Origin of the sequence: Amycolatopsis sp. WAC 01416, assembly GCF_003947485.1 — a bacterium.
In the GTDB taxonomy this organism is placed as follows: Bacteria; Actinomycetota; Actinomycetes; order Mycobacteriales; family Pseudonocardiaceae; genus Amycolatopsis.
Genome location: NZ_QHHX01000012.1, coordinates 227842 through 339837, shown reverse-complemented (window position 1 = coordinate 339837; position 111996 = coordinate 227842). Strand labels below are relative to the sequence as shown.

At 68.5% G+C, this 111996-nt stretch carries 115 protein-coding genes (2 of these 115 cut by a window edge); 65 read left to right on the top strand and 50 right to left on the bottom strand.

Annotated elements, in window-relative coordinates:
* Both DL990_RS36355 and DL990_RS36350 read left to right on the top strand, forming a co-directional pair.
* Positions 1-551 carry the 3' end of an FAD-binding oxidoreductase gene (locus DL990_RS36355; RefSeq protein ID WP_125801399.1) on the top strand. 784 nt of this gene lie to the left of the window's left edge, so 551 of the gene's 1335 nt are visible here — the last part of the coding sequence; the start codon falls outside the window, past its left edge; it ends in the stop codon at positions 549-551.
* A 97-nt stretch (positions 552-648) separates the two neighbouring features.
* Positions 649-1830: an acyltransferase gene (locus tag DL990_RS36350; RefSeq protein ID WP_125801398.1), complete on the top strand. Its 1182-nt coding sequence runs from the start codon at positions 649-651 to the stop codon at positions 1828-1830.
* A 73-nt stretch (positions 1831-1903) separates the two neighbouring features.
* Here DL990_RS36350 and DL990_RS36345 read toward each other — a convergent pair whose 3' ends face one another.
* Genes DL990_RS36345 through DL990_RS36335 form a run of 3 tightly spaced genes read right to left on the bottom strand, consistent with a single transcriptional unit; the run spans position 1904 to position 3419 of the window.
* Positions 1904-2320 carry a nitroreductase family deazaflavin-dependent oxidoreductase gene (locus DL990_RS36345; RefSeq protein ID WP_125789311.1) on the bottom strand — a complete coding sequence of 139 codons (417 nt, stop codon included), beginning with the start codon at positions 2318-2320 and terminating at the stop codon, positions 1904-1906.
* A gap of 36 nt (positions 2321-2356) precedes the next feature.
* Complete coding sequence (locus DL990_RS36340; RefSeq protein WP_125789312.1) at positions 2357-2707, bottom strand: PLDc N-terminal domain-containing protein; 351 nt, start codon at positions 2705-2707, stop codon at positions 2357-2359.
* A gap of 37 nt (positions 2708-2744) precedes the next feature.
* On the bottom strand, positions 2745-3419 hold the full coding sequence (locus DL990_RS36335) for an oxidoreductase (RefSeq protein WP_125801397.1): 675 nt from the start codon (positions 3417-3419) through the stop codon (positions 2745-2747).
* A 73-nt stretch (positions 3420-3492) separates the two neighbouring features.
* On the opposite strand from DL990_RS36335, the gene DL990_RS36330 reads away from it, so the two are divergent.
* Positions 3493-4347: a PaaX family transcriptional regulator C-terminal domain-containing protein gene (locus DL990_RS36330; protein ID WP_125789314.1), complete on the top strand. Its 855-nt coding sequence runs from the start codon at positions 3493-3495 to the stop codon at positions 4345-4347.
* Between the two features lie 181 nt (positions 4348-4528).
* Here DL990_RS36330 and DL990_RS36325 read toward each other — a convergent pair whose 3' ends face one another.
* Positions 4529-4933, bottom strand: a complete 405-nt coding sequence (locus DL990_RS36325; RefSeq protein ID WP_199746739.1) for a RidA family protein — start codon at positions 4931-4933, stop codon at positions 4529-4531.
* 48 nt (positions 4934-4981) lie between these two features.
* Here DL990_RS36325 and DL990_RS36320 point away from each other — a divergent pair, with 48 nt between their 5' ends.
* Both DL990_RS36320 and DL990_RS36315 read left to right on the top strand, forming a co-directional pair.
* Positions 4982-7333 carry a bifunctional salicylyl-CoA 5-hydroxylase/oxidoreductase gene (locus DL990_RS36320; RefSeq protein ID WP_125801395.1) on the top strand — a complete coding sequence of 784 codons (2352 nt, stop codon included), beginning with the start codon at positions 4982-4984 and terminating at the stop codon, positions 7331-7333.
* Positions 7330-8472, top strand: coding sequence for an acyl-CoA dehydrogenase family protein (locus DL990_RS36315; RefSeq protein WP_125801394.1), 1143 nt, complete (start codon positions 7330-7332; stop codon positions 8470-8472). The genes DL990_RS36320 and DL990_RS36315 overlap by 4 nt, the downstream gene beginning before the upstream one ends.
* Here DL990_RS36315 and DL990_RS36310 read toward each other — a convergent pair.
* The gene (locus DL990_RS36310) at positions 8444-9160 is read right to left on the bottom strand and encodes a DUF2306 domain-containing protein (protein ID WP_125801393.1); all 717 of its coding nucleotides are present in this window, start codon (positions 9158-9160) and stop codon (positions 8444-8446) included. The genes DL990_RS36315 and DL990_RS36310 overlap by 29 nt on opposite strands.
* Before the next feature lie 111 nt (positions 9161-9271).
* Positions 9272-10660, bottom strand: coding sequence for a GH1 family beta-glucosidase (locus DL990_RS36305; RefSeq protein ID WP_125789319.1), 1389 nt, complete (start codon positions 10658-10660; stop codon positions 9272-9274).
* An 85-nt stretch (positions 10661-10745) separates the two neighbouring features.
* On the opposite strand from DL990_RS36305, the gene DL990_RS36300 reads away from it, so the two are divergent.
* Together DL990_RS36300 and DL990_RS36295 are read left to right on the top strand one after the other, a co-directional pair.
* Positions 10746-11993 (top strand): ROK family protein, encoded by a 1248-nt coding sequence (locus DL990_RS36300; RefSeq protein WP_199746738.1) that lies wholly within the window; start codon positions 10746-10748, stop codon positions 11991-11993.
* A 132-nt stretch (positions 11994-12125) separates the two neighbouring features.
* Positions 12126-13352, top strand: a complete 1227-nt coding sequence (locus DL990_RS36295) for a glycoside hydrolase family 16 protein (protein ID WP_125801391.1) — start codon at positions 12126-12128, stop codon at positions 13350-13352.
* Between the two features lie 64 nt (positions 13353-13416).
* On the opposite strand, the gene DL990_RS36290 is transcribed toward DL990_RS36295, so the two are convergent.
* Positions 13417-14079, bottom strand: coding sequence for a GntR family transcriptional regulator (locus tag DL990_RS36290; RefSeq protein ID WP_125789375.1), 663 nt, complete (start codon positions 14077-14079; stop codon positions 13417-13419).
* Positions 14080-14261: 182 nt separating this feature from the next.
* Between DL990_RS36290 and DL990_RS36285 the strand changes: the two genes are divergently transcribed.
* Genes DL990_RS36285 through DL990_RS36265 form a run of 5 tightly spaced genes read left to right on the top strand, consistent with a single transcriptional unit; the run spans position 14262 to position 18558 of the window.
* Positions 14262-15506, top strand: coding sequence for an MFS transporter (locus DL990_RS36285; RefSeq protein ID WP_125789322.1), 1245 nt, complete (start codon positions 14262-14264; stop codon positions 15504-15506).
* Positions 15507-15531: 25 nt separating this feature from the next.
* Positions 15532-16326: a putative hydro-lyase gene (locus DL990_RS36280; protein WP_125801390.1), complete on the top strand. Its 795-nt coding sequence runs from the start codon at positions 15532-15534 to the stop codon at positions 16324-16326.
* Positions 16327-16340: 14 nt separating this feature from the next.
* A complete protein-coding gene (locus DL990_RS36275) occupies positions 16341-17099 on the top strand; it encodes a LamB/YcsF family protein (protein ID WP_125801424.1) in 759 nt (252 codons plus the stop codon).
* A complete protein-coding gene (locus DL990_RS36270; RefSeq protein WP_125789324.1) occupies positions 17099-17704 on the top strand; it encodes an allophanate hydrolase subunit 1 in 606 nt (201 codons plus the stop codon). Before DL990_RS36275 ends, DL990_RS36270 begins: the two co-directional genes overlap by 1 nt.
* Positions 17701-18558: a biotin-dependent carboxyltransferase family protein gene (locus DL990_RS36265; protein ID WP_125801389.1), complete on the top strand. Its 858-nt coding sequence runs from the start codon at positions 17701-17703 to the stop codon at positions 18556-18558. Before DL990_RS36270 ends, DL990_RS36265 begins: the two co-directional genes overlap by 4 nt.
* Positions 18559-18917: 359 nt before the next feature.
* On the opposite strand, the gene DL990_RS36260 is transcribed toward DL990_RS36265, so the two are convergent.
* The 7 genes from DL990_RS36260 to DL990_RS36235 all read right to left on the bottom strand — a co-directional run bounded on the left by DL990_RS36260 (position 18918) and on the right by DL990_RS36235 (position 24144).
* A complete protein-coding gene (locus DL990_RS36260) occupies positions 18918-19538 on the bottom strand; it encodes an alpha-ketoglutarate-dependent dioxygenase AlkB (RefSeq protein ID WP_125789326.1) in 621 nt (206 codons plus the stop codon).
* Positions 19526-19654 carry a hypothetical protein gene (locus DL990_RS42260; RefSeq protein WP_255431420.1) on the bottom strand — a complete coding sequence of 43 codons (129 nt, stop codon included), beginning with the start codon at positions 19652-19654 and terminating at the stop codon, positions 19526-19528. Before DL990_RS42260 ends, DL990_RS36260 begins: the two co-directional genes overlap by 13 nt.
* A 95-nt stretch (positions 19655-19749) precedes the next feature.
* The gene (locus tag DL990_RS36255) at positions 19750-20808 is read right to left on the bottom strand and encodes a zinc-dependent alcohol dehydrogenase family protein (protein ID WP_125801388.1); all 1059 of its coding nucleotides are present in this window, start codon (positions 20806-20808) and stop codon (positions 19750-19752) included.
* Between the two features lie 10 nt (positions 20809-20818).
* Complete coding sequence (locus tag DL990_RS36250; RefSeq protein WP_125801423.1) at positions 20819-21205, bottom strand: transcriptional regulator; 387 nt, start codon at positions 21203-21205, stop codon at positions 20819-20821.
* Positions 21206-21393: 188 nt separating this feature from the next.
* A complete protein-coding gene (locus DL990_RS36245) occupies positions 21394-22077 on the bottom strand; it encodes a metal-dependent transcriptional regulator (protein ID WP_125684091.1) in 684 nt (227 codons plus the stop codon).
* A gap of 22 nt (positions 22078-22099) precedes the next feature.
* Entirely contained in the window at positions 22100-22549 is a 450-nt protein-coding gene (locus DL990_RS36240) for a GNAT family N-acetyltransferase (RefSeq protein WP_125789328.1), read from the bottom strand.
* A gap of 5 nt (positions 22550-22554) precedes the next feature.
* Positions 22555-24144 (bottom strand): amidohydrolase, encoded by a 1590-nt coding sequence (locus tag DL990_RS36235; RefSeq protein ID WP_125801387.1) that lies wholly within the window; start codon positions 24142-24144, stop codon positions 22555-22557.
* 47 nt (positions 24145-24191) lie between these two features.
* Here DL990_RS36235 and DL990_RS36230 point away from each other — a divergent pair, with 47 nt between their 5' ends.
* Genes DL990_RS36230 through DL990_RS36215 form a run of 4 tightly spaced genes read left to right on the top strand, consistent with a single transcriptional unit; the run spans position 24192 to position 27511 of the window.
* Positions 24192-24944, top strand: coding sequence for an enoyl-CoA hydratase/isomerase family protein (locus DL990_RS36230; RefSeq protein WP_125789330.1), 753 nt, complete (start codon positions 24192-24194; stop codon positions 24942-24944).
* A complete protein-coding gene (locus DL990_RS36225) occupies positions 24941-26485 on the top strand; it encodes an ATP-dependent acyl-CoA ligase (RefSeq protein WP_125789331.1) in 1545 nt (514 codons plus the stop codon). The genes DL990_RS36230 and DL990_RS36225 overlap by 4 nt, the downstream gene beginning before the upstream one ends.
* Complete coding sequence (locus DL990_RS36220; protein ID WP_125801386.1) at positions 26476-27117, top strand: TetR/AcrR family transcriptional regulator; 642 nt, start codon at positions 26476-26478, stop codon at positions 27115-27117. The genes DL990_RS36225 and DL990_RS36220 overlap by 10 nt, the downstream gene beginning before the upstream one ends.
* 58 nt (positions 27118-27175) lie before the next feature.
* Positions 27176-27511 carry a hypothetical protein gene (locus tag DL990_RS36215; protein WP_034308634.1) on the top strand — a complete coding sequence of 112 codons (336 nt, stop codon included), beginning with the start codon at positions 27176-27178 and terminating at the stop codon, positions 27509-27511.
* A 77-nt stretch (positions 27512-27588) separates the two neighbouring features.
* Here DL990_RS36215 and DL990_RS36210 read toward each other — a convergent pair whose 3' ends face one another.
* A complete protein-coding gene (locus tag DL990_RS36210; protein WP_125789333.1) occupies positions 27589-28758 on the bottom strand; it encodes an acyl-CoA dehydrogenase family protein in 1170 nt (389 codons plus the stop codon).
* A 126-nt stretch (positions 28759-28884) separates the two neighbouring features.
* Between DL990_RS36210 and DL990_RS36205 the strand changes: the two genes are divergently transcribed.
* Together DL990_RS36205 and DL990_RS36200 are read left to right on the top strand one after the other, a co-directional pair.
* Complete coding sequence (locus DL990_RS36205; protein ID WP_125789334.1) at positions 28885-30240, top strand: cation:dicarboxylate symporter family transporter; 1356 nt, start codon at positions 28885-28887, stop codon at positions 30238-30240.
* Between the two features lie 30 nt (positions 30241-30270).
* The gene (locus DL990_RS36200; protein ID WP_125801385.1) at positions 30271-30960 is read left to right on the top strand and encodes a 4'-phosphopantetheinyl transferase superfamily protein; all 690 of its coding nucleotides are present in this window, start codon (positions 30271-30273) and stop codon (positions 30958-30960) included.
* A gap of 85 nt (positions 30961-31045) precedes the next feature.
* On the opposite strand, the gene DL990_RS36195 is transcribed toward DL990_RS36200, so the two are convergent.
* The gene (locus tag DL990_RS36195; RefSeq protein WP_125789336.1) at positions 31046-32185 is read right to left on the bottom strand and encodes an isochorismate synthase; all 1140 of its coding nucleotides are present in this window, start codon (positions 32183-32185) and stop codon (positions 31046-31048) included.
* Between the two features lie 109 nt (positions 32186-32294).
* On the bottom strand, positions 32295-32606 hold the full coding sequence (mihF, locus tag DL990_RS36190; protein ID WP_005155963.1) for an integration host factor, actinobacterial type: 312 nt from the start codon (positions 32604-32606) through the stop codon (positions 32295-32297).
* A 450-nt stretch (positions 32607-33056) separates the two neighbouring features.
* Here mihF and DL990_RS36185 point away from each other — a divergent pair, with 450 nt between their 5' ends.
* Together DL990_RS36185 and DL990_RS36180 are read left to right on the top strand one after the other, a co-directional pair.
* Positions 33057-34694, top strand: coding sequence for a long-chain fatty acid--CoA ligase (locus tag DL990_RS36185; RefSeq protein WP_125789337.1), 1638 nt, complete (start codon positions 33057-33059; stop codon positions 34692-34694).
* Between the two features lie 100 nt (positions 34695-34794).
* Entirely contained in the window at positions 34795-36057 is a 1263-nt protein-coding gene (locus tag DL990_RS36180; RefSeq protein WP_125801384.1) for an ABC transporter substrate-binding protein, read from the top strand.
* 236 nt (positions 36058-36293) lie between these two features.
* Here DL990_RS36180 and DL990_RS36170 read toward each other — a convergent pair whose 3' ends face one another.
* Positions 36294-36728: a hypothetical protein gene (locus DL990_RS36170; protein ID WP_125789340.1), complete on the bottom strand. Its 435-nt coding sequence runs from the start codon at positions 36726-36728 to the stop codon at positions 36294-36296.
* Positions 36729-36905: 177 nt separating this feature from the next.
* Here DL990_RS36170 and DL990_RS36165 point away from each other — a divergent pair, with 177 nt between their 5' ends.
* From DL990_RS36165 to DL990_RS36150, 4 genes are all read left to right on the top strand, one after another.
* Positions 36906-38627, top strand: a complete 1722-nt coding sequence (locus DL990_RS36165) for a TIGR03767 family metallophosphoesterase (protein ID WP_125801382.1) — start codon at positions 36906-36908, stop codon at positions 38625-38627.
* Positions 38628-38852: 225 nt separating this feature from the next.
* On the top strand, positions 38853-40118 hold the full coding sequence (locus tag DL990_RS36160; RefSeq protein ID WP_199746736.1) for a peptidase C39 family protein: 1266 nt from the start codon (positions 38853-38855) through the stop codon (positions 40116-40118).
* An 80-nt stretch (positions 40119-40198) separates the two neighbouring features.
* On the top strand, positions 40199-41293 hold the full coding sequence (locus DL990_RS36155) for an S-(hydroxymethyl)mycothiol dehydrogenase (RefSeq protein WP_125801420.1): 1095 nt from the start codon (positions 40199-40201) through the stop codon (positions 41291-41293).
* Positions 41287-41934: a gamma-glutamylcyclotransferase family protein gene (locus DL990_RS36150; protein WP_125789343.1), complete on the top strand. Its 648-nt coding sequence runs from the start codon at positions 41287-41289 to the stop codon at positions 41932-41934. The genes DL990_RS36155 and DL990_RS36150 overlap by 7 nt, the downstream gene beginning before the upstream one ends.
* Here the strand turns inward: DL990_RS36150 and DL990_RS36145 are convergent.
* Positions 41912-43531, bottom strand: a complete 1620-nt coding sequence (locus DL990_RS36145; protein WP_199746735.1) for an FAD-binding oxidoreductase — start codon at positions 43529-43531, stop codon at positions 41912-41914. The genes DL990_RS36150 and DL990_RS36145 overlap by 23 nt on opposite strands.
* Before the next feature lie 97 nt (positions 43532-43628).
* Here DL990_RS36145 and DL990_RS36140 point away from each other — a divergent pair, with 97 nt between their 5' ends.
* From DL990_RS36140 to DL990_RS36105, 8 genes are all read left to right on the top strand, one after another.
* Complete coding sequence (locus DL990_RS36140) at positions 43629-44192, top strand: TetR/AcrR family transcriptional regulator (protein ID WP_125789380.1); 564 nt, start codon at positions 43629-43631, stop codon at positions 44190-44192.
* Positions 44189-45727, top strand: a complete 1539-nt coding sequence (locus DL990_RS36135) for a glycerol-3-phosphate dehydrogenase/oxidase (RefSeq protein ID WP_125801381.1) — start codon at positions 44189-44191, stop codon at positions 45725-45727. Before DL990_RS36140 ends, DL990_RS36135 begins: the two co-directional genes overlap by 4 nt.
* Positions 45728-45808: 81 nt before the next feature.
* A complete protein-coding gene (locus tag DL990_RS36130; protein WP_125789345.1) occupies positions 45809-46078 on the top strand; it encodes a helix-turn-helix transcriptional regulator in 270 nt (89 codons plus the stop codon).
* On the top strand, positions 46075-46620 hold the full coding sequence (locus DL990_RS36125; protein ID WP_125789346.1) for a hypothetical protein: 546 nt from the start codon (positions 46075-46077) through the stop codon (positions 46618-46620). The genes DL990_RS36130 and DL990_RS36125 overlap by 4 nt, the downstream gene beginning before the upstream one ends.
* Complete coding sequence (locus DL990_RS36120) at positions 46617-47081, top strand: hypothetical protein (protein WP_125801380.1); 465 nt, start codon at positions 46617-46619, stop codon at positions 47079-47081. The genes DL990_RS36125 and DL990_RS36120 overlap by 4 nt, the downstream gene beginning before the upstream one ends.
* Complete coding sequence (locus tag DL990_RS36115; RefSeq protein ID WP_125789348.1) at positions 47078-47308, top strand: hypothetical protein; 231 nt, start codon at positions 47078-47080, stop codon at positions 47306-47308. Before DL990_RS36120 ends, DL990_RS36115 begins: the two co-directional genes overlap by 4 nt.
* On the top strand, positions 47305-48231 hold the full coding sequence (locus DL990_RS36110; RefSeq protein ID WP_125789349.1) for an ABC transporter ATP-binding protein: 927 nt from the start codon (positions 47305-47307) through the stop codon (positions 48229-48231). Before DL990_RS36115 ends, DL990_RS36110 begins: the two co-directional genes overlap by 4 nt.
* Positions 48228-49418: an ABC transporter permease gene (locus DL990_RS36105; protein ID WP_125789350.1), complete on the top strand. Its 1191-nt coding sequence runs from the start codon at positions 48228-48230 to the stop codon at positions 49416-49418. The genes DL990_RS36110 and DL990_RS36105 overlap by 4 nt, the downstream gene beginning before the upstream one ends.
* 64 nt (positions 49419-49482) lie before the next feature.
* Here DL990_RS36105 and DL990_RS36100 read toward each other — a convergent pair whose 3' ends face one another.
* From DL990_RS36100 to DL990_RS36085, 4 genes are all read right to left on the bottom strand, one after another.
* Complete coding sequence (locus tag DL990_RS36100) at positions 49483-50832, bottom strand: deoxyribodipyrimidine photo-lyase (protein ID WP_125801379.1); 1350 nt, start codon at positions 50830-50832, stop codon at positions 49483-49485.
* 114 nt (positions 50833-50946) lie between these two features.
* Positions 50947-52248: a citrate synthase gene (locus tag DL990_RS36095; protein ID WP_125684045.1), complete on the bottom strand. Its 1302-nt coding sequence runs from the start codon at positions 52246-52248 to the stop codon at positions 50947-50949.
* A 192-nt stretch (positions 52249-52440) separates the two neighbouring features.
* Positions 52441-53382: a carbohydrate kinase gene (locus DL990_RS36090; RefSeq protein ID WP_125789352.1), complete on the bottom strand. Its 942-nt coding sequence runs from the start codon at positions 53380-53382 to the stop codon at positions 52441-52443.
* Positions 53383-53430: 48 nt separating this feature from the next.
* A complete protein-coding gene (locus DL990_RS36085) occupies positions 53431-54015 on the bottom strand; it encodes a TetR/AcrR family transcriptional regulator (protein ID WP_125789353.1) in 585 nt (194 codons plus the stop codon).
* 104 nt (positions 54016-54119) lie between these two features.
* Between DL990_RS36085 and DL990_RS36080 the strand changes: the two genes are divergently transcribed.
* Together DL990_RS36080 and DL990_RS36075 are read left to right on the top strand one after the other, a co-directional pair.
* The gene (locus DL990_RS36080) at positions 54120-55265 is read left to right on the top strand and encodes an acyl-CoA dehydrogenase family protein (protein WP_125789354.1); all 1146 of its coding nucleotides are present in this window, start codon (positions 54120-54122) and stop codon (positions 55263-55265) included.
* Between the two features lie 73 nt (positions 55266-55338).
* Positions 55339-55956, top strand: a complete 618-nt coding sequence (locus tag DL990_RS36075; RefSeq protein ID WP_125801378.1) for a Uma2 family endonuclease — start codon at positions 55339-55341, stop codon at positions 55954-55956.
* A gap of 4 nt (positions 55957-55960) precedes the next feature.
* Here the strand turns inward: DL990_RS36075 and DL990_RS36070 are convergent, their stop codons facing one another.
* The 4 genes from DL990_RS36070 to DL990_RS36055 form a co-directional block, all read right to left on the bottom strand.
* Positions 55961-56539, bottom strand: coding sequence for a hypothetical protein (locus DL990_RS36070; protein ID WP_125801377.1), 579 nt, complete (start codon positions 56537-56539; stop codon positions 55961-55963).
* 68 nt (positions 56540-56607) lie between these two features.
* Positions 56608-57837, bottom strand: a complete 1230-nt coding sequence (locus DL990_RS36065) for an amidohydrolase (protein WP_125789356.1) — start codon at positions 57835-57837, stop codon at positions 56608-56610.
* An 11-nt stretch (positions 57838-57848) separates the two neighbouring features.
* Positions 57849-58340: a GNAT family N-acetyltransferase gene (locus DL990_RS36060; protein ID WP_370451395.1), complete on the bottom strand. Its 492-nt coding sequence runs from the start codon at positions 58338-58340 to the stop codon at positions 57849-57851.
* A complete protein-coding gene (locus tag DL990_RS36055; protein ID WP_125801375.1) occupies positions 58340-59245 on the bottom strand; it encodes an aldose 1-epimerase family protein in 906 nt (301 codons plus the stop codon). The genes DL990_RS36060 and DL990_RS36055 overlap by 1 nt, the downstream gene beginning before the upstream one ends.
* Positions 59246-59296: 51 nt before the next feature.
* Between DL990_RS36055 and DL990_RS36050 the strand changes: the two genes are divergently transcribed.
* The 4 genes from DL990_RS36050 (at position 59297) to DL990_RS36035 (ending at position 63326) form a co-directional block, all read left to right on the top strand.
* On the top strand, positions 59297-60826 hold the full coding sequence (locus DL990_RS36050; protein WP_125801374.1) for a fatty acyl-CoA synthetase: 1530 nt from the start codon (positions 59297-59299) through the stop codon (positions 60824-60826).
* Between the two features lie 282 nt (positions 60827-61108).
* Positions 61109-61672 carry a TetR/AcrR family transcriptional regulator gene (locus tag DL990_RS36045; protein WP_125789360.1) on the top strand — a complete coding sequence of 188 codons (564 nt, stop codon included), beginning with the start codon at positions 61109-61111 and terminating at the stop codon, positions 61670-61672.
* Complete coding sequence (locus tag DL990_RS36040) at positions 61672-62502, top strand: MBL fold metallo-hydrolase (RefSeq protein WP_125789361.1); 831 nt, start codon at positions 61672-61674, stop codon at positions 62500-62502. Before DL990_RS36045 ends, DL990_RS36040 begins: the two co-directional genes overlap by 1 nt.
* Positions 62499-63326 carry an MBL fold metallo-hydrolase gene (locus DL990_RS36035; protein ID WP_125801373.1) on the top strand — a complete coding sequence of 276 codons (828 nt, stop codon included), beginning with the start codon at positions 62499-62501 and terminating at the stop codon, positions 63324-63326. The genes DL990_RS36040 and DL990_RS36035 overlap by 4 nt, the downstream gene beginning before the upstream one ends.
* A gap of 6 nt (positions 63327-63332) precedes the next feature.
* On the opposite strand, the gene DL990_RS36030 is transcribed toward DL990_RS36035, so the two are convergent.
* From DL990_RS36030 to DL990_RS36010, 5 genes are all read right to left on the bottom strand, one after another.
* Complete coding sequence (locus DL990_RS36030; protein WP_125789363.1) at positions 63333-64718, bottom strand: APC family permease; 1386 nt, start codon at positions 64716-64718, stop codon at positions 63333-63335.
* 95 nt (positions 64719-64813) lie between these two features.
* Positions 64814-65398, bottom strand: a complete 585-nt coding sequence (locus tag DL990_RS36025; protein ID WP_125801372.1) for a DUF3558 domain-containing protein — start codon at positions 65396-65398, stop codon at positions 64814-64816.
* A 24-nt stretch (positions 65399-65422) separates the two neighbouring features.
* Entirely contained in the window at positions 65423-66706 is a 1284-nt protein-coding gene (locus DL990_RS36020; protein WP_125789365.1) for an MFS transporter, read from the bottom strand.
* 119 nt (positions 66707-66825) lie between these two features.
* A complete protein-coding gene (pdxH, locus tag DL990_RS36015; protein WP_125801371.1) occupies positions 66826-67521 on the bottom strand; it encodes a pyridoxamine 5'-phosphate oxidase in 696 nt (231 codons plus the stop codon).
* A 557-nt stretch (positions 67522-68078) separates the two neighbouring features.
* The gene (locus DL990_RS36010; RefSeq protein ID WP_125789367.1) at positions 68079-68450 is read right to left on the bottom strand and encodes a hypothetical protein; all 372 of its coding nucleotides are present in this window, start codon (positions 68448-68450) and stop codon (positions 68079-68081) included.
* A 389-nt stretch (positions 68451-68839) separates the two neighbouring features.
* On the opposite strand from DL990_RS36010, the gene DL990_RS36005 reads away from it, so the two are divergent.
* Genes DL990_RS36005 through DL990_RS35975 form a run of 7 tightly spaced genes read left to right on the top strand, consistent with a single transcriptional unit; the run spans position 68840 to position 75597 of the window.
* Entirely contained in the window at positions 68840-69844 is a 1005-nt protein-coding gene (locus DL990_RS36005; protein WP_125789368.1) for an ABC transporter substrate-binding protein, read from the top strand.
* The gene (locus DL990_RS36000; RefSeq protein WP_125801370.1) at positions 69841-70794 is read left to right on the top strand and encodes an ABC transporter permease; all 954 of its coding nucleotides are present in this window, start codon (positions 69841-69843) and stop codon (positions 70792-70794) included. The genes DL990_RS36005 and DL990_RS36000 overlap by 4 nt, the downstream gene beginning before the upstream one ends.
* Positions 70791-71579, top strand: a complete 789-nt coding sequence (locus DL990_RS35995; RefSeq protein WP_125801369.1) for an ABC transporter ATP-binding protein — start codon at positions 70791-70793, stop codon at positions 71577-71579. The genes DL990_RS36000 and DL990_RS35995 overlap by 4 nt, the downstream gene beginning before the upstream one ends.
* A gap of 2 nt (positions 71580-71581) precedes the next feature.
* Positions 71582-74203 (top strand): nitrate- and nitrite sensing domain-containing protein, encoded by a 2622-nt coding sequence (locus DL990_RS35990; protein ID WP_125801368.1) that lies wholly within the window; start codon positions 71582-71584, stop codon positions 74201-74203.
* Complete coding sequence (locus DL990_RS35985) at positions 74200-74625, top strand: roadblock/LC7 domain-containing protein (protein WP_005156032.1); 426 nt, start codon at positions 74200-74202, stop codon at positions 74623-74625. The genes DL990_RS35990 and DL990_RS35985 overlap by 4 nt, the downstream gene beginning before the upstream one ends.
* A gap of 20 nt (positions 74626-74645) precedes the next feature.
* A complete protein-coding gene (locus DL990_RS35980) occupies positions 74646-75026 on the top strand; it encodes a DUF742 domain-containing protein (RefSeq protein ID WP_125789372.1) in 381 nt (126 codons plus the stop codon).
* Positions 75004-75597, top strand: a complete 594-nt coding sequence (locus tag DL990_RS35975; protein WP_125789373.1) for an ATP/GTP-binding protein — start codon at positions 75004-75006, stop codon at positions 75595-75597. The genes DL990_RS35980 and DL990_RS35975 overlap by 23 nt, the downstream gene beginning before the upstream one ends.
* Positions 75598-75848: 251 nt before the next feature.
* On the opposite strand, the gene DL990_RS35970 is transcribed toward DL990_RS35975, so the two are convergent.
* Positions 75849-76469, bottom strand: a complete 621-nt coding sequence (locus DL990_RS35970; RefSeq protein WP_125801367.1) for a TetR/AcrR family transcriptional regulator — start codon at positions 76467-76469, stop codon at positions 75849-75851.
* 91 nt (positions 76470-76560) lie between these two features.
* On the opposite strand from DL990_RS35970, the gene DL990_RS35965 reads away from it, so the two are divergent.
* The gene (locus tag DL990_RS35965; protein ID WP_125801366.1) at positions 76561-77661 is read left to right on the top strand and encodes a lipase family protein; all 1101 of its coding nucleotides are present in this window, start codon (positions 76561-76563) and stop codon (positions 77659-77661) included.
* A 58-nt stretch (positions 77662-77719) separates the two neighbouring features.
* Here DL990_RS35965 and DL990_RS35960 read toward each other — a convergent pair whose 3' ends face one another.
* The 7 genes from DL990_RS35960 to DL990_RS35930 are packed head-to-tail and all read right to left on the bottom strand — an operon-like array spanning position 77720 to position 83323.
* A complete protein-coding gene (locus tag DL990_RS35960) occupies positions 77720-78931 on the bottom strand; it encodes a hypothetical protein (RefSeq protein WP_125801365.1) in 1212 nt (403 codons plus the stop codon).
* Entirely contained in the window at positions 78928-79626 is a 699-nt protein-coding gene (locus DL990_RS35955; RefSeq protein ID WP_125801364.1) for an urease accessory protein UreD, read from the bottom strand. Before DL990_RS35955 ends, DL990_RS35960 begins: the two co-directional genes overlap by 4 nt.
* Positions 79623-80330, bottom strand: a complete 708-nt coding sequence (ureG, locus tag DL990_RS35950; protein WP_125801363.1) for an urease accessory protein UreG — start codon at positions 80328-80330, stop codon at positions 79623-79625. The genes DL990_RS35955 and ureG overlap by 4 nt, the downstream gene beginning before the upstream one ends.
* The gene (locus DL990_RS35945) at positions 80320-80994 is read right to left on the bottom strand and encodes an urease accessory protein UreF (protein WP_125801362.1); all 675 of its coding nucleotides are present in this window, start codon (positions 80992-80994) and stop codon (positions 80320-80322) included. Before DL990_RS35945 ends, ureG begins: the two co-directional genes overlap by 11 nt.
* Positions 80994-82715 carry an urease subunit alpha gene (locus tag DL990_RS35940; RefSeq protein ID WP_125801361.1) on the bottom strand — a complete coding sequence of 574 codons (1722 nt, stop codon included), beginning with the start codon at positions 82713-82715 and terminating at the stop codon, positions 80994-80996. Before DL990_RS35940 ends, DL990_RS35945 begins: the two co-directional genes overlap by 1 nt.
* Positions 82715-83008 (bottom strand): urease subunit beta, encoded by a 294-nt coding sequence (locus DL990_RS35935; RefSeq protein ID WP_125781971.1) that lies wholly within the window; start codon positions 83006-83008, stop codon positions 82715-82717. Before DL990_RS35935 ends, DL990_RS35940 begins: the two co-directional genes overlap by 1 nt.
* 12 nt (positions 83009-83020) lie before the next feature.
* Positions 83021-83323, bottom strand: coding sequence for an urease subunit gamma (locus tag DL990_RS35930; protein ID WP_125781973.1), 303 nt, complete (start codon positions 83321-83323; stop codon positions 83021-83023).
* 291 nt (positions 83324-83614) lie between these two features.
* Here DL990_RS35930 and DL990_RS35925 point away from each other — a divergent pair, with 291 nt between their 5' ends.
* Complete coding sequence (locus DL990_RS35925) at positions 83615-84766, top strand: citrate synthase 2 (protein WP_125781975.1); 1152 nt, start codon at positions 83615-83617, stop codon at positions 84764-84766.
* Positions 84767-84818: 52 nt separating this feature from the next.
* Here DL990_RS35925 and DL990_RS35920 read toward each other — a convergent pair whose 3' ends face one another.
* The 3 genes from DL990_RS35920 to DL990_RS35910 are packed head-to-tail and all read right to left on the bottom strand — an operon-like array spanning position 84819 to position 88660.
* Positions 84819-85409: a TetR/AcrR family transcriptional regulator gene (locus tag DL990_RS35920; protein ID WP_125801360.1), complete on the bottom strand. Its 591-nt coding sequence runs from the start codon at positions 85407-85409 to the stop codon at positions 84819-84821.
* 23 nt (positions 85410-85432) lie between these two features.
* On the bottom strand, positions 85433-87124 hold the full coding sequence (locus DL990_RS35915) for an SDR family oxidoreductase (protein WP_125801419.1): 1692 nt from the start codon (positions 87122-87124) through the stop codon (positions 85433-85435).
* Between the two features lie 36 nt (positions 87125-87160).
* Positions 87161-88660: an MFS transporter gene (locus DL990_RS35910; protein WP_125801359.1), complete on the bottom strand. Its 1500-nt coding sequence runs from the start codon at positions 88658-88660 to the stop codon at positions 87161-87163.
* A 143-nt stretch (positions 88661-88803) separates the two neighbouring features.
* Here DL990_RS35910 and DL990_RS35905 point away from each other — a divergent pair, with 143 nt between their 5' ends.
* The 8 genes from DL990_RS35905 (at position 88804) to DL990_RS35870 (ending at position 96007) form a co-directional block, all read left to right on the top strand.
* Positions 88804-89391 carry a TetR/AcrR family transcriptional regulator gene (locus tag DL990_RS35905; protein WP_125801358.1) on the top strand — a complete coding sequence of 196 codons (588 nt, stop codon included), beginning with the start codon at positions 88804-88806 and terminating at the stop codon, positions 89389-89391.
* A 58-nt stretch (positions 89392-89449) separates the two neighbouring features.
* Positions 89450-90142, top strand: coding sequence for a type IV toxin-antitoxin system AbiEi family antitoxin domain-containing protein (locus DL990_RS35900; RefSeq protein ID WP_125781983.1), 693 nt, complete (start codon positions 89450-89452; stop codon positions 90140-90142).
* A 73-nt stretch (positions 90143-90215) separates the two neighbouring features.
* On the top strand, positions 90216-91145 hold the full coding sequence (locus DL990_RS35895; protein ID WP_125801357.1) for a nucleotidyl transferase AbiEii/AbiGii toxin family protein: 930 nt from the start codon (positions 90216-90218) through the stop codon (positions 91143-91145).
* A gap of 84 nt (positions 91146-91229) precedes the next feature.
* Positions 91230-92069 carry an ABC transporter ATP-binding protein gene (locus tag DL990_RS35890; RefSeq protein ID WP_125801356.1) on the top strand — a complete coding sequence of 280 codons (840 nt, stop codon included), beginning with the start codon at positions 91230-91232 and terminating at the stop codon, positions 92067-92069.
* Positions 92066-92878 (top strand): ABC transporter permease, encoded by an 813-nt coding sequence (locus tag DL990_RS35885; protein ID WP_125781987.1) that lies wholly within the window; start codon positions 92066-92068, stop codon positions 92876-92878. Before DL990_RS35890 ends, DL990_RS35885 begins: the two co-directional genes overlap by 4 nt.
* Positions 92875-94029 (top strand): sensor histidine kinase, encoded by a 1155-nt coding sequence (locus DL990_RS35880; RefSeq protein ID WP_125801355.1) that lies wholly within the window; start codon positions 92875-92877, stop codon positions 94027-94029. The genes DL990_RS35885 and DL990_RS35880 overlap by 4 nt, the downstream gene beginning before the upstream one ends.
* A complete protein-coding gene (locus DL990_RS35875) occupies positions 94026-94646 on the top strand; it encodes a response regulator transcription factor (protein ID WP_125781991.1) in 621 nt (206 codons plus the stop codon). The genes DL990_RS35880 and DL990_RS35875 overlap by 4 nt, the downstream gene beginning before the upstream one ends.
* 14 nt (positions 94647-94660) lie before the next feature.
* Positions 94661-96007, top strand: a complete 1347-nt coding sequence (locus tag DL990_RS35870) for a serine hydrolase (protein WP_125781993.1) — start codon at positions 94661-94663, stop codon at positions 96005-96007.
* A gap of 62 nt (positions 96008-96069) precedes the next feature.
* Here DL990_RS35870 and DL990_RS35865 read toward each other — a convergent pair whose 3' ends face one another.
* Complete coding sequence (locus DL990_RS35865) at positions 96070-96387, bottom strand: hypothetical protein (protein WP_125781995.1); 318 nt, start codon at positions 96385-96387, stop codon at positions 96070-96072.
* Positions 96388-96502: 115 nt separating this feature from the next.
* Here DL990_RS35865 and serC point away from each other — a divergent pair, with 115 nt between their 5' ends.
* Complete coding sequence (serC, locus tag DL990_RS35860; RefSeq protein WP_125801354.1) at positions 96503-97630, top strand: phosphoserine transaminase; 1128 nt, start codon at positions 96503-96505, stop codon at positions 97628-97630.
* A gap of 5 nt (positions 97631-97635) precedes the next feature.
* Here serC and DL990_RS35855 read toward each other — a convergent pair whose 3' ends face one another.
* The 5 genes from DL990_RS35855 to DL990_RS35835 form a co-directional block, all read right to left on the bottom strand.
* On the bottom strand, positions 97636-98832 hold the full coding sequence (locus tag DL990_RS35855) for a glycosyltransferase 87 family protein (RefSeq protein WP_125801353.1): 1197 nt from the start codon (positions 98830-98832) through the stop codon (positions 97636-97638).
* Positions 98833-98925: 93 nt separating this feature from the next.
* Positions 98926-100146 carry an ABC transporter permease gene (locus DL990_RS35850; RefSeq protein ID WP_125801352.1) on the bottom strand — a complete coding sequence of 407 codons (1221 nt, stop codon included), beginning with the start codon at positions 100144-100146 and terminating at the stop codon, positions 98926-98928.
* Complete coding sequence (locus tag DL990_RS35845) at positions 100143-100829, bottom strand: ABC transporter ATP-binding protein (RefSeq protein ID WP_125782003.1); 687 nt, start codon at positions 100827-100829, stop codon at positions 100143-100145. The genes DL990_RS35850 and DL990_RS35845 overlap by 4 nt, the downstream gene beginning before the upstream one ends.
* Positions 100826-101926, bottom strand: coding sequence for a peptidoglycan-binding protein (locus DL990_RS35840; protein WP_125801351.1), 1101 nt, complete (start codon positions 101924-101926; stop codon positions 100826-100828). Before DL990_RS35840 ends, DL990_RS35845 begins: the two co-directional genes overlap by 4 nt.
* The gene (locus tag DL990_RS35835; protein WP_125801350.1) at positions 101923-102471 is read right to left on the bottom strand and encodes a hypothetical protein; all 549 of its coding nucleotides are present in this window, start codon (positions 102469-102471) and stop codon (positions 101923-101925) included. The genes DL990_RS35840 and DL990_RS35835 overlap by 4 nt, the downstream gene beginning before the upstream one ends.
* 228 nt (positions 102472-102699) lie before the next feature.
* Between DL990_RS35835 and DL990_RS35830 the strand changes: the two genes are divergently transcribed.
* The 4 genes from DL990_RS35830 (at position 102700) to sepH (ending at position 107675) form a co-directional block, all read left to right on the top strand.
* Positions 102700-104514: an alpha-L-fucosidase gene (locus DL990_RS35830; RefSeq protein ID WP_125801349.1), complete on the top strand. Its 1815-nt coding sequence runs from the start codon at positions 102700-102702 to the stop codon at positions 104512-104514.
* 311 nt (positions 104515-104825) lie between these two features.
* Positions 104826-105485 carry a response regulator transcription factor gene (locus DL990_RS35825; RefSeq protein ID WP_125782011.1) on the top strand — a complete coding sequence of 220 codons (660 nt, stop codon included), beginning with the start codon at positions 104826-104828 and terminating at the stop codon, positions 105483-105485.
* Positions 105482-106639 (top strand): ATP-binding protein, encoded by a 1158-nt coding sequence (locus DL990_RS35820; RefSeq protein WP_125782013.1) that lies wholly within the window; start codon positions 105482-105484, stop codon positions 106637-106639. Before DL990_RS35825 ends, DL990_RS35820 begins: the two co-directional genes overlap by 4 nt.
* 190 nt (positions 106640-106829) lie before the next feature.
* On the top strand, positions 106830-107675 hold the full coding sequence (sepH, locus tag DL990_RS35815) for a septation protein SepH (RefSeq protein WP_125801348.1): 846 nt from the start codon (positions 106830-106832) through the stop codon (positions 107673-107675).
* Positions 107676-107711: 36 nt separating this feature from the next.
* Here sepH and DL990_RS35810 read toward each other — a convergent pair whose 3' ends face one another.
* Complete coding sequence (locus tag DL990_RS35810) at positions 107712-108077, bottom strand: MmcQ/YjbR family DNA-binding protein (RefSeq protein WP_125801347.1); 366 nt, start codon at positions 108075-108077, stop codon at positions 107712-107714.
* Positions 108078-108464: 387 nt separating this feature from the next.
* Here DL990_RS35810 and DL990_RS35800 point away from each other — a divergent pair, with 387 nt between their 5' ends.
* The 5 genes in view from DL990_RS35800 to DL990_RS35780 are tightly spaced (at most 43 nt apart) and all read left to right on the top strand, a layout consistent with a single transcriptional unit that may run on beyond the window.
* On the top strand, positions 108465-109370 hold the full coding sequence (locus DL990_RS35800) for a hypothetical protein (RefSeq protein WP_125801346.1): 906 nt from the start codon (positions 108465-108467) through the stop codon (positions 109368-109370).
* Positions 109371-109413: 43 nt separating this feature from the next.
* Positions 109414-109866 carry a hypothetical protein gene (locus DL990_RS35795; protein WP_125801345.1) on the top strand — a complete coding sequence of 151 codons (453 nt, stop codon included), beginning with the start codon at positions 109414-109416 and terminating at the stop codon, positions 109864-109866.
* Complete coding sequence (locus DL990_RS35790; RefSeq protein WP_125801344.1) at positions 109863-111086, top strand: putative T7SS-secreted protein; 1224 nt, start codon at positions 109863-109865, stop codon at positions 111084-111086. The genes DL990_RS35795 and DL990_RS35790 overlap by 4 nt, the downstream gene beginning before the upstream one ends.
* Positions 111086-111706: a hypothetical protein gene (locus tag DL990_RS35785; RefSeq protein WP_125801343.1), complete on the top strand. Its 621-nt coding sequence runs from the start codon at positions 111086-111088 to the stop codon at positions 111704-111706. Before DL990_RS35790 ends, DL990_RS35785 begins: the two co-directional genes overlap by 1 nt.
* Before the next feature lie 2 nt (positions 111707-111708).
* Positions 111709-111996, top strand: the 5' portion of a protein-coding gene (locus tag DL990_RS35780) for a YbaB/EbfC family DNA-binding protein (RefSeq protein WP_125801342.1). 66 nt of this gene lie beyond the right edge of the window; 288 of the gene's 354 nt are visible here — the first part of the coding sequence; it begins with the start codon at positions 111709-111711; the stop codon falls past the right edge of the window.

The following is a 111996-nucleotide window of genomic DNA, read 5'->3' as shown; positions in this document are numbered from 1 at the left end:
GCCTGGTCGCGCCGCTGCGCGCCGCCGCCCCCGTACTGGGCGACACGCTCGCCGAGCTCCCGTTCACCGAATCGGGCAAGATTGCGAACGAGCCGCCGTTCCCGCACGGCTACCGCGCCGACAACGTCACCGTGCCCGAACTCAACGACTCGATGCTCGACGCGATCCTCGAACACGCCGGCCCGGACGCCCCGGTGCCGACCGTCCTCCTGCTGGATCTGCTCGGCGGCGCGCTGTCCGACCCGCCCGAGCACCCCGGCGTCGGATGGGACCGTGAAGCCCGCTTCACCGTGCGGGCACTGTCCGTAGTGGACGACACGGAAATGGGCGAGATCAAGGCGGCTCACGGGAAGCTGTTCGACGCGCTGAAGCCCTGGTCGACCGGCAAACTGCTGACCTTCGTCTACGGCGAGAGCGGCGCGGACGAGGAAGCGTCCAAGGTCTACTCCCCGGCCGATCTGCGGCGGCTCGCCGAGGTCAAGGCCGCCGTCGACCCGGCGAACCGGTTCCGGCTGACGCATAACGTCGAACCGGCGCGTGACGCTGGGTGATGCCCGAAATCCGCTGGTAGACGGCCTCCATCCGGGGCGAAGGCGCAGTGGGCCCGCCCCGTATACTTCCGGGCCGATACCGCCATTAGGGGGCACTGTGCGCACTTTGGACCATGACGAGTTCCTCGCCATGCGTCGGTTCCCCGCGCTCGACGGGCTGCGCGCGATCGCGGCCACCATCGTGATCCTCTTCCACTTCGCGGGTCCGAAGTGGAACTGGCTGTCCGGCTGGGTCGGTGTCTACATCTTCTTCGTGCTGTCCGGTTTCCTGATCACGACGCTGCTGCTGCGTGAACAGGACCGGACCGGCCGGATCTCGCTTTCGGCGTTCTACCTGCGGCGGGTGTTCCGGATCCTGCCGCCGTACCTGGTGATCCTCGGCGGCATCGTGGTGTTCGTGTGGCTGCGCGGCGAGTTCTTCACCCGCGAACTGCCGCACGCGCTGAAGTACTACCTGACCTTCTTCAACGAGTTCTTCCCCGCCAGCAGCCCGAACGGGCCGGACAACTTCTTCAGCGGCTCTTGGACGCTGGGCATCGAGGAGAAGTTCTATCTGGTCTGGCCGTTCCTGCTGGTGGTCGCGGGTGCCGCCGGGCTGGCCGCGGGTGTACGCAAACTCGCGCTGGCGTTCGCCGCGTTCGCGCTGATGGCCGGGCTGGTGGGGGTCACCAGCGGCTGGGTGCTCAACGGGCCGCAGGTGCCGATCTACCGGTCGACCGTGCACTACGCGATCCTGCTGATCGGCTGCGTGCTGGCGATCGCGATGCACTACCGCCGGTCCTACGCGGTGATCAAGCCGCTGACCCATCCGCTCGCGGCGATCCCGGTGTTCGGCGCGTTCGCCGTCCTGCACGTCAACATGGAAAGCCTGTGGTGGGAGACCGGCAGCAACCTGGGCCTGCTGATCGCCTACGGCCTGCTTTCGGCGATGTTGCTGGTCGTGCTGGTCTCGCCGGGGCCGCTGCGCTGGCTGCTGGCGACGAAGGTGATGCGCTTCGTCGGTGAGCGTTCGTACTCGCTCTACCTGCTGCAGGGCCCGGTGCACTTCGCCGTGGTCGCGGCGATCCCGCCGCTGGGCGAGCACCGGATGATCAGCGCGCTGACCGTGTTCGCGGTCGGGCTCGGGATCGCGGATCTCATCCACCGCTGGGTCGAGCAGCCGATGATCCTCACCGGCAAGAAGCTGATCGCGCGCCGCCAGGAGCGCAAGGCGCTGCGTGCGGCCGAAGCCGAACTCAAGCGCCCGAGCGCCGTCGAAGCCCCCAGCGGCGCGCGCTGACCCCCGCGTTTCGTCATCTGGATGCGATAGTTCGCCTGGGCGACTACCGCATCCAGATGACCGAATGCCTGGGTCAGCGGGAGATCGTGATGATCGGGATCACCCGATCGGTCTTCTCCTCGTAGTCGGCGAAGCCCGGCATGAGGCTGACCATCTTCGCGTAGAGACGGTCACGCTCGGCGCGGTCTTCGAGCACCACGGTCGCGGTCGCGTCGAACTTCTCCGTGCCGACCTCGATGGTGACCTTCGGGTTCGCCACGATGTTGTGGTACCAGGCCGGGTTCTTGTCCGCCCCGGCGTACGACGCGACGACGATGTACTTGCCGTCTTCCTCCGCGTACGCGAGCGGCGAGGTCCGCGGCTCGCCGCTCTTCGCCCCGATGGTGGTGAGCAGCAGCAGGGAACCGCCCTCGAACGGGCCGCCGACCTTGCCCTTGTTCTCGCGGAACTCCTTGATGATGTTCTTGTTCCAGTCCAACGCTTCGGACATGCTTTCCTCCAGTGTCGATCTCTCCGCCGAGGCTACTCAACCCTCGCGCGCCTTGCGGCGCTGCGCCTCGGCCCGTTCCCGGCACTCGCGGAGGAACTCTTCGTCGTCTTCGGCACTCGTCGCGGCGAACCGGCCCGGCCGGTCGTACTCCGGGAACGCCGGCGTCTCCCGCTCGTACCGACCGCGCCGGGCGCGGGCGGCGCCCTGCGGGCGACCGGCCACCAGCCAGACGATCGAGCCGATCAGCGGGACGATCAGCACCAGCAGCAGCCACATCCCCTTCGGCATGTTGCGGCACGATCCCTCGTCCGTGGTGATCACGTCGACAAGGCAGAAGATCCACAGACCGAGCGTGAGAACGCCGAAGAAACCATTGAAATACAGCATCGAAAGACTCCCCAGTTCCAGATGACCGGGGTAAGTCTTAGCACAAGAGTGCGTCGAGAATTCCCACGGCCACTTGCAGCGCCTGCGCTTCTCCCGGGCACCGCTTGGGCCCTGCTCCGAACGGCCGTTCCGACAGGTCCACCTCGACCACCTCGCCGCCGACCCACCGCCGGGTGATCCGGACCGGCGGATCCTCGCGCAGCACCCGATCGAGCAAACCCTCGGCGTCCTCATCGGACCGGTGAGCGGCCAGCGCCTTCCCGACCAGTTTGGCCGTCGCGTCACAGGCCTGGACCAGAAGCCCGATCCGCGCGGCCGTCCGCTCGGCGACGCCGCCACCGCAGACCTCGATCAGCCGTCGCATCGCTTCTTCGGCGTCATCCCCGATTCCCGTATGCGGGTGGTAGCTGCCGGAAACCGCCACGATGTCGCGAGAAACGTCCGGCAGGCCGAGCACCGCCGCCAGCACGGCGACCGGGACCGTCCACAAGATCCGGTCCACCCCGCCGTCCCGCATTTCCCGAGTGAGCGCGAAAGCCTTGTCCCGCAACGCCCCCATCGTCGCGAGCTCGTCGAGCACCAGCGCCCGCCGCCGCGCGTGGTCCTCCGGACGGCTGAACCGGGCGACGTTCGCCCGCAACCACCCGACGCCACCCGGCTCGACGTCCTGAGGCACCGGCGGGACAGGGGCTTCGATCAGCGGATTCTCCATGTCGCCACGCTAAGTGCGGAACGCTTCGGTCACGGCCGAAACGAGAGCGCGCCTTCGTTGTTATGGTGACCGGGTGACGGCCGTGTCGGAGGCAACCGAAGTCGACGGCGCGGGGCGAACGGCGCAACCGCGCCAGTTGATCGTGACCGTGTACGGCCTCTATTCGCGCGGCGAAGGCGGCTGGCTTTCGGTCCGCTCCCTGATCGATCTGCTGGCAGGCGTGGACGTCGAGGAACCCGCCGTCCGGTCGTCGATCTCGCGGCTGAAGCGGCGCGGGATCCTTTCCGCGGTGCGCCGCGACGGGGCCGCCGGTTACGAACTTTCCGAAACCGCGCTGGCGATCCTGCGCGAAGGCGACGAGCGGATCTTCCGCCGCGAACGCGCCACCCCCGCCGACGGCTGGCTGCTCGCGGTGTTCTCCGTCCCGGAAGCCGAACGGCACAAAAGGCACGTTCTTCGCACACAGCTCGCCCGGCTCGGCTTCGGGACCGCGTCGTCCGGGGTCTGGATCGCGCCCGCGCATCTGCGTGACGCGACCTCCGACATGCTGCGGCGGCTCGAACTGGAGGGTTACGCCGATCTCTTCCAGGCCGAGCACCTCGCGTTCGGCGACGTGCGGGAGAAGATCCGCGACTGGTGGGACCTCGACCAGCTCGAGTCGCTGTACACCGCGTTCCTCGACGAGCACGCGGCCGCGCTCCGGCGATGGCAGCGGCGCAAGACCACGGACGAGGCCGAAGCGTTCGCAGACTACGTGCGGGTGCTGACCGACTGGCGGCGGCTGCCCTATCTCGATCCGGGGCTGCCCGCCGAACTGCTGCCGTCCGGCTGGGCCGGGATCCGGGCCGCGGATCTGTTCTTCACGCTGCACGCGCGGTTGGGCGAAGCCGCGGCCGCGCACGTCTCGCGCACGCTGCCCGACGGGTGACGAACGGGACCGGGTCGGCGTGGGGCTGACGATGGAGGATTTGGGACGTTGAGTGTCCCAAATCCTCCATCGTCAGCAGGTCACGCCGCGCCGACGTGAGATGAAGGACTCCTTCATAGCAAAATTTGCAATGAAAGCGTCCTTCATGTCGCTTCAGGTCGCTTCAGGCGGCGACAGGCGCTTACGCGGCGACCACCGCGAAGCCCTGCACCTCCACCAGCGCCTCGGCGTCCCAAAGCCGGCTGACGCCGATCCCAGCCATCGCGGGGTACTCGCTCCCGGCCAGCCGCTTCCACACCGCGCCGATCTCGCGCGCGTGGGCGCGGTAGTCGTCCATGTCGACGATGTAGATGGTCACGCTGCACAGGTCCGACGGCGCCCCGCCCGCCGCGCGCAACGCGGTGAGCAGGTTGGACAGCGCGCGTTCGAACTGCGCGACCACGCCGTCCCCGACGATGCGGTTCTCCTCGTCCAATGCCGTCTGACCGGCGAGGAAGACGAATCTCCCGGTCGCGGCGACGGCGTGCGAGAAGCCGGAGGGGTGGCCGAGCTCGGGCGGATTGATGCGCTCCATACGGGTCAGCATATCCCGCATCGTTGACGGTCGTACATACCGCGACATATCCTGAGCGACGTGCGTATCGCGGTGTTAGGCGGCGGCCCGGCGGGGCTCTACTTCGCCACGCTGGCGAAACAGCTCCATCCCGATCACGAGATCACCGTCTGGGAGCGCAACGCGCCCGACGACACCTTCGGGTTCGGGGTGGTGTTCTCCGACGAGACACTCGGCGGGATCGAGCACGCCGATCCGGTGATCCACGCCGCCATGCGGCGCGAGTTCGCGCGCTGGGACGACATCGACGTCCGCTTCCGCGGCACGGTGCACACCTCCGGCGGGCACGGGTTCGCCGCGATGAGCCGCAAACGGCTGCTCGGCATCCTCCAGGAACGCTGCGCGGAACTCGGCGTGGACGTCCGTTTCCGTACCGAGGCGCCGAGCGCGGCCGAGGCGAGCGCCGAATACGACCTCGTCGTCGCGGCGGACGGCGTCAACTCCCCGACCCGCAACGCCCTCGCCGACAGCTTCCGGCCGAGCCTCCAGACCAGGCGCTGCAAGTACATCTGGCTCGGCACGGATCTCGTGTTCGACGCCTTCAAGTTCCACGTCCTCGAAACCCCGCACGGGATCATGCAGATCCACGGCTACCCGTACAGCGACACCGCGAGCACGTTCATCCTCGAACTGCACGAGGACGTCTGGCAGCGCGCGTTCGGCGAGATCGCCGCGACCGCCCTGGCACCGGGCGAAAGCGACGAGAAGTCCATCGAGGTCATCCGCGAACTGTGCGCGGACGTCCTCGGCGGCCATCAAGTGTTCGCCAACAACTCGAAGTGGACCGCGTTCGCCACCGTGCGCTGCGCGAGCTGGCGGCACGAGAACGTCGTCCTGCTCGGCGACGCCGCGCATACGGCGCACTTTTCCATCGGCTCCGGCACGAAGCTCGCCATGGAGGACGCGCTCGCGCTCGCCGCCTGCCTGCACGAGCAGTCCGATATGGACAGTGCACTCGAAGCCTACGAGGCGGAACGAAGGCCGGTCGTCACCTCGACCCAGCGCGCCGCGCAGGCGAGCCTGGAGTGGTTCGAGAACATGGGACAGTACACCCATCAGGATCCGGCGCAGTTCGCGTTCAACATCCTCACCCGCAGCCGCCGCGTCACCTACGACAACCTCCGGTTGCGCGATCCCGAGTTCGCCGCCGAGTTGGATACCTGGTTCGCGTCTACTTTGGACTCCGACGTCCGGCCGCCGATGTTCCAGCCGTTCCGGATCGGGAACCTCGACCTGCCGAACCGCGTCGTCGTCTCGCCGATGGACATGTACTCCTCCGAAGACGGCGTCCCGACCGATTTCCACTTGGTACATCTGGGAAGCAAGGCGCTCGGCGGTGCCGGGCTGGTGATGACCGAGATGGTCTGCGTCTCCGAAACCGGCCGCATCACCCCGGGCTGCGGCGGCCTCTACACCGAAGAACAAGAACAGGCGTGGAGACGGGTCACCGACTTCGTCCACGGCCACACCCCCGCGCGGATCGGCGTCCAGCTCGGCCACTCCGGGCGCAAGGGCTCCACGAAACTGATGTGGGACGGCATCGACCAGCCGCTGCCCGAGGGCAACTGGGAGATCTGCGGCCCTTCCGCGATCCCGTACAGCGACGTGAATCAGACCCCGCGCGAGCTCTCGATCCCTGAGCTACAAGAGATCCGCGACCAGTTCGCGCACTCCGCCGGTGCCGCCGCGCGCGCCGGTTTCGACCTCCTCGAACTCCATTGCGCGCACGGCTATCTCCTGTCGTCGTTCCTGTCGCCGCTGACCAACCGGCGGACCGACGAATATGGTGGCTCACTGGAGAACAGGCTGCGTTTCCCGCTCGAAGTCTTCGACGCCGTCCGCGCGGCCTGGCCCGCGGAGCGGCCGATGACGGTCCGCATCTCCGCGACCGACTGGTACGACGGCGGGATCGACGTCGACGACGCCGTCGAGATCGCCCGTGTGTTCGCCGAACACGGGGCCGACGGCATCGACGTTTCGACCGGTCAGGTCGTCAGCGAGGAGAAACCCGAGTACGGCCGCAGTTACCAGACGCCGTACGCGGACCGGATCCGCAACGAGATCGGGCGCGAGTACGGGATCGCGGTGATCGCCGTCGGCGCGATCTCCTCCTACGACGACGTCAACTCGCTGATCCTGGCGGGCCGCGCGGATCTGTGCGCGCTCGGCAGGACGCATCTTTACGATCCACAATGGACGTTGCACGCCGCCGCGGAACAGGGCTATCCGATGCCGTGGCCGAAGCAGTTCGCGGCGGGCAGCCGGAAACCGCAGGGCGGCCGCACCGACGGGCCGAAACCACGGCTGGAGCTGTTGCGTTCGGGCGAACCCGGCACCGCACACGCCCGCTGGCGACCTGGGAGCGATCGATGACAGCCTTCGCATTGAGCCCCGAACAGCAGACCTTCGCCGACGAGGTCCGGCGGCTGGGCGCCGAGAAACTCCGCCCGCTGGCCGAATCCGGCACCGAAGGCGCGGTGAACCGGCCGCTGCTCAAGGAAATGGGCGCGCTCGGCCTGCTTTCCCGGCTGTTCCCCGGCGTCGACGGCGGCAGCCCGAGCCGGGAAGCCGCCGCGACGGATCTGTGCATCCTGCGGGAATCGCTCGCGAGCCAGAGCACCGAAGCCGAGACCGCGTTGGCGTTGCAGGGTTTGGGCACGTATCCCGTGCTGCAGTCCGGGCAGGACTCGCAGGTCGCGAAGTGGGTTCCCGCCGTGGCCGCGGGTGACGCGGTCGCCGCTTTCGCGCTCACCGAACCGAACGCGGGTTCGGACGCGGCGGCGCTGGAACTCGCCGCCGAACCCGACGGCGACGGCTGGCGTCTCACCGGCGAGAAGATGTGGATCTCCAACGCCCCCGAGGCCGATTTCTACAGCGTTTTCGCCCGCACCACCCCGGAAGCGGGCTCGCGCGGCGTGTCCGCGTTCGTCGTCCCGGCCGACCGCGCCGGGCTGTCGGGTGAGCACCTCGACCTCGTCAGCCCGCATCCCATCGGCACCCTGGTCTTCGACGGCGTCCGCGTGGAACGGGACGAGCTGCTCGGCGAGCAGGACCGCGGTTTCGGCGTGGCCATGCGGACGCTGGACCTGTTCCGGCCGAGTGTCGGCGCGTTCGCCGTCGGGATGGCGCGGGCCGCGCTCGACGCCGCCGTCGTCCACGCGCAGACCCGGGTCGCGTTCGGCGGGCCGTTGCTCAAGCAGCAGACCGTGGCGCACACCCTCGCCGAAATGGCGACCCGCACCGAGGCCTCGCGTCTGCTGGTCTACGCCGCGGCCGCCGCCTACGACGCGGGCGAGCGGAACCTCGCCGGCCGCGCCGCGATGGCGAAACTGTTCGCCACCGAGACCGCGCAGTACGTCGTCGACTCCGCGGTGCAGATCCACGGCGCGCGGGCGCTGCGGCGAGGTCATCTGCTCGAACACCTCTACCGCGAGGTCCGCGCGCCGCGGATCTACGAAGGCGCGTCCGAAGTGCAGCGGACGATCATCGCGCGATCGCTGACTTCTTCTTAGCCGGGCGGCGATCGAGGTACCACTGCGTGGCGATCACGACCAGCGTCGGGCTCAGCCAGGCCGTGATCCCGGCGACCGACTGGGTCAAGGCGAGTTCGCTGCCGCCGAACGTGGTCGCCAGCTGCGGTTGCAGCACGATCACCGCGACCGGGCCGACCAGACGGCTGACGATGATCGACATGGTCAGCGCGAAGCTGCGGATCATCCAGCGGCGGTGATCGCCGAACCGGCGCTGCCGTGCCGCGTGCCAGCCGGCGAACGTGCACGCCAGCCACAGCACCCCGGCCAGCACGTTGGCCACCCGCGTCACCGGGCCGAACGGGCTCATCGCGCCGACGGTCAGCGCCAGCAGCCCGGCCGGGAGCACCCCGGCGAAGACGTACACCCGGCCGATCTTCCGGTGCACCGCCGGGTATTTCGCCCGGAACCACGGCCAGATCTGAAGCAGCGCCCCGACCATCGCGATCGAGCCGAACAGCACGTGCGCCGCGAGGAACCAGTAGTGCGAGGTGAACCCGGCCGGCTGCGGGACCCGTGACAGCGACGGGTCCATCGCCAGATACGGCGGCATCGAAAAGGCCAGGAACACCACGACGACGACGGCCAACGGCCCGACCCAAGGCCTTCGCCACCACGATTTCCGTGGCACCGTCCCGTGCTGGTCACGTTGCTCGAGCCTGACGGTCATCACTGTCCCCCACGTTTCCTTTTACCGGCGACCAACTTTCGCTGCCGAACCTAGGACGCGGGGCTATCGGGAAACAGGGAGCGGACCGCCGGATCAAGGGTGGGGCAGACCCTACCGCCGTCCGCCGCGCACCCGCTCGACGATGTCGCGGTACGCCAGCCCGCTCTGCTTGATCGTCCGCGCCTGCGTCTCGCGGTCGACCCGCACCAGGCCGAGCCGTTTCGCGTAGCCGTATGCCCATTCGAAACCGTCCAAAAAGGACCAGGCGAAGTAACCGCGGACGTCCGCGCCCGCCTGCCGCGCGGCGGCCGTGGCGGCGATGTGCGCGGAAAGGTACGCGGCGCGGTCTTCGTCGCGGACGAATCCGGTCTCGTCGGGGACGTCGGTGAACGCCGCACCGTTTTCGGTGACGTAAAGCGGCAGACCGGGATGGTCGCGGCCGATCCGGACGAGCAGTTCGGTGAGCTTGTGCGGCAGGATCTCCCAGCCGAGTACCGTCGACGGCGCCCCGGACGGCACCTTGCGGAACGAGGGCATCCCGAAGTGCTCCACCGCTTTCCCGTTCTCCTCCACCCCGGAGTACCGCGTCCCGAAGTAGTAGTCGACGCCGAGGAAGTCGAGCGGTGCCGCGATGATCGACGGGTCCCACGGCTCGGACGGCAGGCGGATGCCCTGCCGGGCAAGGGCCTCGAGGACGTCTTCCGGGTACCGGCCGTGCACGAGCGCGTCGAGGTAGAACCTCGTCCCGAGGCCGTCCTCGAACCGGGCGGCCTCGCGATCGGCCTCGCTGGGGGTGGCCGGATCGGCGGTGCTCAGGTTGAGCGTGATGCCGAACTTCGTCCCGGGCGAGGCGAGTTCCCGCATCCGCCGCACGGCGAGACCGTGGCCGAGCAGCAGGTGGTGCGCCGCCGCCATCCCCGCCTTCGCGTCCCGGCGGCCGGGCGCCATCACCCCATGGACGTAACCGTGCATGGCCGTGCACCACGGCTCGCTCAGCGTGGTCCAGTGGCGGACCCGGTCGCTCAGCCGCTCGAAGACGAGCATCGCGTAGTCGGCGAACCGGACGGCGGTGTCGCGCGCGGGCCAGCCGCCCGCGTCTTCGAGGTGCTGCGGCAGATCCCAGTGGTACAGCGTCAGCCAGGGGTCGATGCCGTTGTTGAGGAGTTCATCGACCAGCCGATCGTAGAAGGCGATGCCCGCCGGGTTCACGCCACCGCGCCCGCGCGGCTGCACACGGGGCCAGGACACGGAGAACCGGTAGGTGTCGACGCCGAGTTCCTTGAGCAGCGCGACGTCGGCGGGCATCCGGTGGTAGTGATCGCAGGCGACCTCGCCGGTGTCACCGTTGTCGACGGACCACGGGTACCGGGCGTAGGTGTCCCAGATGGACGGTGTTCTTCCGTCTTCGGAGACCGCGCCTTCGACCTGGTACGCGGAACTCCCGACACCCCACCGGAAGTCGGGCGGCAAGGTGCCGATGAGCTCTTTCTCCCCCGTCATGGCCCTCTTCCCCCCTTATTTCACCAGTTGATACATGGCGGAGGCTAAGGTCGTGGGGCATCCTGGAAAGGTCCGCCGCCATAAGATGGGTATCCGCATGCCTGCCAAGCGCACCACCGTCCGTGACCTGCGGCGGCACAACCGTTCCCTCCTGCTGTCGAAACTCTACTTCGACGGCCCGCTCAGCCGCCACGAATTGAGCGGTCTGACCGGTTTGAGCGCCGCGACCGTCAGCAACGTGACCGCCGAACTCGGCGAAGAACGCCTCATCACCGAAGCCGGGCTTGTCGAGTCCGACGGCGGCAGGCCGCGTGTGCTGCTCCGCGTCGACCCGGCGTACGGCCATGTCGCGGGCGTCGACATCGGTGAGACCGGGGTGAAGGTCGAACTGTTCGACCTCACCATGAACCGGCTCGCGACCGTCGAACATCCGCTCGCCTCGCCCCGGCCGGACGCGGCGGCGGCCGTCACCCAGGTGGCGTCCGGACTTCGCGAGGTGATCACGGAATCGGGGATCGACGAGGCGACCGTGCTCGGTGTCGGTGTCGGCGTCCCCGGCACCGTCGAACAGGGTGAGGCGCTGCGTGTGCACGCGCCCACCATCGGCTGGAAAGAGGTCCCGCTCACCGACCTCCTGCGCGCGGAGGGTGTCGAGCTGCCGCTGTTCATCGACAACGGCGCGAAAACCCAGGGCCAGGGCGAAATGTGGTTCGGCGCCGGTCGCGGCGCCCGGCACGCGGTGATCGTCCTGATCGGGTCCGGGGTCGGCGCGGCCGTGGTCACCGACGGCACCACGTACCGGGGCTCCACCAGCAGCGCGGGCGAATGGGGCCATACGACGATCGTCTACGGCGGACAGGAATGCCGCTGCGGATCGCGCGGCTGCCTGGAGTCCTACGTCGGCGCGGAGGGCGTTCTCGCCCGTTATCGCAAGGCGCGCGGCGGAAAAGCGACCTCGGACGAGGACGAGCAGACGCGGTTCGCCGCCCTGCTGGAGTCCGCGGGCAAGTCCAAGGCCGCGGCCAAGGTGCTGGAGGAGACGGCGGGCTACCTCGGCGCGGGCATCGGTAATCTGATCAACCTGTTCAACCCGGAGCGGATCGTGCTCGGTGGCTGGGCAGGGCTGGCGCTCGGCGAGCAGTACCTGCCCGAGATCCGGCGTGTGGCGGGTGAGCACGCGCTGGCGCACGTGTTCGACCAGACCGAGATCGGACTCGGACAGCTCGGCCCGGACGCCGTCGCCATAGGAGCCGCCACTCTCCCGGTCGCCGCCCTCCTCGACCAGGGCGCGGACCCGCGGACGGCCGGGTCGAAGCGGGGCACGGCCGCCTGACCTTAATTCGAGCTCGAAAAATACATCTTGTCGCAGTGGTAGAGACCATGCATACTTTGTTGTCAGGCACAACAAAGTAGTTCTGCCGGATGCCTTCTCCTCGGGTCCCCCACGGTCAGAGAGGCGACAACGATGTCCATCTCAGCTCGTTTCCGCTGGACGGCACTCCTCGCCGCCGGCGTCCTCCTCGGCTCACTCCCGGCAACGGCCCAAGCCCCGGTCGCCGAGGCCGCGGTCACGGCCGCGACCTTCACCGACGACTTCACCGGGCCCGCCGGCGCGGGTATCGACACCTCGAAGTGGCATTTCGAAACCGGCGACAACGTCAACAACCACGAACGGCAGTGGTACACGTCCGGGACGAACAACGCGGCGCTCGACGGCCAGGGCAACCTCGTCATCACCGCGAAGAAGGAGAACCCCGGCAACTACAACTGCTGGTACGGGCGCTGCGAGTACACCTCCGCGCGACTGTCCACGCAGGGCCAGTTCACCCAGACCTACGGCCGGTTCGAAGCGCGGATGAAACTGCCGCGCGGCCAGGGGATGTGGCCCGCGTTCTGGATGCTCGGCGCCGACATCGGCAACGTCGGCTGGCCCAACAGCGGCGAGATCGACATCATGGAGAACGTCGGCTTCGAGCCGAACACGGTGCACGGCACCCTCCACGGCCCCGGTTACTCCGGCGCGGGCGGTATCGGCGCGGCCTACAACGGCCCGAACTTCTCCGACGACTTCCACACCTACGCCGTCGACTGGGCGCCGAACCAGATCAAGTGGTACGTGGACGGCAACCTCTACCAGACCCGCACCCCCGCCGACCTCAACGGCAACCGCTGGGTCTTCGACCACCCCTTCTACCTGATCCTGAACCTCGCGGTCGGCGGCTACTGGCCGGGTGACCCGAACTCCAGCACGGTCTTCCCGCAGCGTCTCGTCGTCGACTACGTGCACGTCAATTCCAGCGACACGGCCGGGAGGAGCGGCCGGATCACCGGGATCGGCGGCAAATGCGTCGACGTCGCGGGCGCGAACACCGCCAACGGGACGCCGGTCCAGATCACCGACTGCAACGGCAACGCCGCGCAGAACTGGACCATCGGCGGCGACGGCACGATCCGCGCGCTCGGCAAGTGCATGGACGTCTCCGGTGGGGGCACCGCCGACGGCACGGCCGTGCAACTGTGGGACTGCAACGGATCCGGCGCGCAGAAATGGGCGATCAGCGGCGCTCGCGACATCGTGAACCCGCAGGCGAACAAATGCCTGGACGCCACCGGCAACAGCTCCGCGAACGGGACGAGACTCCAGATCTGGACCTGCGGCGGCGGCGCGAACCAGAAGTGGACGACTCCCTAGACGTCACCGAAACCCCCGCAATTCGGCACCTGATTGCGATAGTTCGCCTTGCCGACTATCGCAATCAGGTGCCGGGTTGCGTCTGGGAGCGTTCGGCGTAGGCCTCGACGAGCTGGTTTTCGGCGTCGGTGAGGTACTGCGCGAGCAGCTTTTCCGCGCCGAGGCCGTCGCCGGCTTCGATGCGCTCGAGGATCTCCGCGTTGCGCTTGAGGTACGGCTCGTGGAAGCGCCGCGGGTCGGCCATCATGTGGAACACCAGCCGCAACTCGGCCAGGATGCCGCGCATCAGCTCGTCGATCCGTTCGCTGCCGCTGAGTTCCGCGATCGCCGAATGGAACCGGATGTTCGCGGTGCCGAGGTCCTGCCAGCGCTCACTCCGCTCGGCCAGCTTGCCGTCCTCGACCAGGCGCGCGAGCTTCGCGAACGTCGCGGGCTTCTCCGTCACCGCGCGCACCGCCGAGCACTCGACGACCTTGCGCACCTTGTAGAGGTCGACGACGTCCTCGACGGGCAGCACCCGCACGAAGACACCGCGATTGAGCTCGTGGGTCAACAGCCGTTCGTGCGTGAGCAGCCGGAATGCCTCGCGCAGTGTGTTGCGGGAGACGCCGAGCGCCGAGCCGATGTCGTGTTCCGACAGCCGGACGCCGGGCAGGAAGAACCCCTCCGCGATACGCGTGCGAAGGACACCCGCGACCCGTTCGGCCGTGCTGGTGCGGCTGATCATGCCGCGATCAGCCTCAAGTCCTTCTACCGAGGCAGGACCACCCTCCGCGATCGTCACGTGACCGATCCTACCTAGGCACAAGAGTCTCAGCCAAGGATCCTCTTGTGGAATTGTTGAACAATCCCTAAAGTGGCTACTCGTGTGACCCGTGCCACCATGAAAAGTCACCTCTGGAGGTGCCAATGAACGCGACAGCCACTACCGAAGACACTCGCCCCTTCGCCTGGTTCCGCACGCTCGGTTCGCGAGGCCGCCGGGCCTTCGTCGGCGCGTTCGGCGGATACGGGCTCGACTCGTTCGACTACCAGACCCTGCCGCTGGGTCTGGCCGCGATCACCGCCTATTACGGCCTCTCCGGCGGCGAAGCGGGCCTGCTCGGCACCACGACGCTGGTGGTTTCGGCGATCGGCGGCATCGGCGCGGGCATCCTGGCCGACCGCATCGGCCGCGTACGCACCCTTCAGATCACCATCGCGATGTACACGATCTTCACCGTGCTCTGCGGATTCGCGCCGAACTTCGAGACGCTCCTGATCTTCCGCGCGCTGCAGGGTCTTGGCTTCGGCGGCGAGTGGGCCGCCGGCGCCGCGCTGGTGGCGGAGTACTCGCAGGCGAAGTATCGCGGCCGCACGGTCGCCTTCGTGCAGAGTGCGTGGGCTGTCGGCTGGGCGCTCTCGGTCGTCGTCTACACCGTCGTCTTCAGCCTGTTCAGCCCGGACATCGCCTGGCGCGTGATGTTCTGGACCGGCGTCATCCCCGCGCTGCTGGTGCTTTGGGTCCGGCGCAACGTCCAGGACGCTCCCGTCGCGGAAGCCGCCCGCGCCACGAAGAAGGAACGCGGTTCGCTGGCGGGCATCTTCAAGCCGGATCTGCTGCGCACGACGTTCTTCGCAGCACTGCTCGCCACCGGTGTCCAGGGCGGCTACTACACGCTCGCGACCTGGCTGCCGAGCTACCTGAAGACCACCCGCGGTCTCACCGTCATCGGGACCGGCGGTTACCTCGCGTTCCTGATCTCCGGCGCGTTCATCGGGTACGTCACCGGCGGCTATCTCACGGACATCTTGGGCCGGAAGAAGACATTCCTGCTGTTCTCGGTGCTGTCGGCGGGTCTCATCGTCGCCTACACGCAGATCCCCCCGGGCGCGAACACGCTCGTGCTGTTCCTCGGCTTCCCGCTCGGGTTCTCGATGTCCGCGATCTTCAGCGGGTTCGGCGCCTTCCTCGCCGAGCTGTACCCGTCGGCGCTACGCGGGACCGGACAGGGCTTCACCTACAACCTCGGCCGGGCCATCGGCGCGACCTTCCCCGCCGTGGTCGGTTTCCTCGGCGCGGGCGGCGCGATGGTGTTCGGCGCGGTCGGCTACGGAATCGCCGCGCTGGCGCTGCTCGGCCTGCCCGAGACTCGCGGCCGCGAACTTCTGTGACCACAATCGGAAGAGGAGGCACCCGATGACCACCTTCGACGAACCGGCGACGTTGTCCCCCGGCGAGGCCCGCGCCCTGTTCCGCGCGGGCACCGCCCGCCCGACCACCGGCTGGTCCACCGGGTTCACCCAGACCAACCTGATCGCCGTCCCCGAGGACTGGGCCTACGACGTCCTGCTGTTCTGCCAGCGGAACCCGCAGCCCTGTCCGGTGCTCGACGTCAGCGATCCCGGCGACCCGTCGACGCGGCTGGCGCCCGGCGCCGATCTGCGCACCGACCTGCCGCGCTACCGCGTCTGGCAGAACGGCGCGCTGGCCGGCGAGCTCGCGGACACGAGCGGGTTGTGGCGCAGCGACATGGTCGCGTTTTCGATCGGCTGCAGTTTCACCTTCGAATCGGCGCTGGCCGCCGAGGGCATCCCGCTGCGGCAAATCGACCAGGGCCGCAACGTGGCGATGTACGTGACGAACCGCGAGTGCGTACCCGCCGGACGCCTGCACGGGCCGATGGTGGTCTCGATGCGGCAGATCCCCGAAGACCGCGTCGACGACGCCATGCGCATCACCCGCGGGATGCCGGCCGTGCACGGTGCCCCGGTGCACGTCGGCGACCCCGCCGCGCTCGGCATCGCCGATCTCGGCAAGCCGGATTTCGGGGATCCGGTCGACGCGGAACCCGGCGACGTGCCGGTGTTCTGGGCATGCGGCGTGACCCCTCAGGCGGCACTGATGGCCTCGCGGCCGCCGTTCGCGATCACGCACGCACCGGGCTACATGTTCGTGACCGACAAACTCGACAGTGAGTTCAGGGTGGCGTGATGGATCTCAGCCGTATCGACCTCAACAGCGACCTCGGCGAGGGCTTCGGCGCCTGGAAAATGGGCGACGACGACGCCATGCTCGACATCGTCACCAGCGCGAACGTCGCCTGCGGCTTCCACGCCGGCGACCCGTCGGTGATGCGGCGCGTCTGCGAACGCGCGGCGGAACGGGGCGTCGTGATCGGCGCCCACGTCGCCTACCGCGATCTGGCCGGATTCGGCCGGCGGGCGATGGACGTCGCCCCCGCCGACCTGGCCGACGACGTGCTCTACCAGATCGGCGCGCTGGACTCGTTCGCCCGCGCGGCGGGTACGCGGGTCCGGTACGTCAAACCGCACGGAGCGTTGTACAACACCGCCGCGGTGGATCCCGAGCAGGCCGCCGCGGTCGTCGAGGGGATCCGGCGGTTCCACCCCGGGCTCGCGTTGCTGTGCCCACCGGGGTCGGAAATGGCCAAGCAGGCGGAAAAAGCCGGGTTCCCCGCGTACGCCGAGGCGTTCGCGGACCGCGCGTACACGCCGGAAGGCCTTCTGGTCTCCCGGAAACTCGTGGGCGCCGTACTCCACGACGCCGACGAGGTGGCCGAGCGGGCGGTCGCGATGGCGACCACCGGCAAGGTCGTCGCCATCGACGGGACCGAACTGGCGCTTCAACCGCATTCGCTGTGCGTGCACGGCGACACACCCGGCGCCGTCGAGCTGGCGCGACGGATCCGCGCGGGGCTCGACGCTTCCGGTGTCCACATCGGATCGTTCCTCGAGGCCGCGTGATGCGAGTGCTGCCCTACGGGGCGCGTGCGGCCATGGTCGACTTCGACGATCCGTCGGAGGTGCTCGGGCTGCACGCGTCACTGGAGCAGGACCCGCCGGACGGCGTCCTCGAACTGGTCCCCGCCGCGCGGACCCTGCTCATCCGGTTCGACCCTGGCCGGACCCATCACGACCGGCTCGCCGGCGATGTCCTCGATCGGTCCACAGTGGACGTCAAACCACGCGAAGCCGCCGAGATCGTCGTGCCGGTGCGCTACGACGGCCCGGACCTGGCCGACGTCGCGGCCGCCGCCGGCCTGTCGGCCGAGGCGGTCGTCCGGCGGCACGAGGACGGGACCTACGTCTCCGCCTTCTGCGGCTTCGCACCGGGTTTCGCCTACCTGACCGGACTCGACCCCGCACTGCACCTGCCGCGCCGGACGAGCCCGCGCACCCGCGTTCCCGCCGGTTCGGTCGCGATCGCGGGCGAGTACACGGCGGTGTACCCGAACGCCTCGCCCGGCGGCTGGCAGCTGATCGGGCGGACCTCGTTGCCGGTGTGGGACGTCGAGCGGGAGCCGCCGAACCTGCTGGCACCGGGCACGCGGATCCGGTTCACTTCATGACCGCGAAGATCGAAGTGATCCACCCCGGGGTCTTCACCACCGTGCAGGATCTCGGGCGACCAGGACTGGCCGCGATCGGCGTCGGCCGGTCCGGTGCCGCCGACCGCGGTTCGCTGCGGCTGGCGAACCGGCTGGTCGGAAACCCCGAGAGCCACGCGGCTCTGGAGTGCGTCCTGGGCGGCCTCGTCCTCCGGTTCTCGGCTCGGGCGACCGTCGCCGTCACGGGCGCGCCCTGCTCGATCACCGCTGGCGGGCGGGCTTTCGGCCCGGACTCCCCGATCCCGGTCGGACCCGGCGACGAACTCGTTCTCGGGATGGCTTCTCAAGGTTTGCGTTGCTATGTCGCCGTGCGCGGCGGCATCGACGTCCCTCCGGTACTGGGCGCGCGGGCGACCGACACCCTCGGGAAGCTCGGCCCACCCGCGCTTTCGGCCGGGATGACCTTGCCGGTGGGAGAGCAGGTGTCGACCCACCCCGCTGTCGACCTGGCACCTCGCGCCCCCCTCGCGGTTGAGCCCGTCTTGCGAGTCACCGCCGGCCCTCGGGCTTCGTGGTTCACTGTCGACTCACTGTCCACTTTGGTCTCTTCCGGCTACGTCGCCACCGCCGACGTCGATCGCGTGGGCGTGCGGCTGGAGGGGCCCGTGCTGTCGCGTGCGCGAGGCGGCGAGTTGCCGCCCGAGGCCGCCGTGCCGGGCGCGTTGCAGGTTCCTCCTTCCGGGCAGCCGATCCTGTTCCTGGCCGATCACCCGGTGACCGGCGGCTATCCGGTGATCGCGGTGGTGGACGAAGCGGATCTGGACCAGGCCGCGCAAGTGCGGCCGGGGCAACGGGTGCGCTTCCGGCTCTCGTGAGTGGTGCTGCCTCCTCCGGAGGGTTGCGAAAGCCACTTTCGCAACCCTCAACGTTGCGAAAGTGGCTTTCGCAACCCGGCCCCCTCCAAACCCATGGCCCGCCGCGAGTCGTCCGCCGGATCACGCATGTCGTCCCTCTCAACACGTGTGTCGTCCGGCCGTTCACGCGAAACCGCCACCCGCGCATCCTCACTGTGTGGATTTCGGGACGTCAGATGTCCCGAAATCCACACAGTCCAGCGTGACAGGTCCTGTGAACACCTGTGCCGGAAGGGGTGTGTGGGAATAGGGACATCCAACGTCCCTGTTCCCCCACACCCCGAACTGACGCCACCTTTGCCTTACCCCTCAATAACCACTCACAAGCCCGAAACCCGCAAAGTGATGTTCAACCGTCCCACCAACCCCAGCTCCGGGTCCGCGGTTCCCGGCAAGACGCGAGGCACCCCGTGGAAAGCCAGCCGCGACTCGCCGCCGAACACGAACAGGTCTCCCGACCGAAGGTCCACATCCGTGTACGGCCGCCCGCGGTCGACCGTGTTCCCGAACCGGAAGACGCAGGCGTCCCCCAGGCTCAGCGACACGACGGGCTCGAGCGAGGCCTCGTCCTTGTCTTGATGCAGCCCCATTTTCGCGGCGGAGTCGTAGAAGTTCACCAGCGCGATGTCCGGCTCGTACGACGACGGACCATAAGCGGAGGAAACCGCCCGCCGCCCGAGATCGCCCAGCCATGAAGGGAACGGCAGCACCGGGGAGCCGTCGTCGGTCACCTTCGAGTACCGGTACGGGTGCCAGTGCCAGCCGAGGCATACCGTCCGCACCGACATGACGCCGCCGTTCGGCAGCCGTGTCCGCCGGTAACCGCGCCAGCCTCGGCAGGCTTCGACCAGCCGGCGTTGCTCGTCGAGATCGAGCCAGCCGGGAACGTGCACGGCACCGGGCGCGACCTCGGTACGCGGGCGAGGGATCAGCGCGTCCACGTGTCGAGTTTGCCAGGCCGCGCGCCGATGAGCCGGTGGCCCCGCGCCATCACGCCCGCCTCGGCGAACCGGCGCAGCACACGCTGGACGAAACGCGGCCGAGACGGGGCATCCATGACTGTCACGGCCGGAGAAGGTGCCACAAACCGGCGTCGGAAGCCACCTTTCGGACTACTCCGATCGGCCGGTTGACCGTAGTGCGTTCACCCGGTCACAGAGCGAGTTCGACCACGGTGACCCCGGCCTTGGCCGGCACCGGGTCGTTCATCTCCGCGAGCACCGCGGGGACGTCGTCGAGGCCGACCCTGGTGCCGATCATGCCTTCGAGATCGATTCCGGCGGTCTCCACCACCCGCAGCATCTCGGGGTACTCGTGCGCTTGGAGCCCGTGGATGCCGACGATCTCCAGTTCCCCGCCGATCACGCGGTGCATCGGGATCGGCGCGATGCCCTGCGCGGGGGGCATCAGCCCGGCCTGGACGTGACGACCGCGCTTCCGGAGGCTGCCGACCGAGGCCGCGCAGGTGGTCGGCGAGCCGAGACAGTCGAGGGAGACGTGCGCGCCGCCGCCGGTCAGGTCCCGGACACGCGCGGCGACCGCTTCGTGCCCGTCGAGCGCGGACGGATCGACAGCCGCAGAGGCCCCCATTCGCACAGCCAGCGCCCTGGCCTGCGGAGACGGGTCGACGGCGACCACCGAAGCACCGGCCGCGACGGCCAGCAGGATCGCCGACACGCCGACGCCGCCACAGCCGTGGACCGCCACCCACTGGCCGGGCCGGACCCCGCCTTGGCGCAGCACCGCCCGGAACGCCGTCCCGAAGCGGCAGCCCAGCGCCGCCGCCTCGGCGCAAGCCAGCGAGTCCGGCAGCGCCACGAGGTTGACCTCGGCGTTTTCGATGGCGACGTAGTCGGCGAACGAGCCCCAGTGGGTCGCGCCCGGCTGGAACTCGCGGTCACAGATCTGCTGGTCGCCGGCCGCGCACTGCGCGCAGGTGCCGCAGGCGCACACGAACGGCACCGTCACCCGGTCGCCGACCGACCAGCCGCGGACGCCCTCGCCGAGCGACGCGATCCGGCCGGCGAGTTCGTGCCCGGCGACGTGCGGCAGCTTCACCGACGTGTCGTGACCCTGCCAGGAGTGCCAGTCGCTTCGGCACACTCCGGTCGCCTCGACGGCGATCACCACCCCGCCCGGCGGCGTGGCCGGATCCGGCACCTCGCGTACCTCGGGCAGTACCCCGAACTCCTCGAAGACGACCGCCCGCACCCTTACTCCTCTAAGTTCCCGTCTCCCGGCTTCGCTGCATCACGAGGCCCTCGCCGGGCACCGTACACCGGGCCGCCCGTCCGCGCGGCGGTCCCAAAAGCCGCGACAGGGACCGCTCCGGCACCCCGAGGACGTCCTCGAGATTCTTCAGCACCAGCAGGGATTCCGGCCGCTCGGGACGGCAGCGGCCGGACTGCCAGTGGCTCAGCGTCGCGAGGCTGACCGAGCACCCCCGCCCTCTCAGCCGGTACCGGATCCGATCGAGGCCGAGGCCCCTCGCCCTGATCGCCGCCCTGAGGGCGTCCGCGAACGGCCCTGTCTCCAGCAGCCTCCTGAGTTCACGTCCTTCCGCCACCCCCCGGTCGATGGTGTGTGTCCGCTGACCGGTCATCTTCATCGCCTTCGTACGCTCGCTAGCCACCCGGAATAGCGCAGCCTAGGCGCGTGAACACATGATCGGAAGGGCCTTAGATCACCTATCGGCCCGGCATGTGGGTGAAGTGCCAAGGGCCGAATTATGCAGGGACGTACGGGAAATTCGCACCGCACGCACCATTCGAAACACGTCCACAGTGGACACGCCGGTCAACGCAGCGCGACCGACAGTGCCTGCGCGATCTCCTTGCCGATCGCGTGGGTCGCCGCGTCCGGCGGTGAGCCGACCTTGACCACCATGGGGCCGCCGAAGGGCTGGCGTTCGACGACCTCGATCCGCTCGCCGAGGCCGATCGAATGCTCGGTCAGGTAGCGCAGGAGTTCCGGGTCGGTGTCCCAGACGCGGACGATCTCGCCGACCGCGCCGGGCGGGAGGTCGTCGAGGATGCGCATCGGCATCTCCTCGACGCTGCCGTCGGGGGCGGGGATGGGGTCGCCGTGCGGGTCGCGCACCGGGTTGCCGAGCTTCGCCGCGATCCGCTCGACGAGCCTGTCCGACACCGCGTGTTCGAGCGCGTCCGCCTCGGCGTGCACCTCGTCCCAGGTGTAGCCGAGCTCGGACACCAGGTACGTCTCGATCAGCCGGTGCCGGCGGAGCACCGAGCGGGCCAGCAGCCTGCCTTCGGTGGTCAGCTCGATGCCCCGGTACGGGACGTGCGCGACCAGCCCGAGCTGGGACAGCTTGGTGACCATGCCGGACGCCGAGGACGGGCTGACCTCCAGCCGTCCGGCCAGCGACGTGTTGGTGACGGCCTCACCGCGTTCCACCAGCCCGTAGATCACCCGGACGTAGTCCTCAACGGACGACGACCTGCGGCTTGCCCCTTCACCCATGCGTGCGAGTTTACGGCTTGGCTCACTTCGTGTGCGGCCGCCAGCGGTACCGGATCCAGCCGGGGACGGGCTCGGCGCCGAGCTGGGCGTAGAACGCCTCGCCCTTCTCGTTGCCCTCCTGCATGTCCCATTCGACCCGGCCCGGCGTCCGCGCGCTCAGCTCGTCGAGCAGCTCCCGCCCGAGGCCGAAACGGCGGTGTTCCGGGCGCACGAAGAGGTCGTCGAGCCAGATCCCGGGCCTGGCCTCCCAGGTGGAGAAGTTCCAGCTGCAGAAGGCGAAGCCCGCGACCTTGTCCGGCTCCTCCGGCGGGGTGGCCAGCAGCACCCATGCCTTCGGATCGGGCCCGAAGAGGAACCCGGCCATCTCCTGCCTGTCGAGCTTCAGATCGTGTTTGTCCTCGTAGACCGCGTGCTCCTCGATGAGCGCGCAGATCTCCTCGATGTCGTCCGCGACCGCGTCCCGCACCGGCATGGGTCTCAGCTCCGTTCGTAGACGATGTCGCCGCCGACGGCGGTGGCGACGACGTGGATCGAATCCAAAGTGGACTCGTCGGTCGGGTCGGCCGAGAGGACGGCGAAGTCCGCGAGCTTGCCGGGCGCCAGCGTGCCCAGGTCCTTCTCGGCGAAAGCGGCGTACGCGGAGCCGTACGTGTACGCGTGCAGGGCTTCGGCGGGCGTGAGCCGCTCATCGGGACCCAGTACGACGCCGGACGCGGTCTCCCGCCGCACCATGTCGGCCAGCGCGAGCAGCGGCGCGCCCTCGACGACCGGGCGGTCGGAGCTGGCAGGCAGCACACATCCCGCGTCGAGCAGGCTCTTGAGCCGGTAGCACCACGGCTCGCGCTCGGGGCCGAGCGCGGCACGCATGCCGTCGCCGATCTCGTTGACGAACCGGCCCTGCGGCGAGGCGATCAGCTCCAGCGACGCCAGCCGCCGCAGCTCTTCGGGCCGGAGCACCGCGCAGTGCTCGATGCGGTGCCGGTGGTCGGGCCGCGGGTCGGCCTTGAGCGCGGCTTCGTAGGCGTCGAGGACGACGGTGATCGCGCGGTCGCCGATGGCGTGCGTCGCGATCTGCCAGCCGGCCTTGTGCGCGGCGGCGATCGTCCGCGCGATCTCGTCCTCGGGCACCTGGAAGTAGCCGACGTTGTCCGGCTCGCCCGCGAACGGCTCGTGCATCGCGCAGGTCCGGCCGATCAGCGACCCGTCGGCGAAGAGTTTCATCGCGCCGATCCGCAGCCATTCGTCGCCGAATCCGGTGCGCATCCCCAGGTCCACGCCGAAGCCCGCCCCCGCATCGAGGTCGTGCAGCACGCTCGCGGCGACCATCACCGTGCTGCGCACCCGCAGCACGCCGCGATCACGCGCCAGCTGGTACGCGGCGAGTTCGGCGGGGGTCTCCCCCACGAGACCCCCGCCGATCCCGGCCTCCTGGACACTCGTGATCCCCTCGGCCAGGTACCGCTCGCTCGCCCTGTCCAGGCCGCGGACGACGGTCTCGATCGGCGTCGGATAGGTCAACGGCCGCAGCATGAGCTGGGCCTGTTCCCGCAGCAGCCCGGTCGGCGAGCCGTCCTCGTCGCGGACGACGTCGCCGCCGACGGGCACGTTCCCCAGGTCCAGCCGCTCCAGGACCGCCGAGTTGACCACGGTCATATGCCCGGACGTGTGCTTGAGCCGAACGAGGTGGCCGGGGGCGGCACGGTCCAGCCCCTGCCGTGTCGGATGGCCGCCGGCGAGCTTGTTCTGGTCGTAGCCGCTGCCGATGATCCAGCCGCCCGGCGGCGTTTCGGCCGCACGCCGCGCGACGGCGTCGTACACCTCGTCGACGCCGCGGCAATCGGACAACGCGACGTCGTCGAGCGCCATGCCGAACCAGGCCATGTGGTTGTGCGCGTCGTGGAAACCGGGCACCACCACCGAGCCGCCGAGGTCGACGCGGCGTTTCGCGGAAAGCGCGGCAGCATCGTGACCCAACGCGACAATTCGTCCGTTCAGCGCCGCTAGCGCTACGGATTCCCCCGTTCCGGTGAGGAACCGGGCGTTCTCGTAGACCGTGTCGACCCGCATGGATTCGACCCTATCGATCGATCGATCGGTCGTCTAGGCTCGGCGTCATGAGCACCGTGGACTACGCACTCGACGACGGCATCGCTTTGCTCTGGCTGAACCGCCCGGAGCGCCTCAACGCGGTGGTCCCCGAACTGGTCGACGACCTGCTGGAGGCACTCGACGCGGCCGCCCGCTCCGACGCGCGGGCGGTGGTCCTCGCCGGGCGGGGGCGCGCGTTCTGCGCCGGTCACGACCTCAAGGAGCCCACCCCGTCCGGAGACACAGCGGATTCCAGGGCGCGGCTCGACCGGTTACAGGACGTGACGCGCCGCCTCCGTGGGCTGCGCCAGCCGGTCATCGCCGCCGTCCACGGCTACGCGATCGGCGCGGGCGCCGAGTTCGCGATGGGCTGCGACCTGATCCTCGCCGCCGAAGACGCGGTGTTCGCCTTCCCCGAGGTCTCGCTGGGCCTGAGCGTCACCGGCGCGGCGTCGCGGCTGCTGCCGCTGCTGGTCGGCCCGCTGAAGGCCAAGGAACTCCTGCTGCTGGGTGAGCGCGTGAGCGGTACCGCGGCGCATGAACTCGGCCTGGTCAACGCGGCCTTGCCCGCCGACGACCTGATGGACACCGCGCTCGCGTGGGCGGCCAGGATCGCCGCGCATCCGGCGGCCGCGGCCACGATGGCCAAACGCGCCCTCGACTCCGGCATCGACAGTTCGCTCGACGCCGCGCTCGAACTCGAAGTCAGCCACGCGCTGATCACCGAACACTCCGCCGAGGTCGCCGCCTCGGCCGAGGCCTTCCGGAGCCGGACATGACCTCGCTCGCCGGGATCGACACCCTCCTCGGGCTGACCACCAGGGCCGCCGCGCGCTGGCCGGACAAGACCGCATGGATCTTCGACTCCACCGGTGAGAGTTTCACGTTCGCCGACGTCGACGCGCGCAGCACGGAGTTCGCCCGCGCGCTGCTGGCGCTGGGCGTGGAACCGGGCGACCGGGTCGCGGTGATGCTGCGCAACCAGCCCGAGTTCCCCTTGCTGTGGCTCGCCTTGGCCAAGATCGGCGGCGTGCTCGTCCCGGTCAACACCGGATACCGCGAATTCGACGGCGCACACGTGCTCCGGCATTCCGGCGCCCGGTTCGCCGTCGCGGCCGAGGAATTCCTGGAGCTGCTGGACAAGATCGCGCCGGAGACCTCGCTGGAACGCGTGCTCACGCCCGGCGAACTGACCGGTTCCGTGGACGGCCCGGACTTCGTGAGCGAAGGCGAACGCCCGGTCAACATCCAGTACACCTCGGGCACCACGGGCGCGCCCAAGGGTTGCGTACTGCCGAACCGGTACTGGACGACCTTGGCGATCAGCCTGGCCACGGACTTCCCCATGGTCGGCGCCGACGACGTCATCCTGACCGCGCAACCGTTCCACTACATCGATCCACAGTGGAACGTCGCGCTGGGGCTCGCGGGCGGCGCGACGCTGGTGGTGCTCGACCGCTTCCACCCGTCCACCTTCTGGGAGAAGGTCCGTGAACACGGCGTCACCTGGTTCTACTGCCTCGGCCTGATGCCCACCCTCCTGCTGCGCCAGCCGGAAAGCGAGCTGGACAAGGCACATCAGGTCCGCGCGATCTGCGCCTCGGCCATCCCCCGTGACCTGCACGCCACGCTCGAAGCACGCTGGGGCACACCGTGGTACGAGGCCTTCGGCATGACCGAGACCGGCGGCGACATCCGGATGTACCCGGCGGATCACGAGGAGACGGTCGGTACCGGCTGCCTCGGCAGGCCCGCGCCCACCCGCGAGGTGATGATCGCGGACGAGGCCGGGAAACCGCTGCCACGAGGGGAAACCGGCGAGCTGCTGATCCGCGGGGTCGGCCTGATGCACGGCTACCACGACGACCCCGAAGCGACCGGGCGCGCGTTCGACGGCGGCTGGTTCCACACCGGCGATCTGGCCACAATGGACGCCGAGGGCCGCGTGTACTACGTGGGCCGCACCAAGGACATGATCCGCCGCAGCGGCGAGAACATCTCCGCCGACGAGGTCGAGCGGGCACTGCAGCTGCATCCGGCGGTCAAGCTCGCCGCCGTCATCGCGGTGCCGGACGACATCCGCGGCGAAGAGGTGAAGGCGTACCTCGTCCTCGACGAAAACGAGGGACACCGGTGCGAACCGGCCGAGCTGGCGGAGTTCTGCTCGGCGAAACTGGCCTACTTCAAGGTTCCCCGGTTCTGGGCCATCGTGACGGAACTGCCGATGACGCCGTCGGAACGCGTCGCGAAGGGCGAGTTGAAGAAGGCGGAGGACCTCCGCGCCGGTTCCTGGGACAGGACCACCGGGACATGGCTCTGAACACCCGCGAGCGCGTGCGCCAGGCGGCGGTGAAACTGTTCGCCACCAAGGGGTTCCACGGCACCGGCATCCGGGATCTGGCGCAGGAGGCCGAGCTGTCGTCCGCCAGCCTCTACCACTACATGGGCACCAAAGAAGATCTGCTGGTGGCCATCATGAACGAGTCGCTGCGGCGCCTGCTCGACGCGGGCGAGCAGGCGACCGCCGGGCGCACCGATCCCGTGTCGCGGCTCGGATCCCTGGTGGCGCTGCACGTGCTCGCGCACGCCATCCAGCCGGATGACACCCGCGTGGTGGACAACGAGGTCCACGCGCTCACCCCCGGCGCCAGGGCCGGGGTGGTGGGACTGCGCGACGCCTACGAAAGGCTGTGGGCGGACGCCATCGAAGACGGGGTCGCGGCGGGTGTCTTCCGCACCGATCAGCCTTCGGTCACCCGGCTCGCGCTGGTGGAGATGTGCAGCGGGGTCGCGCGCTGGTACTCGCCGAACGGGCCGCTCACCCTGGACCAGCTGGCCGTCCACTACGCGGAACTGGCGCTGCGGGCGCTCGCCTGCGAACGCCGGCTGGACGTCACGGCGCTGCAAAACTGCCGCGAAGTGGTCTCAAGAGTGTGGCGAGTGCCCGTTTAGCGGCGACTTTAGGTCGGTACGCCTTGCTCAGACGGCTTCTCTGGGGGACGCTCGAAGGGTGACTGAGCAAACGATCCAACTCGAACTGGACGACTCGGGTCTCTCGCCGGCGTTGCCGGTGCCTTCGAACCCCCGTGATCAGGTGCAGGACGTCCCCTACCGCCCGGTGGGATTCCGGGACGACGACCTGCCCACGGCGCTCGAACGGTGCGCGACATGGCTACGCCAGGCTCAGGAGTGGCTCGGGGAACCGGTCGATGTGCTGGCCGTCCATCTCGACTACGACGACCGCAAGGGTTCGCCCTACTACGACGTGAAACTTCTCTGCAACGAAGAGGACCTGGCCGGGGTCCCGATCGCGATGCGGAATCAGAAGGACGAGGACGAAGACTAGAGAGACCGACGCAATGAAAGGTCCTTTCCTCGCAAATTTTGCGAGGAAAGGACCTTTCATTGCACTTGAGGGCTGTATCAGCCCAAGGTGCCGCCGACCTTGACGTGCCCCTTGAGCAGGTTGCGCGCGATGGTCCGGCGCTGGATCTCGTCGGTGCCCTCGTAGATCCGCAGCAGCCGCAGTTCGCGATACCACCGCTCGACCGGCAGTTCCCGCGTGTAGCCCATCCCGCCATGGATCTGCAGGACGCGGTCGACGATCTCGTTCGCCTTCACGCCGCCGTACAGCTTCGCCATCGACTGCGCGTGCCGCGAGTCCAGCTTCTGGTCGACCTGCCAGGCGGCGTGCAGCACCAGCCAGCGCAGGGCCTCCAGTTCGGTGCCGGAGTCCGCGATCATCCACTGGATGGCCTGGCGTTCGGCGATCTTCTGCCCGAACGTCTCCCGGGTGTTGGCGTGCTCGATGGCCATCGAGATCAGCCGCTCGCAGGAGCCGATGGCGCGGGCGGGCAGCAGGTAGCGGCCGGCGCCGATCCACTGCATGGCCAGGTCGAAACCGTGGCCGAGCTCGCCGAGGATCTGCGTCTCGGGCACGCGGACGTCCTCGAAGACCAGCGCGGCCGGACCCCATTCGCCCATGGTGTCGATGTACTCGGACTTCCAGCCCGCGTCGCGGTCGACGAGGAAGCAGGTGACGCCGCCGTTCGCACCCTTCTCCGGGTCGGTGATCGCGAAGACCATCACGAAGTCGGCCTCGTTACCGCCGGTGATGAAGGTCTTCTCGCCGTTGATGACCCAGTCGGTGCCGTCCTTGCGGGCGGAGGTCCGGATGGCCTTGGCGTCCGAACCCGCACCGGGTTCGGTGATCGCGAAGCACGACTTGCGCTCGCCCGAGATCGTCGGGAGCAGGTAGCGCTCCTTCTGCTCGTCGTTGGCGTAGTACAGGATGTTGTCCGCGGCGCCACCGAAGCGGAACGGCACGAACGTGCGGCCGAGTTCGGCCTCCAGCAGTGCGGTCATCACCGCGGACAGGCCCATGCCGCCGTACTCCTCGGGCGTCTGCACACCCCAGAAGCCGGATTCCTTGGCTTTCAGCTGCAGTTCGCGCAGCTCGTCGGAGGCCAGGCCGGGCTGGCCGGCGCGTTCGCGGCGCAGCACCTCCTGCTCGCGCGGCATCAGGTCGCGCTGGACGAAGGTGCGCACCCAGTCGCGTACCTCGCGTTCCTCGACGCTCAGAGAGAAATCCATGGTCAGCCCGCTCCTGTTCGACAGTGACTAAGCGCTCGCTTAGTTCAGCGTACCGCTTCGGTTGTCGTTCGCCGAGAAGTTGTCATAAGTTTTCGCAACCTGTCCCCACCTCGTCGAAGGGCACCCATGAGCACGGCAGCACCCGCGGCGAAGCGGGATCGCACCCATTACCTCTACCTGGCCGTCATCGCGGCGGTGGCGCTCGGCATCGCGGTCGGCATCCTGTTCCCCGAGGTCGGCAAGGAACTGAAGCCGCTCGGGACCGGGTTCGTGAACCTGATCAAGATGATGATCTCGCCGATCATCTTCTGCACGATCGTGCTCGGGGTCGGCTCCGTGGCGAAGGCGGCGAAGGTCGGCCGCGTCGGCGGGCTCGCGCTCGGCTACTTCCTGATCATGTCGACGGTCGCGCTGGTCATCGGCCTGGTCGTCGGCAACATCCTCCAGCCGGGCACCGGACTGCACCTGACCCCCGAGATCGCCGAAAAGGGCCAGGGTCAGATCGCCAAGAGCGAGGGCACCGTCGACTTCCTGCTCGGGATCATCCCGAAGACGCTGGTCTCGGCGTTCACCGAGGGTGAGGTCCTGCAGACGCTGCTGGTCGCGCTGCTCGCCGGGTTCGCGCTGCAGAAGCTGGGCACCAAAGGCGAGCCGATCCGCCGCGGCATCGAGCACATCCAGCGGCTCGTGTTCCGGATCCTGGCGATGATCATGTGGGCGGCCCCGGTCGGCGCGTTCGGCGCGATCGCCGCCGTCGTCGGCGAGACCGGCTGGAAGGCGCTGCAGAGCCTCGCGGTGATCATGCTCGGCTTCTACATCACCTGCGCGCTGTTCGTGTTCGTGGTGCTCGGGCTGATCCTCGGCCTGCTCGCCAGGGTCAACATCTTCAAGCTGCTGAAGTACCTCGGCCGCGAGTTCCTGCTGATCCTCTCGACGTCGTCGTCCGAGTCGGCGCTGCCGCGGCTGATCGCGAAGATGGAGCACGCCGGCGTCTCCAAACCCGTGGTCGGCATCACCGTGCCGACCGGGTACTCGTTCAACCTCGACGGCACCGCGATCTACCTGACGATGGCGTCCATCTTCATCGCCGACGCGCTCGACAAACCGTTGACCATCGGTGAGCAGATCTCCTTGCTGGTGTTCATGATCATCGCGTCGAAGGGTGCCGCCGGGGTCACCGGCGCGGGGCTCGCGACGCTGGCGGGCGGGCTGTCCTCGCACCGGCCGGAGCTGGTGGACGGCGTCGGGTTCATCGTCGGCATCGACCGGTTCATGTCCGAGGCCCGCGCGCTGACGAACTTCGCGGGCAACGCCGTCGCGACCGTGCTGATCGGCACCTGGACCAACGAGATCGACCGCGAGCAGCTCGACCGGACGCTGGACGGCCGATCGCCGTTCGACGAAGCGACGCTGCTCGACGAAAACGCGGGTGACGCAACGGCGGGATCGGGTAAAGACGCTACTCAACGAACACCCGAGTGATCCGGTGCGGGATCGGGTAGAAAGAGAGACGTGATCGAATGTGCGGTCCGCTGGTCCCCGCCCCTGTCCGCCGAACCCCGGTTCCTCGCCTTGCTCGACGAGGTGGAGCAAGGCCGGTATGGAAGCTACCGCCAGGACATCGACAAACGCCGGTTCCTGACCGGCCGCGTGCTGGCGAAGACCGTCGCCGCCGAGCGGCTCGGCCTGGCCGTCGAGGACGTGAGCTTCGACGCGACCTGCGATGACTGCGGAAAGCCGCACGGCCGCCCCCGGGTGCCCGGCGCGCCGCTGATGCTGTCGATCTCGCATTCCGGCGACCTCATCGGCGTCGCGGCCACCGCGGGGACCGCGGTCGGCCTCGACGTCGAGACGGCCACCAGGCCGGCCGAGGACTCACTCATGGAGTACGCGCTGACCCCCGCCGAACTGGCCGCGATCTCCGGGCTCTCCGACGACGAGCGCGCGACGGCGTTCTTCACCTACTGGACGCGCAAGGAAGCGGTCATGAAGGCCACCGGGAAGGGCCTCAAGATCCCGCTGCAGAGCATCACGTTCTCCGGCTACGACGAGCAGGCGCGGCTGGTCCGGTCGAGCCACCAGGCCCTCGACCCGGACCGGACCCGGCTCGCGGACCTGAAGGCGGCCGAGGGCTACCGGGCCGCCGTCGCGCTGCTGACGTCGGACGACATCTCGGTCACCGAAGCCTTCGCGACCCTCTGACCCCGCAATTCGTCACCTACTTGCGTGGGCGCTTACCGGCGCCGGGCATCGATCGGGCGCAAGTAGGTGACGAATTGCGGGGGTCCTAGATCTCCAGGCCCATGGCGGCGAGCAGGGTGCGGAACTTCGCCGAGGTCTCGTCGAGCTCGGTCCGCGGGTCGGAGGCGGGCACGATGCCGCCGCCGGCGTACAGCCGCATGGAGGTGTCGGCGATCTCGGCGCACCGGATCCCGACGGCCCATTCGCCGTCCCCGGCCGCGTCGACCCAGCCGACGGCACCCGCGTAGTACTCGCGGTCGAACGGCTCCAGTTCCCGCACCAGCGAGCGTGCGGCATCGGTCGGCGTTCCGCAGACGGCGGGGGTCGGATGCAGCGCGGCGGCGAGGTCCAGCGCGGTGATGTCCTGATCGAGCAGCTCACCCGTGACGGTGGTCGAGAGGTGCCAGATCGCCGGCGTCGAGACGAGTTCGGGGCCGCGGACGTCGAGGGTGCGGCAGAACGGCCGCAGGATCTCGACGACGGACTCCACCACCACGGCGTGTTCGACGTGGTCCTTTTCGGACGCCAGCAGCGCCTCACCATTCGCCTTGTCGATCGCCGGGTCCGCCGACCGGGGCATCGACCCGGCATGCGGCCGGGACAGGACGGCCCCGCCGGTGCGGGACACCAGGAGTTCCGGGGTCGCGCCGACCAGCGTGCGCCCGCCGGGAAGCTGCGCGGCGTAGGTGGTGTGCCGGGGGTTGCCGTTCGCCAGGTTCCGGACGACGTCGGCGACCGGAACGGCCTCGGAAAAGTCGAGGTCGAGCGCGCGGGCCAGGACGACCTTGCGCAGGTCCCGGTCGCTCAGCGCCGAGACGGCCGCGCGCACGGCGGCCAGATGCGCCTCCGGCTCGGGCACGGGAGTGACCTTCACCGGCTGCGGAAGGGTGGTGCGCGGCGGGACGGCCGCGTGCTCGGACGTCGCGCGATGGATCGCACGGGGCAAGACCAGATGCCCCGGCGTCGAGGTGGTGTCGAAGGGCAGCACGCCGACCGCGATCGACGCGCCCGAGTCGGCGAACAGTCCGGGGAGCGCCCCGGAGAGCCGCGCCGGATCGGTGTCGGTCGCGGTGGCCGCGGCCCCGCTCGCGAGGAGCGCGTGCCGCGCCGTGGCCAGGAGGAAGTCGCCCCGCTCGTAGCGGGCGGCCAGGTCTGCCGGGGTCGCCGGTGCGGTACTGGTCGTCACCTCACCAGCGTCCCAGGCTCCGGCTGAGACCAGGGAAAAGTGTTGTCCGGGCAACAGCCTCTGGAGACAACACCTTCCCCCGGGCAACCCTGTGACCTGGGCGGAAGCGTTACTTCAGCGCCTCGAGGAGGGCCTCGCGCTGCCGCTCGCCCAGGCCGGCGGCACGCCGGTCCGGGTCGATCCCGGCCTGCTCCAGCAGGGCGGCGACCTTGACCGCGCCCAGGCCGGGCACGGCCTTCAGCAGCTGCGTGACCTTCGTCTTGCCGATGGTCTTGTTCTCCTTGGCCTGCTTGAGCACCTTGTCGATGCTCTCCTTGCCGGACTTGATCGACGCAAGCAGCTCGGAGCGCGCTTTGCGAGCCTCAGCCGCCTTGGCGAGGGCATCGGCGCGCTGCTCCGGAGTCAACGTGGGCAGAGCCAACGTAGTAGTCCTTTCATCTCAGGTCTCCGCTTTCGCGGCCGACGGCCTTTAACCATGCTTGCAAGAGCAAGCGCTGGCCAGCCGTCTCTGTACCACGGCTCCAGTAAACGCCACCCGTTCCTCGGCCGTGAAACCGACACGCACTTATTACCCCTCGACCACGTCACGGGCAACCCGCCCCAGCCTGCGGAAACACGCCGTTCGGGCGGCGATTCGCCCGTGTTCATCACCCTTATGAGCGATGTCGAGACTTCGCACTGTCGGCCATTTTTCGTTTCATGGCAGGAAAAATGCGAATTATTGATGATCTTGACTCGAACCGGGGAACACCCGTTAGCGCGACACTGTGACCGAACGGTTGCCTGCGACGTTACTGACCAGTTCACCCCACCCGGATTAGAGTCGGCGCAACCCCAGTTCACCGGAGAACGAGCACTACGGGAGTACACGATGTTGAGCACGATGCAGGACGGACAGCTGTCACTGGGCAAGCTGCTCCGCCACGGCACCACGGTGCACTCCGAGAGCGAAGTCATCACCTGGACCGGTTCAGAAGCCCGCCGGGAGACCTACGGCGAACTCGGCAAGCACGCGGCGAAGCTCGCCAACGCCCTCCGGAGCCTCGGCATCACCGGTGACCAGCGGGTCGGCACGTTCATGTGGAACAACGCCGAGCACATGGCCGCGTACCTGGCCATCCCCGCCATGGGCGCGGTGCTGCACACGCTCAACATCCGGCTGTTCCCCGAGCAGCTGGTCTTCGTCGCCAACCACGCCGAGGACCAGGTCGTCATCGTCGACGGCACGCTGGTCCCGCTGCTGGCCAAGCAGCTGCCCGAGCTGAAGACCGTGCGTCACGTCATCGTGGCCAACGGCGACGCCGCCACCCTCCCCGCGCCCGACGGAGTCCAGGTGCACTCCTACGACGAGCTGCTGTCCGGCCAGCCGGACACCTTCGACTGGCCCGACGTGGACGAGCGGTCCGCCGCCGCGATGTGTTACACCTCGGGCACCACGGGTGACCCGAAGGGCGTCGCGTACTCCCACCGGTCGATCTGGCTGCACTCCATGCAGGTCACGATGTCCGACAGCATGCGGCTGGCGCAGCACGACAAGGCCCTCGCGATCGTCCCGATGTTCCACGCGATGGCCTGGGGCATGCCGTACGCCGCGCTGATGGTCGGCGCCTCGCTGCTGATGCCGGACCGCTTCCTCCAGCCCGCCCCGATCGCCCAGATGCTCGACGTCGAGAAGCCGACCTTCGCCGGCGCCGTCCCGACGATCTGGCAGGGCCTGCTGTCCCACCTCGACGCGAACCCGCAGGACATCTCGCATCTGCGCGAGGTCGTCGTCGGCGGATCGGCCGCGCCGCCGTCGTTGATGCACGCGTTCGAAGACCGCTACGACGTGCCGATCCTGCACGCCTGGGGCATGACCGAGACGTCGCCGCTGGGCAGCGTCGCGCGTCCGCCCGCCGCCGCGACCGGCGAGAAGGCGTGGGACTACCGCTACACCCAGGGCCGGTTCCCGGCGTCCGTCAGCGCCAGGCTGATCGGCGACAACGGCGAGGAACTGCCGTGGGACAACGAAAGCGTCGGCGAGCTCGAGGTGCAGGGCCCGTGGATCGCGGCGTCGTACTACAGCGGCACGAGCGGAGACGAGCCCGATCCGGAGAAGTTCCACGACGGCTGGCTGCGCACCGGCGACGTCGGCAAGATCAGCCCCGACGGCTACCTCACGCTGACCGACCGCGCGAAGGACGTCATCAAATCCGGCGGTGAGTGGATCTCCTCGGTGGATTTGGAGAACCAGGTGATGGCGCATCCCGCGGTGGCCGAGGCGGCCGTGGTCGGCATCCCCGACGAGAAGTGGGACGAGCGGCCGCTGGTCGCCGTCGTGCTCAAGGAGGGCGAGAACGTCACGGCCGAGGAACTGCGTGAGTTCCTGTCCGACAAGGTCGCGAAGTGGCAGCTTCCGGAGAATTGGACCTTTGTGGACGAAGTCCCGAAGACCAGTGTCGGCAAGTTCGACAAGAAGCGGCTGCGGGCGTTCCACTCCGAAGGCAAGCTCGACGTCAGTCAGCTCTAACGGGTTAATCTCCCGCGCGCCTGCCCTTCCGTGAAGGCCATCTTGAGGGACGCTGTTCCCTGAAGATGGCCTTCACTGCGTTCGGCGAAGGGTTTTGTTGGTGCGTAAGACAAACAGGCGAACATTCCTGGCACTCGCGGGGACCACCGTCCTTTCCGCCTGCGGATCCAACACCGTCCGAACGGGAAGCCCTCCCCCGTCGACGGCTTACTCCGCCGGAGTGACCAGGCCGAAACCGAAACCGGTCGATCTCACGCAGTGGTATCACCCGTACCCCGAAGCCGGTGTCCAGGAAGCCGTCACGCGCTACGCGGCCGCGTACCAGAAGTCCAAGGTCGCGGTGCAGTGGAATCCCGACGACTACGAAACGAAACTGAACGCCGCGCTGCAGGCGGGGCCGGTCCCGGACGTCTTCGAAGGCCAGGTCACCGTCGACCGCGTGCGGCAGAACCTCCTCGTCCCGCTCGACGACGTCATCGGACCCGTGCGCGGGGATTTCAACCCCTCCGTACTGGCGGCACAGACGGTCGACGGCAAGCTCTACGGCATCCCGCAGGCGCTGGACGCCCAGGTTCTCTTCTACCGCAAGAGTTTCCTGCAGGAGGCCGGGGTGCAGCCGCCGCAGACGCTCGGCGAACTCGTCGACGCGGCGAAGAAACTCACCAGGGACGGCGTCAAAGGACTGTTCGCCGGCAACGACGCGGGCGCGGCGGCGCTCGCCGGTCCGCTGTTGTGGTCGGCCGGGCTCGACTACGTCAAGGACGGCAAATCCGTCGGCTTCGACGATCCGCGCGCCGCCACGACGTTCGCGAAACTCCACGAGCTCAACGGTTCGCTGCTGCTCGGCGCTTCGACGGACTGGGCGGATCCGCTCCCGTTCATCGACGGGCTCATCGCCATGCAATGGACCTGGCTGTGGAACCTGCCGAAGATCCAGGACACCGTGAAGGACGACTTCGGCATCCTGGCCTTCCCCCGGCTCGACGCGGCGGGCGCGCCGTCCGTCCCGGTCAGCGGGTTGAGCGCGATGGTGCACTCCAAGAGCCTGAACCCCAACGCCGCCAAGGATTTCGTCAAGTGGCTGTGGCTGGAGCGCACCGACTTCCAGCAGGAGTTCGCCACCAGGTTCGGTTTCCACCTGCCAGCGCGGCTGAGCGTGCTCGACAAGGTCACCACGGCGGCCGACGCGGCGAAACTGGTCAAAGAGAACGGCCGCGCCGCCGGTCCACTGTGGACATCGACGGCGAACACCGCGCTAGTCGACGCGCTGGGCCGGATCGCCCGCGACGGCGCGGATCCGGTCGCCGAGACGAAGGCAGCGGTCGAGGCCGTCAAAGCCGAACTGGGCCGCCTGTCCGCGTGAGGGCCCGATGGGCCTTGAGTGGAGTTCGGGTTGTTGAGGGGTAGGGCAAAGGTGGCAGGTTGCGAAAGCCACTTTCGCAACCCTCAACGTTGCGAAAGTGGCTTTCGCAACGTCGGGAGCAGGGGTGCGGTAGCGAAACGGCCGCGAGCGAATCCCCGTGACCCGACACCTTTGCGCTACCCCTCGTCAGTACCCGAATCGCCACTCACGACCAACCCTGCCCACTCTTCCCGGCCCTAGTCCCCGGATACGCCCCAGATCGCCAGCTCGACCGCGACGTCGTCCTCGTAGAGCAGCGCACAGTTCGCGCTCCAGCGCGGACGGCGTTCGAACGGCAGCCGTCCCGCCTTGTCGAGTTCGTCGAAGGCGGCGACGGACGGCTCCTCGGTGCCGAACGCGGCGAGGAGTTCGGCGTCGGTCAAGGGCCGGATGGTGCCGAAGTCGTCCTCACCCGTGGCGCTGATGAACTCGTGGACGTCGAGCACGGAATGGGTCCCGGACTCCTGGACGCTCTCCACCTCGTACAGGTCGTCGATCGAATCCGGGCGGCCGAGCTCGTCGCCTTCCCAGAGGTAGTCACCCTCCGCGAAGACGCGCGCCTTCATCGCGTCCAGCGCCGCACCCGGGTCGCCGTCGAACCGGCCGCGGACAGACCAAGCCGAAGCTCCCACCGGGGCCACCTCCTCGTTTCGCCGAGCGGCCAGCGTAACCAGCCCGCTTGGCTCCTTTGGTATTCGGCCGAACGTGACAAATCTTCGCATTACCCTTTTCCCGCGTTCACCCCACGGCTAACGTCGTGCGGCATCGTCCTTCCGCGACGACCATCCGCGACGACTGGGGGCACCGCCATGTCCGACATCTCGAGGCGCACCTTCACCGCGGCGGGCGCCGAGGTCGTCGACCTGCTGCTGTGCACGCCGACCGCCAACGCGCTCGACCGGGCGCTGGCGCGCACCTCGGCCCGCGCGGTGCGCACCGCGGGCACCACTCTCGAAGCCGCGGCGGCCCCGCTGAAAACCGGCCCCGGCTACACCAGGCTGACCGCGGGCCCCGGCTGGCCGCTCGTGGTCCGTGGCGACCTCGCCGCGCCGAAATCCGGCCGCGACGAGCGGCGTCGCGCGATGGCCTCGTTCGCGCAGTTCACCGACCTGCACTTCACCGACGCCGAGAGCCCGGCGCGGTTCGAGTACCTGCACCCGTTCGTCGGCTCGGCGCACCGGCCACAGGAAACGCTCGGCCCGGTCGCGACGACGGCGCTGGTGGAGCGGGTGAACAGCCTGAAGGCCGGCCCGTTCACCGGACGGCCGATCGACTTCATGGTCACCACCGGGGACAACACCGACAACCACGAGCTGATCGAGCTCGAATGGTTCCTCAAGGTGCTCAACGGCGGCACGGTGAACCCGACCTCTGGCGACCCGAATGTGCACGAAGGCGTCCAGACGTCCGGGTCTTCGCACTACTGGAACCCCGGCGAACCGCTGGACGACGCGTACACGAAGAAGGGGTTCCCGCAGCTGCCCGGCCTGCTCGGTGCGGCCTCGAACACCTTCACCTCGCCCGGCCTCGACGTCCCGTGGTTCTGCACCTTCGGCAACCACGACGACAGCATCGTCGGCACGGTGCCGGACCTGCCGGGGATGGACGCCTGGTACACCGGCCGCTTCAAGGTGATCGGCAAGGACGAGACGACGTCACGAAAACTCGCCAAGGCGATCGGGTCCGGCTCCGGCGTCCCGGTCACGGAGCTGTTCGGCGGCTCCGGCACGATCCGCGAGGTCACCCCGGACGCACGACGGCGGCCGTTCAGCACCGCGGAGTTCGTGCGGCACCACCTCGATTCCGCCAACACCGGCCCCGGCCCGGTCGGCCACGGGTTCAGCGAGAACAACGCCGACGGGCGGAACGTGTACTACACCTTCCGCATCGCGCCGGGCGTCGTCGGCATCAGCCTCGACACGACGACGATGGCCGGGCTGGCCGACGGTTCCATCGGGCTCGGGCAGTTCACCTGGGTGGAGAACACGCTCAAGCGCAACAGCTCGACGTACTACGACTTCTTCGGGCGCAAGGTCACGCAGAACGTGACGGACGAGCTGTTCGTCCTCTTCAGTCATCACACCAGCGACACCATGGGCAACGTGCTCCCGGACGCGCGGCATCCGCTGGAGCTCCGGCTCAACGGCGACACGTTCGTCTCGCTGCTGCACCGGTTCCCGAACGTGCTGGCGTGGGTCAACGGGCACACGCACCACAACAAGATCACCCCGCACGTCGGCAAGACCGCGAAGCAAAGCTTCTGGGAGATCAACACCGCTTCGCACATCGACTTCCCGCAGCACGCACGGATCATCGAGGTCGCCGACAACGCCGACGGCACGCTTTCGCTGTTCACGACCCTGATCGAGGCGGAAGCCCCGTACGAGGCGCCGTACTCGGACACCTCGACGCAAGCGCTTGCGTCGCTGTACCGGGAGTTCTCCTACAACGACATCCACGCTTCGCTGTCGGCCGTCGGTACCCCTCAAGACCAGAACACCGAACTCCTGCTGCCGAACCCGCTCGCCTGAGTTACGCCTTCAATCACGCGAGTTACGCCTTCAATCACGCGAGATCGCCATCCAGTCACGCGAGTCGTCCGTCGCCGCACGGCCGAACTCGTGATTCGCGTGATCGGGGGCGTAACTCGCGTGTTTGGGGGCGTAACTCGCGTGATTGGAGACGGAACTTTACATACCCGGCGTAACCGGCGAAAATTCCTTCCTTACTGGGTGGACTCGAGGGATGGAGCCGGGATGCGCATACGAGGGCTGGTCACGCTACTGACTATCGCGACGATGACAGCGGTGACGGCACAGACGGCGGAAGCGGGGCCCGGCCGCCCGGACGACGAGTCGATCGACTACCACGAATGGTCCGGTCACCACGGTTTCCGTGACGGCAGGCTGGAAGGCCTCGATCTCGACCACGGAGCGCTGCGCATCGACCGCCCGATCGGCACCATCGAGCACACCGAACCCGAACTCGGCACCACGAAGACCTACGAATACGGCCAATGGACGTCGCGGAGCCACACGCAGGGCTTCGACGCCTCCCAGCTGGTCGCTTCGTGGAACGCGAAGACGCCGCCCAAGACCTGGCTCAAGGTCGAGGCGAAGGGCCGCACCGCGGCGGGCGCCGAGACCTCCTGGTACGTCATGGGCCGCTGGGCCGGTGGGGACGCCGACATCAAGCGCACCAGCGTCGACGGCCAGAGCGACGCCAACGCCGCGGTCGACGTCGACACGCTGGTCATGAAGGCGGGTGTCGCGCTCCGCTCGTATCAGCTGCGGGTCAGCCTGTACCGCGAAGCCGGTTCCCGAGTCACGCCGTCGGTGACGTCGGTCGGCGCGATGACGTCGCTGGTCCCGGACCGCTTCGAGGTCAAGGCGACCAAGCCGGGCCGCGCCTCCGGTATCGAGCTCAAGGTGCCCGCCTACGCGCAGAACATCCACAAAGGACAGTTCCCGGAGTACGGCGGTGGCGGCGAGAACTGGTGCAGCCCCACGTCCACCGAAATGGTCGCCGAGTACTGGGGCAAACGGCCCAAGCCCGAGGACATGACGTGGATTCCGGAGGGTTACGTCGATCCGACCGTCGCGTACGCCGCCCGCTACACGTTCGACTACGCCTACGACGGAACGGGCAACTGGCCGTTCAACACCGCGTACGCCGCTTCACTCGGATTGCGTGGGCACATCACCCGTTTGCACTCCTTGAACGAACTCGAAAACTACATCGCGCGCGGCATCCCGGTGATCACGTCGCAGTCGTTCAAGGCCGAGGAACTCGACGGCGCGGGCTACGGCACCGCCGGGCACATCATGGTCGTCGTCGGTTTCACGAAGGACGGCGACGTGATCGCGAACGACCCGGCGGCGAGCAGCAACGACCGCGTCCGACATGTCTACAAACGACACCAGTTCGAGACGATCTGGCAGCGCACCAAGCGGTACAACACGAATGGCGGTGTTTCGAGCGGTCCCGGCGGGGTCGCCTACATCATCACTCCTGGGCACTGAATCGGTTCCCCACCCGAGCGGATGTCGCGATCCGGGCCTGTCACGTGGCAGGCTACGGAGTCGACTACTCGGAGGTGGGCATGCCGTACGAGGTCCAAGGCGTCGTTTCCCGCGCCAAGGGTGAACCGGTCTCGCTGGAGTCCGTGACGGTGCCCGACCCCGGGCCCGGCGAGGCCGTCGTCTCGGTCAAGGCGTGCGGCGTCTGCCACACCGACCTGCACTACCGCGAGGGCGGGATCAACGACGCGTTCCCGTTCCTGCTCGGCCACGAGGCCGCGGGATTCGTGGACGCCGTCGGCGACGGCGTCACGGACCTCGAACCGGGCGACTACGTGATCCTGAACTGGCGCGCGGTCTGCGGCACCTGCCGGGCCTGTCGCCGGGGCAGGCCCTGGTACTGCTTCTCGACTTTCAACGCCGCCCGGCCGATGACACTGGCCGACGGCACCGCCCTGTCCCCCGCGCTCGGCGTCGGGGCGTTTCTCGAGAAGACGCTCGTCCACAGTGGACAATGCACGAAGGTCGATCCCGCCGCCGAACCCGCCGTCGCCGGGCTGCTCGGCTGCGGGGTGATGGCCGGTCTCGGCGCGGCGCTGAACACCGGCGCGGTGAGCCGCGGCGATTCGGTCGCGGTCATCGGCTGCGGCGGTGTCGGCGACGCCGCGATCGCCGGGGCGAAGCTGGCCGGCGCCAAGACCATCGTCGCCGTCGACACCGACGACCGGAAACTCGCCTGGGCCAAGGACTTCGGCGCCACGCACACGCTGAACAGCAAGGGACTGGGCGAAGACCAGGTCGTCGAGGCGATCCGGGAGTTCACCGATTCGTTCGGCGCCGACGTCGTGATCGACGCGGTCGGCAGGCCCGAAACGTGGCGGCAGGCCTTTTACGGCCGTGATCTGGCGGGTACGGTCGTGCTCGTCGGCGTCCCGACCCCGGACATGCGGCTGGACGTCGCGCTGATCGACTTCTTCTCGCGTGGCGGTTCGCTCAAATCGTCGTGGTACGGCGATTGCCTGCCCTCCCGCGATTTCCCGATGCTGATCGACCTCTACCTCCAGGGCAGGCTCCCGCTCGACAAGTTCGTCACCGAGCGGATCGCCCTCGACGGCGTCGAGCGGGCCTTCGAGCGGATGCACCACGGCGACGTCCTCCGCAGCGTGGTGACGTGGTGAAACTCTTCACCGACGCCGATTTCCCCACCGACCCGTATCCGGGAGCGCGGCCGGGGCATTCGTTCGTCCACTTCGACGGCGCCGGGCACAGTCTCGACACCGCGCCGGAGGGCTGGCGCGAACGCCAGGCCGTGCTCGCCTACGGATCGAACGCGTGCCCGTCCAAGATCACCTGGCTGCGGGAGAACATGGGCCTGACGGGTCCGGTCGTCGTCTGCCACGCGCGCTGCACCGACCTCGCCGCGGTCTGGGCGTCCGGGCTGCGGTTCCGGGACGGGCAGCGGCCCGCGACGCTCGCCGCCGCGCCGGGAGTCGTCGAGGAGCACTCGGTCTGGTTCGCGACGCCGGACCAGCTCGCCGTCCTCGATCGCTGTGAGGGCAACGGACAGCGCTACGACCTGGTGCGGCTGACCGCGCCCGCCATCACCCTCGACGACGGCACCGTGCTCGACGACGTGGTGGCCTACGTCGGCGCGGCGGACATCCGCCTGCCGATCCTCGTGGACGGCAGGCATATCCGCGTCGCCGACCTCGAACAGCGCCGGGCCGCGGCGCTGGAAGGCATCCCCGCCGAAACGCACGGACTGGACTGCACGCTGGTCCAGGCCTCGACGCTGCTCAGAGAAGCTTCCCGGGATTGAGGATCCCGGTCGGGTCGACGGCCTTCTTCGCCGCTCGCAGCACTTCGACACCGAGCGAGCCGATTTCCGCCGCCAGATAAGGCGCGTGGTCGACGCCGACGGCGTGGTGGTGCGAAATGGTGCCGAGACCGGTGATCGCCTCCGACGCCGCCGCCTTCGCCCGCCGCCACTGGCCGATCGGGTCGGCCTCGTCGCGCGCGGTGAGCACGGTGAAGTACAGCGACGCGCCCGTCTCGTAGGCGTGCGAGACGTGGCACATGATGATCGCGTTGCCGAGGGTCGCGGTGAGCGCGGCGCGGACGGCGTCACGCAGGTCGCTCAGTTCCGCCCAGTACGCGGCGGTTTCCAGGGTTTCGACGCAGACACCGTTGTCCAGCAAGGCGTCCCGCTGCCGAGGCCCGGAGAACCGGCCGCGGCGCCAGGATTCGCCGAGGGCGGCGCCGATGCGGACGGCACCGAACGGCGCCAGCACCCGGGTGGTCTCCTGACGGCGCCGGGCGACTTCGCGTTTCGACGCGCCCTCCCAGCCGAGGATCAGCAGGCAAGGCGCGTGGACTCCCCGTGCCTTGAGATACCGTCTCAGCGCCTTGGTCTTCAAGTTGTCGTTGAGCGCCAGCGAAACCTCGCTTTCGTCCACATCGGACAGTCGCGTGACGTCCGCGAGCACGTGCCGCTGGGCGAGTTCCCGGACGGCGGCGGTGCCGTTCTCCCAGCCGTCCAGGACATAACCCTCATAACGGCGCACTTCCGGCACGGGACGGACACGGAGGGCGACCTCGGTGATCACGCCGAGCGCGCCTTCGCTGCCGATGGCGAGGTGCCGCAGGTCGGGCCCCGCCGCCGAAGCCGGGGCGACGCCGAGCTTCCATTCGCCACGCGGGGTCGCGAGCCGGACACGCGAAACCATGTCCTCGAACCGGCCGTAACCCGAGGACGCCTGCCCGGCCGACCGCGTCGCGGCGAAGCCACCGATGGTGGCGCGTTCGTAGGACTGGGGCACGTGCCCGAGGGTGAAGCCGTGCGCGGCGAGCAGCCGATCGGCCTCCGGTCCGGTGACGCCCGCTTGAAGGACGGCGATCCTGGACACGGGGTCGACGGAGACCAGTTCGCCGAGCCTGGCGAGGTCGAGCGCGATCACCGCGCTCTTGTCCCCGCGCAGCGCCGAAACCCCGCCGACCACCGACGTCCCGCCGCCGAACGGGACGACGCCGACGTCGTGCCGTGCACAGATTTCCAGTACCGACTGGACTTCGGCGGGATTCTCCGGCAGGACGACGGCGTCCGGCACCGGAAAATCACCGAAGCCCCGGCGCCGCATCAGGTCCAGATAGGACAGACCGCCTGCCCGCGCGAGCCGTTCCCCCGGCCCCACCAGGACATGGCCGGCGCCGACGAGTTCTTCGAGGTCTCGTTTCGGCTGGTCGCCCAGCGCCGAATCGGGAACGGGCAGTGCCGAATCGGGCGCGAACGGCGCCGCGGAGCCCAGCGGGCCGATACGCTGGACGAGCCACCGCAGGGCTTTCGCCGGAAGGTGGGCCGCGTCACCGGCTTCGGCCGTCCAGGATCGTCTTAACCGGTGGTCAATAAGCTCCGTCACGACTACAGTGTTACATATGGACGTAAAACGTCACTCACCTGCGGAAACAGGCGTTTCGGCACTGGCGGACACCCGATCCCGCCAGGCCTCGACGCGCGTGTCCGACGACGTTCTGCTCGACGCCGCGAAGAAGTGCGTGCTCGCCGTCGGTGTGCGGCGGACGACGCTCGCCGAGATCGCGCGGACCGCGAAGGTCAGCCGGATGACCGTGTACCGCCGGTTCCCGGATGTACGCAGCGTGCTCGCGACCCTCATGACCCGTGAGTTCGGCGGACTGCTGCAGGGCGCCGCCGAACCGGACGTCGAACCGGCCAACTTCCGCGAGAAGCTCGTGCGGAGCTCCTCGGCCGCCGTCGCCGTGCTGTCGGGCGATCCCCTGTTCCGCACGCTGCTGGACCTCGACCCCGAACTGGTGCTGCCCTACATCGTCGAGCGGCTCGGGAAGACCCAGCGCTTCGCCGAAGGCGTGATCCTGCACCTGCTGCGTTCCGGCCACGAAGACGGCTCGATCCGCAAGGGCGACCTGCCTTCGCAGGCTCGCACCCTGTTGCTGCTCATCCAGTCCTTCGCGTTCTCCTACCGTCCCGCCACGTCGGACGTGGACGAGAAGAAGCTGATGACGGAGTTCGGCCACATGCTCGACGCGGCGTTGCGACCGTGACGCCCGGCTCGCTCAACGCACTCCGGCGCGAACGGGAACTCACGGCGCTGGCCGGCGGCGAGCGGGTCGATCTGGTGGTGGTCGGCGGCGGTGTCACCGGCACCGGGATCGCGCTGGACGCGGCCGCGCGCGGGCTCTCGGTGGCCCTCGTCGAGGCGTACGACCTGGCGTACGGGACGTCGCGCTGGTCCAGCAAGCTGGTCCACGGCGGGCTCCGCTACCTGGCCAAGGGTGATCTGGCGCTGGCGCACGAAAGCGCCGTCGAACGCGGGATACTGATGACCCGCACCGCCCCGCATCTCACCAGGGCGATCCCGCAGCTGTTCCCCCTGTACCGCAAGACCTCCCGCGGCCAGCAGGCGTTCATCATGACCGGCCTCGTCGCCGGTGACGGCCTCCGCCGCGCCGCCGGGACGCGTGCGTCGGTACTGCCGCGGCCGAGGTCGATCCCGGCCGCGGAGGCGTTGGCACTCGCGCCCGGCCTGACTCCGCAAGGCCTGCGCGGCGCGTTGCTCGCCTACGACGGCGCGCTGACCGACGACGCGCGTCTTGTGGTCAGCCTGGCGCGCACGGCGGCGTCACGCGGCGCGAAGATCCTGACGAAGTTCGAGGCGCTCCGGCTCGACGCGGAATCCGTACTGGCCCGGGACAGGCTGACCGGCCAGGAGATCGAGATCCGCACCCGTCAGGTGATCAACGCGACGGGCGTCTGGGCGGGTGAACTGGCGGAGTCGGTGCGGCTGCGGCCTTCTCGCGGCTCACACCTCATCCTGGCTTCGGGAGCGGCGCGGATCGGCGCGACGTCGGTCAACGTGCCCGTCCCCGGCGAGAACAACCGGTTCGTCTTCCTGCTGCCCCAACCCGACGGCCGCGTGTTCGTCGGGGTCACCGACGAACCGATCGACGGCGCCGTCCCCCGCGTGCCGTCCGTGCCGGAGTCCGATGTGGACTTCCTGCTCGAAGTGGCATCGACGGCGTTCACCCGGCCGCTGACCCGCGCCGACGTCGCGGGCTCGTTCGCCGGGCTGCGGCCGCTGGTCGAAGGCGGCGGGCGCAGTGCGGATCTCTCGCGCAAACACGCGGTGGTGACGGGCGCGGACGGCGTCCTCACCGTCGTCGGCGGCAAGCTGACGACGTACCGGAAGATGGCCGAGGACGCCGTCGATACCGCGTTGAAGCGCTCCGGGCTCCTCGCCGGGCCGTCGACCACCTCCCGGCTCCCGCTGCTCGGCGCGACGCCGCGCGACCGTCTGTCCATTGTGGACGCACCTGCCCGGCTGGTCGCGAAGTACGGCACCGAGGCACCGCGAGTCGCGGCGCTCGGCGAGGTCGATCCCGAACTGGGCCTGCCCCTGTTCGACGGCACCGAGATCAGCGCGGCGGAGGTCGTATGGGCCGTGCGGCACGAGGGCGCGCTCGACGTCGAGGACGTCCTGGAGCGCCGCACCCGGCTCGGCCTGGTCACCCCGGACGCCGAGGCCGCCCGCGCCCGCGTCCGGGAACTCGTCGGCAAGTCCCTCGCCGGCCTCTCCTGACCCCTCGCAATTAGTCACCTACTTGCGGTGAAGTGTGCCCTCAGCTTGACGAGTCGTTGGGTTTTTGCAACAGTATGTTCTATGAGTCCGGTCAGACGCGGCAAAGAGCTGCCGATCTACAACCGGCTGCCCGTGCTCCGGGCGGAGCGTGGACTGAGCAGGGCCGCCCTCGCCGCGGCCGTCGAGGTCAACCCACAGACCATCGGCGCGCTCGAACGGGGCGACCACTACCCGAGCCTGGACCTGGCGTTTCGCATCTGCACGGTGTTCGACCTCCCGGTCGAGGCCGTGTTCAGTCGCGAACCGTTCACGCCACTGTCCACTCAGGTCTACCGGGAGGGGGGAGCATGAGCGAGGAGCGAGGCCGTCTCGCGGCGTACTGGGAGCGCCAGCTGGAACGGCTGGACGAGATCGAACGCAAGCGGGCGCTGCGACTGCCGACCTGGCGCACGCGGAAACGGCGGCGGACGTTGAGTGTGCTCGTGGTGACGGGCGACCTGATCCTGATCGCCGGTGCCGCCTTCTTTCAGACAGGGCAAGAGGCGGTCTTCTTCCTTGGCTGGTTCAGCGGTTCCATTCTCGCCGGCGGCGCCCACTATCTCCTTCGGATCCTCACCGGCAAGATGAGCGGCGGCTTCTCGCTCCGGCTCGACGAACGCGAGCGGGAATGGCGCCACCGCGTCACCTACGTCAGTTACCAGGTCCTGGTCGGGCTGATGATGATCGCGGTGCTCTACAGCCTGGTCATCTCCGGCACGGAGAACGGCGGCGCGCGCGGCGCGATGATGGCCTGCGCACTGCTGGTCACCGGCACCACGCTCTCCGGCGTCATCCTGGGCTGGTCGCTGCCGGACGACGATCCGGAAGATTTCGAAGAGGTGAGCCCCGCATGACCCCCACCCGGACGCGATCGGACCGCCGTCGCCTCGCCGTCGCGGCCCTGATCGGCCATCTGGTCGTGATCGCCGGCGCCGCGCTGCTCCGCGAGCCCACGCTGTGGTTCGCCGTCGGCCTGATGGGGCCGGGACTGTGTCTCTGCGTCGGCACCGCGGCGGTACTGCGCAAGGCCGTCGGCAGACCCGGCTCCGCGGCGAAGGATCTCGACGAGCGCGAACTGCTCTTGCGCGACAGGGCGCATTACAGTGCCTTCCAAGGGATCTGCCTCCTGATGGCGGTGGATCTCGCTTACGGGCTTTACGCGGCAGGGCAGCCGGATTCCGGTTCCCTGCTGGCCGCGATGACGGCGGCGTTACTCGTCTTCGGAACGTCGCTGCCGGCACTTTGGCTGGCGTGGCGGCTGCCGGACGACGACCCCGATGACTTCACCGACTTCGAGGGGGTGGCTCCGGCATGACCGGGGACAAGAAGCGTTACAAGGTGTCCGTCGGCGTGGTCGCCGTCGTGCTGGTGGCGAGCGGGGTCCTCGCCGGCGCGGGCCGGGCGGTCCTGGTGTACCGGGCCACGTCGGTGATGAGCAACGTCAAGCTGGACGGGCTGATCCAGCGGAACCGCACGGTTTCCGGCGTCCATCGGGGATTCACGGCGCTGGTGCGGTATTTCGAAGAGGGGAAGTGGAAATGAGCGAGGGGAAACTGGAGATCGACCGGATCTCCAAGAAGTACGGCGCGAAGGTCGCGCTGGACGAGGTGAGCTTCGAGGTCCAGCCCGGTGAGCTGTTCGGGTTCGTCGGCAGCAACGGCGCGGGCAAGACCACCACGATGCGGATCGTCCTCGGGGTGTTGTCGGCCGACTCCGGGCAGGTACGCCTCGGCGGCGCCCCGATCACCCACGAGACCCGCACTCACATCGGGTACATGCCGGAGGAACGCGGGCTGTACCCGAAGATGAAGGTGCTGGAGCAGCTGGTCTACCTCGCCGAACTGCACGGGATGTCGGCCAACGACGCCCACCGCAGCGCCGAGAACTGGATCGCCAGGCTCGGGCTGACCGAACGGCGCAAGGACGAGGTCCAGAAGCTGAGCCTCGGCAACCAGCAGCGTGTGCAGCTCGCGGCCGCGCTGGTGCACGATCCGCGGGTGCTGGTGCTGGACGAGCCGTTCTCCGGCCTCGACCCGCTGGCCGTGGACGTGATGAGCGGTGTGCTGCGCGAGAAGGCCGCGACCGGCGTGCCGGTGGTGTTCTCCAGCCACCAGCTGGATCTGGTCGAGCGGCTGTGCGACCGGGTCGGCATCATCCGGAGTGGACGGATGGTCGCCTCCGGCACCGTCGGGGAGCTGACCGCCGGCGCTGGCAACGGTCTCGTCGTCACCGCTCCCAACGCCGCGCCTGGCTGGGCTTCGGCCGTTCCCGGCGTGCGCTCGGTCGAGCAGAACGGCCCGACGGCGATCCTCGAACTCGAGGCGGGCGCCGACGACCAGGCCGTGCTCGCCGCGGCGCTGGCCACCGGCCCGGTCACCGAATTCACCAAACGCAGGCGTTCGCTGACCGACCTCTTCCGCGACGCTGTCGCGGAGAAGCCGGCGGCACAAGGAGTTTCCGCATGAACACCGTATCTTCGTGGCGCGCGGTCTGGCTCATCGCCAAACGCGAGCTGAACACCCGGCTGCGCACCCGGTCCTTCGTGATCGGCACCGCCGTGCTGCTGGTGATGCTGATGGGTTATGTCCTGCTGCAGTCCACGCTGATCAGCAACGAGGACAAGAGCAAGGTCGGGCTGTCCGGCCAGACCGCCGGAATCGCACAGCAGCTCCAGACGGCGGGCGCGGCGATCGGCGAGAAGATCGAGACCGTCACCGTCACCGATCCGGCGCAGGGCCGGACACAGGTCGAGAACGGTGATCTCGACGCGTTGCTGTCCGGCAACGCCACCGAGCTCAAGGTGCTCGTCAAGTCCGAATTGGACACCAAGCTCCGCGCCCTGCTGAACGGCGTGTCCCAGCAAGAAGTGCTGAACGGCATCCTTTCCGAGGCCCAGCGGTCGCCGGAAGAAGTGATGCAAACGGTCCACCAGACCCAGGTCAAGGTCGACTCGATCAAACCGCCGGACCCCGAGAAATCGCAGCGGATGGTGATCGGGCTGATCGTGGCGGTGCTGCTGTACATGAGCATCGTGACCTACGGGACGCTGGTCGCCCAAGGCGTGGTCGAGGAGAAGTCCAGCCGGGTCGTGGAGATCCTGCTGTCCACCGTCCGGCCGTGGCATCTGTTGCTGGGCAAGGTGATCGGGCTCGGCCTGGTCGGGCTGACCCAGCTGGTGATCATCGGCGGCGCCGGGTTGATCGTCGCTTCGGCGACCAACGTGCTGACGCTGTCCGGGGTCGCGACCGGCGCGCTGCTGTGGGGTGTGCTGTGGTACCTGCTCGGGTTCCTGCTGTACGCCACCGTCTACGGCGCGATGGGCTCGCTGGTCTCGCGGCAGGAGGACACGCAGTCGGTCATCGGACCGGTCAACATCGTGCTGATCCTCGGTTTCATCGTCGGGTTCAACCTGCTGACGCAAGCGCCGGACGGCACGGGGACGAAGGTCCTTTCCCTGGTGCCGCTGCTTTCCCCGGTGCTGATGCCCGCGCGGATCGCGGCCGGGACCGTCGAGGTGTGGGAGATCGCGCTGTCGCTCGGCCTGACGGTGGCCGCCATCGCCCTGTTCACCTGGCTGGGCGCGCGGATCTACCAGAACAGCGTCCTGCGGGTCGGCAGCCGGATCAAGCTTTCGGAAGCCCTGAAAGGCTGATCGCTTCGCGCGTGAAGGCCCCCTTCCCTCGGCTGAGCCGAGGGAAGGGGGCCTTCACGCGCGTTCAGGTGCCTTTGATGGCGCCGTAGCGCTCCAAGGCGACCTGGCGTTCGTGGGCGTGGTCGACCATGGGCGCGGGGTAGCCGGGCACGTCGGCGGGCTTGTGCACGGCTTTCCCTTGCAGGGAGCGGAGTTCCGGGACGTAGCGGCGGACGTAGTCGCCGGAGGGGTCGAACTTCTCCCCCTGCGTGGTCGGGTTGAAGATCCGGAAGTACGGCGCGGCGTCGGTGCCGCTGCCAGCCACCCACTGCCAGTTCAGCTGGTTCGACGCGAGATCGCCGTCGACCAGGTGCTTCATGAAATGCCGGGCGCCGAGCCACCACGGCAGATGCAGGTCCTTGACCAGGAAACTCGCCACGATCATCCGGACGCGGTTGTGCATCCAGCCCTCGGCGAGCAGCTGCCGCATCCCGGCGTCGACGATCGGGAAGCCGGTGTGTCCTTCGCACCACCGCTGGAATGCCTCGTCGTCGCTCTCGTATTCCATGGCGTCGAAGCGGGAATCGTAGTTCTTCCGCGCGGTTTCGGGGCGGTGCCACAGGACGTCGGCGTGGAACTCGCGCCAGGCGAATTCACCGCGCAACGCCTTCGCGCCGGATCCCTCGTTCCCGGCGAGGTCGGCCAGCAAGGTGCGCGGGTGGACGCAACCCCAGCGCAGATACGGTGAAAGCCTTGTCGTACCGGGACGATCCGGCCGGTCGCGGTCCTCGTCGTAGGTCTCCAGGCCGTCGTCAAGGAACTCGTGCCAGCGCTCCAGTGCCGCCTTCTCGCCGGGCTCCGGCAGCTCCATCCCGTCGAGCGAAGGGGATTTCGGGAGCTTGACCGAACGCGGCGGCTCGACCCAGTCCACTATGGACTTTCCCGTGTCCGCGGGCCGCGGCCGGCCGTGGCGCACCCACGCACGGTAGAACGGGGTGAACACGCGATAGGGGTCGCCGTCGGGCTTGGCGACGCGACCGGGGGTGATCGCGTACGAGGAACCCGTCTCGACCCAGGCGATGTCGTGCTCCGCCAACGCCTTCTTGACCTCGTCGTCGCGACGGCGGCCGTACGGGCCGGTGTCCGCGCTGACGTGCACCGTCGCGGCGCCGATCTCGCGCGCGGCCTTGACGACCTCCTTGACGGGGTCGCCCTTGACGAGCATCAGCCGCCCGCCGAGCTGATCGTCCAGCGCCTTCAGACAGCCGTGCAGGAACGCGACGCGCGGGGCGCCGGACGGTTCGAGGAGCGCGTTGTCGAGGACGTACAGCGCGAGGACGTGCTTGCTGTGCTTCGACGCCTCCAGCAGGGCGGCGTGGTCGCCGAGGCGAAGGTCGCGGCGGAACCACAGCACTACAGGGGCTTCTCTGGTCACTCCGGAAACCCTAAGCGCGCTCCTGTGACCTTGCACGCCCGGATGCCATGAAAGGTCCTTTCCTTGCAAAATTTGCAAGGAAAGGACCTTTCATGGCGCTTGTCGGGAGGGGGATCAGCGCTCCGCGATGGGCGCGTAGTCCCGCGAAGCGTAGCCGGTGTAGATCTGCCGCGGGCGGCCGATCTTCGTGGCCGGGTCCTGGATCATCTCGCGCCAGTGCGCGATCCAGCCCGGCAGGCGGCCGAGCGCGAACAGCACGGTGAAGTACTTCGTCGGGAAGCCGAGCGCCCGATAGATCAGGCCGGTGTAGAAGTCGACGTTCGGGTACAGCTTCCGCTCGATGAAGTAGTCGTCCGAGAGCGCGGTCTCTTCCAGCTTCTTCGCGATGTCGAGCAGCTGGTCGCCGCCCTTGAGCTTGGAGAGGATCTCGTCCGCGGTGTTCTTGATGATCTTCGCGCGCGGGTCGTAGTTCTTGTAGACCCGGTGCCCGAAGCCCATCAGGCGGACACCCTTTTCCTTGTTCTTCACGCGGGTGACGAAGTTCGCGACGTCGCCGCCCTCGGCCTGGATGCCCTCGAGCATGTCCAGCACCGCGCTGTTGGCGCCACCGTGCAGCGGGCCGAAGAGCGCGTTGATCCCGGCCGAGATCGAGGCGAACAGGTTCGCCTCGGAGGAGCCGACGAGGCGCACCGTCGACGTCGAGCAGTTCTGCTCGTGGTCGGCGTGCAGGATGAACAGCAGGTCGAGCGCCTTGGCGACGTCCGGGTCGACCTCGTAGGGCTCGGCCGGGAAGCCGAAGGTCATCCGCAGGAAGTTCTCGACCAAGCCGAGCGAGTTGTCCGGGTACAGCAGCGGCTGGCCGACGGACTTCTTGTAGGCGTACGCGGCCAGGGTGGGAACCTTGGCCAGCAGGCGAATGGTGGACAGCTCCACGTTCGGTTCGTCGAACGGGTTGAGCGAGTCCTGGTAGAAGGTCGACAGCGCGGATACGGCGCTGGAGAGCACCGGCATCGGGTGCGCGTCGCGCGGGAAGCCGCTGAAGAAGGCCTTGAGGTCTTCGTGCAGCAGGGTGTGGCGCTGGATCTTCTCGGTGAACTCGGACAGCTGCGTCTGGGTGGGCAGCTCGCCGTAGATGAGCAGGTACGAGACCTCGATGAAGGTCGACTTCTCGGCCAGCTGCTCGATCGGGTACCCGCGGTAGCGCAGGATGCCGGCGTCACCGTCGATGTAGGTGATGGCCGACGACGCGGCACCGGTGTTCACGAAGCCCGGGTCGTGGGTGATGTACCCGGTCGTCGCCAGCAGCTTCCCCAGCTCGATCCCAGGCGCGCCCTCGACCGGGTGGATCACCTTGAACTCGTGCTCACCATTGGGCAGGCGCAGCGTCGCGGTCTCGCCCGTCGTCGCGTCGGACATGTAAGTCCCTCTCACGTTCAGCACGGGCCGGCGGCGCCTGTAGGTCCCACAGGTACGCCCTCTTTCACGCGCGTGACCCATGGCCTCGCTGCACACCGCCCCGCTGGGGTATGAATTCCCCTCCACGCTAGTCGAGAATGGGGTCAACGCGCAGCGGGTGAGTTGCTCACAACAGCCCCTTTGGGACCAGGTTCACACGGCGGATGCCATATCCCCGGCCGTCGGCGGTTCCGCCCCGCTCCGCGAGACGGTGATCGACGCCGCTTTCGCCGCGAATTCGAGCGCCGTACGCCAGCCGTCGGCGTCGAGTGTGGACACGTCACGCACCCCGTTCGAGTACAGCCACGCCAGCAAGGCGCCCTGCACGGTGTCACCGGCGCCGATCGTGTCGACGACGTCGACCCGGCGTGACGGGACCTGCGCGATTTCGCCCGCTCGTGTGATGACGGACAGTCCCTGCGCGCCGCGGGTGAGCACGACGGCATCGACTCCGCAAGAGGTCCAGACCTTTGCCGCGTCGACCGGATCGGCGCCCTCGGCGAGCCATTCCGTGTCGTCGTCGGAGATCTTGAGCAGGCGGATATGCGGCAGCCAGGACTCGAACCTCGCCCGGTACGCCGCCGGATCGGTGATCAGCGCCGCGCGAATGTTCGGATCGAGGACGGTCAGCACACCGCGGGCGGATTCGCGGCGCAACACGGTTTCGTAGGTGCTCGCCCCCGGCTCCAGGACCATGCCGAGGGTGCCGAGCGAGAGCGCCGTCACATTCTCCGGCAGCGGGCCGGGGTCGCCGACGAGCCTGTCCGCGGTGCCCTCGGTGTAGAAGGTGTACTGGGCGGAACCCTTCTCGTCGAGCGCGACCACGGCGAGGGTCGTCGGCTCGTTTCCCCGTTGCAGCAAGGCGGTGTCGACACCGGAGGCGTGCAGCCGGTCCACCAGCGCGACGCCGAACCGGTCGTTCGAGACCCGCGAGAAGAACCCCGTCGGGACGCCGAGCCGCCCGGCGGCGAGCGCGACGTTGTAGGGACCACCACCCATCCGGGGCAGCAGCGCGCGCAACCCACCGTCCACAGTGGAATCCAACGGTGCACCGGGAACGAGGTCGACCAGCGCCTCTCCACCTACGACGATCACGGGCGCGATGCTAGCCGAGGCGGCGGCAAGACCACCAGAATTGTCATTTCAGGACATTTTCGGTTCGAGGCCGCCGAGAAGGACTTCCGACAAAGCGGTGAACGCCTCGGCGTCGGTCACCCCGGCGCGCTGACCGATGACGCCGGTCTGGATTCCCTCGATGATCAGCCCCGCCATTTCCGCGATCAGCCGCGCGTGCACCTCACGGAAAACCCCGTCGGTGACGCCCCGATCGATGAACGACCGGATCCGCTGGGCCGCGGCGCGGCTGTTGAGCTGATACGCGTCCCGCGCCGGCGCGAATTCGGCGATATCGGTCATGAAAGCGGCCGAAGCACGATTCAGGTACTCGGAGATCCCGGCGAGGTACTCCCCGAGGATCTTGCGGGCGTCGTCGATCCCGTCGATCCGCTCTTCGAGCAGCTCGGCGGCGCCCTTGAAAAAGTGGGTGACGACCTTGACCGCGAGCTGCTCCTTGCTGGGCGCGAGCGCGTAGAGGGTCGATTTCGAGCAGTGGAGCCTTGCGGCGAGATCGTCCAGCGTGAACTGGGAGAACCCCTCGGCGAGGAAGAGCTCTTCAAGCTCCGAGAGCAGTGCTCTCTGGCGCGCGGTGGGCTGACGGCGCGGGGTCATCGGATCACTATCCCTTACCCGGATCGCGGGTCCCCAGACAGTTCATACTGTACTCTCAATGGGCCCACAGTACTGTTTCGAGTACAGTTCAGCTCGGAGGAACCATGCCGGCGGATCGTCTTCTGCCCAGCACCGAGGCCAAGGACCTGATCGACCTGGCCAAGGAGATCGCGCGCGAGGAGCTCGCCCCGATCGCGAGCAAGTACGAAGAGACCGCGCACTTCCCGCGCGAGCAGTTCCGGCTGCTCGGACAGGCCGGGCTGCTCGGGCTGCCGTACGCGGAGCGATGGGGCGGCGGGGACCTGCCGTACGAGGTCTACCTGCAGGTTCTCGAGGAGATCGCGACCGCGTGGATGTCGGTCGGCGTCGGGCTGTCCGTGCACACGATGTCCTGCTTCGCACTCGCGCACCACGGCACCGACGAGCAGCGCGACCGCTGGCTGCCCGCGATGCTGGAAGGCGGCCTGCTGGGTGCGTACGCGCTTTCGGAGACCCACGCCGGCTCCGACGCGGCCGCCCTCTCGACCCGCGCGCGGCTCGACGGCGACCAGTACGTCGTGAACGGCACGAAGGCGTGGATCACCCACGCGGGTGAGGCAGACTTCTACACGACCATGGTGCGCACCAGCGACGACGGCGGACAGGGCATCACCTGCCTGCTCGTCGACGCGGCGACTCAAGGCCTCTCGGCCGCGCCGCCCGAGCGGAAAATGGGCCTCACCGGCTCGACCACCGCGCAACTGATGTTCGAAGACGCCGCCGTCGACGCCGACCGGCGGATCGGCGAAGAGGGCCAGGGCCTGAAGATCGCGCTGTCGTCGCTCAGCTCCGGACGGCTGGGCATCGCCGCTTGCGCAGTCGGGCTCGCGCAGGCCGCGCTCGACGAGGCCCTCGAGTACGCGAAGGGGCGCACGCAGTTCGGGCGGCCGATCATCGAGTTCCAGGGCCTGGAGTTCCTGCTGGCCGACATGGCCGCGACCGTCGAGACCTCCCGCGCCATGTACCTCGACGCCGCCCGCCGCCGCGACCGCGGGCTGCCGTTCCAGCGGCAGGCGTCCATCGCGAAGCTCGTCGCGACCGACGGCGCGATGAAGGTGACCACCGACGCCGTCCAGGTCCTCGGCGGCGCCGGATACACGAAGGACTTCCCGGTGGAGCGGTACATGCGAGAGGCGAAGGTGCCGCAGATCTTCGAGGGCACGAACCAGATCCAGCGCATGGTGATCGCGCGGGAACTCCGGAAAGGCTGACTCTCCGCACTGATACGATCACCAGTGGTCACCCAGAAGCCGTGAGGCACTGTGGAAGACGTGAGGAGACGCTGTGACAGCCCTTCCCTACTCCACGGCCGGGTCGCACGGCGAACCAGGGTGGGCCGTCCCGGATCATCTGCTGTCCATCGCGGAGTACGCGGCGCTCGGTGAGCCCGATTCCGGATTCACCGAGCTCGTGGAAGGCCGCCTTGTCACGTCACCGAGTCCCAAGAGGAGGCCCAACAAGGCGCTGTACGCCTTGGCGAGGCAACTGGAATCCCAGCTGCCCGACCATCTCGAATTCGTCCAGGACATCGATGTCGATCTAGGGCTGGTTCCACCTGGAGAGCCGGGTTTCGCCAGGCGACCGGATCTGATCATCGCCCTCCGCGCAGCAGGCGAGCGGATCGACGAAGAGGACACGATGTACCACCCGGACGACATCGTCGTCGTGGTCGAGATCGTGTCACCGGGCTCGAAACGCACCGACTACGTGACCAAACACGGCGAGTACGCCGACGCGGGGATCCCGCACTACTGGATCGTCGATCTCGGCGAGCCCGTCTCGCTTGTCGCCTGCCACCGAGCAGGCGAACTCGGCTACCAGGACGCTCCGGCCATGACCGGCGAATTCGCCGCCACCGAGCCGTTTCCGGTGAAACTGGAGCTCGACCGGCTTCTGGCATAGCCGCTCAGTGCCCTGTCGGGCCGAACTGCCGGGGCGATTGCTGTTGCGGCGGCTGCTGCGGCCAGCCGCCCTGCGCCGGGTACGGCTGCTGATACTGCTGGACGGCCTGCGCCGGCGGACCGGGCCGCATCGGCGGCGGGTACTGCTGAACCGCCTGGTTCGCGTACGGCCGTGGGTTTCCTGGCTGCGGCGGAAATCCCGGTTGCGCCTGTCCTTGCCACTGAGGCTGCGCTTGCCATTGCTGCTGCGGCTGCCCGCCTTGCGGCGCCGTCACGCCGGCCCGCGACGCGCGACGCTTCTTTCGGATCAGCATCGTCGCGCCCAGCCCGGTCAGCCCGACCCCGACTCCGCCCACCCACAGACCATGGTTCTTGAAGGCCTTCTCACGGACCTCCGCACCGTGCTTCATCTGGTCGTAGGTCTCCGTACGGACGGTGCGGCCACCCTTGGTGGTCTCGCAGACATCGCCGTACGACATGAGCCTGCCGTCGCATTTGATGGCGCTCGAGTCTTCGGTCGCCCACAACAGGCAGACACCCAAGAAGCCGAAACCGATTACCAGGACAAGAACCCAGCGCTTCATGTGTTACACACCCTCCCCAGTGTGTCACACATGAGAGCACAGGTGGGTCCGTCCTGGCAAGGCCGGCGTCAGCCTTCGCGGTACCGGCGTTCCTCGGTGACGCCGACCCCGGCTTCCTCGTCGAAGTGGTAGACCTCGCGCCCGCGCACGAACACCCGCATGGCGCGGTTCATCACGTCGAGCGGGTCACCCGACCAGAGGACCACGTCGGCGTCGAGGCCCGGCTTCAGCGCGCCGACCTGGTCGTCGAGATCCAGCATCGCGGCCGGGTTGACGGTCAGCGCCTTCAGCGCGGTCTCCGGGTCGAGGCCGTCCTTCACCGACAGCGCCGCTTGGTACACCAGGAAGTTGATCGGCACGACCGGGTGGTCCGTGGTGATCGCGATCCGCACGCCCGCCCTGGCGAGGATGCCGGGCGCGCGCAGGGTGCGATTGCGCAGCTCCACTTTGGACTTGGTGGTGAACAGCGGGCCGAGGATCACCGGTACGTCCCGCTCGGCGAGCAGATCCGCGATCAAGTGGCCTTCGGTGCCGTGGTTGATCACCAGCTTGTAGCCGAACTCGTCCGCCAGCCGAATGGCGGTGACCATGTCGTCGGCGCGGTGGACGTGCTGGTCCCAGTACAGCTCGCCGTCGAGGACCTTGGCCAGCGTCTCCTTGGTCAGATCGACGTCGAACGGCTTGCCCTCGGCGGCGGCGTGGTCGCGCTGGGCGGCGTAGTTGCGCGCGGCGGTGAACGCGTCGCGGATGGTCGACGCGACGCCGAGCCTGGTCGACGGCGTCTGCTTTTTGTCGCCGTAGACGCGCTTCGGGTTCTCGCCGAGCGCGCTCTTCACGCTGACGCCCTCGGCGAAGATCATGTCCAGCACGGTCCTGCCCCAGGTCTTGACGCCGATCGTCTGCCCGCCGATGGGGTTCCCCGAGCCGGGCTTGATGACGACGCTGGTGACACCGCCCGCGAGCGCGTCGTCGAAGCCGGGCTCGTACGGGTCGATCCCGTCGATCGCCCGGAACCGCGCGCCGTTGGGGTCGGTCATCTCGTTGGTGTCGTTGCCCGACCAGCCTTCGCCGTCCTCGTGGACCCCGAGGTGGGCGTGCGCGTCGATGAACCCGGGCAGCACCCAGCTGCCCGCGGCGTCGATCAGTTCGGCGTCGTCGGGGACGTCGACGTCGGCGTCCGTGCCGACGGCGACGATCTTCCCGTTCTCGATGAGGACCGTGCCGCCGTCGATCGGATCACCGTCGACCGGGACGACGTAACCACCGACGATGGCCTTGACCTGTGCTTTGTTCGACATACTTTGACACGCTAACGAACTGGGCCGCCGGTCCGCACGCGGGGCTTTTCGAAGTGGACCAGCTCGTAGTGTTCCTCGGGCGTCCGGTGCGTTTCGACGTAGCCGAGCTTGCGGTACATCCGCAGCGGGCCGGCGCTCCGCTCGCCGGTGAACAGGCGGAACACGGTCACCGAAGGCGGCGCGGCCGCTTCGGCGGCGAGCAGCAACGAGCTGCCGAGCCCGTGTCCCTGCCTGTCCGGGGCCACGATGAGCCTGCCGACGAGACCGGCCTCGCCGTCCACGACGATCCGGACACTCGCCACCAATCGCCCGGATTCCCTGACGCCCCAGGCGAAACACGCGGCATCGCCCAGCGCCTCCTTGGCCTGTTCGAGGGTCTCCAGCAGCGGTGGGAGGTCGATATTCCCGTGTGCCCTCGCCTCCGATACGTAGGCCGCGAGCTGCAAAGTGAGCGCTTCGCCCGCGTCCACGGGCCCGAGCCGGAGCGGCGATGGTGACGTCATCAGCGGACCCGGATTCCCCAGCTCCCGGTCCACGAGGACGCGGGCTCCAGGTCGATCAGGTCGGTGCCGATGTTGAGCGCGTCGGCGGGGCAGGTCATCGGCTCGATCGCCACCGCCCGGCCGCGGCCGACCAGGTCGTCCGGCGTGAACACCTGTGCCCAGCGGAAGTCCGGCCCGGCCCAGACCAGCAGCTCCCGCTCCCCGTGCGAAAGGACGTGGTGATGGTTGCCGTCCTCGGCCACGCTCAGCCCGCCGAACGCCGTGTCCAGGTCGACGCCTTCGAGCACCTTGCCGGACCGGAAGTCGTACTCGGTCCCCTCGACGTCCTGTTCGTCGGCGTACGGCATCTGCTCGTCGCCGAGGTACGGCCGGACCCGGCTCGCGGGCAGCGTCAGGGTCAGCTCGTCGGTGGGCACGTCGCCGATGCGGAAGTACGGGTGCGTGCCGAGTCCGACGCCGATCGGGCTCTCGCCCTCGTTGCGGATCTCGTGCGTCACGACCAGTTCGCGCGGCGAGATCTCGTAGGTGATCGTCGCGCGCAGCGGCACCGGCCAGCCTTCCTGCGCCGGGACGTCGATGGCCAGGGTGATCGACGACTCCGCGTGCTCGAGGAGCTCCCACTCCTCGTGCCGGGTCAGGCCGTGGATCGCGTTGCCACGTGCCTCCTCGGTGATCGCGAGCTGCTGCTTCTCCCCCTGGTGCACCCACTGGCCGCCCTTGGTGCGGTTCGGCCAGGGCAGCAGCACCTGCCCGGCACCCTTCGGCGGCTTCTCGTCCTCGGCGAACGCCTCGACGTACGGCACGCCGCCGACCTCGAACGCGCGCAACCCGGCACCGATCTCGGTGACGACGGCGCGCGCGTTGCCGCGGGTGATCTCGAACTGCTCTCCGGTGGGATTGGCCATGCGACGAGGTTACTGTGGGAACGCCAGGCCCGGACGAAGGAGACCGCCACGATGACCGTTCCCGGCTACCCCAGCACCGTCGGGCGCGTCCTGGAACGGAGCGCGCGACGCGTCCCGGGCCGGGTCGCGCTCACGTTCGCCGATCGCGTGTGGACCTACGCGGAACTCGACCGCGCGGCGGGCCGGGTCGCGGCGAAGCTGCTCGGCCGCGGGCTCGTCCACGGCGACCGTGTCGCGGCCTTCGGCAAGAACTCCGACGCGTACCTGTTGCTGTACCTCGGTTGCGCGCGCGCCGGCCTGGTGCACGTGCCGGTGAACTTCAACGCGCGCGGCGAAGAACTCGAGTACCTGCTCACGCAGTCCGAGCCCGCCGTCGCCTTCGTCGACCCCTCGCTGGCCGGACACGTCAGCGTCGAGCATGTGTCCACATTGGACGTCCTGGACTGGGCGCTGGACGAGACCGTTGCCCCGCACGAGGAATCCGGGGTCACCGACGATGACCTCGTCCAGCTGCTCTACACCTCCGGAACGACCTCGCGACCGAAGGGCGCGATGCTCACCCACCGCGCGCTGGTGCACGAGTACTCGTCCTGCATCGCCGCGCTCGACCTGAGCGACCGCGACGTGCCGCTGCACGCGCTGCCGCTGTACCACTCGGCGCAGATGCACGTCTTCCTGATGCCCGGCCTGGCCGTCGGCGCGACGAACCACCTCGTCGAGTCACCCGACCTCGGCGACATCCTCACGCGGATCCCGCGTCAGGGCGTCACTTCGCTGTTCTTCCCGCCGACCGTCTGGGTGGGACTCGCGAATCACCCTGGTCTGGCGGACGCGGATCTGAGCGGTCTCACCAAGGCCTACTACGGCGCGTCGATCATGCCCGTCCCGGTGCTGAACGCGCTGCGCTCACGGCTGCCGGAAGTGGGTTTCTACAACTGCTTCGGCCAGTCCGAGATCGGTCCACTCGCGACGGTGCTGCGTCCCGAAGAGCACGACGCGCGGCCGGATTCCGTCGGCCGCCCGGTGCTCTTCGTCGAGACACGCGTGGTGGACGCCGCGATGAACGACCTCCCGCCGGGCGAACTCGGCGAGGTCGTGTACCGCTCTCCCCAGCTGTGCACCGGTTACTGGGGCAAACCCGAGGAGTCGGTGGAGGCTTTCGCGGGCGGCTGGTTCCATTCCGGTGATCTGGTGCGCCAGGACGACGAGGGCTACCTGTTCGTCGTCGACCGGATCAAGGACGTCGTCAACACCGGTGGCGTCCTCGTCGCGTCGCGCGAGGTGGAGGACGCGCTGTACGCGCATCCCGCCGTCGCCGAGGTCGCCGTCGTCGGCCTGCCGCACGAACGCTGGATCGAGGCGATCGCCGCGGTGGTCGTCGCGAAGGAGCCCATCGAAGAAGCGGAACTGATCGAGTTCGCCAAGAGGTCGCTGGCGGCGCACAAGGTACCGAAGTCGGTGCACTTCGTCGGCGAGTTGCCGAAGAACGCGTCCGGGAAGCTGCTCAAACGCGAGTTGCGGCACCAATTCGGCGGCTCGGCGTCCGCCTTGGGCCTCGTGAGTGGCAAGGACGGCTGCTGAGGGGTCGGTCAGAGGTGACGTCGGGTGAGGGTGTGTGGAAATAGGGACGTTGAGTGTCCCTATTTCCACACACCCTCTTCTGGATCTGGCCGTCACAGGGACTGTCGTGCGGGACTGTGTGGATTTTGGGTCATCTGACGTCCCAAAATCCACACAGTGAGGCATCCGGCGTGCACGAGTTCACGGACGGCGCTCTCACGAGATCTCCAGAACGTGCGCCCACCCGTGCGACCGGCCAGGGTCACTAGACCGGTCGTCATAGTTTGGGCTACAGTCGGCCGCATGGTCCGCCGCACCGACACCAGGCAGCGCATGCTCGACTCCGCCGCCGAGCTCTTCCACCAGCAGGGTTACCACGCCACCGGGCTGAACCAGCTCGTCACCGCCGTCGGCGCGCCCAAGGGGTCGCTGTACTTCCACTTCCCCGGCGGCAAGGAGCAGCTGGCCGCGGAGGCCATCCGCCAGTCCGCGGATCGTCTCTGCGATCAGTTGCGCACGATCGCCGCCAACGCGCCCGACATCGTCACCGGGATCGAGACCATCATCGACGCGCTCGCGACCTCGCTGGAGGAGTCGGATTTCCAGCGCGGCTGCCCGCTCGCGACGGTCGCGCTCGACGCTTCGGGTGACAGCGAGGTGATCCGCCAGGCCTGCGCCGACGGCTACACCTCCTGGCACACCGTCATCGCCGAGGCGCTGGACACCGACAAGGCGGACCAGCTGGCGACCGTCGTCCTCGCCGCCATCGAGGGCGGTTTGCTGCTGGCCAAGACCCTGCACGACACCGCGCCGCTGCGCGCGATCGCCCCTCATCTGGCCACCACACTCGAACGGGAGTTGTCCTGATGCGCGTCCACCACCTCAACTGCGGGACCCTGCGGCCGATCGGCGGCAAACTCGTCGACGGCAGGCCGGGGCTGTTCCGCCGCGCGGAACTGGTCTGCCACTGCCTTTTGCTGGAGACCGGCACGGGGCTCGTCCTCGTCGAAACCGGCGTCGGCACACCGACCGTCGGCAGGCCGGCCGAATGGCTCGGCGCCGGCTTCGTCCGGCTCGTCCACCCCGACAGCGACGACGACCTGAGCGCCACCACCCAGATCCGCAAGCTCGGCTTCGACCCGGCCGACGTGCGCGACATCGTGCTCACCCATCTCGACCTCGACCACGCGGGCGGGCTCGTCGACTTCCCTCAAGCCCGGGTCCACGTCCACGCGCGCGAACTCCAGGCACTGGAGAAGCCGATCGACCGCAAGGAGGCGAGCCGCTACCGGAAGGTCCAGTTCAGCCACGGTCCGAAGTGGAAGTCGTACCGCGCCGACGGCGAGCCGTGGTTCGGATTCGACGCCGTCCGCGAGCTCGAAGGGGTCCCGGACGTCCTGCTCATCCCTCTGGCGGGGCACACCCGCGGGCACGCCGGCATCGCGGTCGACACCGGTGACGGCTGGCTCCTCAACGCCGGTGACGCCGTCTTCCACGGCGGCGAACTGGAGCGAAACCCTCACGTCCCCTTCGCACTCGGCTTCTTCGAGTCGTACATGCAGACGGAGAAGGCGGCACGACTGGACAACCAGCGCCGGCTGCGCGAACTTGTCAGTGACAACGGTGCCGAAGTGACGGTCTTCGCCGCGCACGACGTCACCGCATTCGAACGGCTCAGCCAGAGGAGCAGGTTATGAAGGTGCACCACCTGAACTGCGGCACGATGCGCGCACCGGGAGGCAAGCTGCTCGACGGCCAGCCCGGTCTGCTTCGCCGCTCGGAGCTGGTGGCACACTGCCTGCTCATCGAGACCGGCGACGGTCTCGTGCTGGTGGACACCGGTTTCGGCCGCGAGGGGGTCGCGAATCCCGGCGCGTGGCTCGGCACGCCGTTCACGATGATGGTCGGCGCGAAGCCGGTCGAGACGGAGACGGCGGCCCACCACGTCGAGGCGCTCGGGCACAAGCTCGAAGACGTCCGGCACATCATCTGCACCCACCTCGACGTCGACCACGCGGGCGGGCTCGCGGACTTCCCGAACGCCGTCGTGCACGTCCGCACCGCGGAGCACGACGCGGCGACGTCACCGTCCGGCCAGAGCGAGAAGTTCCGCTTCCGCGCCAACCAGTTCGCCCACCGTCCTTTGTGGAGTCATTACGACGAGGCCGGGGACGAGTGGTTCGGCTTCCAGGCCGTCCGTGAGCTCAAGGGCCTGCCGCCGGAGATCCTGCTGGTGCCGCTCGCGGGCCACACCAAGGGCCACACCGGGGTGGCGGTCGACACCGGCGGCGGCTGGCTGCTGCACGCCGGCGACGCGTACTTCTTCCACGGTCAGCTGGATCCGGTGAAGCCGCACTGCCCGCCGGGGATGACCGCCTTCCAGAACATGGTGCAGACCCTGCGCAAACCGCGGCTGGAGAACGTCGAGCGGCTGCGGGAGCTGAGCCGAGAACACGCCGACGAGGTCACCGTGTTCTCGGCCCACAGCCCGGTCGAATACCAGTCGCTCAGCCGGGGATAGGAGCCCTCAGCCGACCGGCGGCTCGACGGGCTGCCGGTCCTCTTCACTGTGCGTGGCCCGCATGACGAGCCAGTTGATCCCCCACAGCACGATGCCGACGCCGAGCAGGATCGCGGCGACCTTGTAGTCGCGCGCGGGCCGCCCGGACAACGGGGTCACCAGGTAGAGACAGAAGATCGCGGCCAGCACCGGGATGATGGTCGGCGCGCGGAAGTGCTTGTGCGCCGCCTTCTCCTTCCGCAGTACCAGTACCGCGACGTTGACGATGGCGAACACCGCCAGCAGCAGCAACGCCGTCGTCCCGCCGAGCACACTGATGTCCACAAAGGACACCAGGGCGATCGCGATCAGGCTGGTGAAAACGATCGCCACCCAAGGGCTGCGGCGGAACGGGTGCACGGTGCCCAGCTGCTTCGGGATGATCCGCTGGTTCGCCATGCCGTACAGCAAACGGCTGGCCATCAGCATGTTGATCAGCGCCGAGTTGATGACCGCGAAGAGACCGATCGCGGAGAAGACCTCGCGCGGGAACCCGGGGGCCCCGACGTCGAGCACCTTCAGCAGCGCGCTGCTCTTGGCGGCCTCCAGATCGTCGGCGGGCACCAGCAGCGAAGAGGTCACGGAGACCAGGATGTAGATGGTCGCGGCGATGACCATGCCCCACAGCATCGCCTTCGGGAAGATCCGGATCGGGTCCTTGCACTCCTCGGCCATGTTCACCGAGTCCTCGAAGCCGACCATCGCGAAGAACGCCAGCGACGTCGCCGAGGTGATCGCCACCAGCATCGTCTGGTTCTCGGTGTCGAACTCGACCAGCCGCGACGCGTCCCCGTTGCCGTTCAGCACCGCCCACACGCCGACCCCGATGATGATCAGCAGACCGCCGATCTCGATGCAGGTCAGCACCACGTTGGTCTTCACCGATTCGGAGACCCCGCGGAAGTTGATCAGCGCGAGCCCGATCACGAACAGGATCGCCACCAGCGGCATCGGCGCGGTGATGAATTCCTTGAGGTAGGTGTCCCCGAAGGCCTTCGCCGCCGACGAAGCCGACGTGATCCCCGAGCACATCACCGCGAACGCCACCATGAAGGTGAGGAAGCGGAGCTTGAACGCCTTGTGCGTGTACAGCGCGGCCCCCGCCGCCTGCGGGTACTTGCCGACCAGTTCCAGATAGCTGAACGCGGTCATGATCGCGACCACGAACGCGATCAGGAACGGCAGCCACAGCGCGCCGCCCACTCGGCCGGCGACCTGTCCGGTGAGCGCGTAGACGCCCGTCCCGATGATGTCCCCCACCACGAAGAACAGCAGGAGCTTGGAACCCATGACCCGTTTGAGGCTCGGCTGACCGGCCGGACCGGTCTGTTCTGTTGTCGTCGTGTCCGCCATGCGGCAAGAGTGTGCCGTATCACGTCTGGTGCCGACAGTCCGGTTTGGTCAGTTCTTCGTCACGGGTTGACGAAGCACGCCTTTGGGTAAGTCGCTCAGTTGGCGTCGACCGCGGTCTTCACAAGCGGGGTCATCATTTCCTGCGTCATCTTCGCCGGGCCGGTGTAGTTGACCAGCACGGGCACATCGCCGACGAGCTCGGCTGCCGCCAGCGTCGCGGTCTTGTTCTCGTCGACGTAGAAGAGAGCGCCCTCGCCGACACCGGTGACGTCCTTCGACCCCGCCTTCGCCTTCTTCAGCGCGGCGACCATCTCGGCGGGCTGGAGCTTCTTGCCCTCGAAGCGGGTCACCGCGAGCGCGCCGATCTGCTTGCCTGCTGCCGAGTAGACGCAGCTCTTGGCCTTGCCACCGTTGGCGGCGTTGTCCTGCACCGGACCCGGCGCCGACGTCACGCCCTGAATGGAGACCGCCTTGCCGACCGCCTCGGCGGGCAGCAGCGCGCACGGCTCCTTCGAACCGTTGCCGCCGGTGGGCGCGGCCGAGGAACTCGGCGCGGCGGAGGGAGCGGGAGCCTGGCTCGACGGCTTGGCCGCGTTGTCCGACTTCTCGTCCCCGGAAGAACAGGCGGAAAGGGTCGCGATGACAGCGGCGAACAGGATGATCGCCCGTGAAATACGCATGGGCCCGACGATAGACCGAACGGCTCAGTCCGCCGGGGCCCGGTACCGCCAGAACGACGGGATCAGCAGCGCCGCGGCGATGACCAGCACGATGACCAGCACCCCGCCGCCGGAGGCCGCGGCGGCGGTGCCGACTCCCGCGGCGGCCCAGCCGTGGGTGAGGTCGGCGATCCGCGGGCCACCCGCGACGACGACGGTGAACACGCCCTGCAGCCGTCCGCGCATTTCGTCGGTGGTGGCGAGCTGCAGGATCGACATCCGGTAGATCGCGCTGACCATGTCGGCCGCGCCGGCGAGCGCCATGAAGAAGACCGCGAGCCACAACGACTGCGCGAGGCCGAAGCCGACGATGGCGGCACCCCAGACGCAGATGGAGATGATCACGCCGACGCCCTGTTTTCGGATCCGGGTGAGCCAGCCGGAGAAGAGACCGATCAGCATCGCGCCCGCCGGGAGGGCGGCGTACAGCCAGCCCAGCGCCGGGCCGCCGCCGGGCGGATCGCCGAAGGTGCGCTCCGCCATCTCCGGGATCAGCGCGCGCGGCATGCCGGCGACCATCGCGATGATGTCGACGAGGAACGAGGCCAACAGGATCTTCTGCTTCGCCAGGTACTTGAAGCCGTCGATGATGTCGCGGATCCCGGCCCGGCGCGCGATCTCGCCGAGCGGCGGGATCGGGGGCAGCTTCCAGACCGCGACAAGGGTCAAGGTCAGTGCGACGACGTCGATCAGGTAGAGCGTCGAAAGGCCGAGGATCGGGATCAGCGAACCGGCCAGCAGCGGGCCGAAGACCGCGCCGAAGGTGGCCATCGTGCTGCTCAGCGCGGTCGCGGGCGCGATCAGTTTGTCCGGCACCAGCCGGGCGACGACGGCGCCGCGGGTCGGCATGTTGATCGCGAAGAACGCCTGGTTGACCGCCAGCAGGGCGAGCACGAGCCAGACCGAGCCGAGGTTCAGGAACGCCTGGAGCCACAGGACCGCCGAAGTGACGGTGACGCCGACGTTGGTGACGAGCAGGAGTTTGCGGCGGTCGACGGCGTCCGCGATGGCGCCGCCCCAGAGGCCGAAGACGAGCAGCGGGACCAGGGCGACCAGGCCGGTCAGGCCGACATACGCCGACGAGCCGGTGAGGTCGAAGACCTGTTTGGGGACCGCGACGGCGGTGAGCTGGCTGCCGACGGCGGTGACCGCGGTGGACAGCCACAGGCGGCGGAACGCGGGGATCTTGAGCGGCCGGGTGTCGACGACGATCGAGCCGAACAGTTTGCGGACACCCTTACGCTGTTCAACCCCCACGTCGTCACTCACAACCCGACAGCTTAGCCGCGCTAACTAACCAATCGCGCGCGATTTATGTCACCGGCCACGCGTGAAGGCCCCCTTCCCTCGGCTGAGCCGAGGGAAGGGGGGCCTTCACGCGAGTGGGATCAGGGCGCTACGCGCTCGACCTGCCAGCCGTCGTCGGTGCGAACGTAGCGGAGCCTGTCGTGCATGCGGTCTTCGCGGCCTTGCCAGAACTCGACGACGTCGGGCCGGATGCGCCAGCCGCCCCAGTGCGGCGGAAACGGGATGTTCTCGACGTCGGCGAAGCGGCGCTCGATGCCGTGGAGCGCGGTCTCGAGGGCGCGGCGGCCGTCGACGACGCGGGACTGCGGCGAGGCCCAGGCTCCGAGCTGCGATCCCCGTGGGCGGGAGGCCCAGTACTCGGCGGTCTCGGCGACGTTGACCTTCTCGACCTCGCCGCGCACGTGGACCTGACGCTGCAGGGCGTACCACGGGAAGGTGATCGACGCGTAGCGCGTCGCGGTGAGGTCGTGGCTCTTGGTGGAGGTGTAGTTCGTGTAGAACACGACGCCGCGTTCGTCGAGGCCCTTGCACAGGACCGTCCGGGAGGACGGCCTGCCTTCGGGGTCGGCGGTCGCGAGCACCATCGCGTTCGGTTCGGGGATCCCGGCGGAGACGGCCTGGTTCAGCCAGTCCTGCAACTGGGCGGTCCAGGTCTCCGCCAACGCGGACTCGTCGAAGGCGGCGCCTTCGTAGGCCACCCTCATCCCGGGCAGGCGTACGACGGCGTCGTCACCGCCGACAGCGCCAGTAGCGCCATCCTTGATCTCCGGCATCATCCGCCAAACCTCCGTACCCGATCGGGGCCCATGACTTCGGCTTTGCCGCCGACGGTATTGCCTAGAAGGCGGCGGCGAAACCCACTGAACGGTGACACCCGCCACCCCTGCCCGATCATCTGTGTGTAGCCGCTGGACCGCAAGCCGTTACCTGCCGGTCACCTGACCGCCCCTGATCGATACAGGTCGATCGTCGGCCGCCGAGGCCTGGCCCGCCGGTCCACGAAATGGCACTCGCTCGCGCGAAGGCGGACTAATTCACCTTTACGGAGGACGAGAATTGCCTGGACAGACCCGGTCCGAGCGGGCCGGCAGGAATTGCAATCGCCGAACCCGACCTATTCTTACCGCCATTTCGAACCATTCGAATTCGGCGACTCCGGGACGCCCAGGGGCCGCCCATCCGGCGCCCGACCAATTCTGTCGTTTGATAGAAATTACCGGCGGGGGAAACACCTCCGACACAGATCCGTGAGATGTGCCAGAAGCGCGACCAAGGCCGGTTCCGGGACGGCAATTGTGTCCCGGAACCGGCCTTCGCTTCTTCCGCCCGGCTGTCAGTTCGTGACGGTGAACTCCGCACGGACGATCCAGCCCCAGCAGTCGTACGACGCCGTGTACCGGCCCGGCACCGTCCCGACCGGACCGTCGCCCCGCAACGCGACACCGATGCCGCCGGTGCCGCCGTCTCCCACCACCCGCAAGGGAATCGGCGCGGCGAGACCGTCCGCGACGAGGGTCGTCGCGAGCTCGCCCGCCCCCGACGGGCGCAGGCAATAGATGTCGGCGGTGACCGTCCCACCTGCGACGACGGCACCCGGGCTCAGGACCAGACTGGACGGTCTGGTCGCGTTCGCCTGCCCCGCACCGGCCAAGGTGGACAAGAGCGCCGCCCCCGCGACGCACAACGCGGCCGAACGAATTTTCATCCTCTGCTCCCTCCAGAAGACGGGCGACGTTTTCACCCGCCACCCGATGGACGTACGGCGCCGGGACCGGGGTTGCCCACCGGGCGAGAGTCCGCTCTTTGGGGCGAACGGCCGGATTTAGCAGAATGTGACAGCGAATCGTGCAAGAGCCGACGATCACACTAGGTAGAGCTTGCGCCACTCGATAGGATCGCCGCCGAGAGCAACGGGGTGATCACCTCTATCCAGAGTGTTCAGAGGTTTTGATGGGACGGCCGGGTGTGCGGCCGGACCGTCCGCTATTGCCGGCCGGGCTTCCGCGAGGGGGTTCGACACCGGTCGATCAGTCCTGCGCTCGAACCGCCGGAACTTTCCACGCCCGTGTTACTCCCCTTCCCCAGGAGTGCGTTGTGATTTCCCGTTCCCGCCGTCTCGTGACGGCGTTGTTGTGCGCCCTTTCGCTCGCAGGCGTGACCGCCCTTTCGGCTTGTTCCGACAGCACGGCCGCCTCCGGCAGCAAGGTCACCATCGGTTACAGCGCCTGGCCGGGCTGGTTCCCGTGGGCGGTCGCCCAGGAGAAGGGCCTGTTCGAGAAGAACGGCGTGAACGTCGACCTGAAGTGGTTCGACAGCTACACCGAGAGCATCAACGCACTGTCCTCCGGCGCGATCGACGCGAACAGCCAGACCCTGAACGACACGCTCGCGTCGGTCAGCGGTGGCGCGAAGCTGTCAGTGGTGCTGGTCAACGACAACTCCACCGGCAACGACAAGATCATCGCCCGTCAGGGGATCACCGGCGTCGCCGACCTCAAGGGCAAGAAGATCGCCGTCGAGCAGGGCACCGTCGACCACTACCTCCTGCTGCTCGCGCTGCAGGAGGCGAAGCTGACCGAGAAGGACGTCGAAGTGGTCCCGCTGCTGACCGACGCCGCCGCGGCCGCGTTCGTCGGTGAGCAGGTCGACGCCGTCGCCGCCTTCGCCCCCTTCACCTCGAAGGCCCTCGAGCGCCCCGGCAGCCGCGCGATCGCGACGTCCGCCGAGTTCCCCGGTGCCATCCCGGACCACCTCGTCGTCTCCGAGCAGATGTCGAAGGAGCGGAAGAAAGAGGTCCAGGCGCTGGTGAACACCTGGTTCGAGACGATCGAGTGGATCAAGCAGAACCGGGACGAGGCCGTGCGGATCATGGCCAAACGCGGCGCGGTGTCGATCGAGGAGTACAAGAGCTACGACGCGGGCACCACGATCTTCACCAAGCAGCAGAACCTCGACGCCTTCACCCCCGGCGTCACCCCCGCCCACCTGAACTTCCAGGCGGGCAAGATCGCCGACTTCATCGTCTCCAACGGGCTCGCCCAGAACCGGCCGAACTTCGACGGGCTGTTCGACGACCAGTACGTCAAGGCGGTGAAGTGAGCACCACGGACGCGGCGAAGCAGGCCACTCAGCGGGCGGACGCCGACGACGAGGCCGAAGCGCGCCGTCTCGAAGACGAGCAGCGGCTCGCCGAAGCGCAGGAAGAGCGGGGCGGCTCGCGGCCGGACTGGTCGCCGCTGCCCCGCCGGGCGGGCCTCAAGCCGAACGCGTCCCCGCTGTTCTCGCTCCGGACGCCGATCCCCGCGCGCTGGCGGTGGACGCTGGCGGTGGCCTCGTTCGTGATCCCGTTGCTGATCTGGGTGACGCTGAACGCGCTGGGCACCATCAAACCCACGTTCCTGCCGACGCCGGTCGCGGTGTTCGACGCGCTGCTGAAGATGATCGAGTCGGGTGAGCTGTTCAGCGATCTCTGGGCCACCACCCAGCGGGTGCTGCTCGGTTTCGGGCTCGCGGTGCTCGTCTCGGTGCCGCTCGGCATCGTGATGGGGACGTTCGACGCGGGGCTGGCGCTGTTCGAGCCGGTCATCGCGATGCTGCGCTATCTGCCGGCGAGCGCGTTCATCCCGCTGCTGATGATCTGGCTCGGCCTCGGCGAACCGTCGAAGGTCGCGGTCCTCTTCCTCGGCACGGTCTTCTTCAACACGCTGATGACCGCCGACGCCGTCCGCGGGGTGCCGCGTTCGCTGATCGACGTGTCGTACACGCTCGGCGCGCGGCGCGGCGAGGTCCTGCGCAAGGTGATCGTGCCGCACGCGCTGCCCGGCATGATCGACGCGACCCGCGTCAACGCCGCGGCCGCGTGGAACTTCGTGGTGGTCGCCGAACTGATCAACGCGACCGCCGGGCTCGGCCTGCGGATCATGCGGGCGCAGCGGTTCACCCAGACCGACCGGATCTTCGCGCTGCTGATCGTGATCGGGCTGCTCGGACTGGTCATCGACATCGCGCTCCGTCAGCTGCGGGCACGCGTCGGGAAGTGGGCGGCATGACGCTTCGGCTCAAGGCCGTCGCCAAGGACTACACGGTCCGCGACAAGACCGCCCGTGCGCTCGACGGGATCGATCTGGACATCGCGCGCGGCGACTTCGTCTGCGTGGTCGGCGCGAGCGGATCCGGCAAGTCGACCCTGCTGTCGCTGATCGCGGGGCTGACCGAACCGACCGAAGGCCTGATCACCCTCGACGGAGACGCGGTGACCGGGCCCGGCCCGGAACGCGGGCTGGTGTTCCAGCACGGCGCGCTGTACCCGTGGCGTTCGGTGGAGGGCAATGTCGCGTTCGGACTCGAACTGCTGAGCCTCGACAAGGCCGAACGCGCACGCCGGGTCGACTGGTATCTCGAGGAAACCGGGCTCGCCCACCTGCGGAAGTCGTTGCCCAAACAGCTTTCCGGCGGGCAGAAGCAGCGGGTCGCGATCGCGCGGGCACTGGCGTGCGAGCCCGACGTGCTGCTGCTGGACGAGCCTTTCGGCGCACTGGACGTTCAGACCAAAGAAGACATGCAGGTCCTGATCCGCCGGATCTGGGCCGACACGCACACCACGGTGCTGATGGTGACCCACGACGTCGAAGAGGCCGTGTTCCTCGGCAGGCGCGTCGTGGTGCTGGCCTCGGATCCGGGCCGGGTGGCCGCCGACATCGTGGTCGACCTGCCCGGCGACCGCGAACTCGCGGTCAAACGCGCGCCGGAGTTCGTCTCGCTGCGCGCGTCCATCGAAGACCTCGTCCGGGAGCAGCACCGCGGACACCTCGGGCGGAGCCGGGGAGAAAGGTGATCATGAGGCACGGGAAGACCCGGCCCGAACGCGGGTCGCGGTCCGGATTACTCGGCAGACTCGGCATCCGGGGCAAGCTCAACCTGCTCCTGATGCTGCCGCTGACCGCCGTGGTCCTGGTGTCGGTGCCTTACGTCGCCGGGGAGATCGACGACGCCCGGTCCGCGCGAACCACCGCCGACGTCGCGTCGCAGGCCCGCGCGCTCGGCACGCTGGCCTGGGAACTGCAGCGGGAACGGCTGCTGACGGCGCACTACATCGCGTCTTCGTCGGCGAGCAGCTCGGCGATGCTCAAGCAGCAGGGCGTCGTCGCGGAAACGGTGAACCAGATCCGGTCGCAGCTGAGCGCCGACGCACCGGAAGAGCTCGCCGCCGCGCTGGTGCGGATCGGGTCGCTGAACGAGATCCGGGAGAACGCGCTCCGGCGCGGGGCCTCACTGGACAGCGTGGCGCGGACGTATCACGCGGTGATCGACGCGGTCGTCAACTCGCTCCGGCTGGTCCCGCAGCAGACCAGTGACGCGGAGGGCACCCAGCAGCTGACGGCGCTCGACGCGCTGCTGCGCGCGAACGAGGAGAACTCGTTGCGCGGTATGGCGTTGATCATCGTGCTGGTCACCCCCGAATCCGGGACGCCGGTGCTGGCCGACGCGAAGCAGCAGGCGTCGCTCTTCCTCGAACGGTTCGTGCAGCAGGCCGACGTCGTCCAGGCCACGCAGGTCGTCGCGGTCGAACAGGGCGAGACGGGCCGCCGGGTCGACGCGCTGGAAGCCAGGCTCGCGGAGGCTCGCGGCCCGCAGGCCGTGCAGAACCTGCTGCCGGACATCCTCGGCGCCGTCGACGCCCAGTCGAACCAGCGACGGCTCGCCCAGGACGCGGTCACCACCGGCATCACCGACGCCGCGACCGCGCGGGCCGACGCCGCCCAGAACCTGGCGTGGACGATCGGTATCGGCGCCGGTGTGCTGTTCCTGCTGGTCGGTGGTCTCGCGATCGCGGTCAGCCGGTCGATCGCGGATCCGCTGCGGAAGCTGACCACGGCGGCGACCTCGGTCGCGGACCTCGCGAGCACCGAACTGGTCCGCGTCACCGACACCGAGGAGGCCGAAGAACTCGCGCCGCGGCTCGCCACCATCGACGTGTCCTCGCAGGACGAGCTCGGCAGACTGGCCGATGCGTTCAACCGGGTGCAGGCCACCGCGGCCGAACTGGTGGAGCGGCAGGCCCTCACGCGGCGCAACGTCGGCCTGATGTTCGCCAACGTCGCGAAGCGGACGCAGAACCTGGTGGGCAGGCAGCTGGCGCTGGTCGACGAACTGGAGCGCAACGAGCAGGACGTCGCCCTGCTGGCCAGCCTCTACCGGCTCGACCACCTCTCCACCCGCCTGCGCCGGAACGCGGACAACCTCCTCGTCGTGTCGGGGAATCGCGACGAGGCAAGGATTTCCGGTCCGATCGAGCTGTCGACGGCGCTGCGTTCGGCGCTCGCGGAGATCGAGGACTACCAGCGGGTCCGGCTCGGTTCGATGGGCGACGTCCTGCTTTCTTCGCCGTTCGGCTCCGATCTGGTGCTGATCTTCGCCGAGCTGCTGGAGAACGCGACGTCGTTCTCCCCGCCTGAGTCCTTTGTGGACGTCGGCACGAAGATCCTGCCCGACGGCTCCTGCCTGATCGTGATCGTGGACCAGGGCATCGGCATGACCGGCGAACGGCTCGCCGAGGAGAACCGGCGGCTGGTCGAACGCGAGCGGCTCGAACTGGCGCCGACCAGTGTGCTCGGGCTGTTCGTGGTCGGACGGCTCGCGCGGCGGCACGGGCTCAAGGTCGAACTGACCGAGACCGAGCCGGGAGCGGGGATCACCGCGCGGCTCACCGTCCCGCCGAACCTGCTGACGTATCGGCAGCCCATGCCGAAGTCCGTCCCGGCGCCGCCGGTGTGGCCGACGGCGGAACCGGTCGACGAGCCCGCGTCGCCGTCCCTGCCCGCGCCGCGGGCGAACGCGACCGGGCACGAGCCGCCGACACTGGCGATCGCCGGGATGATCCCGCGCGACGGCATGCGTCCCAAGGACTTCCGGTGGTTCCGCAAGACCGACGGGGAGATCGCGGAACCCGCGCCGGCACCGGTACCGCTTCCGGCGCCGTCACCCGTGTACCAGGCTCCCGCGCCGACGCTCACCGCCGCCGATCCCGGCGAGACTCGGGGCGGGCTGCGGCGCCGGGTCAAGGGCGCGCAGCTGCCAGGCGCCCCCGAAGCGCCGTCGCGGCAGAAGTCCAGGCATGATCCAGAAGCGGCCAAAGCGGCCTTCGACGGCTTCGAGGCCGGACTCGCGAAGGCCACCACACCGCCGGCCGCCACCCCGGCGCCGCCGTCGTCCCCGACGCCGGTGCCCGCAGCCTCCCGCGGCGGTCTCACCAGAAGGGTCCCCGGCGCGCAGCTGGCGCCGGGGCTGTCCAAAGGACCGGCCGCGCGGCACCAGACCGCGCGGGCGGCGCTGAACACCACCAAGCCCAAGGGCATGCGTGACCCCGAGGCCGAGCGTGCCGCGTTCGACGCCTTCAGTGACGGGTTGGAGAAAGCCGTCAACCCGGAGATGGAACAGAGAGAGAAGAGCAAGAGATGACGACCGGAGTCAGCGTCGAAGCCCGGAACTTCAACTGGTTGGTGACGCGCTTCGCCCAGAACACGGCGAGCGCGATGGGCGCGATCGCCGTCTCGGCCGACGGCCTGCTGATCGCGATGTCGTCCGAGCTGGAACGGGCCAACGCCGACCGGCTGGCCGCGATCTGTTCGGCGATGCTCGGCCTGGCGCACGGTGTCTCCGAGAGCCACCCGCTCGGTTCGCCCGACAAGATCATCATCGAGCTGGAGCAGGGCTACCTGCTGGTCTGCACGATCAGCATCGGCTGTTCGCTCGGCGTGCTCGCCACCAAGCAGGCCAGCCTCGGCACGATCGCCTACGAGATGGCGATGTTCGCCAACCGGGCCACCGAGGTGCTCACCCCCGCGCTGATCGAGGAACTCAAGAAGAGCGTCGGCAGCTGAACTGACGAGGGGACAAGGGAATGAGCGACGACCAGGTACCTCAGCCGCGAGGCGCCGAACAGGGCATCTCGCCGCTACGCCCGTATCTGCTCACGGCCGGCCGCGCGCAGCCGGTGGACGGCACGCTCGAAATCGAGGCTCAAGTGCTCACGAGCAGGCTCGGCGCGGCTTCGCACGCGAGGCTGACCTTCGAACGACGGGAGATCGTTTCCCTTTGCCGGGAAACGAAATCCGTCGCCGAAGTGGCGGCGATGCTCGGCCTGCACATCGGCGTGGCCCGTGTCCTCGTGGCGGACCTCGCCGCGCTCGGCTACGTCGTGCTCCGTCGCCCTGCCGGAGCCTTCACCCAGGACCTCGGCATGATCGAAAGGGTCATTCGTGGACTCGAATCAATTCGCTGAACCGGTGACGGCCAAACCGCCGACACCGGTCAAGATCGTCATCGCCGGCGGGTTCGGCGTCGGCAAGACGACCACCGTCGGCGCCATCTCCGAGATCAAACCGCTGACCACCGAGGCGGCCATGACCTCGACCGGCGCGGCCGTCGACGGCACCGGCGGGAACGTGCCGTCGAAGACCACCACCACGGTGGCGCTGGACTTCGGCTGCATCACCATCGACGAAGAGGTGAAGCTGTACCTCTTCGGCACGCCGGGGCAGGACCGGTTCGGGTTCATGTGGCACGACCTCGTGCTGGGGGCGCTGGGCGCGCTCGTCATCGTCGACACCCGCCGTCTCGACGACTGCTATCCGGCCGTCGACTACTTCGAGAAGGCCGGGCTGCCCTTCGTGGTCGGGGTGAACGTCTTCGACGGCTCCCTCAAGCACGACCTCGAAGACGTGCGCTGGGCGCTCGCGGTGGGCGAGGACGTCCCGCTGATCACCTTCGACGCGAGGCAACGGCTCTCGGTCCGTGACGCGCTGCTCGCCGTGCTGCACAACACCTTCCGGCGGGCTTCCGCCGCCTCCTGACGCGTCCCCACCCTCGCAATTCGGCACCTGGTTGCGCTGGTTCGCCTTCGAACCACCGCAACCAGGTGCCGAATTGCGACCGGGGGGCTAGGTCGTGTCCGGTGAGTCTGTTCGATGGGCTTCGTGATCCAGGTGGTTCGTGGCGGTGCGGGCGGGTCGGCCTCGTACCGGGTCGTACTCGGCCGCGTCCGCCCGTGCCGTCAGGGACCGCCTGGGCGCGAAGACCGCGAACATGACTTACCGGACACGGCCTAGGCCGGCCGGGTGATCGCGGCGAGCATCAGGGACCGGAGTTCGGCGGCGACGTCGGCGACCGGCAGCGGAGGGGTGTGGGCCTGCCACTCGCGCAGCAGTCCGGTCGCCGCGCCGACGAGCGCGATCGCCGTCAGGTGGTAATCGCGGTCCGGCGCCACCCCGTGCTCGGCCGCGTGCCGGGCCTCGGCTTCGATGAACGCGGCCCACCGGTCGACCCATTCCTGGTGCTGCGCCTCCAAGGCGGCGCTGACGCCGACGGCCTCGACATAGTTCAGCCGCGGCATCCGGGGATCCGAGGTCACCGTGCTGACGAAGACGTCCAGCAGTGTCCCGATCCGGGTGACCGCGTCCGCGTCCTCCAGCCGTTCCAGGATGCCGGTGACGTGCTCCAGCGCGAGCGCGTTGATGCGCTCGTGCAGGGTCAGCAGCACCTTCTCCTTGCTCTCGAACTCCTCGTAGAAGTTCCGCGTCGAAACGCCGGCGCGGGTGCACAACTCGGTGATCTTCGTCTGCTGGTAGCCCGTCGACGTGAACAGGTCCAGGGCCGCCACGAGCAGGCGTTCACGCCGTTCGGCGCGCCGTTGCTCGGGCGCGACCCCGCCGTAGGTGCGGGCCACTCGACCTCCCCCGATTCGGTAACAGGGATTGCCAGATGCTAGCAACACCGCCTACATTGCGAAAATCTCGATTACCAAACTGGAGGCTGTAATGCGTCTGGCGCTTCGGACAGTTCTGGTCTCAGCCCTCGCAGCCGCCCTGATAGGCGCGCCCGCCGCGCAAGCCGCGCCGAGCGCCCCCGGGGATCTGGTCGACTACAAACCGGTCATCGCCACCGCCCCGGCGAAGGCCTGGAAACTCCACTACCGCTCCACCTCGGCGACGGGGCAGCCGAACACGGTGTCGGGCATCCTGCTGGTCCCGCGCACGCCGTGGACGAAGGGCGCGCGGCCGCTGGTCAGCTACGCCGTCGGCACCCACGGCCTCGGCGACCGCTGCGCGCCGTCGACCCGGCTGACGAACGGGTCCGAGAACGAAGTCCTCCTGATGAGCCAAGCGCTTTCGCGCGGCTGGGCGGTCGTCGTGACCGACTACGAAGGCCTCGGCACCCCGGGCACGCACACCTACGCCGTCGGCCAGTCCGAAGGCCGGGCCGTCCTCGACGCCGCCCGCGCCGCCTCGAACGTCCCCGAAGCGGGCCTGTCCAAGACCGGGCCGGTCGGCGTTTTCGGCTACTCACAAGGAGGTCAGGCCGCGGCCTTCGCCGGTGAACTCCAGCCGTCCTACGCGCCCGACGTCAACCTGGTCGGCGTCGCGGAAGGCGGTGTCCCGGCGGATCTGAACGCGGTCCTGAAGTTCAACGACGGCGGCCCGGCGTTCGGCCTGGTGCTCGGCGCCGCTGTCGGCTACTCGACGGCGTACCCCGAACTGCCCTTCAACGACGTGCTCAACGCGAAGGGCGAGAGGATGGTCGCGAAGGTCAAGGAAGCGTGCACCGTCGAACTCGGCGCGGCGGCACCTTTCGCCCGGCTCAACGACTTCACGACCGTGCCGAACGTCTCCGCGGACCCGCGCTGGCAGGCCCGGCTCGGCGAGAACCTCGCGGGCAAGACCAAACCGGGCGCGCCGGTCTACCTGTACCACGCGTCGCTGGACGAACTGATCCCGCTTTCGGTCGGCAAGGGCCTGCGCGACCGTTACCGCGCCCTCGGCGCCGACGTCACCTGGCAGGAGTTCCCGCTGCTGGAGCACATCGGCGGCGTCGCGACCGGCGGTCCGGTCGCGATGACCTGGCTGGGCACCAAGTTCTGACGGGGAGCCGGTCCGTGAAGGCCTCCTTTCACTACCTTCAGGGTGGGGAAGGAGGCCCTCACGGACTCTCGAGGACGGGATTGGCGCGCAGGTTGCCGTCACTACAGACCCAGCCGCTGGACGGCAAGGGACCGAGATCGGTTTCGGCCAGGAAGAGTCCGTGCCCGACGGTGAACGCGACCAGCCCGTCCTCCAACAGGACGATCCGGCCGTACAGATCGCGTTCGTCGGGGATCTCGCACAGCACACGCTCATGCAGCTCCGCGTCGATCGCTCGCAACGCCCCGTCCTGGGTGAAGACCACCGTCCCCGCGCTGTCGAGCGCCGGACTCCCGAAATGACTCCTCGAAAGCGCCGGGCCGTCATCCGTCGACCCGTCCGCGTTGAGCTTCCTGAACCTTCGTGCCCCTTCCGGATTCCCGCTCTCGACGCTCCGGATGGCGCCGTCCGGACCGACGAGCAGCGGACCGTCGCTGTCCCAGCGAACGACCTCGGCCCGTGACGCGTCGTAGCGCGCCGTCCCGAGCAGGCCGAAACCCCGGTCCCCCGCCAGGAACTCGCCCAGCCCGGCGATCGCCTTATGCTTGCCGCCCGAAACCGGCGTGGTCGCCACGAGGCCGCCGGAGTCCCGATCGAGCAGGTAGGACAACGACAACCCCGTACTCACGTCGTCGAATCCGGCAAGAATCCGGTCGCCGGAAACGAGCAACGGATCCCAGTACGACGGCGAGAACTCGTGGGGCATCGTAGGTTTGAAGGGCGCGAAGTCATCTTCCAGGCCCGGCGGGCCCCGGTAGCCCAGTGGTTCGGTCGGGATCCGGGTCGACCACATGCAGGTGCCGGAACCGTCCCGCACGTCAACGCGGACATCACGGTGACGGCCCGGCAAGGTCGTCCAAGTGGTACAGAACCCTTCTCGTACCAGGGCGAACGGACCTGGAGCCTCGTCCTGGTCATGGTCCAGCCGGATCGCCACCTGGGTTTCGCCGGAGGCGTCGAACCCGAGGAGAACGTCGCCGTCGATCAGGAAGACGGTGCCCGACTCGGAGACACGCAAATGCTTCGTATAGCTCTTCTGGGACCAGTGCCCATTCGGATCGCCCTCGAGTTCGCGCTGCCAGAGCACGTTCCCCGCCAGGTCGATCGCCAGCAACGTCCGCCGATTCGGCAGCTCTTTCACCTTGGTGCACAGCACGTACAACGGACCCGCCGCCGAAGGTGCGACCACACTCCAAGGCTGGCCGGGCAACGAGAGACTCAGTGGCTTCATGGCTCCCCCTTGAGCGCGGTCACGGCATCGTGAGCCAGCGACGTCGTGAGTATCCCACCGGCCGCCAGCGACGCCCGGGACCACCACTCGCCGGACGCCTCGGGCAGGTCCGGCCCGCCGACGACCAGATCGGTCGCCAGCACCCTGTGTCCGGCCAGATGCGCGAGACTGGAGTCCAAGGTCGAATCCCCGATCTCCAGCGTCTGCCGCAGCACCGGGACTTCACCGCGCGTCACGTGCTGGGTGGTCACCAAGGACCCGGGCCGCTCACCCGCTCTGCCGAGCACGAGCACCTCCCGCGTGTGCAGGTAAGCGTCGGCCGCCAGGGATGCCTTGAACACCGCCGAGTGCCGGGCCCGCGCGGTGACGACGGTCGGTTCCGGCAGGTACTCCAGCTTCCCGCCTGCCTCCACCTCAACATCCACAGTGGAGGAACTCCCGTCGCCGTGCAGGCCGGGAAGCGCGATGGTCGCCGCGACCCCGGAAAGCCGCAGCGAAGCCCCGGAGCCGACACGGATGGTCAGCTTCAGCTCGTCGCCGCCCAGCGGCGACGTCGCCGAGTTGACCAAGTGCACGATCGCCGTCACACCGGTGCCCCGCTTGGGAAGGAGCGTGAGCGGCGCCATCGAGCGCAGCTCACGCAGTACGGTCCGGCCGCCCTCGAAGCGGGCGGTCAGCCGCGCGTGCGCCTTCACCCCGTGCGGACCGGGAGCAGCGAACGGACCCAGTCCGCCACCGCCGGCGCGTTCGGAGTGTCCACAAGCGACTGCGTGATCACCGGCAGCACACCCCGCATCCGGTGCGCGTCCGAGGTCATCACGTCCATGTCCGCGCCGACCAGATGCGCGATGTCGATCTTGTTGATCACCAGCAGATCCGCGGTCGTCACGCCCGGCCCGCCCTTGCGCGGCACCTTGTCGCCACCGGCGACGTCGACCACGAAGACCTGGCTGTCGGCGAGCCCCCGGCTGAACACCGCGGTGAGGTTGTCGCCGCCGCTTTCGATGATCACCAGGTCCAGCCCGGGGAATCGCTCCTCCAGCCGTTCGACGGCGTCGAGGTTCGCCGTGATGTCGTCGCGGATCGCGGTGTGCGGGCACGCGCCGGTCTGCACGGCCTCGATCCGCTCCGGGTCGAGTACCCCGGCCTTGCGCAGGAAGTCGGCATCTTCGGTGGTGTAGATGTCGTTGGTGACGACGGCGAGGTTCACCTCGTCACCGAGCGCTCGGCACAGAGCCGCGGTGAGCGCGGTCTTCCCGCTGCCCACCGGCCCGCCGATCCCGATCCGGTACGCGCGGCCCACGGCCGGCGCCTGCTCGTAGTGGTCGGGTTCCGCGGCGGTCGGGTCGAAGTTGACCGGGTGGACGTGACCATGACCGTGACCATGTTCAGCTGGCAAAGAGACGCACCTCTTCCTGGTGATGCCGGGCGTGTGCCTCGGCGAACAGATCGAGCGCCGGAGAACCCGGCGCCGGGAGATCGGCCGGATCGTCGCCCGCGACCTCGGCGGCACGCAGGGAAACGTCCCGGACCTCTTTCGCGAGCCGGGCCACGACCGCGTTGACAGCGAACGGGTCCAGCCCGAGCAGCCGCACGGCCGCGCTCGCCGGGCCGCTGATGGCGAGGTACGCCACCGCCATCGCCGCGTCGAAGGGCACCCCGATCAGCGCTCCGGCCACCACCGGATGATGCGGTCGCGGGGTTTCCTTCAGCAGCTGGGAAAGCACCGGTGACGGCCACGCCGCCTTGCCCGCCCTGGCCGTCCCGCGACCTTGCGCGCGGGACGCCTCCCGCTGCGCGAGCGACGGCGTCCTGGCGTCGAGTTCGACATCGAGCCGCCGCCAATGTCCACTATGGACATTCCGCGCGGCGGCGTGCGCCGACGCGGCGGCGAACACCGCGGCCAGCGAACCGGCCGTGCGCAAGCGCCCGGAGAGGAATCCCGGCAGGTCGCGTTCGTGCGTGATCAGCTTCCGGGTGACGGCCTCCTCGAGCCCGCCGGAATGGACGTGGCCGCCCCCGGGGAACCGGGAGTCGGCGAGGATGAGCGCGGCGAGGTTCATCAGAACAAGAAGTATCGTTGCGCCATGGGCAGTTCGGTCACCGGCCGCGGCTCGATCAGCTCGCCGTCGACGTGCACGGCGAAGCTGTCCGGATCCACCCTGATGTCCGGCGTCGCGTCGTTCAGCACCATGTCGGCCTTGCCGCGGGAGCGGGTGTTCGAGATCGGCACGAGCTTCCGCGTGATGCCGAAGCGCTCCGCCACGCCACTTTCCAGTGCTTCCGGGGCCACGAAATGGAAGCTGCTCGCGGCGGCGACCACCGGCGCCGCGCCGAACATAGGCCGCGCGAGCACCGGCTGCGGCGTCGGGATGGACGCGTTCGCGTCACCCATCGCCGCCCACGCCGGAAAACCGCCCTTGAGCACCACATGCGGCCGGACACCGAAGAACTTCGGCTCCCACAGCACGAGATCCGCGAGTTTCCCGATCTCCACCGATCCGATTTCGCGCTCCATCCCGTGCGCGATCGCGGGGTTGATCGTGTACTTGGCGACATAGCGGCGAGCCCGCAGGTTGTCGGCCGCGCCGTCGCCGGGCAGCGTGCCGCGCCGCCGTTTCATCACGTGCGCGGTCTGCCAGGTGCGGATGATCACCTCGCCGATCCGGCCCATCGCCTGCGAATCCGAGCTCATCATGGAGATCGCGCCGAGGTCGTGCAGGACGTCCTCGGCCGCGATGGTCGTCGGCCGGATCCGGCTTTCGGCGAAGGCCAGATCTTCGGGCACGGACGGGTTCAGGTGGTGGCATACGACGAGCATGTCGAGGTGCTCGTCGAGGGTGTTCGCGGTGTGCGGGCGCGTCGGATTCGTCGACGACGGCAGGATGTTGGGCAGCCCGGCGACCTGGATGATGTCCGGCGCGTGCCCGCCGCCCGCGCCTTCCGTGTGGTACGCGTTGATCGACCGGCCCCGAATGGCGTCCACTGTGGACTCCAGGAAGCCTGCTTCGTTCAGGGTGTCGGTGTGGATCGCCACCTGGACCCCGGATTCGTCGGCGACGGTGAGGCAGGCGTCGATCGCGGCCGGGGTGCTGCCCCAGTCCTCGTGGAGTTTGAACCCGCCCGCGCCGGCGGCGAGCTGTTCGCGCAGCGCCTCGTGCCGGACGGTGTTCCCCTTGCCCAGCAGCAGGACGTTGACCGGCTGACCGTCCATCGCCTGCAGCATCCGGCCGAGGTTCCACGCGCCGGGCGTGACGGTGGTGGCCTTGCTGCCTTCGACCGGGCCGGTGCCGCCGCCGACCAGGGTGGTGAGCCCGGACGCCAGCGCGGTCTCGGTCAGCTGTGGGCAGATGAAATGGACGTGGCAGTCGATCCCGCCCGCGGTGAGGATCTTCCCGTTGCCGGACAGCACTTCCGTCGACGGGCCGACGACCAGCGCCGGATCGACGCCGTCCATCGTGTCCGGGTTGCCTGCCTTGCCGATCCCGACGATCCGGCCGTCGCGGATGCCGACGTCGGCCTTGACGATCCCCCAGTGGTCCAGGATCACCGCACCGGTGATGACCAGGTCGGGCGCGCCTTCGGCCCGGGTCGCCATTCCCTGGCCCATGGATTCGCGGATCACCTTGCCGCCGCCGAACAACACCTCGTCGCCGCTGCCGGACGGCCCCATGCTGCGGTCTTCGGTGACTTCGATCAGCAGGTCGGTGTCCGCGAGGCGGATCCTGTCCCCGGTCGTCGGGCCGAACAGTTCGGCGTACCGCTCGCGATCGATCGACGGCATCAGGACTCCTCGCGCAATCCGGGCACCACGCGGTTCCCGGCCAGCGGGACGAGGTCGACTTCGCGTTCGACGCCCGGTTCGAACCGCACGGACGTTCCCGCGGGCACGTCGAGCCGGTGTCCTCGCGCGGCTTCGCGATCGAATTCGAGCCTCGGATTGACCGCCGCGAAATGGTAGTGCGAACCGACCTGGACGGGCCGGTCGCCGAGGTTCCGCACGAGCAGCCGGACCCGTGGCCTGCCCGGGTTCAACTCGACCGGCGCATCGCCGGTGATGATCTCCCCTGGTCGCACTCGCGGCCCTCCCTAGACGATCGGGTCGTGCACGGTGACGAGCTTCGTTCCGTCCGGGAAAGTGGCTTCGACCTGGACGGAATCGACCATTTCCGGCACTCCGTCCAGTACCTGCGCCCGTGAGAGCACCGAACGCCCGCTCGCGACGAGCTCACTCACCGTCCGGCCGTCGCGAGCGCCTTCGAGCACATGCTCGGTGATCAGCGCGACCGCTTCGGGGTAGTTCAGCGAGACCCCGCGTTCCAGGCGTTTGCGCGCTACGTCCGCCGCGACGTGGATGAGCAGTTTGTCCCGCTCCTGGGGGCTCAGGTGCATGGGAAAGGTCTATCACCGGAAACCGGTCCTCGCCGGTTCTCGAAACACAGGATTTACCTCGGCGGCCGGTACACGCAAAGTGAACGGCGCCGTAACTCTTCGCGTACGAAGCGCGTTTTCACTGAATCGTTCTCGTAATCGTGACCGAAAGCACCACATCTTTCGATTGCCCCAGGCCCCCACGTGGAGCAAAGTTTGTCCATCCGTGCGATGAGGCGCGCCTACGCTGCGTGTATCCCGTCCACGCGTGAACACAAAGCCGGGGAATGCGCATCGAAAGGTTTCACCACAGTGAGTGCCTCCACGATCAGCACCAATCAGCCGTCGGAGAAGGTCGACGACGGTTTCCGACCGGGTCTCGAGGGCGTGGTCGCCTTCAAGACCGAAATCGCCGAGCCCGACCGTGACGGTGGCGCGCTGCGCTATCGAGGTGTCGACATCGAGGATCTCGCCGGCAAGGTGACCTTCGGTGACGTCTGGGGACTTCTCGTCGACAGCCGTTTCGGCCACGGGCTACCGCCCGCCGAGCCGTTCCCGCTGCCGGTGCACACCGGCGACGTCCGGGTCGACGTCCAGGCCGCGCTGGCCATGCTCGCCCCGATCTGGGGGTACCGGCCGCTGCTCGACATCACCGACGACGAGGCGCGCGACCAGCTGGCCCGCGCCTCGGTGATGGCGCTTTCGTACGTCGCCCAGTCCGCGCGCGGCATCGGGCAGCCCGCCGTCCCGCAGACCCGGGTCGACGAGGCGAAGTCGATCACCGAGCGCTTCATGGTCCGCTGGCGCGGCGAGCCCGACCCGGCCCACGTCAAGGCCATCGACGCGTACTGGGTCTCCGCCGCCGAGCACGGCCTCAACGCCTCGACCTTCACCGCCAGGGTCATCGCCTCGACCGGCGCCGACGTCGCCGCGGCGCTGTCCGGCGCGATCGGCGCCATGTCCGGCCCCCTGCACGGCGGCGCGCCGGCACGGGTGCTGCCGATGATCGAAGAGGTCGAGAAGACCGGCGACGCGGTCGGCCTGGTGAAGGGCATCCTGGACCGCAAGGAACGGATGATGGGCTTCGGGCACCGCGTGTACCGCGCGGAGGACCCGCGGGCACGCGTGCTGCGCCGCACCTGCAAAGAGCTCGGCGCGTCGCGCTACGAGGCGGCCGCGGAACTGGAGCAGGTGGCGCTGAAGGAGCTGCGCGAGCGGCGTCCGGATCACCCGATCGAGACCAACGTCGAGTTCTGGGCGGCCGTGATCCTGGACTTCGCCCAGGTGCCGCCGCATATGATGCCCGCGATGTTCAGCTCCGCGCGCACCGCCGGCTGGGCCGCGCACATCCTGGAGCAGAAGAAGACCGGCCGCCTCGTGCGCCCGTCGGCGAAGTACGTCGGCCCCGAGCCGCGTAAGCCGGAAGACGTCGAAGGCTGGGACCTGGTCGCGAAGCAGTCCTAGTAGCGCGCTATGAAAGGTCCTTTCCTTGCAAATTTTGCAAGGAAAGGACCTTTCATAGCGTCTGAGGGACCGAAGAGTCGTGGGTCGCGGTCGCCGACAGCATGGCCGTCAGCTGATCGACCAGCCAGCCGTCGAGCACCTCGCGCGGCACGGCCCGCTCCTGCAGCCAGCTCAGCAGCGAGCCCTCCACCACCGCGGTCCAGCAGCGCAAGGTCAGCAGGAGCATAGGCGAGGGCTCCGACACTCCCAGCGCGTCGAGGATGAGCTCGACGGCACGGTTGCGGACCTCGTCGATCGCCGCGTCCGTCTCCGAGGTCGCGATCACCGAACCGCTGCGCAACAAGGCGACGTAGCCCGCGCGGTAGTGGTCGGCGACGTCGATCAGCCCGCGGACGGCGGCCCGCAGCCGCGTTTCGGGCGGGCCTTCCTCGAGTCCGGCAAGGCCGTCGATGAGCCCTTCGGTGACCGTTTTCAGCGCCTCGACCTGCAGTTCCCGCAAGCTCGAGAAGTACCGGTAGAACAGCGGCCGCGAAACCTCGGCGCGGGCGATGATGTCGTCGACCGTGACGAGTTCGGGCGCGCGCGAACCGAACAGGTCCAGTGCGGCGCGGATCAGGTCCTCGCGGCGTGCTTCCGCCGACATCCGGCGAGGACGTCTGGCAGAGGTCACGGGGTGACGTCCAGTTTCGCCGCGGCCCGCAGCAGTCCGGGGGTGAGCCGGGAAAGGACGAGCGCGGCCTTGGCCTCCGGCGTCGACGGCTGGATCGCCTTGTCCTTCTCGACGGCACGCAGGATGTCGCGCGCGACCTTCTCCGGGCCGAAACCACGTTTCGCGTACAGCTTGCTGCTCGACTTCTGGCGCCGCTTCTGCTCGACGTCGTCGACGCCGACGAACCGGGTGGTGCTGGTGATGTTGGTGTTCACGATGCCGGGGCAGATCGCGGTGACACCGATGTTCTCGGCGGCGAGTTCCGCCCGCAGGCACACACTCAACGTCAGCACGGCGGATTTCGTGGTGGCGTAGGCGGAAAGGATCTTCGACGGCAGGTAGGCGGCGGCCGAGGCGACGTTGACGATCTGGCCGCCTTCGGCCCGCTCGCGCATCTGCTCCGCGAAGACGCGGCAGCCGTGGATGACACCCCACAGGTTCACGTCGATGAGGCGTTCCCAGTCCTTGACCGTCGTGTCGAGGAAGGGTCCGGACAGCCCGATCCCCGCGTTGTTCACGACGATGTCCGGGACCCCGAACTCCTCCTTGACCTGCTGGGCGAACTTCTCGACCGCCTCCGCGTCGGAAGAGTCCACTGTGTACTCGCCGACGGTGGCCCCCTTGTCCCGCAGGAGTTTCGCGGTGTCCGCCGCGGCCGAGCCGTTGATGTCGGTGATGACCAGGTCGGCGCCCTTGTCCGCGAACGCGAGCGCCGTCGCGCGGCCGATCCCGCTGCCGGCGCCGGTGACCACGACGAGCTTGTGCGCGAAGCCTTTCGTCCTGGCCTGTTTGAGCGCGCGGCTCTCCTCGCCGCCTTCGGCGTGATCGATCAGCTCCGCGGTGGCGTCGGCGATCACCCGCGGCTTCTCGCGGACCACCCAGTGCGTGCCGACGATCCGGCGCACCCGCAGGTCCGGCGCCCAGCGCTCGATCTCGGTCTGCAACGGCGTGGTGACGAATTTGTCGCCGGTGGGCGCGAGCACCTGCACCGGGATCTCGGCGTTACGCGGCCGCGGCCTGGAGAGGCGGGTGAACATGTTGGCGCGGTAGAGGTTGAGTCCGTACAGGCCGTCCGAAGTGGACGGTGCCGCGGCCGCCGGATCCATCCGGCCGATGAGCGCGCCCATCGCGCCGGTGCGCCACAGCAGCTGCGGGATCAGCGGGAGCTGGAAACCGAGGATGTACGTCGAGTGCACTCCTTGCGCGAGCGCGTTCTTGAGCCGCTTCGGGCTCGGGCGCAGCTGCGCGCGGAACCAGGCTCCCGCGTGATCGAGGCTCGGCCCGGAGATCGACGTGAACGACGCGAGCCGTCCGCGCAGCTTCTCGCCGGTGACCGAATGCCAGGTCTGGATGGAGCCCCAGTCGTGCGCGAGCAGATGGACCTTGCCCTCGGGCCGGACCTCGTCGATGACCGAAACGAGGTCATCGGACAGCTGGTCCAGCTTGTAGGACGCTCGTCCCGAAGGCTTGTCCGAGCGGCCGGCGCCACGGACGTCGTAGACGACGACCCGGTAGCGGCGCTCGAGCAGGGCGGCGACGCCGTCCCACATGGAGCCGTTGTCCGGGTAACCGTGGACGAGCACCACCGTGGGCGCGTCGTCGACACCGGTCACCCGGACCGAGAGGCGGACACCGTCGCTGGCCGTCACCCACGTATGAGACATAGTGTCATGTTAGACAACATGTCAATAAGGCCGCTTCTTCAGTAACGCGCGGCCGATCGTCCACACGGTGTCGATCACCAGGACGAAGGTCCAGATCCGGCCGATGTTCAGCAGCCAGTGACCACTGGAGTTCCAGAACCAGTCGGCCGCGTGAGGGCCGCCGAACAACGCTTCGACGGGCCAGCTGTATCCGGCGAACGCCAGCGCCGCCTGCGCGACGACGTACACCGCGACATGGACCGTCCAGTTTCGGAACGGGTTCGAGCGCTTGTTCGCCTTCTCCGTCACCGATTCGGCCGCTTGCGGACTCTCCACGACCGTGCGGGTGACCGGCTTTCCCTTTTGTGACACCGTTTTTCGTGGTTCCACGGGAAACTCCGCAACTCCGACACGCCGTACGGCGCCACGAACCACGAACGATCCGAAGAGCAGGAGAACCGCCGCGCCGAAGCAAGCGACGCGCCATCCGACGTCCGAGCCGTACAGCTGACCCGCCACGAAGGTCCCGATCGTCGCTCCCAGTAGCGTCGCGCTCTCGTAGATCCCCATTGCCCGGCCGAGGCTGAGCCCGGCCGCCTCGACGAGCACCGCCTGCTCCACCGGGATGGCCGCCGCGAACGCCGCCGCCGAGAGGACCCACATGACCGCGAGCACCGCCGGACTCGGCGCGAAGGACAAGCCGGCGGCGAAGACCGCGCTCGCCACCATCGCCAAGGCGAGCACCCGCGTCCGGCCGACCTTGCGGACGAAGCCGTGCAGGTAGTCCGGCAGCAGGCTGTAGACGATGAAGCCGGGGATGAACACGGCCGCGATCTCGCCGAGCCGCAGCTGATGCCCGCGTTGCAGATGCATCAGGAGCAACAGGGCGACCCCGGCCTCGGCCGTCGCGGTCAGCGCGACGAGCGCCAGCATCGGGCGCATCCTCTTACCCAGCTGGAAAAGCCGTGGCGCGCCCACTTCGCGCACCGGCGCGGACGGCGCGTTCAGCAAGACCACCGCGGCCACCGCGCAGGCCGCCGCACCGAGCCAGAACACACCCCGGTAGTCGATCCAGGCGATCGCGGTCAGCGCGACCACGAACGCGATCCACGTGCCGCCGCCCTCGGCCGCGAACAGCTTGCTGAACGCGCCGTCGTCCCTCGCGAGCCCCTCTCCCACCCGAGCCCGCAACGCGACCCAGAACAGCGCCCCACCCGCGCCACCGAGAACCGCGGCCAGATAAGCGACTCCGATGCCCGGCGTCACCGCATAGACCACAAAGGACAGTCCATAGAGGACCGCACCGACGGCCGCGACCCGGCCACGGTCGAACCGGTCCGCGAGCGACCCCGCGATCGGCCGGATCACGAACGACACCAGCGTCTCCAACGCGGTCAGCGCCCCGACCTCGGCGGCCGACGCGCCGAGCTGGCTCCCCACCCACAACGGCAGAAGGAAATCGAGGACCTCCGCCGGTCCTTTGGTCAGCGCGGCGGCGAGCTGGTTCTCCTCCGCCCGCCGCTTGTGTGCGACTTCGTCCACCCCAGTACCCCCTTTTCAGGATACGAATGTATTCTAAAGATGGTCGAGTGGGCAAGCCGGTCGGGTGGGTCGTGAGTGGCGATTCGGGTTAGAACACGAATCGCCACTCACGACCCACCCCGCCGCAGGAGGAGGATGCGTCCGTGCCGAAGATCGTCGACCGCGCCGAACGCCGCCGCGAGATCGCCGGCGCCCTCCTGCGCATTGTCGCGCGCGAAGGCGTCGAGGCCGTCAGCGTGCGCTCGGTCGCAGGCGAAGCCGGGGTGTCCGCGGGCGCGGTGCAGAAGTACTTCTCCACCAAGGAAGATCTGTTCCGCTTCGCCCTCGACATGACCAGCGAGTTCCTGGAGCAGCGCTGGCAGACCCTCGATCAGTCCGGGAACCTGCTGGACCTGCTGCTGCGCCTGCTCGTCGAGGCGATGCCGCTCGACGAACAGCGCCGCGCGGAGGTGATCGTCATCAACGCCTTCACCGCCCGCGCCGCCGTCCGGCCGTCATGGGCCGAATTCATCCGCACCGGCTACGACGAACTGCAGGAACTCACGACGCGCTACGTCTCGGAGGCGCAGACCGCAGGCCATGTCCGCGACGACCTCGCGGCGAGCGACCTGGCCGACGCCGTGCTCGCCCTCTCGGACGGCTTCGCGAACCGGATGCTCACCGCCGTCGATCCGGCCACCCTCCTGCCCTCCCTCGAAACCTCCGTCCGCACACTGCTAAGTCCACCTTAAGCAGCGTTAGTTACATTGAGACGTAACTAACGCTGCTTGGTGACGTAAACTTCGCTGTATGAACACGAGTGACGCACTACGGCTGCTCAGTGCGTTCACCAGCGCCCAGTGGGGCATGGTCACGTCCCGGCAAGCCAAGGGTGCCGGCGTCGATGGCGTCACACTGCATCGCTTGGAGAAAGCCGGCCACCTCGACCGTGTCCGTCACGGCGTCTATGCGGCCACGATCGCCGTAGCGACCGAGGTGCGGGAGGAGCAGGCGGCCTGGCTGATGCTCAACGCGGCCGAACCCGCGTGGAAGCGGTCCCCTCTCGATCCGGACGGAGGGGTGATTTCCCACGAGTCGGCCGCGCGGCTGCACAGGCTCGGCGAACTCGTCGACGACCGGATAGTCCTGACCACGCCACGCCGCCGCACCAGCCGAGATCCCGATGTGCGCTTCAGGGTCGCCGGACTGCTCGAAGACGACGTGACGACGATCGACGGGCTTCCGGTCACCACCGCGCTCCGCACCGTCCGCGATCTGTTGGAGCAGCGTATCGACAGCAGCCATATCGCCACGATCATCCAGGAGGCGGTGGAGACGAACCTGCTTCGCTTGGACGTACTGGCGGAGCACATCGGACCCTATGCCTTGCGTTATGGCGTCCGCCGTCCTGGAGACGGCGAAGCATTGCTCGAACAGCTACTTGCCGGGATCGGCACCTCGGTCACGCAACTCGCCCACCGTCCGACTCCGCCGCGGCATTAGGGCTTGCGAAAGGGCGAATCAAGGTCGAAGCACCTTCTCCATTGAGTTCGTCCCAGCGCAAGACCATGGCGGGATGCCCTCTCAACGCCCGAAAACTCCGCGTGGTTATCTCGACTCTCAGAAGGACAGAGCGAGGAACGGCACCAAAACGACGGGTATCTCCACCGGCGAGCTACTGCAACTGCATTTTCATCGTCGTTTGATCGCCCGGGTCTTCCACGGCGACGACGCCTCGAACTGGGTGCTGAAGGGCGGGCAAGCCCTCCTTGTCCGTTGGCCTTCCGCGCGCTACTCCACCGACATCGATCTGCTCTCCATGGAGGACACGACCGACGCCGCGGTCGACGCGCTCAAGACGGCGGCCGGGCTACGCCTCGCCGATGGCATCTGGTTCTCCCACCTCGGAACCTCGGCTCAAACCCATGTCGAGCGCCCTACCCGCAAGGTGTCGTTCATGGTGATGTTCGAGAACGCGCCTCTCAATCACCGGGTCCGCGTGGACGTCGTCACCTCCGGGCATCTGCCGCGCGGCCCCATTACCACCGAGCCGCTGGTACCTCCGTTCGCCAGTGATTGCGTCCCCTGGCCGGAAGCGCGGATGTTCCCGATCGAAGACCATGTCGCGGAAAAGATCTGCGCTATGTACGAGCGTCATCAGGTCGGCGGCCACCCGTCCAGCCGTTACAAGGATCTCGTCGACCTCGCCCTGTTCGCGTTGAAGTCCTCCATACCGGGCAAGGAGACGCACGAAATCCTGTACGACGAAATCGCTCGCCGCCGAAGCCGTGGGATGGTGGTGAATCCGCCCGCTGGGTTCGAGGTCCCCGATCCGCATTCCTGGAAGGGTGGCTATCACAAGGCCGCCCAAGGTGTCCGCGGGCTGCCTTCCGAATTCCGGACGCTCGAAGGTGTGCACGACCTCGCGGACGCCTTCGTCACTCCGCTTCTGCTGGCGACGCATCCGGCAGGGCGGTGGCGCCCCGAGGAACGAACCTGGCGGTGACACCGGTGTCCATCGTTCGGTTGACAACCGGGTTCAGTCCTGCGGACGTCCCGCAGACCCCGCCCCGCACAGCACGATCGACGTATGAAAACGGCAGTGAGAGTGCGTGGCCTGCGCAAGGAGTACCCGGGCCACACCGCCGTCGGGGGGATCGACCTCGACATCGAGCAGGGTGAGGTGTTCGCTCTGCTCGGCCCCAACGGCGCGGGCAAGACGACGACGGTCGAGATTCTGGAGGGCCACCGCGGGCGGACGTCGGGCGACGTCGACGTGCTCGGTGAGGATCCCGGCACGGCGGGCCGGGCTTGGCGGGCGAGGCTGGGGATCGTGTTGCAGACGGCCAACGACGCCGCAGAGCTCACCGTCGCCGAGACCGTCCGGCACTTCGCCCGCTATTACCCGGATCCTCGTGACACCGAAGAAGTGATCGAGAAGGTCGGCCTGACCGAGAAGGCGGGTGCCCGCGTCAAGAGCCTTTCGGGCGGGCAACGGCGGCGTGTGGACGTCGCGCTCGGGATCATCGGGCGGCCCGAGCTGGTGTTCCTCGACGAGCCGACGACCGGGTTCGATCCGGCGGCCCGGCGCCAGTTCTGGGAGCTGATCAGGAGTCTCGCCCGCGAAGGCACCACGATCCTGCTCACCACGCACTATCTCGACGAGGCCGAGGCGCTGGCCGATCGCGTCGCGGTCATCACACGCGGGCAGATCGTCGCCGAGGGGACACCGCAGACGCTCGGCGGTCGCTCCACCGCGGAGGCCACGGTCCGCTGGACGGACGAGAGGGGCGGCCATCTGGAGCGCACCCATTTCCCGGCCAAGCTGATCCGCGAGCTCTCCGCCGACGGCCGCGAGCCGTCGGAGCTGACCGTCCACCGGCCCACCCTCGAAGAGACCTACCTCGACCTGATCGGAGAAGCCCGATGAGCACGCTGACCCTCCCGGGCACCTTCTCGCTCGGCCTCGTCCGGGGTGCCGCGGAGCTCAGGCAGTTCTTCCGCATCCGGGAACAGGTGATCTTCACCTTCGCCTTCCCGTCCCTGCTGATGATCCTGCTCGGCTCGATGCTGGACTCGTCGATGCCCGGCATGGCGATCACCACCGGGCAGGTGCTGGCCGCGGGCATGATCGGCTCCGGCATCGTCTCGACGTCGTTCAACAGCATCGGCATCAACCTCGCGTCCGACCGTGAGCTCGGCGCGCTGAAACGGCTGCGCGGCACGCCGATGCCCGCCGCTTCCTACTTCATCGGCAAGATCATCCTGGTCGGCTTCACGAGCATCGCCCAGGTGGTGCTGATGTCGATCGTCGGCAGCCTCCTGTTCGATCTGGAGCTGCCGACCGACCCGGCGAAGCTGCTGACCGCGCTGTGGGTCTTCGTGCTCGGCATCACCAGCTGCACGCTTCTTGGCATCGCGCTCAGTTCGGTGACCAAGACGGTCAGCGGCGCAGTCGCGGTGACCAACCTGATCTACATCTCGCTGCAGTTCATCTCCGGGGTGTTCGTCACGCCGATCACCAACCTGCCGAAGGTTATGGTCGACATCGCTTCGTTCTTCCCGGTGAAGTGGATCTGCCAGGGCTTCCGCTCGGTGTTCCTGCCGGCCGAAGCCGCGGCACAGGAGATGGCGGGGACATGGGAACTTCCGATGGTGGCACTGGTGCTGACGGCGTGGTGCGCCGCGGGGCTGCTGCTGGCGAAGCTGACGTTCCGCTGGTCGAACGAGGACAGGTGAACGCCTGGGAGCGGTTCTACTGGCTCTGGGAAGTCCTCTTCGGGGTCACCTTCGTCGCGACGACGGCCTTGGTGCTCTTCGAAGGCGGGACGGCCACGGACAAAACGATCGCGCTCCTGTGTTTGGCAGGGCTCGGCGTGACCTACCTGGCACGAGGACGCCGCCTCATCAAAGGTCCGGACTACGAGCACACGCCATGGCTGTTCGCCGGGGTACTGCTGCTCTTCACGGTGGGTGCCATCTTCGCCGCGGGCAACTCGAGCTTCATCCTCTTCCTATCCTGCCCCGTGCTCTACATGACGATGCCGACAAAGGCAGCGTCGATCCTCACCACGGCGGCGGTGCTGTCGAGCCCGGCTGCCCTGCTCGTCCGGGGTGGGCTCGACGAACAGCCGGTCCTGCTGCCGATGACGGCGATCCTGATCGTCTTCAGCCTGCTGGCCGGCCGCTACACCACCCAGATCATCGCGCAGAGCAAAGGCCGGGCCGCGTTGATCGAACAGCTGGAAGCCAGTCAGGCGGAGGTTTCGCGCCTCTCCCGCGAGGCGGGCATGGCAGCCGAACGCGAGCGCATGGCCCGCGAGATCCATGACACGCTCGCGCAGGGCTTCACCAGTATCGTCACGCTCACCCAGGCCATCGAGTCCGAAATGGACACCGATCCGAAGGCGGCCCGCCGTCACCTGGATCTCGCGGCGCGGACGGCGCGGGAGAACCTGGCCGAGGCGCGGGCGATGGTCGCGACGCGGATGCCGTCGGCGCTCGCCGCCGCTTCACTGGAGGAATCCTTGCGCAGGCTGGTCGAACGGCTGACGGAGGAGACCGGGATCGAGGCGTCGATCGAGGTCGGCGGCCCGCTGCCCGCGCTCCCGATGGCCACCGAGGTCGTCCTGCTGCGAGGGGCACAGGAGGCGCTGAGCAACATCCGCAAGCATTCGCGCGCCGCCGCGGTTTCGCTCCTTCTGTCCGTTGTGGACGGACGAGCCCGGCTCCGCGTGACCGACGACGGCGCCGGATTCGACCCCGCCGAGCCCACCGGCGGCTTCGGCCTGGCGGGGATGCGGGCCCGGGCGGGGCAGGTCGGTGGCATCGTGACGTGTGCGAGCGAACCCGGTGCGGGGACGACGCTGGAACTGGAGGTGCCCGCGTGATCACGATCATGCTGGTCGACGATCACCCCGTGGTGCGGGAAGGCCTGCGCGGCATGCTGGAGGCCGAGCCGGACCTGAGCGTCATCGGGGAAGCGGGCTCCGGCGACGAGGCCGTCGCGCTGAGCCGGATCAAGCAGCCGGACGTGATCCTGATGGATCTGCGGATGCCCGGTCTCGACGGCGTCGGCGCGACGCGGAAGATCCTCGCGGACCGGCCGGGTCAGCGGGTCGTCGTGCTCACCACCTACGAGACGGACGCGGACATCCTGCGCGCGGTCGAAGCGGGAGCCTCCGGGTACCTACTGAAGGACGCTTCGCGCGCGGAGCTGGCCGGCGCGATCCGTGCGGCGTCACGCGGCGAGACGGTCTTGGCGCCTTCGGTCGCCGGGAAGCTGGTGAACCGGGTGCGCAATCCGACGGCGTCGCCGTTGTCGGCACGCGAGATCGAGGTGCTCCGGCTGGTGGCGCGGGGGAACACGAACGCCGACATCGGCCGGACGCTCCACATCAGCGAAGCGACGGTCAAGACCCACCTGCTCCGGACGTTCGGCAAACTGGACGTTTCGGACCGCACGGCCGCTGTGACCACCGCTATGCGACTGGGCCTGCTCGGGTAGGCAGAATGCGTCTCATGCTTGCCTCGACCGAATTGGCGCTGCTACGCCGCCTCGCGCACGAGCAATCCTCGTGCCGCGCCCCGTCCATCGTCGCCGCCGTCGTCCGCGACGGCGAAATCGCCTGGTCCGGAGGACGCGGACGCGTCGACGGCGAGACACCCGGCGACAACACGCAGTACCGCCTCGGCTCGATCACCAAGACACTCGTCGCGACGGCCGTCATGCGGCTGCGCGACGAAGGCAAGCTGGACCTCAACGACCCGCTCGAACAGCACCTTCCCGGCACCGCGTTCGGCTCGGCCACCATCGCGCAACTGCTCTCCCACACCTCGGGCCTGACCGCGGAATCGCCCGGTTCCTGGTGGGAGCGCACGGTCGGCGCCGACTGGGACGCGCTCGTCGAGAGCCTCAAGGACGGCGCGACGCGGCTGCGGCCGGGCAGCAAGTTCCACTACAGCAACGTCGGTTACGGCGTGCTCGGCGAGCTGGTCGCCCGGCACCGCGGGCAGTCCTGGCTCGACGTCATCCGCGCCGAGATCCTCGGCCCGCTCGGCATGACCCGGACCTCGCCGCATCCCGAAGGCGCACACGCGAACGGGTTCGCCGTGCACCCCTTCGCCGACCTCCTCATGCCGGAACCGTCGCCGGATGCCGGCGCGATGGCGCCCGCCGGGCAGCTGTGGTCGACGATCACCGACCTCGCCCGCTGGACGGCGTTCCTCGGCGGCCACACCGGTGGCGTGCTGAGCGAGCAGACCGTCGCGGAGATGCGCGAAATGGTCACCGTGGACGACGGCGACGCTTGGACCACCGGATTCGGCCTCGGTGTCATGCTGGTCCGCACCGAGGGCAGGCGGCTGGCCGGGCACACCGGGTCGATGCCGGGCTTCCTCGCCTGCTCGCTGGTCGACGCGAACGCGGGTATCGGCGCGCTGGTGCTGACGAACTCGACGGCGGGCGTCGGCATCACGCAGCTGTGCCTCGACCTGATGAACCTGACCGAACAGCACGAGCCGTCCATGCCCACGGAATGGCAACCGTCCACTGTGGACCCGAAGCTGCTGGAGCTGACCGGGCTGTGGCACTGGGGCCCGACGCCGTACCACCTGCGCCTGCTCCCTGGCGGCCTGTTCTCCCTCGCGCCGACCGATGGTGCCGGCCGCGCGTCGCGGTTCGCGCCCGTCGGAGAAGACACCTGGGTCGGCCTCGACGCCTACTACGCGGGCGAAACGCTGCGGGTCGGGCGGGACTCGGCGGGGAAGCCGAACCATCTCGACCTCGCGACGTTCATCTTCTCGCGGACGCCGTTCGACCCGGCCGCGCCCATCCCCGGCGGCGTCGACCCCGACGGCTGGCGCTGACCGGTCCAGCGGGTCGTGAGTGGCGATTCGGGTTAGAACACGAATCGCCACTCACGACCACGTCAAGCGGCCGGGGTGTGCCCGACCGCGACGCCGACGGCAGCGATGAAGTTGCGGGCGATGCGCTTGCCCTCACCCCAGTCGACGAAGCCGAACTTGAGGCTCGTCTGGATCGCCAGGCCCGAACCCTCCGTCGTCCGCTCGACCTTCACCGTGACCGTCTGGCCGTAGCTGAGCCAGCCGAGCTTGGTCGAGAAGGTGACGTAGCCCGCCGCCGCGTCGTAATACGGGGCCTGCCCCTTGACCGCGTCGACTCCGTGGGGAAGGGCCTGCCACAACGCCTCGGGGGACACCGGGAATCGTTCGTGCACTGTCGCCATGAGGCGAGAAGCTACCCGGCGGCCGGCGCCAAGGGGAGCCGGTCCGCCGATCCCACATCCCGGACACGCGGCACCGACTGTCAGCAGGGCCGTCCCGACCTGAGAGACTGGCCTCATGACCGACGCACCTGAGTTGACCCTCCCCGCGGACCTGAAGCCTGCCGATGGCCGCTTCGGCTGCGGACCGTCCAAGGTCCGTGACGAGCAGCTCGCCAACCTGGCGAAATCCGGTGCCACCTACCTCGGCACCTCGCACCGCCAGAAGCCGGTGAAGTCCCTCGTCGGCCGCGTGCGTGCGGGTCTGTCCGAATTGTTCTCCCTGCCCGAAGGCTACGAAGTGGTCCTCGGCAACGGCGGGACGACCGCATTCTGGGACGCCGCCGCGTTCGGGCTCGTGCGGGAACGTGCGCAGCACTTCACCTACGGCGAGTTCTCCTCGAAGTTCGCCACGGTCACCAAGGGCGCCCCGTTCCTCGCCGACCCGATCGTCGTCAAGGCCGACCCGGGCAGCGCGCCCGAGATCGCCTACGAGCCCGGTGCCGACCTGGTCGGCTGGGCGCACAACGAGACCTCGACCGGTGTCGCGGTGCCGGTCCACCGCCCCGAAGGCAGTGAAGGTGCCCTCGTCGCCATCGACGCCACCTCCGGTGCGGGCGGCCTGCCGGTCAAGGCCGAGGACTTCGACGTCTACTACTTCGCGCCCCAGAAGTCCTTCGCCTCCGATGGTGGCCTCTGGATCGCGCTGGCCTCGCCCGCCGCGGTCGAGCGCATCGGCGAGATCGGCGCGAGCGACCGCTGGATCCCCGAGTTCCTGTCGCTGACCACCGCGCTCGACAACTCCCGCAAGGACCAGACGTACAACACCCCCGCGGTGTCGACGCTGTTCCTGCTGGCCGACCAGATCGAGTGGATGAACTCGAACGGCGGTCTCGAGTGGACGACCGCGCGCACGCGCGACTCGTCGACCCGGCTGTACGAATGGGCCGAGAAGACCAGCTACACGACGCCGTTCGTCAGCGACCCGTCGCTGCGCTCGCAGGTCGTCGGCACCATCGACTTCGCCGACGAGGTGGACGCCTCGGCGGTCGCGAAGGTGTTGCGCGCCAACGGGATCGTCGACACCGAGCCGTACAGGAAGCTGGGCCGCAACCAGCTGCGCGTCGGCCTGTTCCCGGCCATCGACCCGGACGACATCACGAAGCTGACCCAGAGCATCGAGTACGTCGTCGAGCGCCTGGGCTGAGCTAGCTAGCTGTCCGTGAAGGCCTCCTTAAGGGACCCAGAGTCCCTCAAGGAGGCCTTCACGGATTTGTGGCAGATCGCGGCCAGCAGCAGCAAGAGGCCGTACAGCACGAAGGATTCCGTCGCCAGCCACCAGCCGAAACTCCCGGCGGGCCGCGGCGCGAGCCACATCGGCGCGATCACGAACAGCGCCACCGTCACGGCCGCGAGCAGGTAGGAAACGATCGACCGGGTCCAGACCAGCAGCACGAGGATCGGCACGCACCAGATCCAGTGGTGGGTCCAGGACACCGGCGAGACCAGCAGCCCGCCGATCGCGCACGCCGTCAGCGCGAACACCGGCTCCGCGACGCGCACGATCACGAACGCGGTCAGCGCGACCACCACCACCGCGGCCAGCACCCACACGGCGTCCTCCGCCGAGCCGAGTCCGAACCGCGCGAGCATCCCGCGCAGCGATTGGTTCCCGACATAGCCGCGATCGCCGATGCGGCCGGTGTCGAAGAGGATGTTCGTCCAGAACTTCGCGGACGCGTCCGGCGCGACCAGGAACATCAGCGCGCCCGCGCCGAGGAACCCGGCCACGACCCGTGCGGACGAGCGGAAGTCCTTGCGGAACAAGAAGAACAGGATGAAGAAGGCCGGGGTCAGCTTGATCGCCGCGGCGACGCCGATCAGCAGGCCCTTGGTCCGCGCGCGGCCAGGGAGCAGGGCGTCGAGGACGACCATCAGCATCAGGAGGGTGTTGATCTGGCCGAAGCCGAGCGTCGAGCGGACCGGTTCCATGATCCCGCCGACGGCCTGCGCCCCGATCGCCGCCAGTACGGCGATGGCGCGGCCACGGACGTTCGCACGGTCGGTGAGCGAGCCGTTGAGCGTCGCGACGAAGAGGTAGACGACGATCCCGCCCGCGATGATCGACGCGAGCCCGACCAGCCTCGTGGCCAGCGCGGCGGACAGCAGCGTGCCGGGCAGGAACACCGCGGCCGCGAACGGTGTGTAGGTGAAGGGCAGCCAGCCCCCGTGCGTCTGCACCCACGTGCCGTACAGGTCGCCCGAGTCGACGAGGAGCCGCGCGCCGCCGATGTAGACCTCGAGGTCCTGGCCGTCGAACACCTTGAACGCGAACAGCACGCCGACCACGACGGTTTCGAGCGCGATCAACGCCCCCGCGAGTTTCCGCCCCGACAATCCCACCAGCACCCGGCGAGATTACCCACCGCTACCTCGCAATTCGGCACCTGGTTGCGGTAGTACGCGATGCGCACCGTCGCAACCAGGTGCCGAATTGCGTGGTCAGGCGAGCGCTTGGGTCGGCGGGAGCCGGGCGGCGCGCATCGCCGGATAGGCGCCGGCGACGGCACCGACCAGTGCCGAGACCCCGACCCCGCCGAGCAGGGCGCTGACGGGGAGCACCGCCGGCCAGCCTTGGCTCAGCGCGTACCCGGCCGTCACCAGCACGCCGACCAGGACCCCGGCGATCCCGCCGAGCCCGGACAGCAGCACCGACTCGGCCAAGAACTGACCTCTCACCTGCCGTTTCGTCGCGCCGAGCGCGCGGCGGAGGCCGATCTCGCGGCGCCGCTCCAGCACCGAGATCACCATCGTGTTGGCCACCCCGACGCCGCCGACCAGCAACGCCACCCCACCGAGCCCGAGGAACAACGCGCTGTAGGTGTTCTCCGTCAGCTTCTGCGCCTCCAGCGCCTCCGACGGACGACGCACCTCGACCTCGTTCGGCGCCTGCGGGTTCATCGTCTGCGCGAGCACCGAACGCACGTTCTCGACCTGCGAGTCCTTCGCCCGGACGTACACGGTGGTCGGATGCCCCTCGAAGCCAAGGAGCCGCTTGGCGACGTCCCAGCCGACCAGCGCCGACCGCTCGATCTCGGGCGCCAGCGGGGTCGGCCCGAGAATGCCGCCCACGGTGAACCACTGACCGCCGATGAACACCTGCGGTGGCTTGGCCGGATCGATGTGATCGATCCCGAGCCGCGCGGCCGCGACCGAACCCAGCACGGTGACCGGGTAGTCGCGGGTCGCGTCACGGAGGAACCGCCCGGTGCGGACGGCGCCGCCGATGACGTCGAGGAGATCCGGCGTCGCCGCGTAGACCGAGAGGCCGGACGTCTCGTCCTTGGCGATCTTGTCCGTGCGCCGCACGGTCCCGTCGGTGGTGCCGGTCGCGGACGCCGCGGTCACCGGGGCGATCCGCTTGGCCATCGGCACCGCGCTGTCCGGCAACGTCGCGTCACCACCGAACATCGTCTTGCCCGGCCCGGCCGAAAGCAGGTTCGTGCCGAGCGCGGCCAGCTGGTCTTGCAACGCCTTCGCACCCGACGCCGGAATCGCGAGCACCGCCACCATCGCGGCGATCCCGATCCCGATGCCGAGCGCGGACAGCACCGCGCGCATCGGCCGCGTCCGCATCCCGTGCGCGCCGAGGGTCAGCACGTCGCGCGGGCCGAGCCTGGCCGGATTCGGTGTCGGCGTCTTGTCGAGGACGGGTGCGCTCACACCAGCACCCCCGTCCCGGTGTCGAGCCGGATCCGGCCGTCGCGCAGCTCGATCCGCCGCGGGATGCCCGCCGCGATCTCCCGGTCGTGCGTGATGATCACGACCGTCGTCCCCTGCGAGCTCAACGTGGCGAGCAGGTTGAGGATCGCCGCGCCGTTGCCCGTGTCGAGGTTCCCGGTCGGCTCGTCCGCCAGCAGGATCGACGGCGAGTTGACGACCGCCCGCGCGATCGCCACCCGCTGCCGTTCCCCGCCGGAGAGCTCGTTCGGGAAATGGCCGGCCCGATGCGCGAGGCCGACCCGGTCGAGCGCGGCCAGCGCCCGTTCGTGCCGTTTCCGCCGCGGCACCCCCGCGTATAGCAGCCCCGTCGCGACGTTGTCGACCGCGCTCACCCCCTCGCTGAGGAAGAACTGCTGGAACACGAACCCGATCCACCGGGACCGCAACGCGGAAAGCTTGCGGTCGGGCAGTTTCGCCACGTCGTTCCCGCGCAGTTCGATGACGCCGCTGGTCGGCCGGTCGAGCGTGCCCATCAGCTGCAGCAGCGTCGACTTGCCGGAGCCGGACGGGCCGACGATGGCGACCATCTCCCTGTCCTCAATGGACAGTGACACCTCGTGCAGTGCCCGCACCCCGCCGGGATAGGTGCGGGAGGCGCCGCGCACGTCCAGCACCGGGGTCATGAGGTCGTCACCACCCGCATCCCGGCGGCGAGGCCGGTGCCGGTGATTTCGACGCGGCCGCCGGAGAACAGACCGGTCTTCACCGCGATGAGGCGCCGGTTGCCGCCTTCGTCGACCTCGACGGCGTACCCACCTTCGGCGAGCGCGAGCAGTGCTCCGACGGGAACCGCCAGGACTCCACTGTGGACTTCCTTGGTGAACCGCACCGAGACGGGCGTCGAATCGAGCGATCCCGCCGCGGCCGGATCGTCCAGCTTGATCTTCACCTTGATCTTCGGCTTGCCGTCGTCCTGCCCGGCGCCGTCCTTGCCGGTTTCCGCGACCTTGCCGACCTCGGCGATCACCCCGGTCGTGCTCTTGCCGCCGGTGATGTCGACCCCGACCTTGTCCCCTTCCTTCGCGATGGCCTGCTTGGCGGCGTCGAGCTTGACCTCGACGAGACGCTCGGTGCCGGTGTACTTCAGGAGTTCGCCGCCTCCCGGGCCGCCGAGCTGCGCGGCGACCTGCGAAACCCGGATCGCGCCGAGCGCGAAGACGGCGTCGCCCTGGCCGAAGGTGCCGGTCTGCTCGACGCCCAGCGACTTCTGCCATTTCTTGATCGCGGCGGTGGTGGCCGAGGTGAACTTCTTGTCCGGTGTACCGAAACCGCCGAAACCGAGCGCCTTCAGGTTCTCTTCCAGCTGCTTGACGTCCGGGCCGTCCGCGGCCCCGTCCGCGAGGTCACGGAAGAACGGCAACGTGCCGTAGAACAACGGCACCGGTTTGGCGTCGACGCCGTACACGGTCTTCCCCCGGGTGTACACCGCACCCGTGTCCGGCAGGGCGGTGATGGTGCCCTGTTTCCGGCCGGCGAGGGCGTTTTCCGCGCCGTAGCCGAGAGTTCCGTTCGCCTCTTCCTCCTCCTGCATGTCGGTCTTCTCGACCTTCGCGGTCTCCACCGGTGGCGGCGCCTGCCCGACCTGCTGGGCCTCCGACGTGACCCTGGTCAGCACGACCACCGACATCGTCCCGACCACGACGGCGAGCACCGCCGCGATGATGAACCAGCGCGCCCGGCGGGAACGCCGTGCGCCGCCGGGTCCTTCGTGTTCGCTCATTTCGCCGGGGCCGCCCTCATGGTCATGCCGAGACCGCAGGCCTTCGCCGCTTCTTCGAACTTCTTGGGGTCACCCGTGTCCATCGTCATGGCGGCGCCCTTGCCGCTGGGGTCGGGGTCCGGGAAGTCGATGCCGTGCTCGCGCATGCACTTGGCTTCCTTGCGCATCTTGTCGAGCTCTTCCGGCGTGGGCGGCTTGATCTCGCCACCGTTCGGCAACAGCTTCCGGCAAGCGTCGCTCGCGGCCTTCATCTTGTTCTCGTCGGGCCTGCCTTCGCCCGCCTCGATGGAGATCATGCCCTTCCCGTCACCATTGGTCTGGGGATCCGGCATGTCGATCCCGTGCTCGCGCATGCACTTCGCGAAGTTGCGCATCTTGTCCTCGTCGGACACGTTGTCGGCCTGCTTCCCGTCACCGGCGGCGCCGGGAGCCGGCGGCGACGAGATCGAGGCGACCTTGTCGCCTCCGTCCCCGCCACCGCCGCAGCCGGCCACCAGCGCGAGGACCGCTCCGGCGATCAGTGCCGCCATCGGTCGTTTCCGCATCGCTGCTCCTTCGGTCGTCTTGCGCACCGATTTCTACGGAGAGGGCGATTCCGGCGCGGTAAGCGAAGTCGCTTATGCCGCGCTTACCGTCCCAATCAGCGGAACAAAGATCCGACCTATCTGCCGTCTTTACGGGTGAACCAGGCTACTCACGAGCCTTTTGGGGGTTCACATCGGATCTCTTGCTTCTTAGAGTCCCGACGTCCACACCTCATCGAGGAGGAGTGCATGAATCGCCGCAACCCACTCCGGGCCCTGGCGGCCCTTGTCGTCGCGACCACCGCCCTGGGCGTCCTGCCCGCGGCGGAAGCCGCGACGCTGCCGTCCGGACCAGGGACCGACCACGCCTACGACGACCCGTTCACCGCCGACCGGACGCGCTGGTGGCGCGACGACCGCTTCGGCCAGTTCATCCACTTCGGCGCGTACTCCCAGCTTCAAGGGAAGTACCAACGCCCCGATGGAAGCGTTTGCCAGGACGCCGAGTGGATCCAGCGGAACTGCCAGATCCCGCGCGCCGAATACGAGCAGATCGCCGCGAAGTTCAACCCGGCAGGGTTCGACGCGAACGCCATCGCGCAGTCGGCGAAGGACGCCGGGCAGAAGTACGTGGTGATCACGTCGAAGCACCACGAGGGCTACGCGATGTGGCCGACGAAGGTCAACAAGTTCAACCTCCGCGACCACTCGGCCTTCGACAAGAAGCGCGACATCCTCGCCGAACTGAAACGCGCGACGGCCGCGCGGGACGTCAAACTCGGTTTCTACTACTCGATCTGGGACTGGCACGATCCGGACTTCCCCGATCCGGCGACGTTCCCGAAGTACAAGGAGCGGATGTACGCCCAGCTCAAGGAACTCGTCGACAACTACCACCCGGCGGTGCTGTGGTTCGACGGCGAATGGAGCACCGACCGGCCCAACAACCCGTGGACCGAAAAGGACGGTGAGGAGCTGGAGGCCTACGTCCGAAGCCTCGATCCGTCCATTGTGGTCAACAACCGCGTCGGCAAACGCCGGGTGGTCGACGGCGACACGGGAACCCCCGAACAGGAGATCCCGGACAAACCCGTCGACGGGCAGCTGTGGGAGTCGTGCATGACCCTCAACGGCAGCTGGGGATACACCGATTGGGACCACAACTGGAAATCCTCGGCGGATCTGACCAGGAAACTGCTCTCGATCGCCGGCCGCAGCGGCAACTTCCTGCTCAACGTCGGACCCGATCGCAACGGCCGCGTGCCGCAGGAATCCATCGACAGACTGAAGCAGATGGGTCAGTGGCTGCGGACGAACGGTCACTCCGCCGCCGTCTACGGAGCGGGCGCGCCGGGGCTCGTCGCCGAACCGGGCTGGGGCGTCGTCAGCCGCCGTGGCGACAAGCTTTACGCGTCGGTGTTCGACTGGCCCGTTCCGGGCGGTTCGCTGACGCTCGACACGTTGGCGCCTTTCCGGGTTCGCGATGCGCGAGTGCTCGGCAGCCGTCAACACGTCCGGGTCGAGCAGTCGCCCGGAAGCGTGAAACTCACGCCGTCGGGCGGCCGGACGAACGACGTCGCGACCGTCATCGAACTGAGTGTCGAGCCGCTGCCGCAGGCACCCGCCGGACGCGGGGCCGGGCTGACCGCCGAGTACTGGCCGAACGCGGACTTCACCGGGACACCGACGGTGCGCCGGATCGAGCCGGGCGTGAACCACAACTGGAAGTTCACCGGCTCACCCGACGCGAAGATCCCGGCGGAGTCCTTCTCGTCGCGATGGAGCGGCCGCGTCACCGCGCGAGACACCGGGAAGTACACGTTCACCACGGTCTCGGACGACACCGTGCGGCTGTGGGTCGACGGGAAACTCCTGATCGACAACATCACCCCGCACGGCCCGGCTGTCGACAAAGCGACTCTGGACCTGGTCGCCGGGAAGTCGTACGCGATCCGGCTCGAACAGACCGAACGAGGCGGTGAAGCGTCGATGAAGCTGCTGTGGTCCAGTCCGAACACCCCCCAGCAGGTGGTCCCGGCGCGGCAGCTGCACCCGGCCGGTTGAGCGTTCGGTACCGGTGGTCGCGGGTCGGTACAGGTGGTCGTGAGTGGCAAGTCGCGTTCCAACCGTCTTTACCGCTCACGAGGGCTTGACCGGCTCGACACCAGTGACCTCGCCCTCCCGAGGTGTGAAGGTCGAGTTCCTCGGCTGAGCCGAGGGAAGGAGGCCTTCACGCGCCACTGTTGTGACTGCTGGTGCCTGTGGGGCCAAGGTGGTGATGCCCGAGTCCGTGGCTCTAACGACACTTACCACTCACGACCCACGCGACCCGGCGCTTATCCCGCGCTTACCCCCATCCGGGGCAGACTGGCCAGGTGAGAGTGCTGGTGGTGGAAGACGAGCGGCTCCTGGCGGACACGATCGCCGAGGGCCTGCGACGGTTCTCCATGGCCGTCGACGTCTGCTACGACGGCGCGCAGGCCCTGGACCGGGTGGGGGTGCACGGCTACGACGTCGTCGTGCTCGACCGGGATCTCCCCGTCGTGCACGGCGACGAGGTCTGCGCCGCGGTGATCAGGACCGGCGGCGAGGCGCGGGTCCTGATGCTGACCGCCGCGGCCGACGTCGACGACCGGGTCGCCGGGCTGGGTCTCGGCGCCGACGACTACCTGACGAAACCGTTCGCGTTCGCCGAACTCGTCGCGCGGGTGCAGGCGCTGTCGCGGCGCGCGCGGCCGGCATTGCCGCCGGTGCTGCAACGCGGCGGTGTCGTCCTCGACCTGCCGCGTCACCAGGCGTCCCGCGACGGCCGGTTCCTTCCGTTGTCCCCCAAGGAATTCGCGGTACTGGAGGTGCTCATGCGCGCCGAGGGGACCGTGGTCAGCGCGGAGGAACTGCTGGAGAAGGCGTGGGACGAACACGCCGACCCGTTCACGAACGCCGTCCGGGTGGCGATGATGACGTTGCGGCGCAAACTCGGTGAGCCGCCCCTGATCGACACCGTGCCCGGCGCCGGTTACCGGTTCGGGTCGTGAAACCGCTCCGGCTCTCCGTCCGCACCAAGCTGACGGCGCTCTACGGCGGCGCGTTCCTGATCGTCGGACTCGCCCTGCTCATCGTCAACTACCTGCTGGTGAGCTCGACGCTGCCGGATACTGCGGCGTTCGCGAGTGACGCGGCGGGCATCGCGGTGCAGCGCGCGTATCCCATGGACACGACGACCATCATGCCCGTGGAGCGAGCCCAGGCCACCCAGCTGGTCGCGACCTCGATCACCGAGTACCGCTCGGACGTCCTTTCGACGCTGCTGTGGCAATCGCTGGTGGCGCTAGCGATCGCCGGAGCGCTCGCGGTGCTGCTCGGCTGGCTGATGGCGAGCCGGGTGCTGCGGCCGCTGCACGCGATCACTTCGACCGCACGGAAACTCGAGGTCGAAAACCTCGACCGGCGCATCGATCTCGACGGCCCCGACGACGAACTCAAGGAACTCGCCGACACCTTCGACGGCATGCTCGACCGGCTCGCCGTGTCGTTCGACAGCCAGAAACGCTTCGTCGCCAACGCTTCCCACGAACTGCGGACCCCACTCGCGGTGCAGCGCACGCTGGTCGAGGTGGCGATGGCCGATCCCGACGTGAGCCCCGAGGTCCGGAAACTCGGCGAGCACCTGATCTACACCAACGAACGCAGCGAACGGATGATCGAGGGTCTGCTCGTGCTCGCCCGCAGCGACCGCGGCCTGGCGGCACGCGGCCCGGTCCGGCTGGACGAGGTCGCGGCGACGGTGATCCGGTCGGCGGCGGCCATGGCCGAGGAAGCGGGGGTCACCGTGGAGTCGAGGCTGCGGCCGCGGACGGTGTCCGGCGATCCCGTGCTGCTGGAGCGCCTGGTCACGAACCTCGTGCACAACGCGATCACCTACAACCGCAAGGGCGGCTGGATCCACGTCGACATCGGCGGCGACCCGGCGCTGGTGGTGCGCAACACCGGCCCGCAGGTGCCGCTGGACGCCGTACCCGCGCTGTTCGAGCCGTTCCGGCGGCTCTCGGGCGACCGGACCGGCGACTCTCGCAACGCCGGGCTCGGCCTGTCGATCGTCCGGTCCATCGCGAAGGCGCACGGCGGAACCGCGGGCGCGGAACCGGGCGGACGCGGCGGCGGACTCGTCGTCCGGGTGCGCCTTCCGTAGATTCCCCCGATCGTGACTGTGCGTGTCCGGCGCGTCACACGGCGGGCCGCCCGTCGCTCCCGCAGAATTCCCCTTGCCGTCATGAACAAAATAGTGAGCAGGACACATGACATCGGCGCGCCTCACACGTCAAGGCGACGCGCCGTTTTAACGTGGACACCCACAAAGGTGAAGAATCGGGGAGGCGAGAATGAGAGCGCTACGGGTGGTCGGGCTGCACGAGGACGGTAAGTCCATCGTGTGTGAAGACCCGGCGAGCCGCACGCGTTTCCTGCTCCCCGCGGATGAGAGGCTGCGAGCGGCGGCGAGGGGTGACATCACCCGCCTCGGCCAGATCGAGATCGAGTTGGAGAGCCAAATGCGGCCACGCGAGATCCAGGCACGAATCCGGGCCGGTGAGTCCGTGGAGCAGGTCGCGAGCAGCGCCGGCGTCACCGTGCAGCGCGTCGAGCGGTTCGCGTACCCGGTCCTGCTCGAGCGATCCCGCACCGCCGACCTGGCCCAGCGGGCGCATCCGGTCCGCGAGGACGGCCCCGACGTGCAGACGCTCGGCGAGGTCGTGGCGCACTCCTTCGGGCAGCGCGGGCACGACTACAGCCAGGCGACCTGGGACTCGTGGCGAGGCGACGACGGCAAGTGGGTCGTCGTGCTGAGCTGGAAGGCTGGCCGTTCGGACAACCGCGCGCACTGGTCGTTCTCGCCCGGCGCGCACGGCGGCACCGTGCAGGCCCTCGACGAGAACGCCGAAGTCCTGCTCAACCCCAACGCCTACCGCGCCCCGCGCACGGTCCGGGCGCTGGACCCCGGCAGGGAAGCGGTCATCCAGCCCACCCTTGACTCGGTACCCGACGAGCCGGTCGCGAAGGTGATCGACGCGCCCATCGCGGAACCCGAAGAAGATGTCGAGCCACAGCTTCCGGCTGACGAGCCGGAGGAAGTGGCCGAGCCCGCTCCACGGGCGAAGGGGAAGAAGAACCACCCCATCGTTCCATCCTGGGAAGACGTCCTTCTGGGCGTCCGATCACAACGAGGTTGAATTCGCACGTAATGGCCCCTTCCGGTGGAGGGGCCATTACGTGCGTCCAGGGACCTGCGCGATCAAGGATTTCGGCGCCACGAGGCAATACGCGTCGGTGACGATCCGCTCGATTTCGGCCCAGTCGACGTCGATGTCCAGCCGGACCCCGAGCCAGCCCCGATGCCCGACGTACGGCGGCCGGAAGAACCGTTCCGGCTCGGCGCCCACCAGTTCCTCCTGCGCCCCGGACGGCGCCGGGCACCAGAAGGCGACCTTGTCGGCGTGATGCCGGTCGGCGTACATGACGAACGTCTTCTTGCCGCGCACGAACCAGGTCGGCTCGCCGTGACTGAGCCGCTCGGAGGTCTCCGGAAGCGCGAGACACAGCCGTCTGAGTGAAACGAGCGGGTCACCGTCCATGGTCTCAGTATCCCCGGACAAGGACCGCGAACGCTGGCTGCTCGACCACTTGAGCGGCTCGGACGACGTCTGGATCAGCCTCAAGCACGCGAACCTCTCCGCCCGGCGTGTCGCGGCCGACTTCACCGATCCGAACGACCGGGTCCTCCTCCTGTTCATGGCGGCCCTTGCCGGTGCCATCCCGGCCGCTTTCACCACCAGCTTCTTCCCGCGCACCATCCGACTCGGCCGGCTCGCCCGGGAATTCCCGCCGACCTGGTGGTGCAAATCGCCGCGTACCACGGCTATGAGCTTTACGGGCAGTCTCCGACACAGATGGGCGGGCCGAGTCTCAAGTTCTACAAACGCGTGTGACTCGGTTACCCTCGGCGCCGGGGAGGGTGATCGATGCACTACTTGTCGGCGGACGGGATCCAGCCCGTCGAATTCGGTCTCGACTGGGCTTTCCGTCTCGGCACTTTGCGCTACCAGCGGTTCGACGGCCAACCCGTCGTCCATGTCTCCCCCGTCGAATGGGACCTGGATCCGCGGATCATCCGGCAGGCCGCATACGACCGCTTCTACGTCGAGATCCCGCCCCCCGACCCCAGCCTCCTCAGCTTTCAGTTCGCCCCGCAGGCCTTCCCCGGCACGCCGTTCTACGATTACCCGTCGTCCACCCCTGCTCCCTCAAGCGCACAGTGGTTGATGAAGAAGATCAACGGCGCCGACCAAGTGTGGATCAGCCTGCGGGACGCGAAGCTCAGCCGGCGGCAAGTCGCCGAATTCGCCGATCAGGGACGAATGGGAGTGATCGCGGAATTCGCCGACAGCAGTGACCGGCTCATGCACCTCGGCCGCACGCCGAACCCGCAACCTGGGAAACGACAGGGTTTCCGGCCGTATACGTCGGGTTTCTCCACCGCGCTCGCCGTGACGACGATGGCGCTGATGATCGCCGCGGGCACCGTCGGGGCCTACACCGACCATACCTGGCTGATCTTCGTCGTCCTGATCATCGGGCTGCCGTTGATGGTGTTCAGTGTCCGCTGGATGAGCCTCGTGCCGAGGAGCGTCCGGGCACGCTGGCTGGCCGCCGGATTCGATGGATCACGCTCGGTGCGCGTTCACCCGGACGTGTTCGGTTTCACCTCGGAACTCGTCGCGCAGATCGCCGCTTCCCGCGACTACTTCTACACCGCGTGGGACAGAAAACCGAACGGTCAACCGACGGAAATGGTGTTCGTCCGCGCGGACGCCGGAACATCCGGGGGAACTGGCATGAAGGATCGAACGTCGGACGGCATGACGTGAAATGGTCTTAGGCTGCCGATCAAGCCGTACCAAAGGGGGGTACATGAGCGGGTACACGGTGAAGATCGCCGAGCTGGGAAAGCTCATCGGCGATCTGGAAACCGGGGCCGACCGGATGGTGGACGCGAACAAGAAACTCTCCGGTGGGGGCGCGTGGGGAGCACTGGGCAACGAGGATCTCGCGAAATCCGGAATGGACTTCGAAGAAGCCTGGGAATTCGGCATCGGCAGGCTGGGTGAGGCCGCGGAAGGCGTCACCGAAAGGCTGAAGAAGGCCCAGCAGAAGTACCAGAAGATGGAAGAAGAGTTCGGCGGGGACCTGAACAAGTTCGCGGGGCTGATCCCCGACCCCGTCGACGGTCCCCAGGGCGGCGGCACACCGAAACCCGGGGGCGCGCCCGACCCTTCACCGCGATTCCCGCTCGGCGACGACGGCGGCCCGGTCGGCGGCGGTTACACCGGGGGCATCACCGACATCCTCGGAGGTGGCCGGTGACCGGGAACCACTACCCCGCACTCGGCTTCGACCCGGCTCCCGGCGACGTCGGAGGCGTCGGCGACCTGGCCGAGAAATACCGCGCGGTCAGCCGTGACCTCGCCGAGGCCGACACCATGCTGCGCCAGATCGTCACGAAGCAGGGAATCTGGACCGGCGAGGCCAGCGAGGCCTTCACTCGGCGCCTGGGGCCGCTGCCCGAGTACCTCGACGGCGCGGCGCGCTCGATGGCGCAGGCCGCGTACGCACTCGATGGCTGGACACACGACCTCGGGGAGATGCAGCGCCGAGCAGCCGATCTCGAGCGGCAGGCCAAGGCCGCCGCCCAAGCGGCCGAGCAGGCTCGTGCCAATCCCGACTTCGCGCTGGCGAACCGGACGTTCACCGACCAGGAGTCCTTGCAGATCGCGCAGACTCTTCTCGACAACGCCGGACGACAGCTCCAGGCGGCCATCGACGGCTGCACGAAAATTCAGGACGCCGCGAAGAAGCTGCTCGAACAGCACACTTCGGCCGCCGCCCGGGTCGCGGACCTGCTCCGAAAGGCGAAAGACCTAGCTCCCGACGAGCCCGATCTGCTGGACGACGTCGTCGACGCGGTCACCGGAGTCGTGACCGGCCTCGTGAACACGACCGCCGACGTGGTGGACGCGGCATGGGACGTCGTGCAGGACAATGCCGAGTTGCTGTCCAAGATGTCCGATGTCATGGGGGATATCGGCAATCTGCTCGGCGTCGCCAGCGATGTCATACCACCTCCCGTCGGCGAGATCACCAGCATCGTCGCGGCGGGCTTCGGAGTGGCGGCCTTGGGCGGGCATTCCGTGGCGAAGGCTGCCGGCGCGGACGTCGCACCCGAGACCCTGACCTTCGACCTGATCGGCGCGGGAACCTCCTTGGCAGGGCTCATCCCCGGCAATTCCGCTACGGCGACCAAGATGGCCACCCTCGCCGGGCTCGCCGGTTACGGCGCTCTCGGAGTCCAGACCGGCATGGACACCGCGGGGGAAATCCAAGGACGCAAGTTCGAAGGGCCGATCGACGACTTCAAGAACTATTGGTGGCCCAAGGACGGCGCCCAGTGGGCCATGGCCGGTTCTTCGGTCATCTTCGGCGGGGCACCGCTGGCCGCGGTGGCGATGGGCAACGCCATCGAGCAAGGCGCGGCGGAGGATCGCAAGAACGCTCAGGAGCGCGCCGAAGACAAGGCGTGGAACTGATGAACACGACCGCTCTCCAGCTCGACCTGCCGCCCGGCTTCACCGGGATGCCGGTGACCGAAAACGACACGATGAACGCGCGATTCGCACTGGGTGTCAGCGAAAAGGCCGCCGTGCACACCGGGCGATCCACCGAGGACTTCGCCGCCGCGTTGCTGACGCTGACTCCCGAGCTGAAGTCGAACGGAGTGCGGGTCTTCGGCAAGTTCGCCGCCGGCGACAGCCCCGAATACCTGGCCACACTGTCGCTGGCTGTGCTGCGCTGGCCGGATGCCGACACGGAGATGCTGACCTTGCGGCGCAACGCGGTGGCCGAGGCCTTGCTGGACGTCCACCGGAAGAAGCATCCGCTGGCCGACGCCCGCGTGATCCGATTGCCGATCGGGCCGGCGATGGCCGCTGTCGAGGCGGGCGAGTACCGTCTGCCGCCCGAGTTCACCGGCCGCCCGACGGAGAACATCCGTGCCCAGGCCAAGGTGGAGTACCAGATCCCGCTGCCCGACAGTGATTATCTGGCTGTCCTGGTGGTCACCGCGGAATCGGAAACTGGATGGCCCGCGGTCGCCGAAGCCGCGTCACGAGTCGCGTACAGCCTTCGGCCGTCCCCCACGGAGGCATGATCATGGCGGAACTCAGCAATCCTCAGCTGATCGAAGAGATGCGCTGGCAGTTGCGCGAGATCGAAGCGCGCAAGGCCGAGAACGCCAAGGCGCTGGCCGGGCTCGCCGCGTCAGGTGGGGTGACCGAGGTGACCTCCCCCGACGAGACGGTGACGGTGACCGTCGGTCCCGGCGGCGTGATCGGCGAGGTCCGGCTCACCGACAAGGCGATGGGGTCGAGTGCGAGCGCGCTCGGCGCGGTCATCACGGCGACCATCCGGCGGGCGCTGACCGGGGAGCCCGCGCCCCGA

Bases quoted from the DNA above. Each gene is read 5' to 3' on its own strand.
- DL990_RS36345 (WP_125789311.1), bottom strand. From the start codon at position 2,320: ATGTCCGAAGCGTTGGACTGGAACAAGAACATCATCAAGGAGTTCCGC.
- DL990_RS36340 (WP_125789312.1), bottom strand. From the start codon at position 2,707: ATGCTGTATTTCAATGGTTTCTTCGGCGTTCTCACGCTCGGTCTGTGG.
- DL990_RS36335 (WP_125801397.1), bottom strand. From the start codon at position 3,419: ATGGAGAATCCGCTGATCGAAGCCCCTGTCCCGCCGGTGCCTCAGGAC.
- DL990_RS36325 (WP_199746739.1), bottom strand. From the start codon at position 4,933: ATGCTGACCCGTATGGAGCGCATCAATCCGCCCGAGCTCGGCCACCCC.
- DL990_RS36315 (WP_125801394.1), top strand. From the start codon at position 7,330: ATGACAGCCTTCGCATTGAGCCCCGAACAGCAGACCTTCGCCGACGAG.
- DL990_RS36310 (WP_125801393.1), bottom strand. From the start codon at position 9,160: ATGACCGTCAGGCTCGAGCAACGTGACCAGCACGGGACGGTGCCACGG.
- DL990_RS36305 (WP_125789319.1), bottom strand. From the start codon at position 10,660: ATGACGGGGGAGAAAGAGCTCATCGGCACCTTGCCGCCCGACTTCCGG.
- DL990_RS36300 (WP_199746738.1), top strand. From the start codon at position 10,746: ATGGGTATCCGCATGCCTGCCAAGCGCACCACCGTCCGTGACCTGCGG.
- DL990_RS36295 (WP_125801391.1), top strand. From the start codon at position 12,126: ATGTCCATCTCAGCTCGTTTCCGCTGGACGGCACTCCTCGCCGCCGGC.
- DL990_RS36290 (WP_125789375.1), bottom strand. From the start codon at position 14,079: ATGATCAGCCGCACCAGCACGGCCGAACGGGTCGCGGGTGTCCTTCGC.
- DL990_RS36285 (WP_125789322.1), top strand. From the start codon at position 14,262: ATGAACGCGACAGCCACTACCGAAGACACTCGCCCCTTCGCCTGGTTC.
- DL990_RS36280 (WP_125801390.1), top strand. From the start codon at position 15,532: ATGACCACCTTCGACGAACCGGCGACGTTGTCCCCCGGCGAGGCCCGC.
- DL990_RS36270 (WP_125789324.1), top strand. From the start codon at position 17,099: ATGCGAGTGCTGCCCTACGGGGCGCGTGCGGCCATGGTCGACTTCGAC.
- DL990_RS36265 (WP_125801389.1), top strand. From the start codon at position 17,701: ATGACCGCGAAGATCGAAGTGATCCACCCCGGGGTCTTCACCACCGTG.
- DL990_RS42260 (WP_255431420.1), bottom strand. From the start codon at position 19,654: ATGGATGCCCCGTCTCGGCCGCGTTTCGTCCAGCGTGTGCTGCGCCGG.
- DL990_RS36250 (WP_125801423.1), bottom strand. From the start codon at position 21,205: ATGAAGATGACCGGTCAGCGGACACACACCATCGACCGGGGGGTGGCG.
- DL990_RS36245 (WP_125684091.1), bottom strand. From the start codon at position 22,077: ATGGGTGAAGGGGCAAGCCGCAGGTCGTCGTCCGTTGAGGACTACGTC.
- DL990_RS36240 (WP_125789328.1), bottom strand. From the start codon at position 22,549: ATGCCGGTGCGGGACGCGGTCGCGGACGACATCGAGGAGATCTGCGCG.
- DL990_RS36235 (WP_125801387.1), bottom strand. From the start codon at position 24,144: ATGCGGGTCGACACGGTCTACGAGAACGCCCGGTTCCTCACCGGAACG.
- DL990_RS36230 (WP_125789330.1), top strand. From the start codon at position 24,192: ATGAGCACCGTGGACTACGCACTCGACGACGGCATCGCTTTGCTCTGG.
- DL990_RS36225 (WP_125789331.1), top strand. From the start codon at position 24,941: ATGACCTCGCTCGCCGGGATCGACACCCTCCTCGGGCTGACCACCAGG.
- DL990_RS36220 (WP_125801386.1), top strand. From the start codon at position 26,476: ATGGCTCTGAACACCCGCGAGCGCGTGCGCCAGGCGGCGGTGAAACTG.
- DL990_RS36210 (WP_125789333.1), bottom strand. From the start codon at position 28,758: ATGGATTTCTCTCTGAGCGTCGAGGAACGCGAGGTACGCGACTGGGTG.
- DL990_RS36205 (WP_125789334.1), top strand. From the start codon at position 28,885: ATGAGCACGGCAGCACCCGCGGCGAAGCGGGATCGCACCCATTACCTC.
- DL990_RS36185 (WP_125789337.1), top strand. From the start codon at position 33,057: ATGTTGAGCACGATGCAGGACGGACAGCTGTCACTGGGCAAGCTGCTC.
- DL990_RS36165 (WP_125801382.1), top strand. From the start codon at position 36,906: ATGTCCGACATCTCGAGGCGCACCTTCACCGCGGCGGGCGCCGAGGTC.
- DL990_RS36160 (WP_199746736.1), top strand. From the start codon at position 38,853: ATGCGCATACGAGGGCTGGTCACGCTACTGACTATCGCGACGATGACA.
- DL990_RS36155 (WP_125801420.1), top strand. From the start codon at position 40,199: ATGCCGTACGAGGTCCAAGGCGTCGTTTCCCGCGCCAAGGGTGAACCG.
- DL990_RS36130 (WP_125789345.1), top strand. From the start codon at position 45,809: ATGAGTCCGGTCAGACGCGGCAAAGAGCTGCCGATCTACAACCGGCTG.
- DL990_RS36125 (WP_125789346.1), top strand. From the start codon at position 46,075: ATGAGCGAGGAGCGAGGCCGTCTCGCGGCGTACTGGGAGCGCCAGCTG.
- DL990_RS36120 (WP_125801380.1), top strand. From the start codon at position 46,617: ATGACCCCCACCCGGACGCGATCGGACCGCCGTCGCCTCGCCGTCGCG.
- DL990_RS36115 (WP_125789348.1), top strand. From the start codon at position 47,078: ATGACCGGGGACAAGAAGCGTTACAAGGTGTCCGTCGGCGTGGTCGCC.
- DL990_RS36110 (WP_125789349.1), top strand. From the start codon at position 47,305: ATGAGCGAGGGGAAACTGGAGATCGACCGGATCTCCAAGAAGTACGGC.
- DL990_RS36105 (WP_125789350.1), top strand. From the start codon at position 48,228: ATGAACACCGTATCTTCGTGGCGCGCGGTCTGGCTCATCGCCAAACGC.
- DL990_RS36095 (WP_125684045.1), bottom strand. From the start codon at position 52,248: ATGTCCGACGCGACGACGGGCGAGACCGCGACGCTGCGCCTGCCCAAT.
- DL990_RS36085 (WP_125789353.1), bottom strand. From the start codon at position 54,015: ATGACCCCGCGCCGTCAGCCCACCGCGCGCCAGAGAGCACTGCTCTCG.
- DL990_RS36080 (WP_125789354.1), top strand. From the start codon at position 54,120: ATGCCGGCGGATCGTCTTCTGCCCAGCACCGAGGCCAAGGACCTGATC.
- DL990_RS36070 (WP_125801377.1), bottom strand. From the start codon at position 56,539: ATGAAGCGCTGGGTTCTTGTCCTGGTAATCGGTTTCGGCTTCTTGGGT.
- DL990_RS36065 (WP_125789356.1), bottom strand. From the start codon at position 57,837: ATGTCGAACAAAGCACAGGTCAAGGCCATCGTCGGTGGTTACGTCGTC.
- DL990_RS36060 (WP_370451395.1), bottom strand. From the start codon at position 58,340: ATGACGTCACCATCGCCGCTCCGGCTCGGGCCCGTGGACGCGGGCGAA.
- DL990_RS36055 (WP_125801375.1), bottom strand. From the start codon at position 59,245: ATGGCCAATCCCACCGGAGAGCAGTTCGAGATCACCCGCGGCAACGCG.
- DL990_RS36050 (WP_125801374.1), top strand. From the start codon at position 59,297: ATGACCGTTCCCGGCTACCCCAGCACCGTCGGGCGCGTCCTGGAACGG.
- DL990_RS36045 (WP_125789360.1), top strand. From the start codon at position 61,109: ATGGTCCGCCGCACCGACACCAGGCAGCGCATGCTCGACTCCGCCGCC.
- DL990_RS36040 (WP_125789361.1), top strand. From the start codon at position 61,672: ATGCGCGTCCACCACCTCAACTGCGGGACCCTGCGGCCGATCGGCGGC.
- DL990_RS36035 (WP_125801373.1), top strand. From the start codon at position 62,499: ATGAAGGTGCACCACCTGAACTGCGGCACGATGCGCGCACCGGGAGGC.
- DL990_RS36030 (WP_125789363.1), bottom strand. From the start codon at position 64,718: ATGGCGGACACGACGACAACAGAACAGACCGGTCCGGCCGGTCAGCCG.
- DL990_RS36025 (WP_125801372.1), bottom strand. From the start codon at position 65,398: ATGCGTATTTCACGGGCGATCATCCTGTTCGCCGCTGTCATCGCGACC.
- pdxH (WP_125801371.1), bottom strand. From the start codon at position 67,521: ATGATGCCGGAGATCAAGGATGGCGCTACTGGCGCTGTCGGCGGTGAC.
- DL990_RS36010 (WP_125789367.1), bottom strand. From the start codon at position 68,450: ATGAAAATTCGTTCGGCCGCGTTGTGCGTCGCGGGGGCGGCGCTCTTG.
- DL990_RS35995 (WP_125801369.1), top strand. From the start codon at position 70,791: ATGACGCTTCGGCTCAAGGCCGTCGCCAAGGACTACACGGTCCGCGAC.
- DL990_RS35990 (WP_125801368.1), top strand. From the start codon at position 71,582: ATGAGGCACGGGAAGACCCGGCCCGAACGCGGGTCGCGGTCCGGATTA.
- DL990_RS35985 (WP_005156032.1), top strand. From the start codon at position 74,200: ATGACGACCGGAGTCAGCGTCGAAGCCCGGAACTTCAACTGGTTGGTG.
- DL990_RS35980 (WP_125789372.1), top strand. From the start codon at position 74,646: ATGAGCGACGACCAGGTACCTCAGCCGCGAGGCGCCGAACAGGGCATC.
- DL990_RS35965 (WP_125801366.1), top strand. From the start codon at position 76,561: ATGCGTCTGGCGCTTCGGACAGTTCTGGTCTCAGCCCTCGCAGCCGCC.
- DL990_RS35960 (WP_125801365.1), bottom strand. From the start codon at position 78,931: ATGAAGCCACTGAGTCTCTCGTTGCCCGGCCAGCCTTGGAGTGTGGTC.
- DL990_RS35945 (WP_125801362.1), bottom strand. From the start codon at position 80,994: ATGAACCTCGCCGCGCTCATCCTCGCCGACTCCCGGTTCCCCGGGGGC.
- DL990_RS35940 (WP_125801361.1), bottom strand. From the start codon at position 82,715: ATGCCGTCGATCGATCGCGAGCGGTACGCCGAACTGTTCGGCCCGACG.
- DL990_RS35930 (WP_125781973.1), bottom strand. From the start codon at position 83,323: ATGCACCTGAGCCCCCAGGAGCGGGACAAACTGCTCATCCACGTCGCG.
- DL990_RS35920 (WP_125801360.1), bottom strand. From the start codon at position 85,409: ATGTCGGCGGAAGCACGCCGCGAGGACCTGATCCGCGCCGCACTGGAC.
- DL990_RS35900 (WP_125781983.1), top strand. From the start codon at position 89,450: ATGAACACGAGTGACGCACTACGGCTGCTCAGTGCGTTCACCAGCGCC.
- DL990_RS35895 (WP_125801357.1), top strand. From the start codon at position 90,216: ATGCCCTCTCAACGCCCGAAAACTCCGCGTGGTTATCTCGACTCTCAG.
- DL990_RS35890 (WP_125801356.1), top strand. From the start codon at position 91,230: ATGAAAACGGCAGTGAGAGTGCGTGGCCTGCGCAAGGAGTACCCGGGC.
- DL990_RS35885 (WP_125781987.1), top strand. From the start codon at position 92,066: ATGAGCACGCTGACCCTCCCGGGCACCTTCTCGCTCGGCCTCGTCCGG.
- DL990_RS35870 (WP_125781993.1), top strand. From the start codon at position 94,661: ATGCTTGCCTCGACCGAATTGGCGCTGCTACGCCGCCTCGCGCACGAG.
- DL990_RS35865 (WP_125781995.1), bottom strand. From the start codon at position 96,387: ATGGCGACAGTGCACGAACGATTCCCGGTGTCCCCCGAGGCGTTGTGG.
- serC (WP_125801354.1), top strand. From the start codon at position 96,503: ATGACCGACGCACCTGAGTTGACCCTCCCCGCGGACCTGAAGCCTGCC.
- DL990_RS35845 (WP_125782003.1), bottom strand. From the start codon at position 100,829: ATGACCCCGGTGCTGGACGTGCGCGGCGCCTCCCGCACCTATCCCGGC.
- DL990_RS35840 (WP_125801351.1), bottom strand. From the start codon at position 101,926: ATGAGCGAACACGAAGGACCCGGCGGCGCACGGCGTTCCCGCCGGGCG.
- DL990_RS35835 (WP_125801350.1), bottom strand. From the start codon at position 102,471: ATGCGGAAACGACCGATGGCGGCACTGATCGCCGGAGCGGTCCTCGCG.
- DL990_RS35830 (WP_125801349.1), top strand. From the start codon at position 102,700: ATGAATCGCCGCAACCCACTCCGGGCCCTGGCGGCCCTTGTCGTCGCG.
- sepH (WP_125801348.1), top strand. From the start codon at position 106,830: ATGAGAGCGCTACGGGTGGTCGGGCTGCACGAGGACGGTAAGTCCATC.
- DL990_RS35810 (WP_125801347.1), bottom strand. From the start codon at position 108,077: ATGGACGGTGACCCGCTCGTTTCACTCAGACGGCTGTGTCTCGCGCTT.
- DL990_RS35800 (WP_125801346.1), top strand. From the start codon at position 108,465: ATGCACTACTTGTCGGCGGACGGGATCCAGCCCGTCGAATTCGGTCTC.
- DL990_RS35795 (WP_125801345.1), top strand. From the start codon at position 109,414: ATGAGCGGGTACACGGTGAAGATCGCCGAGCTGGGAAAGCTCATCGGC.
- DL990_RS35785 (WP_125801343.1), top strand. From the start codon at position 111,086: ATGAACACGACCGCTCTCCAGCTCGACCTGCCGCCCGGCTTCACCGGG.